Source organism: Bacillus coahuilensis m4-4 (assembly GCF_000171615.1).
In the GTDB taxonomy this organism is placed as follows: Bacteria; Bacillota; Bacilli; order Bacillales; family Bacillaceae_K; genus Bacillus_T; species Bacillus_T coahuilensis.
Map to the genome: position 1 here is coordinate 173,015 of NZ_ABFU01000028.3, position 83,249 is coordinate 256,263.

Here is an 83,249-nt window from a genome sequence, read left to right on the forward strand (position 1 = left end):
TGATTGATTGGGAATGCATAGAAATATTCCTTCTCGTTTACCATTAAACTAGGACTTAGTATATTTTCGTTAAAGTGATGAAGTACTTGAACAAATGAGGTAGGAACACTGTCACGATTGGCAAGTCCCGCCCAAAAAATAATCTCCTTCGCTAATAGCGGTGACACACCACTATACGCATTAACAATTTGTTTGTCTAATTTACCGCTAGTAAAGTCTAACGTACGTAATACATCATCTTTTGTTGCAACAAGTGGATTGTTCTTTTCCTGAGCTGGTGGGTACTTATATGTTTGTCCTGGTACTATACTACGATAGCTATTTAAGGCAAAAGAAACATGTTTAATACTATCTAAGATCATTCCCCGTTCTTTATCTACTAATATGATATTGCTATGACGCCCCATAATTTCAATGATTAACTGCTTATAAGAAATGTCTCCAATTTCATTTCGACCTTTCACTTCCATAATAATCATACGTTCTAGGTCTTTTTGATAAATATTTTCAATAATGTATCCCTCAAGATGTTTTCTAAGGAGCATACAAAACATTGGGGGTGTAGTTGGGTTATCGTAACTTTGTTCCGTAAGTTGAACGCGTGCATAGCTAGGGTGTGAGGAAAGAAGTAGCTTTTGATTTTTTCCGTTTGCTCGAATGTTGAGTAGTATTTCTAATTTAAAAGGTTGGTGAACTTTATTAATTCTACCGCCGATAAGTGGTTGCAATTCATTCACCATGCTTTTTGTAAATAATCCATCAAATGACATTGTTATTCTTCCTTTATCTATAAGTTTCAGTTTAATTACCATTGTACTCTAGTCTCGCTTAATATCAAATGAAAAGTCAGAAGCTATCATTTTTTTGGACAAGGCTGAATAGGATGAAGATAGATGAATACTTACGGTTAGTAGGAGGGTATGAGATGAACTTTCATTCCATGGAAGAAAGAGAGATTGAAGCGGGATTAGATACAGACCTTCAAGGGGGTCTCTCAAGTGGACTCATTGAACAGCGACAAAAGAAGGTAGGATACAACGAATTAGAAGAAGAAGAAAAGCAGTCAGCCATCCTCCTGTTTTTCAGCCAATTTAAGGACTTTATGGTTCTGATTTTACTTGCAGCCACCTTAATTTCTGGCCTTTTAGGGGAATACATTGATGCGATTGCGATTATCGCCATTGTACTTGTAAACGGCATATTAGGATTTTATCAAGAGCGTAAAGCAGAAAGGTCGCTACAAGCTTTAAAACAGCTATCTGCACCCCAGGTCATGGCACTAAGAAATGGAAAATGGACAAGAATCCCTTCTAGAGAAGTAGTTCCAGGAGATGTATTAAAGTTCGAAGCCGGTGACCGAATTGGTGCTGATGTTAGACTCATCCATACCTCTAATCTTGAAATCGAAGAATCTGCTTTAACAGGGGAAAGTATGCCGGTTCAAAAGAACACAACTCCTATTAAAGAAGGCAATATTAATCTAGGCGATATGCATAATATGGCGTTTATGGGGACGCTTGTAACAAGAGGGAATGGTGTTGGAGTTGTTACTCAGATCGGGATGAAGACAGCGATGGGACAAATCGCCAACTTACTTCAAACGGCTGAAACGATGGAGACACCTCTACAAAGAAGACTCGATCAACTTGGAAAAATCCTCATTGTTGGGGCCTTATTATTAACGCTACTCGTCGTTTTACTAGGTGTGCTTCAAGGTCAGGACTTGTATACTATGTTTTTAGCTGGAGTTTCATTAGCGGTAGCAGCTATTCCAGAAGGGCTTCCAGCCATTGTGACGGTTGCACTATCACTAGGCGTTCAGCGAATGATTAAACAAAAAGCGATTGTCAGAAAGCTTCCGGCAGTTGAAACACTTGGGTGTGCATCTGTTATTTGCTCTGATAAAACCGGTACGTTAACTCAAAATAAAATGACTGTGACAACTATTTGGACAAGTGGTAAATCCTACACAGTCTCTGGGAATGGGTATGAGCCTGAAGGGAATTTTTATGAGGGGAAGAGAAATTTGCTCCTTCTGATCATATAAATATTCAACGTTTACTACAATATGGGATGATTTGTAATCATGCAAGTATCCATTATCAGGACGATCATTATGTACTAGAGGGGGACCCTACTGAAGGAGCCATGATGGTTGCAGCCATGAAAGCAGGTTTCAGAAAACCAAATGTACTGAAAGAATACAAAATTCTAAAAGAGTTTCCTTTTGATTCATCAAGAAAAATGATGAGCATGATTGTTGAGCATAGGGGGAAACGATTGCTGGTTACAAAAGGTGCCCCGGATGTGTTGATACAAAAGTCTGATAGTATTTTATGGGATGGTAAAAAGAAATTTTTATCTAAAAGTGATGAAGTAGAAGTCAACCTAATGATTGAACGATTAGGGAGTCAAGCGCTTCGTACGATTGCTGTAGCGTATAGAGAAATTCATGAAAGTGCTAAAGGATATACAGAGGACGAAGTAGAAAAAGACTTCACCTTTATAGGTTTACAAGGAATGATGGACCCACCAAGGCAAGAGGTAGAAGGTGCGATTAAAGAATGTAAGGAAGCTGGTATTAAAACAGTCATGATTACAGGTGATCATATGATTACAGCTAAAGCGATTGCCCGGAACTTAGGTATCCTTCATGACGGGGATCGTGTAATGGACGGAAAGTCACTTTCTTTATTAGACAAAAATGAGCTTGATGAAATGATTGAAGACATTACGGTTTTTGCAAGGGTTACACCCGAGCATAAGCTGACTATTGTAAAATCGTTACAACGTAAGGGTCATATCGTGGCGATGACAGGCGATGGAGTCAATGATGCACCAGCCATTAAATCGGCAGATATAGGTATTGCAATGGGGATAACAGGAACGGATGTCGCGAAAGAAGCATCGTCCCTTGTGTTGATGGACGATCATTTTGCGACGATTAAAACAGCGATTATGGAAGGGCGAAACATTTATGAAAACATTCGCAAATTCATACGATATTTACTTGCTTCCAATGTAGGAGAAATACTTGTGATGCTGTTTGCTATGCTTTTAGCCCTTCCTTTACCTCTCGTCCCAATTCAAATTCTTTGGGTCAATTTAGTTACAGATGGATTACCTGCTATGGCGCTTGGGCTAGACCAGCCGGAAGGAAATGTAATGAAGCAAAAACCTAGACACCCAAGAGAAGGGGTCTTTGCCAGGGGTTAGGCTGGAAGGTTATATCAAGAGGATTTTTAATTGGAGTGGTAACTCTAGCTGCATTTATGTTGGCTTATTCAAAATATCCAGATCAGCTTATATATGCTCAGACCGTTGCATTCGCAACACTAGTTACGGCACAGCTCATTCATGTTTTTGATTGTAGAAGCGAAGTTTCGGTGCTTTCTAGAAACCCATTTGAGAATAAGTATTTGGTATGGGCTGTCGTTTCTTCCTTTGTTTTAATGTTTGTTGTCATCTACACGCCATTCTTACAACCTATATTCCATACGGTTCCAATTAAGCTGATGGATTGGTTGATGATTATTGGTTTAAGTTCTTTGCCGACATTTTTATTAGCCGGTTCGTTTTTTGCAGGTAAAAAGAAAGAAACTATGGTATAATTCGTAAGGTAATAGAGGATTCTCTATTACCTTTTTATTTTTACTGTAAAATATGATAAAGTATAGTATTGTATATTGGATAGGATGTGATAGCCATGCTTCTTAGTATGACAGGATTTGGTAGGAGTCATAAAGTTTTTGGAGAGTTTTCCATCACAGTAGAAGTAAAGTCCGTGAACCATCGTTTTCACGAGTGTTACGTTCGCATGCCTAGACAGTTAGTGAAGCTTGAAGATAAATTGAAACGTTTAGTTCAATCATACATAAAACGTGGGAAGGTCGATTTGTTTGTAACAATTGAAGGCTCCCCACTTGTTAAACAAAAGGTTGAAGTCAATCTAGAGTTAGCTAAAGAATACAGAAATGCTTATCAGAAGTTGAGCAGCGAATTGGGGTTACAACATACGATTGATTTGTCTCACTTTCTTATAAAAGAAGATATTATTATGATAAGCGAAATGGAAGAAAATACAGAAATAATAGAAGAGGCGATCGTAGGAACAACAACTGAAGCATTAAAAGCTCTACTTGTGATGAGAGAAAATGAAGGATTCGGACTTCGAACAGAATTTGAGCGATATTTAACGGATATTGAACAGATTCTTCCATCAATTGCTGCGGTCGTCCCAGAAGTACTCCAAACCTATACAGACCGATTAAAGCGAAAATTTTAGAGCACACAAATGGAACGCTTGATGAACTTAGAGTGATGACTGAGATTGGAATTATTGCGGATAAGTCTGATATTTCTGAAGAAGTTTCTCGTTTATCTAGTCACATAGAACAGTTTAGAAGCTCACTAAATGAAAATGGGCCTGTTGGAAGAAAGTTAGACTTTCTTTTACAAGAGATGAACCGTGAAGTCAATACAATCGGTTCAAAATCTACAGATACTAGAATTTCATCGAATGTGGTAGAATTAAAGACTATACTAGAGAAAATGCGTGAACAAGCTCAAAATGTACAATGATGGTCGTTTAAGCTTAGTTTTATAAGGTCAAACTAGATTTGTTGAATGGGGGAGCCGCTATGTCCATAAAGCTTTTAAATATAGGATTTGGTAACATTGTTTCGGCAAGCCGAATTGTATCCATAGTTAGTCCTGAGTCTGCGCCAATTAAAAGGTTAATTCAAGATGCTCGTGACCGAGGACAATTAATAGATGCTACATATGGTAGAAGAACGAGGGCTGTAATCATAACAGATAGTGATCATGTAATTTTATCTGCTGTTCAACCTGAAACGGTAGCCCATCGTTTAACTGATAAAGAAGAGATAGAAGAAGGGCAGGGTAAATAATGCACCACGAAAAAGGATTACTCATTGTACTTTCTGGTCCATCTGGAGTAGGAAAAGGTACGGTGAGAAAAGAGATTTTTTCTCAAGATGATACAAAATTTGAATACTCTATTTCAATGACAACACGTAAGCCCCGCGAAGGTGAAGTGCATGGAATGGATTATTTCTTTCATTCTCGAGAAGAATTTGAGCAGCTTATTGAAGAAGGGAAGCTTCTTGAATATGCAGAATATGTTGGGAATTATTACGGCACACCCGTTGATTATGTGAGACAAACGATGGATGAGGGGAAAGACGTTTTCTTGGAAATAGAAGTAGAGGGAGCGAGGCAGGTTCGCGAAAAATTTCCTGAGGCTCTTTTTATTTTCCTAGCTCCGCCTAGTTTGTCTGAATTAGAAAATAGAATAATTGGCAGGGGTACAGAGACAAAAGAACTTATTGAGAATCGAATGAAAGAAGCTCGTAAAGAATTAATTATGATGGACTTATATGATTATGTAGTGGAAAACGATCATGTAGAATCAGCCGTTCAAAAAATTAAATCCATCGTAGTTGCTGAACACTGTAAGCGTGAAAGAATTCAAGGTCGTTACAAAAAAATGCTGGAGGCTGAGTAAATGTTATATCCATCTATTGACGCTTTATTAAATAAAATTGATAGTAAGTACTCTTTGGTAAGTGTGGCTGCGAAAAGAGCAAGAAGTATGCAAGAAACTAATGATAAAGGAACGCTAGATCGTTTCGTATCACATAAGTACGTTGGAAAAGCGTTAGAAGAGATAAACGCTGACACCTTAACTATTGGAAACAAAGAAGATGTAGAAGAACAAAAATAACAACCTAGTCTACTAGGTTGTTATTTCTTTTTTGGTATAATTTGATGTAAGAATCAATTTATTGTGAAGAATGAACGGGGGAACGTATGATGAATAAAAATATACTTCTTTGTGTAACGGGAGGTATTGCTGTATATAAAGCCGTTAGTCTGACGAGTAAACTCACGCAAAGCGGAGCAAATGTAAAAGTGATTATGACAAAATCAGCTCAAAAGTTCGTTACACCTCTAACATTTCAAGCTATTTCTAGAAATCCAGTATATACGGATACATTTGATGAAAAAGAACCTGAAAGTATCGCTCATATTGATGTAGCAGATTGGGCGGATTTAATTATTGTGGCTCCTGCTACGGCTAATACAATAGGAAAACTTGCAAATGGCATTGCGGATGATATGATCTCCACCACTCTACTTGCAGCAACTGCTCCTGTGTGGGTTGCACCTGCCATGAATGTACATATGTATGACCATCCAGCTGTTAAGCGTAATATCCAAACATTAGCGAGCTTTAGGTATGAATTCATTGAACCGAGTGAAGGGTATTTAGCATGTGGTTATGTTGGGAAAGGAAGATTAGAAGAACCCGAAAAAATAGTGGAGCTTGTTCAACACTTTTTCTTAGAAGAAAAGCCATTAAAAGGAAAACGCATTTTGATTACAGCAGGGCCAACTAGAGAATCCGTAGATCCAGTAAGATTTTTTACGAATCGTTCAACAGGAAAAATGGGTTATAGCTTAGCGAAAGAAGCAGTGAAGCTTGGTGCAACTGTTACATTAGTATCGGGACCGGTTCATCTAGAACCGCCTACTGGTCTTACTATGATTAATGTCACAACAGCAGAAGAAATGTACGAAGTCACGCTTAATAGCTTTGAAGAACAGGATGTTGTCATTAAAACAGCCGCTGTAGCAGATTATCGACCAGTTGACATCTCAAATAATAAGATGAAAAAATCTGAAGGAGAATTAACAATTAATTTAGAGCGAACGAAAGATATTTTAGCTACCTTGGGTCATAAGAAGACCCATCAGTTTCTAGTAGGCTTTGCCGCGGAAACAGACAACGTAGAACAATATGCACGGGAAAAACTTAGACGCAAAAACGCAGACATGATTGTTGCGAATAACGTACTTGTAGAAGGGGCTGGTTTCGGTACAGATACGAATGAAGTTGTTATGTATATGAAATCAGGTGAAAGTAAGCCACTGCCACTACAATCAAAAGATTCTGTTGCTAAAAATATTCTGCTAGAAATAAGTGAGAGATTAAAGGATGGATATGATGAATGAATATGCATCGGTCATTGTTGATGTAAAAGCTCGTCAGACTGATCGACCCTTTGATTATAAAATCCCAGATCAATGGATTGGTAGTATTCAACCAGGAATGAGAGTGATTGTTCCGTTTGGCCCTAGAAATATACAAGGGTTTGTAGAGAGTGTTAAAAACTCTTCCTCTGTTGAACATCCAAAAAACATTCATACTGTATTAGATTTAACTCCTGTTTTAAATGAAGAATTATTATCCTTAGGGAGCTGGCTTACGGAAGAATCTGTTTGCTTTAAAATCCAATCTTACCAAGTGATGCTCCCTGCAGCCTTAAAAGCGTCCTACGAAAAAGAATTCGAATTGCACATAGAAGAAACCAAATTGCCTCTTCCTTTGCAAACCTTTTTCTTAGGAAGAAAAAGAGTAAAGTGGAAGGAAGCTGAAGAGGAACAGCTACTACCCTTGCTACAAAGGGAAGTAAAGTATGGGCATGTTGAGCTCCATTATATGGTTAAACAAAAAATACAAAAGAAAATGGAGAAATACATTTTATTAAATACAGATGACCCAACAGAAATAAAAGATCAGCTACCAACTAAGGCCTATAAGCAACAACAAATAGTAGATGTGTTTATTCAAGAGAATTTGAAGGAATTACCATGGAAAGAGTTAATGGAAAAAGCAAATGTAAGCTCTTCTTCCCTTAAATCTCTAATAGAAAAAGGAATCTTAAAAGAAGAAAAAAGAGAAGTGTATCGTGATCCGTTCGCCCATCGAGACTTTGTCCCCTCAAAACCTTTTCCGCTCACCAATGAGCAAGCTAAAGCGATTCATCCTATTTTACAGTCCATAAAAGACAATAGGCATGAAGCATTTTTACTTTACGGTGTCACAGGCAGTGGGAAAACAGAGGTATATCTCCAAAGTATAAGCCGAGTGCTAGAAGAAGGAAAGGAAGCGATTATGCTTGTCCCTGAAATTTCACTCACGCCACAAATGGTTACTAGGTTTAAAAGTCGTTTTGGTAATAGAGTGGCGGTCCTTCATTCAGGTTTATCCGCTGGTGAGAAGTATGATGAATGGAGAAAAATACAACGTAAAGAAGTTAGTGTCGTTGTCGGGGCTAGGTCAGCAATTTTTGCTCCATTTGAAAATTTAGGAATCATTATAATAGATGAAGAGCATGAGACAAGCTACAAGCAAGAAGAAAATCCCCGCTATCATGCTAGAGATGTTGCAATGAAAAGAGGGGACTTTCATCAGTGTCCAGTTGTTTTAGGTAGTGCAACACCTTCACTTGAAACATTTGCAAGGGCAAAAAAGAATGTATATACACTTCTCACGTTACCTTTACGTATGAACGGGGGGGCACTGCCTTCGGTTTCTATAGTTGATATGAGAGAGGAATTACGTGAAGGAAATCGTTCCATGTTCTCGGTTGAGCTTTTTGAGAAATTACAATTACGAATGGAAAAGAAAGAGCAATCGGTCCTATTCTTAAACAAACGAGGCTACTCTTCCTTTGTAATGTGTAGAGATTGTGGATTTGTACTGCAATGTCCCCACTGTGATATTAGCCTTACATACCATAGACATTCTAATTCCATGAAATGTCATTACTGCAGCTACGAGGAATCAGTACCTACTACATGTCCTGAATGTCATAACGAACACATCCGATATTTTGGGACAGGTACTCAAAAAGTAGAAGAAGAATTAATAAAGTTACTGCCTGGTGTTAAGATAATTCGAATGGACGTAGATACTACGAGTAAAAAAGGCTCACATGAACGGTTGCTAGGTCAATTTGAAAAAGGCGATGCAGATATTCTGCTTGGAACACAAATGATTGCAAAAGGATTAGATTTTCCTAATATTACATTGGTTGGAGTGTTAAGTGCAGATACAATGCTTCATCTTCCTGATTTTAGAGCTTCTGAGAAAACCTTTCAACTATTAACGCAAGTAAGTGGGAGAGCTGGTAGGCACCGGTTGCCCGGTGAAGTAGTCATTCAAACCTATACACCTGAGCATTATTCTGTCGAATTGGCAGGTGAACAGAATTATGATGATTTTTACCAAAAGGAAATGATGATCAGAAAAATGGGCGGGTACCCTCCTTTTTACTATATGGTGTTAGTAACGGTTAGTCATGAAGACTTAATGAAGTAGTTGGTGTAACGGAAAGGGTAACGAAGTTTTTATCAAGTAAGCTCACAGGAAGCAGCGTCATTTTAGGGCCAACGGCATCACCTGTACCAAGAATCAAGAATAGATATCGTTATCAATGTTTGATAAAATACAAACGGGAACCAGAGCTCGTCAATCATTTACACGCTTTATTAGAATATTATAAAGAAGAAATGAATCGAACAGGTTTAATCATATCCATTGATCGTAATCCATATATGATGATGTAATGAAAGGGGTTTGTTTATTGCCAGTATTACCAATCGTATTTCACCCAAATGAAGTATTGGAAAAAGAATGTAAACGAGTAACCATATTCGATAAGAAACTTCGAAAATTATTGGATAACATGTATGACACCATGATAGAGGCGGATGGAGTAGGGTTAGCTGCTCCTCAGATAGGTCAAGATATTTCTGTTGCTATTGTTGATATTGGCGATGATTCAGGGATCATTGAATTAGTTAACCCAGAAATTCTAGAAACTAATGGTATAGAGACAGATATTGAAGGATGTTTAAGTTTCCCAAATCTTTATGGAACCTTAACACGCCCAGCCTATGTTAAGGTTAAAGCTCAAGATAGAAAAGGGAAGGCCTATACTATCGAGGCAGAAGGATTTTTAGCGAGAGCGATTCAACATGAAATTGACCATTTGCACGGTGTGTTATTTACAAGCAAGGTTGAACGATATATAGAAGCAGAAGAGTTAGAAAGGTATGAAGTGGAATGACAAGGATTGTATTTATGGGAACACCTGATTTTTCAGTACCTGTCTTAAATACGTTAATTGAAGATGGATACAATGTAGTAGGTGTTGTAACTCAACCAGATCGGCCTGTGGGGAGAAAACGAGTGTTAACTCCTCCACCTGTTAAAGTTGAAGCGTTAAAGCACGACATCACTGTATTACAGCCTGAGAGAATACGCTTAAAAGAAGAAGTGGAAAAAGTATTGGCTTTGCAACCAGACTTAATTGTAACGGCTGCTTTTGGTCAGATTCTACCGAAAGAGTTGCTAGATGCCCCTCCATTCGGATGTATTAATGTTCATGCTTCTCTTTTACCTGAGCTACGGGGCGGTGCTCCAATACATTATAGTATCATTCAAGGGAAAGACAAAACAGGAATTACCATAATGTACATGGTCGAAGCCTTAGACGCAGGTGATATGATTAGTCAAGTAGAAGTTGTTATTGAAGAAAGAGATCACGTAGGCTCTCTACATGATAAGTTGAGCAAGGCTGGAGCTTCTTTACTTTCTGAGACGATTCCTAAATTGTTAAAGAAAGAAATTACGCCTATACCACAAAATGATGAAGACGCGACCTTCGCTAGAAATATTAAACGTGAGCAAGAAATGATTGATTGGTCAAAAACGGGTGAAGCCATCTATAACCATATACGCGGTCTACACCCTTGGCCAGTTGCGTTTACCACATTAGATGATGCTGCGATCAAAGTATGGTGGGGTGAGAAGGTCCACGGGAAGTCTGGCTCAGTTGGAGAAATTATCTCGATAGACTCAGATGGAATTATCGTAGCAACTGGGGATGATACAGCCATCAAATTAACAGAAATACAACCGGCTGGGAAAAATCGTATGACCGCTGAGGATTTATTAAGAGGGTCAAATCACGGATTCAAAGTTGGGCTAAGATTAGGTGGACAGCATGAGTAAAAATGTACGTGAGGCTGCGCTTGAAGTACTAGAACAAGTAGAAAAAAATCAATCGTACAGTAATTTATTATTAAATCATACGATCGAGAAGTACGAAATAAAGGGTCCAGATGTTGGATTGTTAACTGAACTCACGTATGGATCCATCCAACGTAAAATGACATTGGACTATTATTTAAAGCCTTTTATAAGAAAAAAGGTGGAAAACTGGGTTCGATTACTTCTTCATCTTTCCTTATATCAAATGCTTTATTTAGATCGTGTTCCTGAAAGAGCAGCCATTCATGAAGCGGTTGAAATCGCTAAAAAAAGAGGACACAAAGGGATTGCAGGACTGGTAAATGGAATATTACGTTCCATACAACGAGAAGGAGTGCCTTCTTTAGATGAAATTTCTAATGAAGAAGAGCGAATTTCAATTGAAACAAGTCACCCCCTGTGGTTAGTAAATAGATGGAGTAAACAATTTGGTAGGGAAAAAACCCGTAGCATGTGTGAAACCAATGTACAAGCTCCACTTCAATCAGCGAGAACAAATCTAACAAAAGCAACTCGAGATGAAGTACTAAATATGCTTCAAGACGAGGGATTAGATGTAAGAGCTAGTGAGATGATTCCAGAAGGAATTGTTTCGTTAAAAGGAAACCTAGCCAAATCAAAAGCATACAAAGAAGGCTATATTACCGTACAAGACGAAAGCTCTATGGCAGTAGCGTATGCCATAGACCTTCAAAAAGAAACAAATGATACTCGATGCATGTGCTGCCCCCGGGGGGAAAACAACACATATTGCTGAAAGGTTAAATAATACCGGAGTTGTAGAAGCGCTCGACCTGCATAAGCATAAAGTAGCATTAATTAAGCAAAATGCAGATCGATTACAGTTGACAAACGTAACTACTCATACTTTGGATTCTAGAAAAGCAAATGAGCTATTTAAGGAAGAGTGCTTTGACCGAATTTTAGTAGATGCACCTTGTTCAGGATTAGGCGTTGTAAGAAGGAAGCCAGATATTAAATATGCTAAAAATGAAAAGGATTTAAATTCACTGCAACGTATCCAATTAGAAATATTGAATCGTGTTGCTCCTTTACTTAAAAAAGGCGGAATTTTAGTATATAGTACGTGTACAGTTGACCAAATTGAAAATGACGGAACTGTCCAGCAATTTTTAAAGGAACATCATGATTTTGAACCTGCTCATTTGAACACGCCAGAGGCATTACAAGCATTTAAACAAGAAGATTATAAGCTTCAAATTTTCCCGCAAGATTTTGGTGGAGATGGATTCTTTATTTCTTCTTTTAGAAAGAAGGGTTAACAATGGAAAAAACAGCAAGAAAAAAGTCAGAGGAACAACTAAACAAAAAACCATCCATCTTCTCTTTAGAGCTAGATGAAATCAAAAATTGGATGAGTGAAAATGGAGAAAAACCATTTAGAGCTGCACAAGTTTTTGAATGGTTGTATATAAAAAGAGTTACTTCATTTGAAGATATGACAAACCTTTCAAAGCCTTTAAGAGATAAATTAACGGAATCATTTGAAATGACTACGTTAAAAACCTTAATTCAGCAACAATCATCAGATGGTACAATTAAGTTTTTATTTGAACTTCATGATGGGTACAGTATTGAAACCGTGCTAATGCGTCATGAGTATGGGAATTCAGTTTGCGTAACCACTCAAGTAGGATGTCGAATTGGATGTACGTTCTGTGCATCCACGCTAGGTGGTTTAAAAAGAAATTTAGAAGCAGGAGAAATAGTTGCTCAGGTATTAAAGGTTCAGCAAGCGCTAGATGAAACAGAAGAACGTGTAAGTTCTGTTGTTATTATGGGAATCGGCGAGCCTTTTGATAACTACGAAAGTATGATGAGCTTTTTGCGTACAATTAATAACGAAAAAGGCTTGAATATTGGAGCGAGACATATTACAGTTTCTACAAGTGGGATTATTCCGAAAATTTATAAGTTTGCTGATGAAAAAACGCAAATTAATTTTGCCATTTCACTTCATGCTGCAAATACTGAATTAAGAAGCCGATTAATGCCTATTAACAGAGCGTATAAACTACCGGACTTAATGGATGCTGTAAAATATTATATTGATAAAACAGGCCGAAGAGTAAGCTTTGAATATGGTTTATTTGGGGGAGTAAATGATTCAGTAGAACATGCTGAAGAATTAGCAGATCTCGTAAAAGACGTTAAATGTCACATCAATTTAATTCCAGTTAACTATGTACCAGAACGCGACTATGTTAGAACACCAAAAGAAAAAATCTTTGAATTTGAAAAAGCATTAAAGAAACGTGGAGTAAATGTTACGATTCGTCGCGAACAAGGTCATGATATTGATGCTGCATGTGGTCAACTTCGTGCGAAGGAGAGAAAAGAAGAGACGAGGTGATGGTTTATGAGAACGGTCTACCAAACACATGTAGGACAGGTGCGTTCCCATAATGAAGATCACGTAGGAGTATTCCAAAACCAGAAAGGTGTCCACCTTGCCATCGTTGCCGATGGTATGGGGGGACATCGCGCTGGTGATGTTGCCAGTGAAATGACCGTGGAATTTTTAGCCAAGGAGTGGCAGGAAACGATTCATTTTGAAACCCCTACGGATGCTGAAAAATTGGCTGCTAGAAACAATTAAAGGTGCAAATCACAGAGTATATGAGCATTCTTTACAAAATAGCGAATGCGAAGGTATGGGTACAACCATTGTGGCTGCAATCTGTACAGAACAATTTATTAGCCTTGCTCATGTTGGTGACAGTAGAGCATATTTGCAAAATGATATGGGTTTGAATCAATTAACAAATGATCACTCACTTGTGTCAGAGCTTGTTCGTTCTGGAGAGATCTCAGAAGAAGAAGCGGAACATCACCCACGTAAAAATGTACTTTTACGTGCACTTGGAACAGATGTGTCGGTTGAGATTGACTGTAGAACCATAGTAGTAGAAGAATACGATATTTTATTACTCTGTTCAGATGGATTAAGCAATAAGCTATCCAATGATGATATGAGTGCTATATTAAACAGTGAAGAGTCATTAGAGTCAAAAAGTGAACAATTTATTAGACTTGCTAATGCGGCAGGAGGAGAGGACAATATTTCAGTTGTCTTAGTGAACTATTAAGTTGAAAGAAAGGTAGGTGAAAGGATGTTAATCGGAAAAGAATCAGTGGTCGATATAAGATAATTAGAAATATTGGCGGGGGCGGCATGGCAAATGTATATTTAGCACAGGATATGATCCTTGACCGTGAAGTAGCCGTTAAGATATTACGACTAGATTTCTCTCATGAAGAAGAGTTTATTAAACGATTTCAAAGAGAAGCACAGTCTGCCACTAGCTTAGTTCATCCTAACATTGTGAATATATTTGATGTTGGTGAAGAAGATGGCATTTATTATATCGTCATGGAATATGTAGATGGAATGACGTTAAAGCAATACATACATAATTATTATCCAGTTTCTATTGAAAAATCGATGGACATAATGAATCAATTAACTTCAGCTATTAGTCATGCCCATCATCATCAAATCATACACCGAGATATTAAACCGCATAATATATTAATTGATCAAAATGGCACGGTGAAAATTACTGATTTTGGGATTGCGATGGCTTTATCAAGTACGAGCATAACTCAAACAAATTCTGTCCTGGGTTCCGTACACTATTTATCACCAGAACAAGCTAGAGGTGGAATGGCCACGAATAAATCAGACATATATTCACTCGGTATTGTGATGTTTGAATTATTAGCAGGCAGGCTTCCGTTTTCAGGTGAATCAGCGGTCTCAATCGCACTTAAGCACTTGCAGAGTGAAACTCCGTCCGTTAGAAGATGGAACTCATCTGTCCCGCAAAGTGTAGAAAATATCATCATTAAATCTACTGCAAAAGATCCCTTCCATCGTTACGAAGATGTAGAAGAGATGTCTCTAGATATTCGAACAGCTTTAAGTGATGGAAGGATACATGAAGAAAAATATGTGCTCCCAATTGACCATGATGCAACAAAAGCCATCCCTGTTCTAAAGGATCGTTATCCTTTAGAAAATGTAGATCATACCATTGTTAAAGAGCCAGTACAACCTGCTCAGCAAGGAAAGAAAAAGACGAAAAAAATGGCCATGGATTCTTTTCTCCATTTTTATTTTATTTGGAATTGCTTCTGTTTTAGCTGTCACAGTATTGCCTGATTTATTAGGACCTAAAGAAGTAACTGTCCCTGATTTAGAAGGAGAAAGCTTAAATGAAGCATATCAAAAGTTAGTTGCCTTAAATTTCGAAGTAGGTGAAGAAATTGAGGTTACTGATGAGGAAATTGAAGAGGGCTCCATTGTACGAACCAATCCAAAAAGCGGATCGGTCGTTAAAGAGGGGGAAATCATTGACCTTTATATTAGTTCAGGTAAAGAAAAATATACAATGACAGAACTAATTGGATTAAGTGAACAAAATGCTAAAAGACTATTACTAAATGCAGGTTTCTTGGATGAAAATATAGTCATTGAGTCAGAATATAGTGATGAAATTCCAGGAACTGTATTAAGTCAAAGTATAGAGAGTGATCAAGAAGTGGTGGCAAGCGACGAGACCATTACGCTTGTTGTAAGTAAGGGAGTACAAGAGTATACCCTTCCGGACTTTACTGGAATGAATTTAAATGAATATACTCAAGAAGCACAAACGTTAAATTTGATGATTGAAACAAAAACGGAAAATAGTCCTGATATAGAAAAGGGGCGAGTCATTAGACAGTCACCTGAAGTAGGAAGCACTGTTCAAAAAGGTGACAAAATTACCCTTGTGATATCTGAAGGTCCAGTAATCCTTCAAAACAAAACGTATACAGAGGAAATTGTTATCCCTTACGAATCGGTTGAGCCAGGAATCCCTCAATCAGTAGAAGTAAGACTGGATGATTATTACAATGATTTACAAACAACGGCTAATCAATTTACGATTACACAAGATAAACCTTTTAGTATCAAACTTGTCATAGAGCCAGGTGGTACCGGGGTATACGAAGTGTACATTGACGGTGAAAAAATGGACTCTCTTTCAAAGACAATTCAATATAGTGAGGTAGAATAGGAGGAATGGAATGGCAACAGGAAGGATTATTAAGGCGTTAAGTGGGTTCTATTATGTACAAGATGGAGACAGAGTAATTGAATGCCGGGGGCGTGGGGTATTTCGGAAAAAGAAAATTACTCCTTTAGTAGGCGATTATGTTACGTATGAAAGCGATTTTGAACGAGAAGGAACGGTTGTAGAGATTGAAGAGCGAAAAAATGAACTCATTCGTCCTCCGATCGCCAATGTAGACCAAGCTATTCTTGTATTTTCCAGCATAGAACCTGAATTTAGTCCAAGTCTTTTAAATCGCTTTCTAGTTCTTGTTGAATCAAAGGGAATCCAGCCTCTTATATGTATTACCAAAATGGATTTATTAACCCCTAATGGAGCAGAAAAAATCCATCAATTTAGTGAAGATTATCGATCAGTTGGATATACAGTGGTCTGTACATCTTCTAAGACAAAAGAAGGCGTTGAACAAATACTTCCGTATCTGGATAACAAAGTGTCTGTATTTGCAGGACAATCAGGAGTAGGGAAGTCGTCTTTGTTAAATGCCATTCGCCCAGAATTAGAATTAAAGACAAGTACAATCTCTGCTTCGTTAGGTAGGGGGAAACATACAACAAGACATGTTGAATTAATTCCTGTATCAGTTCATGGACATGTAGCTGATACACCAGGCTTTAGTTCACTCGAGTTCACAGAAATCGAATTAGAAGATTTACCGTTTTGCTTTCCAGAAATGGTCAAGCTTTCTCATAACTGTAAATTTAGAGGCTGTCTGCACATTAATGAACCAAAATGTGCAGTAAAGCATGCGGTCGAACATGCTGAAATCCCAAAATACCGTTATGAAGATTATCTTCAATTTGCAGACGAAATTAAAGATAGAAAGCCGAGGTATTCATAATGAAAATTGCACCATCGATTCTTTCAGCAGATTTTAGTCAGTTAAAAAAAGAAATTCAAGAAGTTGAAAATGGTGGAGCTGATTACATCCATATAGATGTTATGGATGGTCACTTTGTTCCGAATATAACAATCGGTCCTCTTATTGTAAAAGCAGTTCGACCTCACACATCGCTACCTTTGGATGTTCATTTAATGATTGAAAAACCTGAGCTATATATTGATGAATTTGTTTCAGCAGGTGCAGATATCATTACGGTTCATATCGAAGCATGTCCGCATATCCATAGGACAATTCAACAAATTAAAGGTCATGGTATTAAGGCAGGGGTCGTTCTGAATCCCGGCACACCTCTAAGTAGTATTCAACATATTTTAGAGGACATCGATATGGTTCTTATCATGACCGTTAACCCTGGCTTTGGGGGTCAACAGTTTATTGAGGGCATGATTGAAAAGATTAGAGAGTTACGAAACACCATTAACGCAAGAGGATTAGATATAGAGATTGAGGTAGATGGCGGTATTAACGAAGATACCATTCAATCTTGCTTACATGCCGGAGCAGACGTCTTTGTGGCGGGATCTGCAGTCTATAATCATCAAGATAGAAAAGCTGCTATTACACGACTTAAACAAGCAGTAAAATAAGTTGATCGGTCAGGTTCTATTGTATAGAGTTCTGGCCTTTGTTGTAAGTAAGAGGAGGGTAAAATGAATATACATATAGTAGGGGGAGGACCCGAGAGTAGTCACCCGGAGGAAATGTACTTCAATGATTCAGAACGTATATGGGTCGGTGTAGACAGAGGCGTACACTATTTGTTAGATCATAATATTGTTCCCCATTGTGCGTTCGGTGACTTTGATTCTGTGTCTCATAAGGAGTTATCTAGGATTAAATCATTAGTGGAACAAATGCATGTCTTTCCTCCAGAAAAAGATGAAACTGACATGGGAATGGCCTTAAACTGGGCTATCGAACAGAAACCAACCAGCATTTCGATATACGGGGGAACAGGAGGGCGGTTGGATCATTATTTAGCCAATATCCAGCTGTTGATACGAACAGTAGAGACTACGATCCCAGTGTTCTTAATTGATCATAGGAATATTCATCAATGTGTAAAGGCTGGCACACATCAAGTTTCGATGTTGGAGAACAAACCGTATATTTCTTTTTTTTCTTATGACAGAATCGGTAAAAGATTTAACACTTCAAGGGTTTAAGTATCCGTTAGAGAATCATTTTCTTCGGCTTGGATCCTCACTTTGTATCAGTAATGAACTAATCGAAAGTCATGGGTCTTTTTCATTCACTGAAGGCATATTAATGATGATAAGAAGTGCTGATTGATTCAACATGACGAATAGTATCCGATTTCTTAGCGGTGAATAGGATAAACAGGGGGAGCTTCGAATCTTCTTTCAAGACAATGGGGAGGGAATTTGAATGAGGTTTTATACAATTAAATTACCTAAATTTCTTGGTGGACTAGTGAGAGCAATGTTAACTACGTTTAAGAAAGAGTAACAAAGAGGCACCCGTAGCGGGTGTTTTTTTGTGAATTTTAGATTCTGGCAATACTCTGTTCGGCTAAAATAAAAAAGGACGCCACAGGGGCATCCTTTTTTTCATTCATTATACGCGTTCTACTTTACCGGATTTTAAAGCTCTAGCAGAAACCCAAACTTTTTTAGGCTTCCCGTCCACTAGAATACGAACTTTTTGAAGGTTTGCACCCCAAGTACGTTTCGTAGCATTCATCGCGTGGGAGCGAGCGTTACCAGTACGAGCTTTACGACCAGTTACAACACATTGCTTTGGCATTTATTTCCCCTCCTCACCGTGTAGCTGAAGGTTATTTCAATTTGAATAACTTTCTTATCTTAAAAGATACTTTAATAATTTATCATATAGGAAGAAGTTATGCAATAGTTTTCAAGTAATTTTACTTGAAAGGCAGGAACGTTACAGGAAATTTGGAAAATTATTCGATACATTTTTAGTTTGACTTTTAAAAAAACTATACTTATAGTAAAATGACTTTAGCCAAGCATGAATTTTTGTCTAGTATTATCTTCTGGTAGTATAAATAAGGAGATTCAAACTACACTTAAGGGGGAAGAACCATGTCCATAGAATTAACGAATAAGTTAGGACATATCGATATATCTACAGATGTCATCGCGATGGTTGCTGGTGGAGCTGCAGTAGATTGTTACGGCATTGTGGGGATGGCTTCAAAAAATCAAATGAAGGATGGCTTGACGGATATCCTAAGAAAAGAAAATTTCACACGCGGAGTAATTGTTCGCCAAGAACAAGACGAAGTACATATTGATATGTATATTATTGTAAGCTATGGAACTAAAATTTCAGAAGTAGCTCATAATGTACAATCAAAGGTCAAATATACTCTGGATAAAACCGTAGGCTTGGCGGTTGATTCCGTTAATATTTTTGTTCAAGGAGTTCGAGTTACGAACCCGTAGTGAGGAGGAAGATTTGTGTCGATTACTGCATTAGATGGAAAACGTTTCGCAGAAATGGTCATTCAAGGAGCGGGACATCTTTCAGCGAATGCTGATTATGTTGATGCGTTAAACGTATTTCCTGTTCCTGATGGTGATACAGGAACAAACATGAACTTGTCCATGACTTCTGGAGCGAAAGAAGTAAAACAAAATGTACATGAACAAGTAGGTAAAGTAGCTGCATCATTAGCAAGAGGTCTTTTAATGGGGGCTAGAGGGAACTCTGGTGTTATTCTTTCTCAATTATTTAGAGGATTCTCTAAATCAGTAGAGGGGAAATCTACATTAACTAGTGTTGATTTCGCGGAAGCTTTAGAATTGGGCGTTCAGACAGCTTATAAAGCGGTTATGAAGCCAGTTGAAGGTACAATCTTAACCGTTGCTAAGGATGCAGCTAAAAAGGCTGTAGAGGTAGCACCGAACGAAACAGATATTATCCGATTAATGGAGGCTGTTGTAGAAGAAGGGCAGGCTTCATTAAATCGAACGCCAGATTTACTTCCGGTTCTTAAGGAAGTAGGAGTGGTTGATAGCGGTGGACAAGGTTTATTGTTTGTCTACAAAGGTTTTCTTGCTGAATTAAAAGGTGAGAAATTAGAGGCTCAACCTGAAAGACCAAAAATGGGTGACTTAGTTAGTGCGGAGCATCATAAAGTTCAAGGGTTTATGAACACTGCGGATATTGAATTTGGATATTGTACTGAATTTATGGTGCGATTTGAAGATGAAAAATTGGCAAGTAGCCCTTTTACAGAAGCTGAATTCAGAAAAGACTTAAGCCAATATGGGGATTCTTTATTAGTGATTTCTGACGATGATATTGTGAAAGTTCATATTCATTCCGAGCAACCTGGGGACGTATTAACCTACGGACAAAAATATGGAAGCTTAATTAATATGAAAATCGAAAATATGCGTCAGCAGCACTCTAGTCTTTTATTAGATTCAACGGAAAGTCCAACACCTGTTGAAACTAAGCCAAAGGAAAAGCGCGAATTTGGAATCGTTACAGTATCTATGGGCGAGGGAATTGCTGACTTGTTTAGAAGTATCGGCGCTAGCTATGTAATTGAAGGCGGCCAAACGATGAACCCTAGCACAGAAGATATTGTAAAAGCAATTGAAGAAGTACATGCGAATAAAGTTATCTTACTTCCTAACAACAAGAATATTATTATGGCCGCTGAGCAAGCAGCTGAAGTGTCAGAAGCTGACGTAGTAGTTGTTCCTTCAAAGACTGTTCCTCAAGGGATGGCAGCGCTATTAAGCTTTAATCCTTCAGCTACATTGGACCAAAACAAAGATGGAATGACCACAGCTCTTTCTTTCGTGAAAACTGGTCAAATTACGTTTGCGGTGCGCGATACGAATATTGACGGAGTTGAAATTGCTAAAGACGATTTTATGGGAATTGAAGACGGTAAGATCGTTCTAACAGACAAGGACAAATTCGATGCTGCGAAACGATTACTTGAAACTATGTTAGATGAAGATGCTGAGATCTTAACCATTTTGTTTGGTGAAGATGTTCTGGAATCTGAAGTAGAAGCCATTGTAGAATTTGTTGAATCTACTTATGAAGATGTGGAAGTAGAAGTGCATAATGGTAAACAGCCGCTATATTCCTATATCTTCTCAGTTGAATAATTTTTATAAAATAGAAGGGATTTCCCTTCTATTTTTTCAATTTACCAGTACAATGAGAGATAGTGGTGGTAGAATTTTTATTTGTTTAGACAAGGGGTGGAGAAGTCCATGAAATACCGATCAGTATTTGATATCATTGGGCCAGTGATGATTGGTCCTTCCAGTTCACATACAGCTGGTGCCGCTAGAATTGGCAGGGTCGCTAGAGAACTATTTGGTCGTGAACCTAAAGAAGCGATTATTTCTTTTTATGGGTCATTTGCTAAAACGTATAAAGGTCATGGGACAGATGTAGCAGTAATTGGTGGTATACTTGATTTTGATACGTTTGATGAACGGATTAAAACAAGCATTCAACTTGCAGAAGAAAAAGGTTTATCCATTACATTTATAGAGGAAGATGCTATAACAGAGCATCCCAACACGTGTAGAATTCGATTAATTGATGATAGGGATGAGATGGAGCTAGTAGGTATATCAATTGGTGGTGGGAAAATTGAGATCACAGAGTTAAACGGGTTTGAATTAAAGCTAAGTGGCGCTCATCCTGCAATCCTTGTTGTCCATAATGACCGATATGGAGCTGTTGCTGCAGTATCGGCAATATTAGCTGCTCATTGTATAAATATAGGCCACATGGAAGTTTCGAGAAAAGAAATGGGCCAACTCGCATTAATGATAATTGAAACAGATCAAACCATTGATCGAGAAGTGCTGGTAGAGTTAGAAAGCCTAGATAATATCGTGAAAGTCACAAAGATTTCCGATTAATCAAAAAGGGGGGATCGCATGTTTAGAAATGTAGCAGAGCTTGTTGAATTAGCGGTTAGTTCCGGAAAGAAAATCTCTCACATTATGATCGAACAAGAGGTTGAATTTACTGGAAAATCAAGAGAAGAAGTTATAAATCAAATGTCGAACAATTTAGATGTTATGGAACAAGCGGTTGAACGAGGGCTACAGGGTGTTCGAAGTGTTTCTGGTTTAACTGGAGGAGATGCAGTCCTTCTACAAAAATATATCCAAACGGGGAAAAGTCTATCAGGAGATTTATTACTCGATGCTGTAAGTAAAGCCGTTGCTACGAATGAAGTCAATGCGGCAATGGGGACAATTTGCGCAACGCCAACGGCTGGTTCTGCTGGAGTTGTTCCTGGAACACTATTTGCTGTTAAAAATAAATTACATCCTAGTAGAGAACAAATGATAGAATTCCTCTTTACTTCGGGTGCATTTGGGTTTGTTGTGGCGAATAATGCCAGTATCTCTGGTGCGGCTGGTGGCTGTCAAGCAGAGGTTGGTTCTGCTGCCGGCATGGCCGCTGCTGCTATCGTAGAAATGGCGGGAGGAACTCCCGAACAAAGCGCTGAGGCCTTTGCCATTACGCTTAAAAATATGCTAGGTTTAGTGTGTGACCCTGTTGCAGGCCTTGTAGAGGTTCCATGTGTTAAAAGAAATGCAATGGGTGCCGCAAATGCTATGGTGGCAGCAGATATGGCTCTAGCTGGCATTACTAGTAGAATTCCTTGTGATGAAGTAATAGATGCAATGTATAAAATCGGCCAAACAATGCCGGTTGCTTTGAGAGAAACAGCGCAAGGGGGGTTAGCGGCTACTCCAACGGGAAGAGAGTTAGAAGCTAAAATTTTTGGAGTATCCTTGAATAAAAAGTGAGTAATATAATACTTGAGCCTGTTGATACATTAAAAGGCGTGGGTAAAGAGACGGCTATTAGTTTAAATGAAATGGGGATCCATACCATTATGGATCTCCTTGATTATTTACCATATCGTTATGAAGACTACCGGATAAAGGATATTATGGAAGCGACTCATGATGAGCGGATTACAGTACAAGGAGTCATACATAGTGAACCTGCATTAATGTATTATAGGGAAAAAAAGAAGCCGATTAACCGTTCGTTTACTCATTGGTAATATACTAGTGAAAGCTGTATTCTTTAATCAACCGTATGCCAAAAGTAAATTAATCTTAGGTGAATCGGTGATTATTACAGGTAAATGGGATAAAAACAGACAAGAGATTACGGTGAATCATTTTTCAACGAATGATAACCAAGAGAAAAAGGATTATGAACCGATCTATTCCCTGAGGGGTTCTTTGAAAAATCATACCTTTCGTAAATTTGTAGCCCTTGCTTTAAAGGAATATGGAGATAAAGTGGTTGATCCATTACCACCTGAGATCCTGCAAAAATACAGGTTGTTGTCCAAAAAAGAAACCTTCCAAATCTTACATTTTCCTGGCTCTGAAGAGGATATGAAGCAAGGAAGAAGAAGGTATGTGTACGAAGAATTTTTGCTTTTCCAACTAAAAATGCAATCGTTACGTAAATTTCAACGTGATCATTCAACTGGGATATCTATCCTCTATGACGAGGGGAAAGTGAATGAATTTATTACGTCCCTACCTTTCCCTTTGACAGTAGCGCAAAAACGAGTCGTTCACGAAATCTTAACAGATTGCCAATCACCAGCTAGGATGAATCGTCTACTTCAAGGTGATGTGGGCTCTGGGAAGACGGTCGTTGCTGCAATCTCCTTATATGCATCCATTACCGCTGGATTCCAAGGTGCTCTGATGGTGCCAACAGAAATCTTAGCTGAGCAACATGCAGAGTCGTTAGCGAAAATGTTTGAACATACAGATGTAACAGTTGCGTTGTTAACATCTTCGATTAAAGGGAAAAAGAGAAAGGTGTTATTAGATCAGTTATCTATTGGAAGAATTGATATACTAGTTGGTACTCACGCGTTAATACAAGACGAAGTGAATTTCCATCAATTAGGTCTTGTCATAACAGATGAACAGCACCGATTTGGTGTAGCCCAGCGTAAGGTACTAAGAGAAAAAGGAGAAAATCCGAATGTTCTCTTTATGACAGCTACTCCAATTCCTAGAACTCTTGCCATTACAGTCTTTGGAGAAATGGATGTTAGTACGATTGATGAGCTGCCTGCCGGAAGAAAGCCAATCGAAACGTATTGGGCGAAGGAAGAAATGTTAGATAGAGTCTTACATTTTTTAAAAAAGGAAATAAGTAAGGGAAGACAGGCATATGTTATCACTCCCCTTATTGAAGAGTCCGATAAGTTAGATGTACAAAATGCCATAGATGTTCACTCGCAGTTGTCGCTTTATTTTGGTTCTAATGTGAAAGTGGGGCTTATGCATGGTAGGCTGCATCCCACTGAAAAAGAACAGGTTATGAAAGAGTTTAGTGAGCATAGCGTGGATATTTTGGTCTCCACTACAGTCGTTGAAGTGGGAGTCAATGTGCCGAATGCCACCATGATGATTATTTACGACGCGGAAAGATTCGGACTATCTCAATTGCATCAGTTAAGGGGTAGAGTTGGTAGAGGAGAAGAACAATCCTACTGTATTCTTTTAGCTAATCCAAAAACGGATGTAGGAAAAGAAAGAATGACAATCATGACAGAGACCACTGATGGATTTGTACTCAGTGAGAAAGATTTAGAGCTACGTGGCCCAGGTGACTTTTTTGGTCGTAAGCAGAGTGGGATGCCAGAATTTAAAATGGCAGATATGGTCCATGATTACCGAGTATTAGAAATAGCTAGAGACGATGCAAAAGCATTGATAGACTCACCAATATTTTGGGATCATGAAAGATATGAAGCTTTAAGAGAACGACTCTCGGCATCTGGAGCGATTACTGGAGAAAAACTTGATTGAGCAGGTAGCGAGAGAATTCTTGCAATCTGCTCTTTTTAATTATATACTACTATTAGTACCTAGTACTAAAAACGGATGGTGTTAGATTTTGAGAAAATACAAAAAAAGATCGACAAGATCAATTACAGGAAACAATTAATGAAAATCCATTTATCACAGACGAAGAATTAGCCGAGCGTTTTTCTGTTAGTGTACAGACGATTCGCTTGGACCGAATGGAGTTATCTATACCGGAACTTCGTGAACGTATTAAGCATGTAGCGGAGAAAACGTTTGATGAGGTTAAAAGTTTACCCCTTGAGGAAGTTATTGGTGAAATAATCGACATACAACTAGACGAAAATGCCATTTCCATTTTTGAAGTAAAGCAAGAGCATGTTTTTAAACGGAATGGGATTGCTAGGGGGCATCATCTATTTGCACAAGCTAATTCGTTAGCGGTAGCTGTAATCAATGATGAATTGGCTTTGACAGCAAAATCAACGATTAGGTTTACAAGACCCGTTCGTTTAGGTGAGCGAGTTATCGCAAAAGCCAAAGTGATAAATTCACAAGAAGTAAAAGAAAGAGACCGTTCTTTTGTAGAAGTGAAAAGTTATGTTGGACAAGAGATCGTTTTTATTGGAGAATTTGAAATGTATAGATCAAATTCCGAAGTAAAGGGTGTTAAACATGAGAATAGCTATTGATGCTATGGGTGGGGACCTTGCTCCTGTAGAAATTGTTAAAGGAGTAACACAAGCCCGCGATCAGTATACCGATGTAACATTTATTTTGTTTGGTGATGAGAAGCAGATAAACCCACTTCTTACGAACAAAGAGCGTATTGAAGTAGTACATACAGACGAAGTAATACTAGGTACAGACGAACCAGTAAGAGCCGTTAGACGAAAGAAAAATGCGAGTATGGTTCTGATGGCGCAAGCTGTCAAAGATGGTCAAGCTGACGCGTGCATTTCTGCTGGTAATACAGGAGCACTTATGGCTGCTGGATTATTCATTGTTGGAAGGATTCCTGGTATTGAAAGACCAGCACTCGCTCCGACGCTACCAACCCTCGATGGATCTGGATTCTTAATGTTGGACCTAGGAGCAAATTCAGATGCTAAACCTGAACATTTAGTTCAATATAGTATCATGGGTAGTGTTTACGCTGAAAAAGTGCGAGGGATTACAAAGCCAACCGTCGGATTATTAAATATTGGAACAGAAGATAAAAAAGGAAATGAACTAACTAGACAATCCTTTGAACTTCTAAAGCAAGCACCTATAAATTTTATTGGAAATGTAGAATCACGTGATTTATTAAATGGTGTGGCAGATGTAGTGGTGACAGACGGTTTTACTGGAAATATGGTGTTAAAAACAATTGAAGGAACGGCCATTAGTATGTTTAGTATGCTGAAAGATGCCTTTACCTCTTCTTTTAAATCAAAACTAGCCGCTGGCTTAGTGAGAGAGGAATTAAGAGGGATAAAAAACAAAATGGACTATACAGAATATGGGGGCGCTGGATTATTTGGATTAAATGCTCCAGTAGTAAAAGCGCATGGTTCTTCTAACGCTAATGCTATCTTAAATGCGATTAAACAGGCAAAACTCATGGTAGATAAAGAAGTGTCACAAACGATAAATAGTGCCATTTCCGTTCCTTCTGAATAGAGGCATACTTTGTGAACGATGCCTCAAACTTAGGAGGTAATGATGAGTAAACTAGCTTTTATCTTCCCGGGTCAAGGGTCTCAAACTGTTGGAATGGGAATGGATTATAAAGAGTCTTATGAGGAGTCAATGGTGGTATTTGGTCAATGCGAAGATGTGTTAGGACATGACTTTATTCGTCTAATGCAAGAAGGTCCATTGGAACAACTTACGTTAACAGAAAATGCTCAACCTGCGCTCGTAACAGCCAGTATAGCCATGTATGAAGTCTTAAAAAAAGAAGGAATACAACCGGACTATGTTTCTGGTCACAGTTTAGGTGAATATTCTGCTCTAGTTGCAACGGGATCTCTAAGCTTTAAAGATGCGGTTAAGACAGTTAGAAAACGTGGTGAGCTAATGGAGCAGGCGGTACCTAAAGGGATTGGAGCTATGTCTGCTGTGATGGGATTTGATGCAAGGCTACTTGAGGCCATCATTCAAGAGGCAAAACAGCAAGGTCAGTCCGTAGATATTGCGAATTATAATGGCCCAGGTCAAATCGTGATATCAGGCAGTAAAGAAGGTGTAGAATTTGCCTCTATAAAAGCAAAAGATGCCGGTGCAAAACGAGTCATCCCTCTTAATGTAAGTGGTCCATTTCATTCTGAATTAATGAAACCGGCTTCCATCCAATTTGAACGGTTTTTAAAAGAAATCTCCATGACAGAAATGACTGTTCCTTTGGTAGCAAACGTTACTGCTACTCCTATTGAAGATTCAAGTGCTATTCAAGAATTACTAGTCAAACAGTTATATTCACCAGTCCGATTTGAAGAAAGTATTAACCGGATGATCGAAGATGGAGTGACAACGTTTGTTGAGGTTGGGCCACTTAAGGTGCTACAAGGTCTAATTCGAAAAATAAATCGTAATGTAACGGTGCTTGGTGTTCAAGATGTTGAAGCATTACAATCGACCATAGCAGTATTAAAGGAGAGAGAGTAATGGAACTACATAATAAAGTAGCTGTCGTAACAGGTGCCTCAAGGGGAATAGGTAAGTCCATTGCCATTAAATTAGCTGAGCTTGGAGCAGATGTGGTAGTAAACTATGCAGGTAGTGAAGAAAAGGCTAAAGAGGTTGTATCTACAATAGAAGCTTTAGGCAAAAGAGCGGTAAGCTTTCAGTGCGATGTTTCTAACAGTGAAAGTGTGAAAGAAATGATGGAATTTGTTATTAAAGAGTTTGGTCGGATTGATATTCTTGTTAATAATGCTGGTATTACTCGTGATGGGTTATTGATGCGTATGAAGGACCAGGATTTTGATGATGTGATTGATACCAACTTAAAGGGTGTTTTTCTGACAACAAAAGCAGTCACAAGACAAATGATGAAACAAAAAAGTGGGCGGATTATTAATATCTCCTCCATCGTTGGTGTTATGGGAAATGCTGGACAAAGCAACTATGTTGCTGCTAAGGCTGGAGTGATTGGTTTAACGAAGTCAACAGCTAGAGAATTATCCTCAAGAGGAATTACTGTTAATGCTATTGCACCTGGATTTATTCAAACAGATATGACCGATCAATTATCAGAAGATGTGAAGAATGCCATGCTTAAACAAATTCCTCTTGGCCGATTCGGTGCACCTGAAGATGTTGCGAATATGGTAGGATTTTTAGCAGGAGAACAAGCTGGCTATATGACGGGTCAAACGTTTCATATTGATGGCGGAATGGTTATGTAAGAGATCATAGCTTTTCGTGTGACTTTTGTTTATAATACGTTGAAGGGAGGTGAAGAACGACATGGCAGAAGTATTAGATCGTGTAACAAAAATCATCGTAGACCGTCTTGGTGTAGATGCTTCTCAAGTAACGTTAGAGGCTTCTTTTAAAGAGGATTTAGGTGCTGACTCCCTAGATGTAGTAGAGTTAGTGATGGAGCTTGAAGACGAGTTTGAAATGGAAATATCAGATGATGATGCTGAAAAAATTTCAACAGTAGGCGATGCTGTGAATTACATAAATAGTCTAAACTAATTTACAGTTACGAGTTGCTTAAATTTGGATGAACCATCCAACTAACCTATAGAGACTCCACAACTGGAGTCTCTACTTATCTGAAAAACTTGGAAAAATCCCAAGTTTTTTTCCTTTTTACATAGACAGATATAGAAAAGATATTTCGACAGATTCATAAGAAGTGTATACTAATGAAGTATGAACTAGAATTTTCGTGTTTGGAAAGAATACGAATAGGAACCTTCTTTAAGAATGGAAGGCCGCAAGATTACAGTAGCAAGGTGGAGGACCTATGCGGAAAAATAGAGAACATTATAAGAATAAAAATCAACAAATTGAACAAGTATTTAAGGATTTTCAAGAAAAGATTGGAATCTCATTTTCCAATGTGTCTATTTTAAAACAAGCTTTTACCCATTCATCCTATGTGAATGAGCATCGAAAAAAACCGTTTGAGGATAATGAACGATTAGAATTCTTAGGCGATGCTGTATTAGAACTTACGGTATCACATTTTCTCTACAATAAATATGCAACGATGAGCGAAGGGGAGCTCACTAAATTGAGAGCTGCGATCGTATGTGAGCCTTCATTAGTTAAATTCGCTAATGAATTAGACTTTGGGTCAGTTGTATTGTTAGGGAAAGGGGAAGAATTAACAGGTGGTAGAACACGTCCTGCATTATTAGCAGATGTGTTTGAAGCGTTTATTGGGGCTTTATACTTAGATCAAGGCCTCCAATCTGTTGAGAAATTCCTTGAACAAATTGTTTTTCCAAAAATTAATGACGGTGCTTTTTCTCATGTGATGGATTATAAAAGTCAGCTTCAAGAATTAATACAGCGTGAAGGTAGCGGCCAGCTAGAATATCGCATTTTACTTGAAAAAGGGCCAGCACACAGTAAAGAATTTGTTTCACAAGTATTGCTGAATAGTATGGAAATTGGGGTGGGCAATGGTCGCTCAAAAAAGGAAGCAGAACAACACGCTGCCCAAAAAGCATTAGAACATTTAAAGAGTATGAACGAACAAAGAAAGTAGGGAGTAACGTGTTCCTAAAACGTTTGGATATCATCGGATTTAAATCCTTTGCTGACCGAGTGAATGTTGAATTTGTACCAGGAGTTACTGCGGTGGTTGGGCCCAATGGAAGTGGAAAAAGTAATATTACTGAATCCATCCGTTGGGTATTAGGTGAACAATCTGCTAAATCCCTTCGTGGAAGCAAAATGGAAGATGTTATTTTTGCAGGTAGTGATTCAAGAAAGCCTCTAAACTTTGCAGAAGTAACACTAACTCTTGATAATGAAGATCAAGGGTTACCACTTGACTACAATGAAGTTAGCATCACGAGAAGAGTATTTCGTTCCGGGGAATCAGATTTCTTAATCAATAATCAGTCCTGCCGATTAAAAGACATTGTTGATTTAATTATGGATTCTGGTTTAGGACGTGAAGCATTTTCCATCATCTCTCAAGGTAAAGTAGAAGAAATCCTTAATAGTAAGCCAGAAGACAGAAGAACGATTTTTGAAGAGGCGGCTGGTGTCTTAAAATACAAGAACCGTAAAAAGAAAGCTGAAAATAAATTGTTTGAAACACAAGAAAATTTAAATCGTGTGCAGGACATTCTTCATGAACTTGAAGGTCAAGTTGAGCCTTTAAAAATTCAAGCTAGTATGGCAAAGGATTTCTAGAGAAAAAAGAAGAGTTGAAGAACTTCGAGGTTGCATTAACGGTTTATGAAATTGAAGAATTACATAAAGAGTGGGAGAAAACAAAGGCCGTTGTAAAAGAACAGTCTGAGAATGAATTATCGCTTTCTAATGAACTTCAACAAAAAGAAGCTGCTCTCATCCAAAAGAGAGACCACCTATCCGCGCTTGACGAATCAATTTCTACCTTGCAATCTGTTTTATTGACTACAAGTGAAGAGCTTGAAAAACTGGAAGGTCGTAAGGAAGTTCTAAAAGAACGTAAGAAAAACGCTAGCAAAAATAAGGAACAGCTTGAGCAAAGTAAAGAAGAGCTATCATCTAAGATACATGCTCTTGTGACTCAAAAGAATACAATGGAGCAAACTGTACAATCTTTGGAACAGGAAGTATCCAAATTAAGAAGCTCTTTAAAAGAAAGAAACCAATTATTAGAATCCTTAAATGAGAATATAGAAGAACAAATTGACTCTCTTAAAAATGATTACATTGACTTATTAAATCAACAAGCTACTGCCCGTAATGAAAAGCAATATTTAGAACAACAATCATCTACACAATTTTCTAGAACGTCCAAACTTGATTCAGAGAATGAGAAATTTTTAATCGAGCGAAAAGAATTACAAGAAAAAAAGAAGCAGGCTGAAGAAATAGTAGTAGATATTCAAAATAAAATTGGGCAGCAGGTTTCGGTATACCATGAAGATAAAACAAGGTTGGATCAATTACGTAAACAATTTGAAGAAGAAGAATCAAAGCTGTATCAAGCACTTCAGTATATTCAACAAGCTAAAAAACAAAAAAGAAATGCTTGAAGACATGGAAGAAGGCTTTGCTGGCTTTTTTCAAGGTGTTAAAGAAGTACTTAAAGCTAGAAACACATCCTTGTCTGGAATCGAAGGTGCAATAGCAGAAATCATTCAAGTGGAGAAAAAGTTCCAAAAAGCAATGGAAACGGCGTTAAGTGCAAGTCAACAGCACATTGTTGTCCAAACAGAGCAAGACGGACGAAGAGCGATTGATTTTCTAAAAAAGAACGCTTATGGTCGTGCTACCTTTCTGCCTTTAAGTGTCATCAAGGAAAAAGTATTCCAACAAGTGTTCTCTCAACACTTCAACAGCATGAAAGTTTTGTTGGAGTTGGAAATCAACTAGTATCGTACGACAAAAAATTTGCTGCTGTTATAGCTAACTTACTGGGTAATGTTCTAATCGCAAAGGATTTAAGAGGGGCAAACTCGATAGCGAAAATGATCAATTACAGATATCGAATTGTTACCTTAGATGGAGATGTGGTTAATCCAGGTGGATCTATGACTGGTGGAGCCACCAAGCAGAAATCATCTTCTCTTCTATCTAGAAAAACTGAAATTGATGAGATGAAAGAGAAAATCTCTAAAATGGAAGAAAGTACGGCTCTTTTACAAAAGCAAGTGGTGGACAAAAAAGATAAAATTTTGTTTTTAGATAAAAAGGTTGAAGAATCGAGGGTAATTGGCGAACAATTACGACTTCAAGAGCAAGAAACAAAGGGATTAGTACGAGAATTAGAAGTTCATGAAGCGAACTTGAATGAAAAGTTAAAAATTTATGATATAGAAAAGAAAGACTATTACCAAGAAACAGAGCGTCTTACACATCGTAAACAAGAGCTAGAAGACCTATTAAAACATTTAGAATCAGAGTTACTTCTTATTAACCAGAAAATAGAAGAGCTATCTTTAAGAAAAACCGATCAGATTAGTTCTCGTACTGAGATTATGGAAGAGATTGGTGAGTTAAAAGTTGCGCTTGCTTCTAAAGGTGAACAATTTTCCATCACTCGCAAGCAATTAGAGAATCATCTTGTTGAAATTGCACAAACAGAATCGAAAAAGGATTCAATTGATGAAGAACTTACCTGGCTACTAAATGAAATGAACGGTGACTCTAGTGGAGAAATGGAGATTGAATCACGACGAAACGCTCGGAGAGAAGAGAAAGAGCAAACCTTAAAGCATATTAGTGAGCGAAGAGAAGAAAGGCTACTCCTTCAACAAGATATTGATACACTAGAAATAGATGTCAAAGAAGTAAAAAGACACTATCGAAGCTTAACAGTCGTTCTAAAAGACGAAGAAGTCAAAATGAATCGTCTTGATGTTGAACTTGACAATAGATTAAATCATTTACGTGAAGAATATTTCTTATCGTTTGAAGCGGCCAAAATGGAATTTCCTCTTACACTACCTGTTGACGAAGTGAGAAAAAGAGTGAAATTAACAAAGCTAGCGTTAGATGAGTTAGGTACCGTTAATATTGGGGCTATTGAAGAGTATGACAGAGTTCGTGAACGATATGAATTTTTACTCTCTCAGCAAACGGATTTACAGGATGCTAAAGACACCCTCTATTCCGTAATAGACGAAATGGATGAAGAAATGAAAAAGAGATTTGAATGGACATTCTCATCCATTAGAGAGCATTTTAGCCCTGTTTTTCAAGCTCTGTTTGGAGGAGGAAGGGGCGGATTTGCGTCTAACTGATCCAAATGATTTATTAAATACAGGTGTAGACATTGTGGCACAACCACCAGGGAAGAAGCTTCAGCACTTAGGGTTATTATCCGGGGGAGAACGTGCACTAACCGCTATTGCTTTGTTGTTCTCCATTTTAAAAGTTCGTCCTGTCCCATTTTGTATTTTAGATGAAGTAGAAGCTGCATTAGATGAAGCAAACGTACATCGATTTAGCTCCTACTTAAAAAATTATTCCAATGAAACACAGTTTATCGTTATTACACATCGTAAAGGTACAATGGAAGAAGCAGACGTTTTATATGGTGTCACGATGCAAGAGTCTGGAGTATCTAAATTAGTGTCTGTTCGATTAGAAGAGACGGTCTCCCTTGTGGGGCATTCATAAATAGTAAGGTAGGTGGAAGAGCTTTGAGTTTTTTAAAAAGTTAAAGGATAAATTTACGACATCAACCGATAACGTTACAGAAAAATTTAAAGATGGATTAAGTAAAACACGTGATAACTTTTCAAATGCTGTAAATGATTTAGTGGCAAAGTATCGAAAAGTGGATGAAGAATTCTTCGAAGAACTAGAAGAAATTTTAATTAGTGCGGATGTAGGTTTCAATACCGTTATGGAGCTTGTGGATGAACTGCGCATGGAGGTTAAGCGTCGAAACATTCAAGATACAGCCGATGTACAAAGTGTCATTTCAGAAAAGTTAGTGGAAATTTATCAGGGGGATGAGGGAAATAGTGAACTCTCTATCCAAGAGAACGACTTGACAGTCATCCTATTTGTAGGAGTAAATGGTGTTGGAAAAACGACGACGATAGGAAAAATGGCCCATCATTTTAAAGAGCAAGGGAAGAGTGTGGTCTTAGCGGCTGGTGATACATTTAGAGCAGGAGCTATTGAACAGCTTGAAGCATGGGGTGACCGGGTTGGTGTACCTGTTGTGAAACAAAGTGAGGGTTCTGATCCAGCTGCAGTAATGTATGATGCGGTTCAAGCGGCTAAATCAAGAAAAGCAGATATATTACTATGTGATACGGCAGGTCGTTTACAGAATAAAGTGAATCTGATGAAGGAACTTGAAAAGGTCAAGCGGGTCATTGAAAGAGAAGTACCAGGTGCCCCCCATGAAGTTCTCCTTGTATTAGATGCCACAACAGGACAGAATGCATTAGTACAAGCAAAAGTGTTTAAAGAAGCAACGGATGTATCAGGAATTGTGTTAACAAAGTTAGACGGAACAGCAAAAGGTGGAATTGTTCTCGCTATACGAAATGAGCTGCAAATTCCAGTTAAGTTTGTAGGCTTAGGTGAAAAGATGGATGATCTACAAAGCTTTGACCCTGAGAAATATGTATATGGATTATTCTCAGAACTAGTCGATCAAGCAGAAGAATAACTTCTGCTTGTACTTTTTTTATAGAAATGGTATTCTTCATATGTAAAGTTTTTTTACTTAACAAAGGGAGCGAAGATAATGCTAGAAAAAACGACCAGAATGAATTATTTATTGGACTTTTATCAATCATTGCTAACTCCCAAACAAAAAAGCTATATGTCTTTGTACTATCTAGATGATTTCTCGCTTGGTGAAATTGCAGAAGAATATCATGTTAGCCGCCAAGCTGTGTACGATAACATAAAACGTACAGAAGCGATGCTAGAGGAATACGAAGAAAAGCTTTTACTGTTCGATAAATTTCAACAACGAATGAAATATTTCAAACAATTAAAATCAGAGTTGAAGGAGCATGAAGAACTGTTTAAAACAGTTGATCCAATCCTTGAATCTCTTGAGAATCTTGATTAGGAGGCGGCAAATATGGCATTTGAAGGATTAGCCGACCGACTGCAGAGTTCTATTCAAAAAATTCGCGGTAAGGGTAAGGTTTCTGAAGCGGATGTAAAAGAAATGATGAGAGAAGTTCGCCTTGCTTTATTAGAAGCGGACGTTAACTTTAAAGTTGTTAAACAATTTGTTAAAAAGTTAGCGAACGTGCAGTTGGGCAAGAGGTTATGCAAAGCTTAACACCAGGCCAACAGGTTATCAAAGTTGTAAAAGAAGAACTTACAGATTTGATGGGTGGAGAACAAAGTAAGATTGCTGTATCCAACAAACCTCCAACTGTTGTCATGATGGTAGGGTTGCAAGGGGCTGGTAAGACCACAACTACTGGTAAACTATCGAACCTTCTTCGTAAGAAATACAACCGTAAGCCTTTACTAGTTGCAGCAGATATTTATCGTCCTGCAGCGATTAAGCAATTAGAAACACTTGGCAAGCAGCTTAATTTGCCTGTGTTTTCAATGGGCGATCAAGTTAGCCCTGTTGAAATTGCTAAAAAAGGGATTGAAAAGGCGAAGGAAGATCATCAGGATTACGTTCTAATTGATACCGCAGGTCGCTTGCACGTCGATGAAAATTTGATGGATGAATTAAAGCAAATTAAAGAACTTTCTAAACCAGATGAGATTTTCCTTGTTGTAGATGCTATGACAGGGCAAGATGCCGTAAATGTCGCCAAAAGTTTTGATGATGCACTTGGAATTACTGGTGTTGTTTTAACAAAGCTAGATGGGGATACTCGTGGTGGTGCTGCGTTATCGATACGATCTGTTACAGAAAAACCAATTAAATTTGTTGGTCTAGGTGAGAAAATGGATGCACTTGAACCATTCCACCCAGAACGAATGGCTCAACGAATTCTCGGTATGGGAGATGTGCTATCATTAATTGAAAAGGCACAATCCAATATTGATGAAGAAAAAGCAAAAGAACTTGAAAATAAAATGCGCACAGCAAGTTTTACATTCGACGATTTTCTAGATCAGCTAGGTCAAGTGAAGCAAATGGGTCCACTGGATGAATTAATTAAAATGATGCCAGGGGCAAACAAGATGAAAGGCCTAGATAATCTTAAAATTGATGATAAACAGCTAGCTCACGTTGAAGCGATCATTCAATCGATGACAAAAGCAGAAAAAACTCAGCCAGAGATCATTAACGCTAACCGCAAAAAGAGGATTGCTGCTGGAAGCGGAAGGCCTGTTCAGGAAGTCAATCGTCTTTTGAAACAGTTTGAAGATATGAAAAAGATGATGAAACAAATGACCAATATGCAAAAAGGGAAGGGTAAAAAAGGTTTTAAACTTCCATTTATGTAGGGTTAAGTTGTGAAATTTTGGAAAAATAAGTGTTAAGAAAAACACTTTACAAACTAATAAAAGCTTGATATTATACTATCTTGTGTGAAACTATTCGGAGGTGCTTTAAACATGGCAGTAAAAATTCGTTTAAAACGTATGGGAGCAAAAAAATCTCCTTTCTATCGTATTGTAGTAGCTGATTCTCGTTCTCCTCGTGACGGACGTCAAATTGAAACAGTAGGAACTTACAACCCAGTTGCTGAGCCTGCAATCGTTAATATCAACGAAGAATTAGCATTAAAATGGTTAAAGATGGTGCGAAACCTTCTGATACAGTACGTAACTTATTCTCTAAAGCTGGAATTTTAGAGAAGTTCCATAACGAAAAATACGGTAAGTAATTGACGTTATGAAATCATTGATCCTTGCGATTGTACAACCAATTGTGGACCATCCAGACCATGTACAAGTGGTAGAAGAAGTGGATGAAGACAAAGTTCTTTATCGACTATCAGTCCATGAAGAGGACATGGGTCGAGTGATAGGAAAACAAGGTCGAACTGCGAAAGCTATAAGAGCCTTGGTCAACACAGCAGCAAGTTCAAAACAGAAGAAAATGGTGATAGAAATCACTGGATAAGGGAGGACTTACCTCCCTTTTTCTATATTTAAAGACGATACATAAGCAGTCAACATCGAGAAGCCGCACCCTTGATAAAATTAGTTGAATAAGGAGAGGCTAAAGATGAAAATTAATAAAAAAAGTAACAGTTAAGCAAATTCTAACTCCTTCTAGTAAACAAAAACTCCTCAATCAATACCAAAAATCATATTCTAACGCTCCAAAAAGAAATAGAGCAGCTTCGATTTGAAATACAAAAAAGTAGAACGTAAAACCTCAACAGGCAGAGTTAGAGAAGGATTCGATAGAGAAATTCATTCTCGGAGAGAAAAGATAAATGTGATAGAATTTCAACTGGAGCAGCTTGAAATATTGCCAATAGGCACAGAATTGACAGAAAGAGAAGTAGATAGTATTCAAGAAGTTTCTATAGGAGATATATTGGAAGATGTTACAAATACAACCATTGTAGTCAAAGATGGAATAATTACTGAAATACGTTAGAGGTGAATAGTTATGAAATGGTTTAATGTAGGGAAGATCGTCAACACCCACGGAATTCAAGGAGAGGTTAGAGTCATTTCTCGAACAGATTTTCCTGAAGAACGATATAAAAAAGGCAATACCCTATACATTTTTGGAAATAGTAATGAAGAGTATAAGGAAGTAGAAGTGGTAGCTCATAGAAAACACAAAAATTTTGACCTCTTAAAGTTTAAAGGGTTTGAAAAATTGAAGACGTAGAGCAGTTTAAAGACTCTGTCCTAAAAGTGAAGGAAGATCAATTAGGTAGTTTGCCAGAAGGAGAATACTATTTCCATGAAATAATCGGGTGCACAGTGGTATTAGCAGACCAGCAAGAAATTGGCGTGATTAAGGAAATTTTAACTCCTGGTGCGAATGATGTTTGGGTAGTGAAAGCTAAGGGTGGGAAAGAAATTCTCATCCCTTATATTGAAGACATCGTATTATCTGTGAATGTACAGGAGAAAAAAGTCATCATCCAACCGATGGAAGGATTGTTAGAATGAAGATAGATGTATTATCCCTTTTTCCTGAAATGTTCGAAGGGGTGTTTTCTTCCTCTATATTAAAAAAAGACTAAAGAAAAGAGCGCTGTATCCTATAATGTGGTTAATTTCAGAGAGCATTCCTCTAACAAGCATCAAACGGTAGATGATTATCCGTACGGGGGAGGTGCGGGAATGGTGTTAACGCCACAGCCTGTATTTGACGCTGTCGAGCATGTTACGGCCTCCACAACGAGTAAACCTCGCGTTATCCTGATGTGTCCTCAAGGTGAAACGTTTACTCAAAAAAAAGCTGAGGAATTAGCGGATGAAGAGCACTTAATATTTATTTGTGGACATTATGAAGGATATGATGAACGCATTAGAGAGCATCTAGTGACGGATGAGATATCAATCGGCGATTATGTTTTAACAGGTGGAGAACTTGGTGCTATGGTCGTCATCGATAGTGTAGTAAGACTCCTACCAGGTGTATTAGGTAACGAGGATTCACCTGTCCTTGACTCTTTTTCATCTGGACTATTGGAACACCCTCATTACACTCGACCAAGAGAGTATAAAGGTATGAAAGTCCCTGATGTACTTGTTTCAGGTAATCATAAATTGATTGACGAATGGAGAGATAAAGAATCTCTTCGTCGTACATTTGAAAGAAGACCAGATCTCTTAGAAAGTGCACCTCTCTCAAAAAAACAACTACAATGGTTGCGAGAGTGGGAAGAAGAAGCCAAAGAATAAAAGACCCATAGATGTAAATTTCTCTTAGAGTTATAGAAAATAAACGTTGCTTTTTTAACAAAAATAATGTATTATACTCTTTGTGACAAATGTAGCAAAGCTATTTTGTCCATAAAACGATGTTCCGCTGTATAAAATAAATATGCATGAGCGTCTGTTAGAAGGAGATGAAAGAGATGAACAACTTAATTCAAGAAATTACGAAAGAACAACTTCGTAGCGATCTACCTGCTTTCCGTTCTGGAGACACTGTACGTGTTCACGTTAACATCGTAGAGGGTAACCGTGAGCGTATCCAGGTTTATGAAGGTGTTGTTATTAAACGTCGTGGTGGTGGAATTTCTGAAACGTTTACAGTTCGTAAGGTATCTTACGGTGTTGGCGTTGAGCGTACATTCCCTGTTCACACACCTAAAATTGCGAAGCTAGAAGTTATTCGTCGCGGTAAAGTTCGTCGTGCGAAACTTTATTACCTACGTAACCTACGTGGTAAAGCAGCTCGTATTAAAGAAATTCGATAATAGTAGAAAAAAGGGCTTGATTTCAAGTCCTTTTTTTTATAGAAATTCTTTTTTTAATTCATTGCCTACTTTGTATAGACTAAAAGACACAAATACATAATTAGGATTTGTTATATTAGGCAAAGAAAGTTATATCATGTAAAATAATGTTTAGACAGTTAGAAGGGGTGGAGAGTGTGGAGAAAAAGAATGAATGGTGGGAATGGACGAAGGCCTTACTGATTGCCGCGGGGCTTGCTACAGTCATTAGAGTGTTCTTCTTCTCTCCAATAATTGTAGATGGACGTTCGATGATGCCGACACTTGAGAATGGTGAACGAATGATTATGAATAAGATTTCCTATCAAGTTGGAGAGCCAGACTATTTTGATATCGTTGTATTCCACGCAACTGAAGAGAAGGACTATATTAAACGAGTGATTGGACTTCCAGGAGATCATATAGAGTACAAGGAGGATGTCCTTTATATAAATGGTGAAGCTTATGAAGAGCCGTACCTAGAGCCCTACAAAGAAGAATTGAACGGTTTCCAGTTAACGGAAGATTTTACGTTAGAAGATATTATTGGTCAGTCAACTGTACCTGAAGGACAAGTATTTGTATTAGGAGATAATCGTCAAGTGAGTCAGGACAGTAGAATGATTGGAACGGTTCCTATGGATGAAATTGTTGGGAAGACAAGTCTTGTGTTTTGGCCAATTTCACAAATAAGAAACGCAGATTAAAAAAAGGAGTTGTAGCCATGACCATTCAATGGTTCCCTGGTCATATGGCGAAAGCACGCCGGGAAGTAACTGAAAAACTAAAGTTAGTTGATATAATATTTGAACTTGTTGATGCAAGAATACCTATTTCATCTAGAAATCCGATGATGGACCAAATTGTTCAACAAAAACCTCGTTTAGTTTTATTAAACAAAGAGGATATGGCAGATCCTGAATTAACAAAAGCATGGATTGCCTACTTTCAAGAACGTGGTATAAAGGCCATTTCGCTTAATGCTCAAGAGGGAAATGGTCTTCATGCCATTGTAAAGGCGGCTAAAGAAATCTTAAAGCCTAAATGGGATCGGATGAAGGCTAAGGGAATGAATCCAAGAGCTATTAGAGCCATGATTATTGGAATTCCGAATGTGGGTAAGTCAACGTTGATTAATCGCTTAGCTAAAAAGAACATTGCTAAAACTGGGAATACACCAGGAGTAACGAAAGCGCAGCAGTGGATTAAAGTAGGAAAAGAACTAGAACTTTTAGACACTCCAGGAATCCTTTGGCCTAAATTTGAAGACCAAGAAGTTGGGTATAAATTGGCTGTTACAGGTGCAATTAAGGATACGATTATTAACTTACAAGATATCTCTGTTTATGCTTTGCGTTACTTAGAAAAGAACTACCCTAAGGTATTAAAGGAACGGTACGGCTTAGATGAAATTCCTAGTGATTTAGTTCAACTTTTTGACCATATTGGAATGAAAAGAGGTTCAATAAGACCTGGTGGAGAAGTTGATTATGATAAAACTGCGGAGTTAATCATTCGAGACGTTCGTAGTGTTAAATTAGGTAGACTAACCTTTGACGATCCTAAGGATACAAATCAGTAAAGGCTAAGCCTCTCTTATATGAGAGGGAAGCCTTTATTTTTTTGCCTGTAAGCTTTAAAATTTTGCGGTTTTTCCGATAAAATCAGTAACATCGAAAGGAAATAGAAAGATGAACATTAAAGAAATCCAGCAAAAACTCCTAGATATTAATGACCCATCAGCTCCAATCTTTGAACAATTAAAGCATGATGAAAGAAAAGGTGTTCAGTCACTATTAAGTAAATGGTACAGACAATATGAACAAAAACAAAAAGACCATCTTTCCTTTATACAAAAATCTCAATATGAAAAAAAATTATGGGAGGGAGGAATAAAGAGGATAGCTGGTGTCGATGAAGTTGGGCGTGGTCCGCTTGCAGGTCCAGTAGTAGCAGCAGCAGTCATCTTACCTCAATCCTTTTATTATCCAGGACTCGACGATTCAAAGAAGCTTACTGAATCGAAAAAAGAAGAAATGTTTGACTATATTAATGCTACAGCCATTAGTGTGAGTGTTAGTATTATCAATCATGATGTGATTGATACAGTGAATATATATGAAGCTACAAAATTAGCCATGCAGCAAGCCATAAATGGATTGGACCTTACGCCTGAATATCTGCTTATAGATGCAATGAAGCTCTCAATGGGAATAGAGGAAGAAAGTATTATTAAAGGAGATAGCAAAAGTATATCGATTGCTGCTGCCTCCATTATTGCAAAAGTTACACGTGATAGATTAATGAAAGAGTATGCAACAACCTATCCTCATTACGCTTTTGAGAGAAATATGGGCTACGGAACAACAGAACATTTAGAAGGATTAAAATCAGTAGGGCCAAGTCCAATTCATCGAAGGTCCTTTGCCCCGATAAAAGAGCTTATTCAATAAGGAGGGAAATGTATGGAGTTTTTTAACATGCCGTTCATACAAAGACAAAATGGGGCATTACCGGTCAAAGCTCCCTTAACCCTTACAGAAGGTCAATTCATATTTGGGAAATTAGTGAAGTTTCTTCCGAATCAATTAGCTCTAATTCAACTTACTGGACAAAGTATTCTCGCCTCAGTAGATGTACCTTTAGAAGCGGGCAAGGGGTATTGGTTTCAAGTAGAATCTTTAAATCAAGGGACACAATTTAAATTAGTTGAACCGCCTAACGTTAGAAACCAAAAGACAGCACCGTCGAGTCAGTTGCTACAGCAATTATCCCTTCAGGGTTCGAAGGAAAACCGAGCGATTATTGAAGAGCTAATGAAACACGCATCCCCTTTAACGAAAACCACTATAGAGCAAGTTTCACAGTGGACAAAAGGGTATGAAACATCACATATAAAATCAGCACTACATGACATCTTAGTAAGAGGTCTTCCTCTAACAGAAGGGGTAGTTCATTCTTTTTTAAAAACAAAGCCAAATGAAGAAAGCTTTTCTTCACTTCTTTCTCAATTAAAGGTTGGATTAGAAAAAATTCAACTTCCGCTTAACGATACGGTGAGGCAGGCTTTGCAGCAAATTCTTGAGCCAAAATTGGTTGAAAAACAGCAGCTAAGTTTTTTTTTCGTTAATGGATAGGCTTCAAGGAAATAGTTCAAATGAATATAAGCAGCATGTTGGTCGATTATTGAGTGAAGTGCTACCAACAGTTGTGAGTGGAAAAGTGAACGAAGCTAAGCAAGGATTCACACAATCTGAAGAGGGAAATCCAATAACTAAAGGTACTTCAAATTATACAATTGTTCATTCTGAATTAATACAAGATCAAATGAACTCGAAAATGAGTAAAAATTCCATACCTAACCTGCAAGTAAATAGTCATGTACTTGCAGTCCCTGTGAATGGTGTAAATGTTCCAATGACTAAAGAGAGACTTGAGTCTTTAGCTCTATTATTTGAACAATCATTAGCATCTATTAATAAACTGCCTGAGCCTTTAAAAAAGAGTTGCTAGCTGTTCAAAGTGAAATAGAAGGAATGATGCTTAAACAGCACACTCAAAATATGTATGTTGAGATGAAAACCATTCTCTCACGATTAGGCCTAGGAGAAGAGGCGGAGCTTATGAAAGACGAGTATAAGCCTACTTTAAAAGCTGCTATTCTATCTCTATTACAAGAAGAGATTCCTGCTAGTTTACGAGATGTTAGTGAAAAAATAATGGCTAAATTAAATGTTCAAACTTTAGTAAGTCAACCGCCTGGAGATTTTCATCACTTGCAATTCTCTGTTCCTTTAAATTTTCTAGGTTTGAATACTGATTTACAATTAGAATGGACGGGAAAGAAAAAGGAAGATGGGACATTAAATCCAGATTTTTGTCGGGTATTATTTTACTTGGATTTAGAGATGTTAAAGGAAATGATGATTGATATGCAAGTACAAAATAGAATCATATCAATTAAAATATTTAATGATTCTAAAGAATTAAAAGCAATTGGGACCAACTACGTTACATCATTAAAGAGTAAAGTAGAAGAAAAGGGATATACATTATCATCACTACAATTTCATCCTATGACTGAGCAAGTGATCACAAAACGACTCCAACCATCCATTCTTTCAGAGAAAGGGGTAGACATCACGATATAAATGGAAAAATTCAATAGAAAGTCAGCTATTGCATTACGTTACGATGACATGTCAATGGATGCACCAAAACTCATTGCAAAAGGAAAAGGCTTAGTAGCAGAGCAAATTATTGAAAAAGCAAAAGAAAATGGAATACAAGTGCAAGAAGATCCGAATTTGGTGGAAATGCTAAGTCAATTAAACATGAATGAAACAATACCGGCGGAGCTTTATGAAGTCGTAGCTGAAGTGTTTGCTTATGTTTATAAAGTAGATCAAAAAGTAAAACATTCAAAGAAACGATAAAAATATTGATTAATATCATAGACTAGTGATCATTGGCTAGTCTCTTTTTCTTTTTATATTTCTTTTTCCTACTAAAATGATTTTTATGTAAAAATGAAAGCGGATACAGATGAAACGTAGGTTAGAATGTAAGAAAATTTAAATTAATATAATATTTTAGATAGAAAGCTAGACAAGGAGGTGTACATATTTTACAATGAAAGCGCAGTCTATATTTTGAAAGAACTGGATAGGAGGATGGGAAAATGAATATCCATGAGTATCAGGGGAAAGAACTCCTAAGAAAACATGGAGTTGCCGTGCCAAATGGTACAGTAGCTTATACGGTAGAAGAAGCAGTAGAAGCAGCAAAAGGGTTAGATTCAAATGTTTATGTGGTGAAAGCACAAATCCACGCTGGTGGAAGAGGAAAAGCTGGAGGCGTTAAAGTCGCTAAGAGCTTAGATGAAGTTCGTACATATTCTGAAGAGATACTAGGGAAAACGCTAGTAACTCATCAAACAGGTCCTGAAGGAAAAGAAGTAAAGCGCTTACTTATCGAAGAAGGCTGCGATATTAAGAAAGAATACTATGTAGGTCTTGTTCTAGACCGTGCTACTTCACAGGTTGTGTTAATGGCTTCCGAAGAAGGTGGAACAGAAATTGAAGAAGTAGCAGAAGAGACTCCAGAAAAAATACTTTAAAGAATACATTGATCCTGTAGTAGGATTAACAGGTTTCCAAGCAAGAAGAATTGCATTTAACATTAATATCCCAAAAGAGCTTGTCAATAAAGCGGTTAAATTTATGATGGGATTATATACAGTATTTGTTGAAAAAGACTGCTCTATCGCTGAGATTAACCCATTAGTTGTTACAGGTGATGGAAACGTTATGGCCCTAGATGCCAAGTTAAATTTTGATAGCAATGCACTTTATCGTCACAAGGATATTCTAGAATATCGTGATTTAGACGAAGAGGATGCAAAAGAAATTGAAGCAAGTAAATATGATTTAAGCTATATCTCACTTTTTGGAAACATCGGATGTATGGTAAATGGTGCTGGACTTGCAATGGCAACGATGGATATTATTAAACATTACGGCGGTGACCCTGCAAACTTCTTGGATGTTGGGGGCGGTGCTACAGCTGAAAAAGTAACGGAAGCATTTAAAATTATTCTTTCAGACGAAAATGTAAAAGGCATTTTTGTTAACATTTTCGGTGGAATAATGAAGTGCGATATCATCGCTAGTGGTGTTGTAGAAGCAGCTAAGCAAGTTGAATTAACAGTACCATTAGTTGTTCGTTTAGAAGGGACAAATGTTGACCTTGGTAAAAAGATTTTAAGTGAATCAGGTTTAAATATTATTGCAGCTGAATCAATGGCTGACGGCGCAGAAAAAATTGTAGCACAAGTAGGCTAAGAAAGGCGGGGGATGAAATGAGCGTATTTATTAACAAAGATACAAAAGTTATCGTTCAAGGTATTACAGGTTCCACAGCACTTTTTCATACAAAACAGATGCTTGAGTACGGGACTCAAATTGTTGCTGGTGTAACTCCAGGAAAAGCAGGACAAGAAGTAGAAGGTGTACCTGTATTTAATACAGTTTCAGACGCTGTAACAGAGACTGGAGCAACCGTTTCAGTTGTCTACGTTCCAGCTCCTTTCGCTGCTGATGCAATTTTAGAAGCAGTGGACGCTGAATTAGATTTAGTAATCTGTATTACAGAACATATCCCTGTACTTGATATGGTGAAAGTTAAACGCTATATGGCTGGAAAGAAAACGCGCCTTGTAGGACCAAACTGTCCAGGTATTATTACACCAGATGAGTGTAAAATTGGTATTATGCCAGGTTATATTCATACAAAAGGGCATGTTGGGGTAGTCTCTCGTTCCGGAACTTTGACATATGAAGCAGTTCATCAATTATCTCAAGCTGGAGTTGGTCAATCCACTGCTGTAGGAATTGGTGGAGATCCTGTTAATGGAACAAACTTTATCGATGTTCTTCAAGCATTTAACGAAGATCCTGAGACGTATGCAGTAATTATGATTGGTGAAATTGGCGGAACGGCTGAAGAAGAAGCGGCTGAATGGGTTAAAGCGAATATGACTAAACCTGTTGTCGGATTTATCGGTGGACGTACAGCACCTCCAGGTAAGCGCATGGGACATGCTGGGGCTATTATTTCAGGTGGTAAAGGTACGGCTGATGAAAAGATTCGCATAATGAATGAATGCGGAATTAAAGTAGCTGAAACACCATCGGTAATGGGTGAGACGCTTATTTCTGTTTTAAAAGAGAAAGATTTATACGACCAGTGTAAAACGCATTAAGTGTGTGAAAGCAGCTCTTATCTTGAGCTGCTTTCCTTTTAACGTTATTACACACAACCACTAATAATTGGAAAGGAGAGAAAAATGGAAGAGAGTAAAAGAAATTTAATACTTCTTCATCACAGTAACGAATTAAGCTGGAAAGGTATCGGCCTTTTACTTAAGTCAGATCCTTACTTATCTCAATTAAAAACTTATTCCCCTGAAGATCTTCAGTCTATATTACAAACTACTCCTCAGCACATCCGTTCTATTTATGATCACATCCATCATTTTCCCCTAGAATCGTTTCTTGAAAAATATAAAGCTTATTCTATTCAAATATCCACACTATACGATTCAAGCTATCCTTCTTTATTAAGGTCTTGTCACAAGGCTCCTTGGGTATTATATGGAAAGGGAAACATGAATCTATTGCATACAGCTAAAAGTTTAGCCATCGTAGGATCAAGAAAGGGTAATGATTATGGGTATGAAGTGGTTAATAGTTGGGTACCACATTTGATAAAACAAGATTTTGTCATTGTGAGTGGATTAGCAAGTGGCATTGATTCGTTTGTTCATGAAAGAACCTTGAATTATGAGGGGTCAACTATTGCAGTGTTGGGTAATGGTATATTACAATGCTATCCTCTAAAGAACTCTGAAATACAGAAGAGAATTGGAGAGAAAGGTCTTCTCTTAAGTGAATATCCTCCATTTCGTAAGCCTGAAAGGTGGCAATTTCCTGAAAGAAACCGCATAATAAGTGGAATTACAAGAGGCACACTTGTCGTGCAGGCATCTAAGAGAAGTGGTTCATTTATAACCGCTGAAAGAGCGCTTGAAGAAGGAAGAGAAGTTTTTGCTGTTCCAGGGAATATATTTTCGCCGCTTAGTGCCGGAACAAATTCTCTAATCCAACTAGGAGCAAAACTTGTTCTTAGTACCGAAGATATAATAGAAGAAATACGTTTAAAAAAAGAAATTATCTACTTTTTTAGAAAAAGGTTGCAATTATTAGAAAACTGTTATACATTTTGCAACAGAAGTAAATCGTTTACATTTAAATAATATAGAGCAGTATAGGTTAGTATAGATTGACAAAGGTATTACACATAGATAAGATTGAAACTTGAATTCTTCGTTAATCATTAACCTCTAAGGAGGATATAAATGTCAGATTATTTAGTAATTGTGGAATCCCCAGCTAAGGCAAAAACCATAGAAAAATACTTGGGGAAAAAATATAAAGTAAAAGCATCAATGGGACATGTTCGAGATTTACCCAAGAGTCAAATGGGTGTAGATGTTGAGCATAACTTTGAACCAAAGTATATTACCATACGTGGTAAGGGTCCTGTTCTGAAAGAAATAAAGACAGCTGCTAAAAAAGACCAAAAAAATCTTTCTCGCGGCCGATCCAGATCGCGAAGGAGAAGCAATTGCTTGGCATTTAGCTCACTCGTTGGATATAGATATCCATTCAGATTGTCGAGTAGTGTTCAATGAGATCACAAAAGACGCGATTAAAGAATCATTTAAGCACCCGCGTGCTATTAATATGAATTTAGTAGACGCTCAACAAGCAAGACGTGTGCTTGACAGATTAGTAGGCTATAATATTAGTCCGTTATTATGGAAGAAAGTGAAAAAAGGGTTGAGTGCAGGGAGAGTTCAGTCTGTTGCATTAAGATTAATCATCGATCGTGAAAATGAAATCAACGCATTCAAACCAGAGGAATATTGGACATTAGGCGCAGAGTTTAAAAAGGGTAGTGAAGCATTTCATGCCAATTTTTACGGTTTAAATGGAAAGAAAACAGAAATACATTCTGAACAAGAAGTAAAGGAACTACTACAGAAATTAAAAGAAGGATCAGGATATAAAGTAACGAGGGTAGTAAAGAAAGAACGAAAGCGAAATCCATCGCCGTCATTTACGACATCGTCTCTTCAGCAGGAAGCAGCTAGAAAGTTAAACTACAGAGCGAAGAAGACCATGATGCTTGCTCAACAGTTGTATGAGGGGATTGATTTAGGTAAGAAAGAAGGTACAGTCGGTCTTATAACTTATATGAGAACAGACTCTACTAGAATATCTCAAACGGCACAGAATGAATCCAACGAATATATTGTGAGTGAGTACGGAAGTGATTATGCTAAGAAAAGTAGTGGAACAGAGAAGAAACAAGGAAATGCACAGGATGCACATGAAGCCATTCGCCCTACTAGTGTGTTAAGAACGCCTCAATCAATGAAAGAGTATCTATCAAGGGACCAGTTACGCTTGTATAAGCTTATTTGGGAACGGTTTGTTGCGAGTCAAATGTCATCAGCCATTATGGATACGTTAAGCGTTGATATTGTAAACGGAGATGTAATGTTTAGAGCAACGGGATCTAAAGTTAAGTTTCCTGGGTTTATGAAAGTATACGTAGAAGGCAAAGATGATGAAAAAGAAGAAAAAGACAATTGGCTTCCAGAGTTAGTTGAAGGGGATCTAATTGAAGAACATCAATTAGATCCAAAGCAACACTTTACTCAACCACCGCCAAGATTTACGGAGGCAAGGTTAGTAAAAACTCTTGAAGAGCTAGGGATTGGAAGACCATCCACGTATGCTCCTACATTGGACACGATCCAAAAGAGAGGCTATGTATCGCTTGATAATAAGCGTTTTGTTCCAACTGAACTTGGTACAATTGTTCATGAAATCATGAACGAATTCTTCCCTGATATTATTAATGCAGAGTTTACTGCAAGCATGGAACATTCTCTAGATGAAGTGGAAGAAGGAAATAAACAATGGATTTCCATTATAGATGATTTCTATAAGGATTTTGAATCTCATCTGACTAAGGCAGAAGAGGAAATGGAAAAAATAGAAATCAAGCCAGAGTATGCCGGAGAAGATTGTGAAGAATGTGGTCATCCTATGGTATTTAAGATGGGAAGATACGGGAAATTTATGGCGTGCAGTAACTTCCCAGACTGTCGAAATACAAAGGCGATCGTTAAGGAAATTGGTGTGAAATGTCCAACTTGTCATGAAGGAAATATTATCGAACGTAAAAGTAAAAAGAAAAGAATCTTTTACGGGTGTGATCGCTTTCCTGAATGTGAGTTCCTTTCGTGGGATAAGCCAATTGAGAGAAAGTGTCCAAAATGTGAACAACTTTTAGTAGAAAAGAAGCTTAAAAAAGGTGTTCAAGTACAATGTACTAGCTGTGATTATAAAGAAGAAGTACAATCGTAAAGAGTAAGCGTAAGCTTACTCTTTACCTTTGAAAAAAATTGCTGTATCATTAGTTTCTTCTGGCTCATTTCACTCGTAACAATGAATGAATAGCGGTTTTGACCCAAAAAGATAGGTCAGAAATGATCCTATCCTAATCTTTGTTCATTATGTAACATATGAATCTTAATAGTAAGAAAATAATTTGACAATATAGTCTTTACATCTAGGAGGTTTAATAAATATGACGGTTGTAAATGTAATTGGAGCAGGTCTCGCAGGCTCTGAAGCGGCATGGCAATTAGCTTCAAGGGGTGTTTCAGTGAACTTATACGAAATGCGTCCTAAAAAGCAAACTCCCGCTCATCATACGGATAAATTTGCAGAACTAGTTTGCTCCAATAGCTTACGTGCTAATACACTAACCAATGCAGTTGGCGTATTAAAGGAAGAAATGAGAAAGTTGAATTCTGTTATTATTTCTTCTGCTGATGATTGTGCTGTTCCTGCCGGGGGGGCTCTAGCAGTTGACAGACATGAGTTTGCTGCCAAAGTAACAGAAAGGGTAAAACATCACCCAAACGTAACTGTGTACGAAGAAGAAGTAAAGGATATTCCAGAAGGGATTACTATTATTGCTACTGGTCCTTTAACAAGTGAAGCGTTGTCAGAAAAATTACGTACAGTAACAGGTGAAGAGTACCTATATTTTTATGATGCAGCTGCTCCTATTATTGAAAAAGATAGCATAGATATGGATAAAGTCTATTTAAAGTCTCGTTATGATAAAGGGGAGGCTGCTTACTTAAACTGCCCTATGACGGAAGAAGAGTTTAATAGGTTTTACGAAGCATTAATTGCTGCTGAAACAGTACCACTTAAAGAATTTGAAAAAGAAATTTTCTTTGAAGGCTGCATGCCAATTGAGGTTATGGCGTCACGAGGAAAGAAAACCATGTTATTTGGTCCTTTAAAACCTGTTGGTTTAGAAGACCCTAAGACAGGAAAAAGACCTTATGCAGTAGTTCAACTAAGACAAGATGATGCAGCAGGTACACTATATAACCTTGTTGGATTTCAAACACATCTTAAATGGGGACCACAGAAGGAAGTCCTTCAGTTAATACCAGGTCTTGAAAATGCCGAAATTATCCGTTATGGAGTTATGCATAGAAATACGTTTATCAACTCTCCGAAAATACTGAAAAGTACTTATCAGCACAAAGATCGTCCTACCTTATTGTTTGCAGGTCAGATGACAGGAGTAGAAGGGTACGTAGAATCTGCTGCAAGTGGGCTTGTAGCTGGTATTAACGCAGCGAAGTTAGCATTGGGTGAAGAACCTGTTGTTTTTCCAGAGCAAACCGCAATTGGAAGTATGGCCAACTATATCACAACGACAAACGCTAAGAACTTCCAACCAATGAACGCAAACTTTGGATTATTTCCTGCTCTTGATAAGAAAATTAAAAACAAACAAGAGCGTAATGAACAGCACGCAACAAGAGCGTTGGAAACTATTCAGAACTTTATGAAAAGTTTGTAAATAATATTGCAACAATGAATATGGTGTGATAAGATTTAGGGGCTAAAAGAGGGGTATTTTATGAATGAAGAAATCCAATCCTTTCTACAATATTTGCAAATAGAAAAGAATTACTCTCCTTTAACCATTCAGCACTACCAATTAGATTTACATGATTTTGTTTCGTTTTATGCAAAAAGAAGGCATTAATAATATGGTTGATATTGAATATCTTGATGCTAGGCTATACTTGACAGATCTATATGATAAAAAGTATGCCAGATCTACGGTTTCTAGAAAAGTATCTTCGTTAAAGAGTTTTTATAAATTTTTAACAAAGGAAGATAAATTGGATGAAAACCCCTTCTCCTTAGTCTTTCACCCAAAACAAGAGAAGCGGCTGCCTAATTTTTTCTATGAAGAAGAAATTGAGCGTTTGTTTGATGCGTGTAAAGGTGATACTCATAAGGATATTCGTAACTTAGCCTTACTAGAGCTACTTTACGCTACGGGAATACGGGTTAGTGAATGTTCAAATTTATCCTTAAAAGATATTGATTTTTCATTTCATACAGTATTAGTAACAGGAAAAGGGAGAAAGGAACGTTATGTTCCTTTTGGTACATACGCAAGCGAAGCGATTAAACGATATTTAGATCATACTAGGCATGTTCTTGTGAAGGGTGAACATCAACAATTATTTGTAAATTTAAAGGGTGGTCCATTGACCGACAGAGGGATACGACACATATTAAATGATGTAATATCTAGAGCCTCTCTTACACATAAAATTCACCCTCATATGTTGCGTCATACGTTTGCGACACATCTTTTAAGTAATGGTGCGGACTTACGTTCTGTACAGGAACTATTAGGGCATTCTCACTTATCTTCAACACAAACATATACGCATGTGACGAAGGAGCACTTACGAAAAACGTATTTGTCACACCATCCAAGAGCCTAAATTAGGAGGGGAACTATGGAGCAATTTCATGCTACAACAATTTTTGCTGTACAGCATAATGGAAAAAGCGCTATGAGTGGAGATGGTCAAGTTACCTTTGGTAATGCTGTGGTGATGAAGCATACGGCTAGGAAAGTAAGAAAACTATTTCATGATCAAGTACTAGCAGGTTTTGCTGGTTCTGTCGCGGATGCGTTTACGTTATTTGAAAAATTCGAAGCTCGTTTAGAAGAGTACAATGGAAATTTACAACGAGCAGCTGTTGAGCTTGCAAAAGAATGGCGAACGGATCAAGTCCTTCGTAAGCTAGAAGCCATGTTAATTGTCATGAATAAGGAACACATCTATTTAGTATCTGGAACTGGTGAAGTGATTGAGCCTGATGATGGGATACTTGCTATTGGATCAGGTGGAAACTACGCTTTATCTGCTGGTCGAGCTTTAAAGAAGTATTCAGGCGAACATATGACAGCCAAGGAAATTGCCAAGGCTTCTTTAGAAGTAGCCGCTGATATATGTGTATATACCAATCATCAAATAATTCTAGAAGAGTTATAAGGAGTGAGTAGAGTGAATAATAAAGATTTTCGTTTAACTCCTCGTCAAATTGTCGAAAGACTAGATCAGTATATTGTAGGTCAGCAGGATGCAAAACGTTCAGTTGCCGTAGCACTTCGGAATCGATACAGAAGAAGTTTACTTGAAGATTCGTTAAAGGAAGAAATTCACCCTAAAAATATTTTAATGATTGGTCCAACAGGCGTTGGGAAGACAGAAATTGCTCGTCGAATTGCAAAGCTTGTCGGAGCACCGTTTATAAAAGTTGAGGCAACTAAATTCACAGAAGTTGGTTATGTAGGACGAGATGTTGAGTCTATGGTTCGTGACCTCGTTGAAACTTCAGTAAGAATGGTGAAGGAAGAAAAAATCCAAAGTGTAAGAGGACGGGCAGAAGATAACGCAAATAAACGCTTAATTGAGCTACTGGTTCCTTCTAAAAAATCACAGGCATCTTATAAGAATCCTTTTGAAATGATTTTTGGAAATTCTGATTCTGAACCTAAGGAAGAGCCTAAGGAAGATTTTAACTTAGCAGAAAACAGATCCATTGTTGCAGAAAAACTAAAAAATGGTGAGTTGGAAAATGAGTACATCTCCGTTGAAGTGGAAGAACAGCAGCCATCTATGTTTGATATGCTACAGGGTTCGGGAATGGAGCAAATGGGCACAAATTTTCAGGATGCGTTAAGTAACTTTATGCCGAAGAAGAAAAAGAAACGCAGGTTAACGGTTAAAGAGGCAAGAAAAGTTTTAACCAATGAAGAAGCATCTAAGTTAATTGATATGGATGAAGTGACTCAAGAAGCAGTATTTAAAGCTGAGCAAGCAGGTATCATTTTCATTGATGAAATTGATAAGGTTGCGAGTAAATCAAGTAGTTCAAATGCTGATGTATCAAGAGAAGGTGTTCAACGTGATATTTTGCCAATTGTAGAAGGTTCTACGATTGTAACAAAGTACGGCTCTGTTAAAACAGATCATATACTGTTTATTGCTGCTGGTGCATTTCATATCTCTAAACCTTCAGACTTAATTCCTGAACTTCAAGGAAGATTTCCGATAAGAGTAGAATTACAAAAGTTAACAATAGATGATTTTGTGCGGATTCTTGTTGAGCCAGATCAAGCAATAAGTAAGCAATATCAGGCTTTATTATCCACGGAAGGTATACAAATTGAATTTTCTGACGATGCTATTCATAGATTAGCTGAAATTGCATATGAAGTGAATCAGGAAACTGACAACATTGGAGCAAGAAGGCTACACACCATAATGGAAAAGCTTCTAGAGGATCTATCTTTTGAGGCGCCAGATATTACGATGGAAAAAATAGAAATTACGCCAGCTTACGTAAATGAAAAGCTAGGAAAAATAGCAAAAGACAAAGACTTAAGTCAATTTATACTATAAATTTAGCAGTGGTCGAACTAGGAGGAATTAATTATGAATTTATTAGCTAAAACAAAGAAAAATTAACAGCATGCTTCAAAATGCAGCAGGAAAGCCAGTGAACTTTAAAGAAATGTCTGAAACACTCTCTGGAGTAATCGAAGCAAATGTATTTGTTGTTAGTCGTCGTGGAAAACTATTAGGATTTGCAGTAAACCAATTGATCGAAAATGATCGTATGAAGCAAATGTTAGAGGATCGTCAATTCCCGGAGGCTTACACAAATAGTCTATTCAATATTGTTGAAACATCGTCTAACCTTGATATTGAAAGTAAGTATACTGCGTTTCCAGAGGAAAACAAAGAATTATTTAAAAATGGACTTACAACCATCGTTCCAATTATCGGTGGAGGAGAACGTTTAGGTACATTGATCTTAGCTCGATTAGACAGAAGCTTTGAGGATGATGATTTAATTCTAGGTGAGTACGGAGCAACTGTAGTTGGGATGGAAATTCTTCGTGAGAAGGCCGATGAAATTGAAGTAGAAGCAAGAAGTAAAGCTGTCGTACAAATGGCTATTTCTTCTCTATCTTATAGCGAATTAGAAGCGATTGAGCATATCTTTGAAGAATTGGATGGCAATGAAGGTTTATTAGTTGCTAGTAAGATTGCAGACCGTGTTGGTATTACAAGAAGTGTCATTGTAAATGCATTACGTAAACTTGAAAGTGCGGGTGTGATTGAATCTCGTTCTTTAGGTATGAAAGGTACTTATATTAAAGTATTGAATAACAAATTCCTTATTGAGCTAGATAAATTAAAGGCAAACTAATTGTAGAATTGAAAGCTACCAGGAGATTTCTCCTGGTAGCTTTTTTAGGTTGACAGGATATAACCAAATTTTGACCATTCTGCTAGACTATTTCCAATAAACTACAGTAGTAACATTCGATAGATTTGTTACAATTGTAGATGGAACTTGTTGCGGTGGTAATATAAATTTCAAGTAAATTTTTTTAGAATAGAGAGATTTTAATCAGATTTTCTTGTAAAATAGAAGAAACGGTGTCGAAACATGTCAAATTATGTATGAGAATAAAGTCTTATTTCCAAATAATAAGTCTAATTGCTCACAAAAATTCACACTACAAACATAGACAGGATATTACATTAACATTACAATAGTTAGTAATGAAAGAAATGTCATATATTGAATGATTTCGTCAAAAAGGAATGAGAGGTGACGAATGGTGAAGTTGTTTTCTGCAACAACACAATCGTTAGAAGCAGGCTTAAATTATTCAACGGATAAACAAAAAGCAATATCTCAAAATATTGCCAATGTGGATACTCCTAATTACAAAGCAAAAGATGTGAAATTCGAATCATACTTCAAAAAATCAGTGGCTGATATCCAAGCAAATGTAACGAGCGATAAACATATGTCCTTCAAGCCAACAAGTGCGACGGGTACTAGTGCTGCTCCTTATAGTTCAAGTGATTTTATTTATCATCACAATGGAAATGGTGTTGATGTTGATAAAGAGATGGCTGATCTAGCAACGAATCAAATCTACTACAATTCACTAATCCAGCAGTTAAACCACAAATACTCCATGATAACGACAGTAGTGAAAGGAGCAAAATAATTATGTCGATCTTTCAATCTATTAATATATCTACTTCAGCTCTTACTGCTCAAAGGTTGCGAATGGATGTAATCTCTTCAAATGTAGCGAACGCAGATACAACTAGAGGTGAGTATGTTAACGGAGAATGGCAGCCTTACACAAGAAAATCAGTTGTGCTTCAAGAAAACCAAGGGAATTTTTCATCTTTACTAAATCAAGCTAAAAACACAGGCTCTGTTAATGGAGTAGTTGTAAAAGAAATTAAAGAAGATACGGAAACACCATTTAATTTAGTCTTTGATCCTACGCATCCAGACGCAGATGCTGAAGGGTATGTAAAAATGCCAAATGTTGATCCTCTAAGAGAAATGACGGATTTAATATCCGCTACAAGATCTTATGAAGCCAACGTTACGGTAATGAATGCAAACAAAGCGTTGTTAATGAAGTCTCTAGAAATTGGTAAATAGGAGAGGTAGTCTATGTCACTCAATAATATCAATTCGGTCACACAAAATCTTTTTAGTCCGTCTTTACAAAAAATTACTTTAAAAATGGAAGCGTCGAATAACACAAGCTTTGCTTCAATGCTTCAAGATTCCATAAACAATGTTAGTAAACTTGAAAACAGTCTGATGTTCTTACTAATAAGCTAATAAATGGAGAGAAAGTAGAACTCCATGAAGTGATGGTAGCCTCACAAAAAGCAACCATAGCTCTTCAAACGACTGTTGAAGTTCGAAATAAAGTGGTCGAGGCCTATCAAGAAATTATGAGAATGCAAATGTAGGGATTAGACATTAAACTGCCTAGAATCTACAGTAAACCGGGGGATTGTAATGAACGAGACTATACAGAAATACAAAAGCTCATTAACGGGCTTCTGGAATACAAGATCGAAAAGCCAAAAGTGGACAATGGGAATTGTCGTACTTTTAACCATACTATTAATTGTGGCAGTTACGTTCTTCTCAACGAGAACGGCACTGGTCCCCTTATATTCTAATCTATCTCCAGCTGAAACAGGTTCTATAAAGGAGAGCTTAGATAGTAAAGGGATTACCTCAGAAATAAGTGAGGGAGGAACGACCATACTCGTTCCAACAGAAATGGTTGACACGCTAAAAGTTCAACTTGCATCTGAAGGATTACCGAAAACAGGGAGTATTGACTATTCTTTCTTTAGTCAAAATGCTGGCTTTGGCATGACAGATAATGAGTTTAATGTTTTAAAATTAGACGCGATGCAAACAGAGCTGGCTCTATTAATTAAGAGTATAGAAGGAGTGCAAGATGCTAGTGTCATGATCTCCCTTCCTGAACAAGGGATTTTTGTTAACGATCAAACCCAACAAGCATCTGCATCGATTGTGTTACAAACACAACCAGGTTATCAATTTGAGCAATCTCAAATTTCGGGATTATATAATCTTGTGTCAAAGAGTGTCCCGAACCTTCCTACTGATAATATCGTCATTATGAATCAATTTTTTGAGTACTTTGAACTAGAAAATGTAAATAATTCCTCATTTGCTGGGAATATTTCTTCGCAAATGGATGTGAAGAAGCAAATTGAACGAGACATCCAGCAACAGGTACAAAGTATGCTTGGCACTTTGATCGGATTTAATAAAGTGGTTGTATCAGTTTCCACTGATATTGACTTTACCCAAGAAGCTAGAGAAGAAAACCTAGTTGTACCAGTTGATGAAGAAAATTTAGAAGGTATTACGATGAGCGCCCAAAGAATCACCGAAACTTTTACTGGTGAAGGTGCGAATGCTGCTGGAGGAGTTCCTGCAGGAGAAGATCCTGCTGATTCATTAGGTACAACGTATGTAGGTTCCACAGATGGTGATGGAGATTATGAACGTATTGAAGAAACAATGAACTATGAAGTAAGTAGAGTCATGAAAGAAATTGTAGAAAGTCCATATAAAGTGAGAGACATAGGAATCCAAGTAATGGTAGAGCCACCAACACCTGATGACCCTACTTCTCTTCCACTAGAAACTCAAGATGATATCACACAAATTCTTTCAACTATTATTAGAACGTCTATTGATAAAGAAAGTAATCCCGATTTGACACCAGAAGCGATAGAACAAAAAGTAGTAGTTTCTGTTGCAGAATTTAATGGAAAGCAAGAATTTACATCCACAAATATACCAGCTATACCATGGTGGGTGTATGTTATTGGTGGAATTTTATTGGCTGTTATTATTCTGTTAATCTTCATGATTGTTCGTTCTCGAAAGAATAACATTGAGGAAGAACTTGAATATGAAGAGCCTGTTAGAATTAGTATTCCGGATGTAAATGAAGAAAAGGAATCTGAAACGACAGTTCGTAAGAAACAGTTGGAAAAAATGGCAAGAGATAAACCAGAAGAATTCGCAAAATTATTAAGAACATGGATGACGGAAGAATAGGAGGAGAAAAATGGCTACTAAAAAACAAGGTCTTTCAGGTAAACAGAAAGCAGCCGTTCTTCTTATCTCACTAGGTCCTGATGTTGCCGCATCTGTATATAAACACCTAACTGAAGAAGAAATGGAAAAATTAACACTAGAAATATCAAGCGTCAAAAAAGTAGAGCATGGTGAGAAAGAAGATATTATGGAAGAATTCCATAATATTGCTCTTGCTCAGAATTATATCTCACAAGGCGGTATTGGGTATGCCAAGCAGGTACTAGAAAAGGCAATTGGTAGTGAAGAAGCATCCAATATCATTAATCGACTCACTAGCTCTTTGCAGGTTAAACCATTTGACTTTGCCCGAAAAGCAGAGCCAGGGCAAATTCTAAATTTTATTCAAAATGAACACCCGCAAACGATTGCTCTTATCCTTTCATACCTTGATTCTCAACAAGCGGGACAAATATTATCGGAGTTACCTCAAGAAGTTCAAGCTGATATTGCAAGACGCATAGCCGTTATGGATAGTACTTCGCCTGAAGTTATTAACGAGGTAGAGTCTATACTTGAGCGGAACCTATCCGCTACTGTCACACAAGATTACACTCAAACAGGTGGAATAGAAACAGTAGTTGAAGTATTAAATGGTGTAGACCGTGCTACTGAAAAAACTATACTGGATGCTCTCGAAATTCAAGACCCAGAGCTTGCTGAAGAAATTAAAAAGAGAATGTTTGTATTTGAAGATATTGTTACCCTTGATAATCGATCCATTCAACGTGTTATTAGAGACTGTGAAAACGAAGATTTACTTCTATCACTTAAAGTTTCTAGTGATGAAGTGAAAGAAGTTGTATTTACTAACTTGTCACAGCGTATGGCAGAAACCTTTAAAGAAGAGATGGAACTTATGGGGCCTGTACGTTTACGTGATGTAGAAGAAGCTCAATCTCGTATCGTTGCGATAATACGAAGACTTGAAGATGCTGGTGAAATTATCATTGCTCGTGGTGGAGGAGATGACATCATTGTCTAGAGTAATAAAATCCATTCAAGCCCAAAATGAATCTACGGATAAAAAAACGATTCAATTGAAGATGATTCACACAGAGAATTCACTAAATACGCTACAAAAACAATCTCAAGATATTGAAGAGCTTACTCGACATGCTATAAATGAGGCGAATGATATAAAACATCAAGCACAGCATGAATTAGAACAAGCTCGTGAAGAAATTGACCAGATGAGACAAGCTTTAGAAATAGAGAGAAACAATTTATTTGAATCAACTAAATTAGAAGCTTATCAAATCGGATTCAATGAAGGGCGAGATGAAGCACAACGACAATATAGTCAATATATACAAGAAGCAATTGACGTGGTGAATGAAACAAAAAAGAAAATTTCATCAACATGTTCAAAAAGGTGAAGAAGTTATTCTAGAACTGGGAATTGAAGCTGCACGAAAAATTATCGGGCATCAATTAGAGCAGGATTCTACAGAATTTATTTCTATAGTTAAAACCGGATTGAAAGAGGCAAGAGAAATGGATGAAATTCAAATTCATGTTCATCCTACTCAGTACTCTTTAGTTAGTAGCTTTGATGAAGATTTAAAGAGGTCATTCCCACCACATGTTCATATTTACTTTTATCCTAATGACGAATTGGGTGCTGATGAGTGTTACTTAGAATCAAAACAGGGACGCATAATGGTGAGTGTAGATTCTCAACTTGAAGAATTACGTCGTCAACTATTTGAGCTACTCGAGAGGGATTCGCATTGAATACAAAAGAACTGATCACAAAGATACCTGAATTAAATTCATATAAACGTTTTGGTAGAGTAAAAAGAGTGGTTGGGTTAATGATAGAGTCTCAAGGTCCTGAAAGTGCCATAGGTGATGTGTGCAAAATTCATATTCGTAAAGGGAAATCAGGTTCCCAAATTATTAAAGCAGAAGTAGTAGGCTTCCAACATGATATGGTGTTATTGATGCCATATTCTACTATCAGTGATATTGCACCTGGGTCTTTAGTAGAGGGGACAGGAGAAGCTCTAAAAGTAAAGATTGGAAAAGGATTAATTGGATCCGTATTAGATTCTCTTGGAAATCCACTTGATGGATCAGATTTACCCAAAGGTCTATCATCCACATCTGTTGAAAACATGCCTCCTAATCCTTTAACAAGACCTACTATAAGCGAACCATTAGAGGTTGGAGTAAGAGCTATTGACACAATGTTAACTATAGGTAAAGGGCAACGCGTAGGTATTTTTGCAGGAAGTGGTGTTGGAAAAAGTACTCTTCTGGGAATGATTGCGAGAAATACAAAAGCTGATATCAACATTATCGCTTTAATAGGCGAGCGAGGTCGTGAGGTGCGAGAATTTATAGAACGTGATCTAGGACCGGAGGGTTTATCTCGTTCAATTGTTATTGCTGCAACGTCTGATCAACCCGCTTTAATGCGTATTAAAGGTGCATTTACAGCAACGGCAATTGCAGAATATTTTCGAGACCAAGGAATGAATGTCATGTTAATGATGGACTCGGTTACACGTGTAGCAATGGCTCAACGGGAAGTAGGATTAGCCGTAGGAGAGCCTCCAGCTACAAAGGGGTATACACCTTCCGTCTTTGCCATATTACCAAAGTTATTAGAACGAACGGGTACAAACCATTTAGGTACGATTACAGCATTTTATACCGTATTGGTTGATGGTGATGATATGAATGAGCCTATTGCTGATACGACGAGAGGTATATTGGATGGACATATTGTTCTAGATCGTGAAATTGCGAATAGAGGGCAGTACCCTGCTATCAATATTTTAAAGAGTGTCAGCCGTCTAATGAATCATCTTGCTGAAAATGGTCACAAAGAATCTGCAAATAAGATAAGAAATTTGTTAAGCACGTATGAAAAATCAGAAGACTTGATTAATATAGGTGCCTATAAAAAAGGGACTTCACCTGAGATTGATGAGGCAATCTTGTATTTTCCTTCTATCTTATCTTTCTTAAAGCAGGGTACACATGAGCCGATTAGTCAGAAACAAAGCATAGAACAAATTATCAACTTAGCAAACAAAGGTGGATTCTAATGAAATCCTTTGATTTTCGTTTCGAAAAAGTTCTCACGATAAAAGAAAGAGAAAAAGAAGAAGTTTTTCCACTTACCAAGAATCAATCAAACAATTCCAAGAAGTGGCCGAAAAATTATATGAACTTTTAAAAAAGAAAGAAGATCTTATAGATTATCAAGAGAAGCAGTTACAGATTGGAATAGCTGTGCAGTCGATTAGACAACACTCAAGTTTCTTAACTAACTTAGAGAAATCTATCTCGTATTATCAAGAACGAGTTATCCAAGCAAGAAATAGGATGACTTGGTTTGAACAAAAAATTAGCTGAAAAGAATATTGAAGTGAAGCAATATGAAAAGATGAAAGAAAAAGCCTTTCACCAATATGTTAAAGTTCAAAATTATGAAGAAACGAAACAATTGGATGAACTTGCCATGATGCAATTTGGTAAAGGGGCTTGGAGGTGAAGATATGGCCAAGAAACAAAAAGAAGAGCAGGAAAAGTCATATGGTGTTCTTCAGTGGATTCTTCTAATGGTCATCATACCTACTCTGTTTACAGTAGTTGTTGCTTTTGGAATAGCTACACTGCTAGATATTAATGTGTTTGAAGAAACAAAAAAGCTTGGCGAAAAGATTCCGGTTATAGGAAATGTAATAGGCGGCTCTGGTCCCTCAGAGGAAGAATTGAAGCTTTCACTCTCTTCATTACAAGGTGAGATGAAAAATAAGGAAGCTGAAGTAACGAAATTACAAACTCAAATAGATAGGCAGTTAGCTGAAATTGATCAACTCCTGTTAGATAAAAAACAGCTTAGTATTCAAATTGAAGAGTTAAGTCAGCTTCAAGAAGAAAACAAAAGAGCATTTGATGAAATCGTTAGTACGTACGAAACGATGTCTGCTAAAAGTGCTGCAGGTATATTAGTAGAAATGAATGAAGATGAAGCATTAACAATACTTTCAAAAGTAAAACCCTCTGTATTGAGTAAGATCTTAGAAAAAATGCCGGCAGAAAATGCAGCTGTTTTTACAGAAAAATTAGCTGTGAATACTGCTCCTTAAATCTGAAAGGAGGTGATCATTTGAATCTTGGCGCCATTCACAGCTTAGTACGATCACAAGGCGGAAGTCAGGGAACGATGACTGAAAGCCAAACCGCTCATTCATTTTTATCGTTGCTAAGTCCATTGACGTTTCATCAAAGCAACCCTTCATCAACATCTGAAGAGGCAATAACAAGTGCTCCGAAACAAGAATCTCTCTTGTTGGAGAAAATGGAGGAAGCTTTGACTTCTGGTAAGCTAACAGATAAAACGGTTGAGGAGTTAGTCAACAGTGAAAACTTTTTAGTAGATTTGAGTAACCTTTTGGATGTTCCATTCAAACAAATTGAACGTTCTTTTAATGGCTTGGTAGAGAAGTTGAAACAATCCTTACCAAAGGACGTAGCGAAAGATTTACAAGAACAGACGACCTATACTTCTAGTGACATCCTTCCTTTCATTGAAACGTTAATGATCAGTGATGAATCATGGACTTCAATGACAAAGGCAGATGTAGAAATTGCTTTTGTTTTCTCAAAATTGTGGGCAAGTCTAGAATGGAGTAATAAAGATTCTTCACCTTATGTTTCAAGTAAAGGACAAATACCTGTTGAAAAAGTGATGAAGTTTCTTGCATTTTTTGAAAATGGGTCAACAAAAGATTCTTTAATAAAATCCAATGGACCATTAAAAGATAGTATTCCTTCTTTTCAAGTTTCTTCTACGAATTTACAGGCGATCCATCCTCGTAAATTTATAAATGAAGGAATGGATGGACAGAAACAACTCATTCCAGGGCTAGATACTAGTAAAGTGGATGTGAATAAAGTTGGAGGAATATCCTTTACAGTTGGGAATGCAAATCAACCACAGCCGTCTACTTATCATTTATTTACTCAAGCTACAGAAAGCCCTGCTGGGAAAGAACAGCTTGCCAATGAATTAGTATCCATTTTAAAACGTTCAACTATGATTCAATCTCAAAATGGACAAAAGCTGCTAATTAAGTTATATCCAGAGGAGCTCGGTAGTTTACGTGTGGAATTATTCCAAAAAGATGGTGTGTTGACTGCAAGAATCCTTGCTAGTACAGGTGCTGCAAAAGAATTATTAGATTCACAGCTACAAAACTTGAAGCATTCTCTACAACAACAAAATGTTCAGATTGAGAAATTAGAGGTCGTTCAAGCTTTATCTGAACAATCAAAGTTAAACAAAGAAGATCAACACCAACAATCTAAACAGCAGCAGACAGAACAAACAAAAAAAAGAAACAAATAAATGAATCAGAGGAATCTAATGGCAGCTTTGAAGAGTTTCTAGCTCTAGAAGTGTAAGGGGGAGACAAATGAGTATTTCAATAGATTCTAATTTATTACTGAGTACTTACCAAAATGAACAAAGACAAGTGGATAATAAATTAGGTCAGGATGCATTTATGAAAATATTAATGGCAGAGCTTCAGAATCAAGACCCAATGAATCCAATGCAAGATAAAGATTTTATTGCGCAACTTGCCACATTTTCTCAGTTGGAAGAGCTAACAGGTATGTCGGATTCCCTTGATTCCATGAATGCTATCCAACAACAAAACCAATTATTATCTTTTCAACCTTTGTTGGTAAAGAAGTGAAGTGGCACAAAATTGAGGAATCAGAATCTGGTGATATGGAAATTTTAGAAGGTGCTGGGAAAATCACTGGGATAAAGTTCACAGGGGAGACAGTAGAATTTACACTAGAGGACGGTACCATTCTACTACCCGAGAATATTAGTGAATTAAAGAGTCCACAAGTAGGTAACTCATTAGTAGAAGCAAGTAATTTAATAGGTAAAAGCGTAACATGGCTTGGCGAAAATGAAGAACAGCTTTCATCTATAGTGAGTTCAGTTAGCCAGAAAGATGGAGAAATCTATATTCATACAAAGGATTCTCAAAAAATTAAAGCAAGTGATTTAGTGACAATAGAATAATAGAGAGGTGTGGTAGTTTGGATAAAGATTATTCAAAAATCATCCAATCGCCCCCTATTACGTCAAAAAAACCTATACCTGCTAATGCTAGTGTGAAAACATACAAGGTACCTTTTTCACATCAACTAGAACAAGCCATACAATCGTCTAACGAGCTAATATTAAGTAAACATGCTAAAGAGCGAATCGCAAATAGAGGGATTACAATAACCGATGATCAGTGGAAAAACATTCAAAGTAAAGTGAATGAAGCCCGGTCTATGGGAGTAAAGGAATCATTAGTACTATTAGAAGAAGCAGCTCTTATTGTAAGTACGAAAAATAAAACGGTTATTACAGCATTAAACCGCCAAGAAGCATCATCTCAAATTTTCACTAATATAGACGGAACAATTGTCATTTAAATTATATGTTGGCTGGACCTTTAAAAGGAAGCCTATTGCTGCGGATTGATTGAAGCAGCTTAAATGAAAGGGGAAAAAACATGTTACGTTCAATGTATTCTGGGATTAGTGGTATGAAAAATGCTCAAACAAAGCTTGATGTTATTGGAAACAATATCGCCAATGTAAATACTTATGGATTTAAAAAAGGTCGTGTAACCTTTCAAGATTTAATGAACCAGACGATGTCAGGTGCAACCACTCCAACTGAAAATCGTGGAGGACAAAATGCCAAGCAAATTGGTCTTGGTGGAACAATTGCCTCTATAGATATTATTTCTACTCAAGGAAGTCTTCAAACGACTGGAAGATCATTAGATGTTGCCATTTCGGGTGATGGTTACTTTGTTGTGAGAAATGGTCAAAATGAAATGTACACTCGCGCAGGGAACTTTTATCTAGATTCAAACGGTAGTCTTGTAGATGGAAATGGAAATTTAATTCAAGGGTATCAGGCTGATGCTAACGGTGTGATAGATTACGGAGGAATGACAGATATCGTTATTGATTCAGACTCCACCATGGCTCCAAGATCCACATCTGAGGTGACGTTTAATGGGAATTTAAAAGCGAGTGCTCCCATTTATGATGCAACCAACGCTACTACTCAAGCAGCTACAGCCGATGGAAGAGTAACCGTTGATTATTCCGTAAAAGATTCTCTTGGTTCAGATATTCCTTTAAAAGTAACCTTTACCAAAACAGCTAGTAATTCATGGGATACAACCATCTCCTATACAGATACTTTAGGAGCTACTCAGACTATTACAGGACCTGCACTGAGTTTCTCTTCTGATGGAAAACTAGATCCTGCCACGGTGACAACCTTAGCAAACATTAATTTACCAGTGAACAACATTAATCCTGGAGCGGTTTCACCACAAGCAATTGATATTGATTTTGCTCAAATTACTCAATTTGATAGCTCCACTTCTGCCAATATTAATACCATTAATGGGAACTCTGAAGGATATTTAGAAAGCTTTACCATTTCTTCCTCCGGAGAAATTAATGGGATATACTCAAACGGAGAGGTTCAAGCGATAAGCCAACTAGTAATGGCTACCTTCTCAAATGCAGGTGGACTATTAAGTCAAGGTGGTAACACGTTTACTGCTTCGAATAACTCTGGACTACCAAATTACGGGATTGCAAATGAGGGACGCGGAGCCATTCAATCAGGTTCATTAGAGATGTCAAACGTAGATTTATCTGAAGAGTTTACGGAAATGATTACGGCGCAGCGTTCTTTCCAAGCGAATACTCGAATCATCACAACTTCTGATGAAATTCTTCAAGAATTAGTTAATCTAAAACGATAACAAGGAGAATGGGCTAAGTCTTTAGCCCTTACTTACTATGATTGAAGTAACAAGATTAAACGGTACAAGTTTTCATTTAAACGCTGCGTATATCGAAACAATTGAAGCTTTACCTGATACGACAATCTTACTAACTAATGGAAGGAAATATGTAGTAAGAGAGTCGGAAGAAGATATTTTGAATAAAGTTGAAAGCTTTTACTTAAAGACTCCTTTTTTTAACACAGTGAAAGTGAGGGATGAAGGTGAATAACAAGCTAGTCCGAATGATGCTCATAATCCTAGTGCTAATCACTTTACTTGGTGCTGTTACGTTCGTCGTGCTATGGAAATTGTCTGATAATGGTGAAGCCGCAGAATCAGAACCTTCAATAGATGAAATTCTTGAATACTCAGTGGATATTCCAGAGTTAACAACCAACCTACTGAGCAACAATGATTTTATCCGTATATCATTTAAAATTCAAACAGATAGTAAAAAGGCTAAAGAAGAATTGGAAAAACGAAATTTTCAAGTGAACGACATCATAATTGAAGAAATGTCTGAATTAACATCAGATGAAATTCGTGGTAAAGACGGTAAAAGAAATATAGAGGATACTATAAAGACGAAATTAAACAGCTTGATGCAAGAGGGGAAAATTGAGAAAGTCTATATCACCTCCTGGGTAATACAATAGCTGAACTTTAAATGGTATCGGAGGTGATTCTATGTCTAGTGAGGTTTTATCGCAAAATGAAATTGATGCCTTGCTTTCCGCTTTAACAACAGGCGAAATGAGCGCAGATGATTTCAAAAAAGAAGAAGAAACAAAACGAGTAAAGTCATATGACTTTAAACGTGCTCTACGATTTTCTAAGGATCAAATAAGAAACCTGACTCGTTTACATGAAAATTTTTCAAGATTATTAACAACCTATTTTTCTGCTCAACTTAGGACGTATGTTCAAATATCAGTTGCGTCTGCCGATCAAATCCCATATGAAGAATTTATCCGATCTATACCAAAAATGACTATATTAAATGTTTTGAAGTACCACCACTTGACGGAAGAATACTCTTTGAGGTGAATCCTAACATTGCCTATGCTATGATGGACCGGGTTATGGGAGGGCGTGGGACAAGCTTAAATAAAATTGAGAGTTTGACAGAGATTGAAAAGCGAATCATGTCAAATCTATTTGACCGTGCTTTTGAACATTTGAGAGATGCTTGGGCAACAATAGCTGAGATTGAACCTATCTTGTCTGACTTTGAGGTGAATCCGCAGTTTTTACAAATGGTTTCACCAAACGAGACCGTTGTTGTCATCTCTTTAGAAACGATGATTGGAGAAACTAGCGGAATGATTAACATTTGTATTCCTCATGTAGTTTTAGAACCGATCATCCCTAAATTATCCGTTCATTATTGGATGCAAACAGAAAGAAAGCAAGTATTCCCGAAGAACTTGAGGCGTTAGAGAAAAACATTCAACGTGCGGAAATTCCAGTTTCAGTTGAACTTGGTGAGGGTTCAATCACGATTGAAGATTTTCTAACACTTTCTAAGGGAGATGTCATTGAGTTGACTAGTAAAATTGATAATCCTTTGACCATCAAAGTAGGAGATATACCGAAGTTTACTGGTCAACCAGGTAAAGCAGGAAAAAAACTAGCAGTTCAAATTTTGGATTCTTTGAAGGGGGGACCTGAACATGATGAGTGGTGAGATGTTATCACAAGATGAAATCGATGCCCTGCTAAGAGGAACGGCAGATAGTAGTTCAGAACCAAAACAAAAAGTAGTATTAGAAGATTATTTAAGTCCTTTTGAACAAGATGCACTTGGAGAGATAGGGAATATTTCATTTGGTAGCTCAGCTACGGCTTTATCTACTCTCTTAAATCAGAAAGTAGATATTACGACACCAACCGTTTCAATTATTGAAAAAGACAAACTCCAGGATGAATTTCCTCAACCTTATGTAGCCATACAAGTTTCTTATACTGAAGGGTTTTTAGGGACAAATCTTTTAGTGATCAAACAGGATGATGCAAGTATCATTGCAGATTTAATGTTAGGTGGAGATGGTTTAAATACAGGAACAGATCTAGGGGAGATTCAACTTAGTGCCGTGCAAGAAGCCATGAATCAAATGATGGGTTCTGCAGCTACAAGTATGTCAACCATTTTCTCTAAAAAAGTAGATATTTCACCACCTATCATTGATTTAATGTATCTGCCAGAAGGAGAAGGGGTAGAAAACATTCCAGACATTGATCTACTTGTAAAGATTTCATTTAAAATGAAGATCGGTACATTGATAGATTCTAATATGATGCAACTCGTTCCCTTATCTTTTGCAAAAAGTTTAGTAGAAGATTTAACAAACAATAACAATACAAATGCGACAAAATCCGATAAAATAGAAGAAGAACCACCAAAACCGTCGATGGCTACAAGTACACCAGTTCAAGAAACGCAAAGTCAACAACCTTTTACAACCTATCAACAGCCACAAGCTCCACAACATTTCGGGGGACAGCATTTGTCTCAACCTGTAAATGTTCAACCAGCAGAATTTGCGTCATTTGGACAACCAGCTCTACAAGAGAGTGAAGCAAGAAATTTAAATATGCTCTTAGATATTCCTCTTTCAGTAACAGTCGAGCTTGGTAGAACGAAACGTTCTGTAAAGGAAATACTAGAGCTATCACAAGGGTCGATTATTGAGCTAGACAAATTGGCTGGTGAACCAGTTGATATCTTGGTTAATAATAGGTTAATTGCTAAAGGTGAAGTGGTAGTGATTGATGAAAACTTTGGAGTTCGATTAACAGATATCGTCAGTCAAACTGAACGAATAAAAAACTTAAACTAGTATCTTTTTGGGGGTAATACAAATGGCAAACAGAATTTTAATCGTTGATGACGCAGCATTCATGAGAATGATGATTAAGGACATCCTATCTAAAAATGGATATGAGGTTGTTGCAGAGGCTGCTGATGGTGCGCAAGCTGTAGAAAAATATAAAGAGCTAAAGCCAGATTTAGTAACGATGGATATTACAATGCCAGAGATGGATGGTATTACTGCATTAAAAAGAAAATTAAAAAAAGAAATTTCCTGATGCAAAAATCATTATGTGTTCTGCAATGGGACAACAAGCAATGGTTATCGATGCCATTCAAGCAGGAGCAAAAGATTTCATTGTGAAGCCATTCCAAGCAGACCGAGTACTCGAGGCTATTTCAAAAACACTAGCATAATTTATCAGCAAGAAGGTGTCAATCATTGAAGAATACAGTGAGAGTTGCCCTATTATTTATTATATTTGTTGTATACAGTGGGGTGGGGGGGAATCCCCACCCCATGCTAGTATGTTCGCAGCAAATAGTACAGTATCTGAATTTTACAATAATAATAACGGCACTGAAGAAACAACAGAATCGGAATTACCGGTTGAAGAACAAGAAGTGGATTCAGGAGTTAACGCATTTGACTACATAAGAATGATAGCGGCTTTAGGGTTTGTTGTCTTTTTACTGTATGTATTGTTGAAGTTTGTTAACCTTAAAACAAAGCCAAACGACTTAACTAAAACCATTATTACGCTCGGTGGAACTCCGCTTGGTGGAAACCGGTCCGTACAGCTAATTAAAGTGGGGGAAAGAATTTTAGTTGTTGGAGTAGGCGAAGATATTACTTTGTTAAAGGAAATAGAAAACAAAGAGGAATACGATAAACTGATTGAAGGTTTTGAACAATCTTACAATCAAAAAATAGAAGCTTCCTCATTCGTAAATACTATTAAACAGCGAATTAATCCTTCTGCATCTAAAGAAGAATTGAATTTTTCAGATGAATTTAAACAAAAATTAGCAGAGATGAAAAAGGATCGTTCAAAATTGTTTGATGAATTAAATAAACAGGAGCAGAATAAGGATGATTGATTTACTAGAGCAAATAAATACAAATTCACCTGACACCGTTTCTTCATCGGTCACTCTGCTTTTATTATTGACGGTTTTATCACTTGCGCCGAGTATTTTAATCTTAATGACCTCTTTTACTAGAATCGTCATTGTTTTATCGTTCGTGAGAACGTCCCTTGCCACACAACAAATGCCACCAAATCAAGTTTTGGTTGGGTTATCTTTGTTTCTTACATTTTTTATTATGGCTCCAACCTTTCAAGACGTAAATGAAACGGCGTTAACTCCATTGTTTAATGAAGAAATTACCATTGAAGAAGCCTATGATTTGGCTAGTTTACCGTTTAAAGAATTTATGAGTCAGCATACTAGACAAAAAGACTTGGAGTTATTTTTTAAGCTATCTAGATGAACAACCTCCTGCTAGTGTGGAGGATATACCTTTAACAGCCCTTGTACCGGCATTTGCAATAAGTGAACTAAAAACTGCATTTCAAATTGGATTTATGATTTTTATACCGTTTTTAGTCATAGATATGGTTGTGGCGAGTGTGCTAATGAGTATGGGAATGATGATGCTCCCACCAGTTATGATTTCTCTTCCTTTTAAAATCTTATTGTTCATACTTGTGGATGGCTGGTATCTTATCGTGAAGTCGTTATTACAGACATTTTAAGTTGGTGAAAGAAAATGAATGCAGAAACAGTAATAAAATTAGCAGAACAAGGCGTCTATACTACCCTAATTATTTCAGCACCGTTATTATTATTAGCATTAATAGTTGGACTTATTGTGAGTATTTTCCAAGCAACGACTCAAATCCAAGAGCAAACTCTAGCTTTTGTTCCTAAAATCGTTGCCGTTATGGTAGGTTTAATCTTTTTTGGTCCTTGGATGCTAACAACACTAGTAACATACACACTCAACATATTTCAAAATTTATCAAGGTACATAGGCTAAGATGGAAGAATTAATTCCTGCTTTTTCTGTTTATTTATTGATCTTAATGAGAGTCGCGTCATTCTTTGTCACAATGCCTTTGTTTTCCTATCGAACAATACCTGCGCAACATCGTCTTGGGCTTTCTGCAATCTTGGCTTTTCTTATGTACTATTCAGTGGAAGCTGATCCGTTAGTTATTGATGGGCTATATTTTTTGCTCATTCTTAAAGAAGCAATGGTTGGATTATTAATTGGTTTTGCCGCGTACATGATCATTTCTGCCATTCAAATCGCTGGTGGATTTATCGATTTTCAAATGGGTTTTGCCATTGCAAACGTTGTAGATCCTCAAACAGGGATGCAAAGTCCCATTACAGGTCAATATTTATATACATTTGCCCTTCTGCTTTTACTTTCAGTAAATGGACACCATATCATGTTAGATGGAATCTTTCATAGTTATCAATTCATACCGATCGATTCGATGCTGCCGTTTGAAAATGAATCGATTGTTTTATTTATCACTACAGCGTTTAGTAGGGTGTTTGTGATTGCTTTTCAAATTTCAGCTCCAGTTGTGGCAACTTTATTTTTAGTTGATATTGCCCTGGGAATTGTAGCTAGAACAGTTCCGCAATTAAATATATTTGTTGTAGGGTTCCCTATTAAAATAGCGGTCAGCTTTATCATTTTGATTTTAGTAATGGGGTCAATGATGATTGTCATTCAGCAAACATTTGAGTACATGTTCATCACGATGAGAGATTTAATGAAGTTATTCGGAGGAGTGTCATAGTAGTGTATTTACGATTAGATTTGCAATTTTTTTCCGGTGAAAAGACGGAGAAAGCAACTCCGAAGAAACGTGAAGAAACAAGGAAAAAAGGTCAAACAGCAAAAAGTCAAGATGTGAACACGAGCTTTGTATTATTTGCAGTCTTTTTATTTCTATTATTTTCAGGTTCCTTTTCTGGAAAGAAAATTCTTCAATTATTTCAAACTTCATTTGAGGATTACATGCTAATTCCTGTAACGGAAAACACGCTGATGACAATAGGTGCAGAAGTTTTCTTGCAAATGTTATACATAGCAGGTCCCATAATGCTTGTAGCAATGGTTGGTGCCTTTCTTTCTAATTATATGCAGGTGGGTTTTTTGTTTTCAACAGAAGCTATCCAGCCAAAATTAAATAAGTTAGATCCTATCCAAGGATTTAAACGAATTTTCTCGCTTCGCGCTATTGTGGAGCTAGTTAAATCTATACTTAAAATCTCATTCATTGGTAGCATTTACTTTTTTTGTTATTGTGGCTTCGTCTTGAAGAAGTATTGGCCCTAGCATTTAAAGATGTGTCTGATGCAGTCGTCACGATTTTAACATTAAGTGTACAAATGGGGATTGCCGCTTCTTTATCATTAATGTTTCTTTCTTTGTTTGATTATCTGTATCAACGGTATGATTTTGAAAAAAACAATTCGGATGTCTAAGCAAGATATTAAGGATGAGTACAAAAAAATTGAGGGAGATCCCTTAATCAAGTCTAAAATAAAACAACGCCAAAGAGAAATGGCTCAACAACGAATGATGCAGGAAGTTCCGAACGCTGATGTTGTGATAACGAATCCAACACACTTTGCTATTGCTTTAAAATATGATAGTGAAAAGTCGGATGCACCTATTGTTGTAGCTAAAGGTGTTGATTATCTTGCGCAAAAAATTAAGTATATTGCCAAAGAAAATGATGTGGTTATGGTTGAGAATCGCCCGTTAGCTAGGGCCTTATATGACCAAGCTGATATTGGACAATACATACCGGAAGAGTTTTCAAACCATAGCGGAAATATTAGCGTATGTATATCGTGTTAAAAACAAATTGTAAGTTTTGTACTTCATAAGGAGAGATTGTTATGGCCGCTAGAGATATATCCGTCTTAATCAGTGTAATTTTAATTGTAGCGATGCTTATTATACCGTTTCCACCAGTATTATTAAGTATTTTTATTATCATTAATATCTCTCTTGCACTGCTTGTATTACTAACATCTATGAACATGAAGGAGCCTTTAGAATTTTCAATTTTCCCTTCCTTACTTCTATTATTAACACTTTTCCGATTAGGTCTCAATGTTTCTACAACAAGATCTATATTATCTGTTGGAGATGCAGGAGACGTTGTAGAAACGTTTGGAACTTTTGTTACGGGAGGCAATATTTTAGTAGGACTTGTTGTTTTCTTAATACTGATTATTATCCAATTTGTCGTGATTACAAAGGGATCTGAACGGGTTTCAGAGGTTGCTGCAAGGTTTACCCTTGATGCAATGCCAGGAAAGCAAATGAGTATTGATGCTGATTTGAATGCTGGAATGATTTCAGAAAAGGATGCAAGAGAGAGACGAGAAAAGGTAGGACGTGAAGCTGATTTTTACGGAGCTATGGACGGTGCTAGTAAGTTCGTTAAAGGAGATGCCATAGCTGGAATTATTATTGTATTAATTAACCTTATATTCGGAATGATTATTGGAACTGTGCAAGAAGGTCTTGCTTTAGGGGAGGCAGCAATCAAATATTCGCAACTTACAGTCGGTGACGGAATTGTTTCGCAAATTCCTGCGTTACTTATTTCAACGGCGACGGGAATTGTGGTGACACGGGCTGCATCAGATGGGAATTTAGGTCAAGATATAATGGAGCAACTTCTTGCTTATCCTACTATGTTGTATGTTGCAGGAGGAACGATTCTCCTGTTAGGCTTAGTTACACCTATCAATGATTTATTAACCATTCCTATCGCAGCTGCATTAATTATTGGTGGGTATGCGTTAAGTAGGGCACCGAAAGATTTGCCGTTTGAAACGGATGATGAAATAGAAGAAGGCCAAGCTGAAGAACTGAAAAAACCTGAAAATGTTGTAAATCTTTTAAGTTTAGACCCGATTGAATTTGAGTTTGGTTATGGATTAATTCCCCTTGCAGATACAAATCAAGGTGGGGACTTACTAGACAGAGTTGTTATGATAAGACGCCAACTTGCTATTGAATTAGGGGTCGTTATTCCTGTTGTAAGAATAAGAGACAATATTCAGTTGAATCCTAATCAATATCGATTAAAAATAAAAGGAAATACAGTGGCAACAGGTGATCTGTTACTTGACCATTATTTAGCTATGAGTCCTGGTGGAGATGATTCTTTAATTGAAGGAATTGATACGGTTGAGCCATCATTTGGACTTCCTGCGAAATGGATATCTGAGGAAAATAAAGAGCAGGCCGAAATATATGGTTATACCGTTGTTGATCCACCGTCGGTAGTGTCTACTCATATTACTGAATTAATAAGAGCTAATGCCTATCAACTGTTAGGAAGACAAGAAACAAAGCAATTAGTGGATCATTTAAAGGAAACTTATCCAATTTTAGTAGAAGAGGTTACACCTACTCCTTTATCCGTTGGTGAGGTACAAAAGGTATTAGCCAAATTATTAAAAGAAGGCGTTTCTATCAGGAATTTACCAGTTATTTTTGAAACATTAGCCGATTTTGGGAAAATGTCTTCTGATACAGATTTGTTAACAGAGTACGTTAGACAAGCGCTTGCTAAACAAATCACAACTCAGCATATGGATGAATCAGAAACCTTAAAGGTATTCACGCTTTCCGGTAAAGTAGAAAAAATGATGGCAGATGGTATTCAACAAACGGAACATGGAAATTTCCTATCGTTAGATCCTAATGTATCACAATCTATACTTGAGGCTATCGCAAAGCAAGTGGAGCAATTAAGCTTAATGGAGCAATCACCAATTTTACTATGTTCTCCTGCTATCAGAATGTACGTGAGACAATTAACAGAACGCTATTTTCAGCAGATGCCTGTTCTCTCGTATAACGAATTAGAGGCAAATGTTGAAATTCAAAGCCTAGGGGTGGTGAATGTAGAATGAACGTGAAAAAAATAATAGCGCCAACAATGCCTGAAGCAATGAAAAGAATTAGAAATGAACTGGGCAATGACGCGGTCATCATTAATTCCAAAGTGGTCTATACAGGTGGATTTCTGGGGATGTTTAAAAAAAAGAATATTGAGGTACTTGCAGCTGTCGATACTGTTTCTAGTAAAAAACGTACTCCTTCTGTATCAGTAAAAGAAATACGTCAGAATGCCACATACGAGTCAGCTACCAAGGAGTCAGATTTATCCTCCCAATTGAATGAATTAAAGAAACTAGTGGAGAACATGTCTACTAAATCTGATATGACCAATTTTGAACATTACCCTGATGAAGTAAAAACGGTTTTGCTTCAATTACAAGCACAAGAGTTTGAAAAAGAATATATAAATCGCGCTGCAATCTACCTAACCTCAAAATGGAAGGAAAGTAGCTCAGCATCTATCGAACAAGTTAAAAAATAGGTTAAAAGACTGGATCGTTAATGAATTACAAGATCTACCTTTTGGTAAAGTGTCATATGATTGCCAGTATATTCAAGTAATTGGTCCTACGGGTGTAGGTAAGACCACAACAATTGCAAAGATGGCAGCGGAAGCTGTACTAAATGACCGAAAAAAAATAGCATTCATCACAACGGATACGTACAGAATTGCTGCGATTGAACAGTTAAAAACCTATGCTAACCTACTTAACGTTCCTGTCGAAGTTGCGTATAAAATGTCAGATTTACAACTCGCTATGGAAAAATTCTCAAGCTTTGATCTTGTTTTTGTAGATACTGCTGGTAGAAACTATCTGGATCCTCAATATATCAAAGAAACACAAGAGTTGTTATCGGCTAAACAATCTTCAGAAACTTTATTAGTTTTGTCACTTACAGCAAAAGAACAAGACTTACAAAAAATTATTGAAAATTTCTCTCCATTTAACATAGATAAATTTATATTTACAAAATTAGATGAAACTTTATCTTATGGAACAATTTTTAATTTAATGAAAAAATTTAAATAAAGGACTCGCTTATGTTACGAATGGTCAAAACGTTCCCGAGGATATCACAGAAGCATCGATTGAAAAACTAACAACCATTTTAACGGAGAGTGTTAAGTGATGAGAGATCAGGCCGCGGGTTTGAGAGAGATGTTTGAAAACAAAAGGGAAAACAATGGCGGTTATTTCTGGTAAAGGTGGAGTTGGAAAGTCAAATATTACGTTAAATTTTGCTTTATCGTTAATTCAAGAAGGAAAAAAAGTCTTGGTTATCGATTTAGATATAGGTATGGGCAATTTACATATTCTGCTTGGAGAAAATTCTAAGAAAACAATAGTTGATTTTTTAGAAGGAGATGCCGATATAAATAATATCATCAATCATAATAAGATGGGGTTATCCTTTATTTTTGGTGGTTCAGGTTTACATTCCATCTTAGAATGGAGCGAAGCAACCTTCGCTCGCTTTCAGCATGGGATAAAAGAACTGCTCAAAAGGTATGACTATATCTTGTTCGACATGGGAGCAGGTGCGACTAAAGATGTAATTCATTTACTTCTACCTATGGATTACTTACTTGTTGTGACAACGCCTGAGCCCACTTCCATTACTGATGCATATTCATTGTTAAAATTCTTATGCGGAAATGGAAATCCCCAGAAGACATTTCTAATTTGCAATCGAGCACAAAGTGAAAAAGAAGGTTCGTCTACTCTCTCTCGATTTAAATTGGCAGTAGAAAGGTTTTTGCAACATGAAATGACAGCGTTAGGTACAGTAGTGGAGGATTTGGCAGTTAGAAATTCGGTAATTGAACAAGTCCCATTTATGATTCGTTACCCAAATAGCAAGGCTAGTAAATCTGTTGGGCGCATTACTCATCATTTTTTAGCCGATTTCCAAGAACAAACAGGACAAACGAAACCTTCTCAATTCCTAACAAGACTTCAATCACTATTTTTTGAAAGACAGGGGCGATAGCGTGAAAAAAAAGGTCCTCATTGTAGATGATTCTGCATTTATGAGAAAATTAATTCGCGATTTTGTTTCTGAATCTCCCGACTTAATGGTGGTAGGGACGGCAAGAAATGGACAAGAAGCGATTGATAAAGTAAAGCAATTACATCCAGATGTAGTAACAATGGATGTAGAGATGCCGATTATGAATGGATTAGAAGCTTTAAAGGCACTTATGGAAGATCATCCAGTTCCTGTTGTCATGCTATCTAGTACAACTACGGTTGGTGCTGAAAATACGATGGTGGCTATGGAATATGGAGCATTTGATTTTGTTAGTAAGCCTTCAGGGACGATTTCTCTAGATCTTTATAAGGTGAAAGATGAACTTTTAGAAAAGCTTGTATCTGCTTCTACCACATCAGTCGATAAGTTAGTTAAATCCAGAAACCAAATGGTACCAAGAGCCAGAATGGTAAAAGAGACAAAAAAATCAACTAAATTTAATCAACCAAAACAAAAGCTCATCTGCATAGGCACCAGCACAGGAGGACCTAGGGCCCTACAAGAGGTCTTAACAAATCTACCAGAGGCAATTCAAGCGCCAATATTAGTCGTGCAACATATGCCAGCTGGATTTACAAAATCACTTGCAAATAGGTTAAATAGTCTTTCTAAAATCTCTGTCAAAGAAGCTGAGGATGGAGAATTACTTCGTAATGGAGTGGCCTATATTGCACCAGGTGGATATCATATGATGGTCAAACAACTTTCATCTAGCTACTGTATATCACTAACAAATGAGGTAGCACCCCGGAACGGTCACCGACCATCCGTTGATGTCATGTTTGAATCGGTTAGTGAACTGGGTGAATATGAAAAAATGGCTGTGGTCATGACTGGGATGGGGACTGATGGCGCTAAAGGTTTAATTAAGTTAAAGGAATATGGTCGAGTGAAAGCTGTAGCAGAAGCAGAGGAAACTTGTATTGTCTATGGTATGCCAAAAGCTTGTGTTGCAACCAATTTAGTAGATGAACGTGTACCACTTCAACAAATATCAGAAATCATACAGGATTTTGTTTCGTAAAGGGAGAGGATATTCATGGAAATGAATCAATATCTAGAAGTATTTATTGAAGAAAGTAAAGAGCATCTCCAAACATGCAATGATAAATTATTAGAATTAGAAAAGAACCCACAAGATCTTTTAATTGTAAATGAGATATTCCGTTCTGCTCATACTCTTAAAGGGATGTCTGCAACTATGGGGTATGAAGATTTAGCAAATCTTACTCATAATATGGAAAATGTTCTAGATGGTATACGTAATGAGAAAATTGTTGTTTCCACAGAAATTTTAGATGTGTTATTTCAATCGACTGAGGACCTTGAAGCAATGGTTATTTCAATTGCAGAAGGGGGAGATGGTAAACGAAATGTTGAAGAAGTTGTCTCCAAATTATCTGCTATAGAAAAAGGCGAAGTGATTGTAAATTCTATGCCTACTAAGAATAAATCCTCCCTTTCTGAGCATCCAAAAACTTCGTATGATCAATTTGAACAAACGGTTATCCAGCAGTCAGAGGACCAAGGATTTGATTGCTTTGAGATAACGGTTCAACTTCGCGAAGATTGCTTACTAAAAGCAGCCCGTGTATTTATGGTGTTTGAAATACTTGAGAAAAATGGAGAAGTTATCAAATCTACTCCATCTGTAGATCAGTTAGAAGAAGAAAATTTTGATCATCAATTTACTGTAACGTTAATTACGAAACAGAATAAGAACGATCTACAAGGAATGATTAAAAAAGTATCAGAAGTAGATAAAGTGGACATTATCAATGTCACTAGTCAATCCCTATCTATTGAGGATTCAGAACTAGTTGAAAAGCATGTAGTAGAATCTACAACAACTTCGAACGAGAAAGAGTCCTCAGCTACAAAAGAAAAAGTAGAAAATAAATCTGAAACAACAAAAACACCAGTAGCATCTAAGACCATTCGTGTAAACATTGAACGTCTTGATGTGTTGATGAACTTATTTGAAGAATTGGTCATTGATCGTGGAAGATTAGAATCTATCTCAAAAGACTTGAATCATTCCGAATTAAATGAAACTGTTGAAAGAATGACGCGAATTTCTGGAGATCTTCAAACAATTATATTAACCATGAGAATGGTTCCGGTAGAGACAGTATTTAATCGTTTTCCACGTATGGTACGTCAACTGGCAAGAGATTTAAATAAGAAAATTAATCTTGAAATCATTGGAGCAGAAACAGAGCTAGACCGGACAGTAATCGATGAAATTGGAGATCCTCTTGTTCATTTAATTCGTAATGCACTGGATCATGGTGTGGAAACACCAGAAGTTCGTTTAGCAAATGGTAAGAGTGAAGAAGGAACTGTAAAGGCTTCAAGCCTATCATAGTGGCAACCATGTGTTCATCGAATTATCTGATGACGGGGCAGGAATTAATCGTGATAGAGTTCTTCAAAAAGCTATAAGCAAAGGAATCATCTCAAAGGAAGAAGGAGCTTCTCTTTCAGACCAGCAGGTGTTTGAATTGATTATGAGTTCTGGATTCTCAACCGCAGATAACATTTCAGATATATCTGGTCGTGGTGTTGGGATGGATGTTGTAAAAACTACGATTGAGTCTTTAGGTGGTTCTATTTCAATCGATTCAATAGAAGGTGAAGGGTCTACATTCTCCATTCAATTGCCTTTAACCTTATCCATTATTTCCGTGATGCTCGTGGAATTACAAAAGGAAAAGTATGCAATACCATTATCTTCTATCATTGAAACAGCTATTATTAAAAAATCGGATATTTTAAATGCACATAATCAAAAGGTGATAGATTTTAGAGGAAAAGTTGTACCACTTGTTTTCTTAGAAGAAGTATTTGAGGTACCTGGTGAAAAAGTAGACCAAGAGTTCTTGTCCATCATTATTGTGAGAAAGGGCGATAAGATGGCTGGTTTGGTTGTTGATTCGTTTATTGGTCAGCAAGAAGTTGTATTAAAATCGCTAGGTAATTATTTGAATGATATCTTTGCTATCTCTGGAGCAACCATTCTTGGAGATGGACAAGTTGCATTGATCCTAGATTGTAATGCTCTAATCAAGTAAGTATCCTTCGACCTTACTATTCTTGACAAAAATTGAATCACAAATGAGGTGTTGAACATGTCAGTAGCTATTTCGAACGTAAAAGTAATAGTATTTCAACTAGCTGATAAAGAATATGCAGTACCAGTAGAACAGGTACGCTCCATTGAAAAGTTAATGCCATTTACAAGAGTACCAAGAACGGAGAGTTTTGTTAAAGGAGTAGTCAATTTAAGAGGATTAGTGACTCCTATTATTGATTTGAGAGACCGGTTCGAACTTGAGGTTACTCCTTATGATGAAAATACTCGAATCATTATCATTTCACTAACAGATAAAGAAGTAGGCTTAATTGTTGATGCAGCAAATGATGTGATTGACTTACAGTCAGATGAGATTGAGCCGCAACCTGAAGTAGTTGGAACGGTAAAAGCAGAATTCATTAGTGGTGTCGCAAAGATTGATAGACGATTGTTGTTATTACTTCAATTAGACAGAATTCTTACTCCGTTAAATCAAGGTTGATGCCGTATGATAAATAATCTTACAATTACAAACCTACACTTAGATATTCTTAAAGAAATTGGAAATATTGGGGCTGGGAATGCTGCTACAGCCCTTTCTACTTTATTAAGAAAAAAAGTAAGATATGAATATCCCAGATGTAAGAATGGTTTCATTCGATGAGATGATGGAATTGGCAGGCGGAGCTGAAAATATTGCTGTAAGCGTGTTTTTAAGGGTTGAGGGTGAAGCACCAGGAAGCATGTTTTTTGTATTGCCATTAGAAGAAGCTTCAAGATTCATTCAAATTTTAACAAATGACGAGACGTTTGAATTTTCTAATCCACCCTATTCTGAAATAGGATTATCTGCCATGCATGAATTAGGAAATATTTTATCTGGATCGTATCTGTCTGCTTTATCTGATTTTACCAAATTACACATATATCCTTCAGTTCCTTCACTCAGTATTGATATGATTGGTGCACTTCTATCATATGGATTGATTGAAATATCTACTTATAGTGACAGAGTAATCGTAATAGATACAGCATTAGAAGAAGTGGACGGGGAGACGAACACAAGAATTCAAGGTCATTTCTTCCTACTACCTGATCCGAATTCATTTGAAACCATATTCTCCTCTTTAGGAGTTAGCTCTTAATGCTTTTAGCTAAAGAAATCGTCAAAGTAGGAATTGCCGATTTAAATATTGCCAAATATCCTTACTCTATTCGTACATCGGGCCTTGGTTCATGTGTAGGAGTCGTCATTTATGATGAAATAAGTAAAATTGCCGGTTTAGCACATGTTATGCTTCCTGAATCTTCTATTAATAATAGTGCAACCTTAAATGAAGCGAAATTTGCTGATACAGCTTTGAAGAAACTTAAGAATCTTTTAATTCAAAGTGGTTGTAGTAGTTATCGATTGAAAGCCAAAATTGCGGGTGGGGCTCAAATGTTTTCATTTTCACCACAATCAGATGTTATGAGAATTGGACCAAGAAATGTCGAAGCTGTAAAAGAAGAATTATCCAGTTTAAATATACCTATAATTAGTGAAGATGTTGGTGGTAATAAAGGAAGAACAATAGAATTTGATCCTGATACAACTCTTTTGCATATTCGAACAGTTAATCAAGGAATGACCTCGATATGAAAGGCACAATTACTTGGAACCTATGGTCTTTTCTATTTGGATTTTTCGTTTATCTTTTTTTCTATCTTTTCTAACAGGTGAACCACAAACGGTCTTATTATTCTCCATTATTTGGGGGTTAATCTTTTTTATATTTATGTATGTGATTCGTTTTTCCCTCGAATTAATACTACAGCCAGTACAGGTAGAAGAAATTGTTGAACAACCTAATTTGCATCAGACATCTGAGGAACCCATCATGGAGACAATGAAGCCAGATAGCGAAGAAATCGCACATGTTATTCAGCAGTTAATGAACGAAAAAGGGACATAAATTGTCCCTTTTTTAATAGTGGGATGATTTTTTGACTATATGTATAACATAATAGGTTAAATAACCTATTATGTATTCCTTTTCTATATAAGAAATACTTGGTATACTTTACTTGCATGTTTCCAAGCATTTTTTTCACATACTAAGATCAAGCAACCTCTAGAGGAGGAAYACATAGTGCATGTTTCAACGACACAAGATGAACTCGTTTTATGGAAAAGTTGGATTGAAAATAGAAATGAAGAGGCAGGAGATCTGCTAGTTAAAAAATATATGCATCTTGTTAGCTTCCATGTACAGCGTATTTCATCTACTTTACCAAAAAACATATCAAAAGATGATTTAAAAAGCTTAGGTATGATGGGGCTATTAGATGCATTACAAAAGTTTGACATTGAGCGCGACTTAAAATTTGATACTTATGCCTCTTTTAGGATTAGAGGTTCTATCATTGATGGATTACGCAAAGAAGACTGGCTTCCTAGAAACACTCGTGATAAAGCAAAAAAGATTGAAAAGACCATTAGCCGATTAGAACAAACGCTAATGAGGAAAATAGTACCTGAAGATGTAGCCAAAGAGTTAGATATGTCAGCAGATGAAGTGATCCAGATAATGAACGAGCATTTTTTTGCTAATGTTCTTTCAATGGATGAAATGACACGTGAGGAAGAAAAAGATTCACCGAAATTTCAAATGCAGGATGAAAAATCAAGATCCCCAGAAGAGGAACTTGTTAAGTCAGAGCAGATTAGAGACCTAGAACAACACATACGAGGGTTAAACGAAAAAGAACAACTCGTACTTAGTTTATTTTATCAAGAGGAACTAACGTTAACAGAAATTGGAGAAGTTCTACAATTATCCACGTCAAGAATCTCTCAAATACACTCGAAAGCATTATTTAAATTGAGAAAATTTATTTCTACACAAGCAGCAAATGATGGATAGGGGTGTCATGTTCTATGAGCCTTAAACTAATAGAGTTACAAGTAGCCTTACCTAAAAGTGTCGATGCAGGAAAGATAATGGAACAAACTCAGCAAGCGTCTGCTATTATGCAAGGGAACCTTCAAGCCGAAAATAGAAAAAAAACTTACAAAAAAATAGAAAAACGGTTACTACCAAACAACAATCAAACAAACTACACAATAACAAAAAAGAACACAACGCGTTAACAAGCGAAGGAGTAAACGATGGAAAATCAATTCAAGAGGATGGTCAACTACTAGACCATCCTTACAAAGGAATAAAAATTGATTTTCAAGGTTAGGTGAATAGAGTGATTACAGCTATAATATTCGGTTCCATTCTACTGGTACTGTCGTATTTCTTTATTATTTTATTATACTTAAGACAAAACAGATTAATAGAAATGGAACAAAAACAACAAAAGGTATTAAAGGAAATGGAAGACGTTATTTCATCCTATTTAGAAGAAATAAAATCGGAGAATGAACGATTAATTGTAAAGTTAAAAAGTGATCATACAATGTATCAACAACAAGCTCCTTATATGGACACTAATTCTGAAGCTAATCATACTGTAGCATTAGAAAAATCGCACTTCGCACCTGAGGTTGCTCCTGTAAGTTCTGTACCATTATCAAAAGCAAAAAAGCTTACCAGCAAACAGCCGATGAACAAACGAATGTAGAATCAGATCCACTAAAGAAAGATCATATAGAAGACCCATTTATTCGACAAGTATTATTCTTACATGCAAAGGGCCTACCTCCTGAAAGAATTGCTCAAGTATTGAATAAAGGAACGACCGAGATAGAACTATTACTTAAATTCCGACAAAAGCAGAACTAATACTTGCTTTAACTTGTGGATTATGCTATATTATCTCATGGTGTAACTACACACGTATAGGGATTCTGGTGGGTGGTGCTATGTTTAATAGTTCTACTAGAAAATGAACTATACGGAGGATAAATAAAACCATTAACAGGAGGAAACACACATGTCAGTAATTTCTATGAAACAATTACTTGAAGCTGGTGTACATTTCGGACACCAAACTCGCCGTTGGAACCCAAAAATGAAGAAATACATCTTCACTGAGCGTAACGGTATTTACATCATCGATCTTCAAAAAACCGTTAAAAAGGTTGAAGAAGCATACAAAGTGATGAGAGAAATCGCAGCTAACGATGGAAAAATTCTTTTCGTTGGAACAAAAAACAAGCGCAAGAATCTGTTAAAGAAGAAGCAGAACGTTCTGGAATGTACTTCATCAAA

At 37.1% G+C, this 83,249-nt stretch carries 82 protein-coding genes and 23 pseudogenes (1 of these 105 cut by a window edge); 103 read left to right on the plus strand and 2 right to left on the minus strand.

What is annotated here, in order from left to right; all coding sequences use genetic code 11:
- Positions 1–770 (minus strand): annotated as a pseudogene (locus M44_RS21190) (Rqc2 family fibronectin-binding protein) (it extends 929 nt beyond the left edge of the window).
- A gap of 155 nt (positions 771–925) precedes the next feature.
- Between M44_RS21190 and M44_RS29840 the strand changes: the two are divergent.
- The 22 genes and pseudogenes from M44_RS29840 to spoVM all read left to right on the plus strand — a co-directional run bounded on the left by M44_RS29840 (position 926) and on the right by spoVM (position 18,442).
- Positions 926–2,047 carry a cation-translocating P-type ATPase gene (locus M44_RS29840; RefSeq protein ID WP_010172341.1) on the plus strand — a complete coding sequence of 374 codons (1,122 nt, stop codon included), beginning with the start codon at positions 926–928 and terminating at the stop codon, positions 2,045–2,047.
- A 26-nt stretch (positions 2,048–2,073) separates the two neighbouring features.
- Positions 2,074–3,027 (plus strand): annotated as a pseudogene (locus tag M44_RS29845) (cation-translocating P-type ATPase); the annotation flags it as partial.
- 99 nt (positions 3,028–3,126) lie between these two features.
- Positions 3,127–3,611, plus strand: a pseudogene (locus M44_RS29850) (cation transporting ATPase C-terminal domain-containing protein); the annotation flags it as partial.
- 95 nt (positions 3,612–3,706) lie between these two features.
- Positions 3,707–4,285: a YicC/YloC family endoribonuclease gene (locus M44_RS21200; RefSeq protein ID WP_010172348.1), complete on the plus strand. Its 579-nt coding sequence runs from the start codon at positions 3,707–3,709 to the stop codon at positions 4,283–4,285.
- Between the two features lie 35 nt (positions 4,286–4,320).
- A complete protein-coding gene (locus tag M44_RS24985) occupies positions 4,321–4,581 on the plus strand; it encodes a DUF1732 domain-containing protein (RefSeq protein WP_010172350.1) in 261 nt (86 codons plus the stop codon).
- 59 nt (positions 4,582–4,640) lie between these two features.
- Positions 4,641–4,910: an extracellular matrix/biofilm regulator RemA gene (gene remA, locus M44_RS07165; RefSeq protein WP_010172352.1), complete on the plus strand. Its 270-nt coding sequence runs from the start codon at positions 4,641–4,643 to the stop codon at positions 4,908–4,910.
- Positions 4,910–5,527: a guanylate kinase gene (gene gmk / locus M44_RS07170; protein WP_010172355.1), complete on the plus strand. Its 618-nt coding sequence runs from the start codon at positions 4,910–4,912 to the stop codon at positions 5,525–5,527. The genes remA and gmk overlap by 1 nt, the downstream gene beginning before the upstream one ends.
- The gene (rpoZ, locus tag M44_RS07175) at positions 5,528–5,746 is read left to right on the plus strand and encodes a DNA-directed RNA polymerase subunit omega (protein WP_010172357.1); all 219 of its coding nucleotides are present in this window, start codon (positions 5,528–5,530) and stop codon (positions 5,744–5,746) included. It begins immediately after the preceding gene.
- An 86-nt stretch (positions 5,747–5,832) separates the two neighbouring features.
- Entirely contained in the window at positions 5,833–7,038 is a 1,206-nt protein-coding gene (coaBC, locus tag M44_RS07180) for a bifunctional phosphopantothenoylcysteine decarboxylase/phosphopantothenate--cysteine ligase CoaBC (RefSeq protein ID WP_029326775.1), read from the plus strand.
- Positions 7,031–9,438 (plus strand): annotated as a pseudogene (priA, locus tag M44_RS21205) (primosomal protein N'). Before coaBC ends, priA begins: the two are co-directional and overlap by 8 nt.
- Positions 9,439–9,455: 17 nt before the next feature.
- Positions 9,456–9,941 carry a peptide deformylase gene (def, locus tag M44_RS07190; RefSeq protein ID WP_010172361.1) on the plus strand — a complete coding sequence of 162 codons (486 nt, stop codon included), beginning with the start codon at positions 9,456–9,458 and terminating at the stop codon, positions 9,939–9,941.
- Positions 9,938–10,888 (plus strand): methionyl-tRNA formyltransferase, encoded by a 951-nt coding sequence (gene fmt, locus M44_RS07195; protein ID WP_010172363.1) that lies wholly within the window; start codon positions 9,938–9,940, stop codon positions 10,886–10,888. The genes def and fmt overlap by 4 nt, the downstream gene beginning before the upstream one ends.
- Positions 10,881–12,210 (plus strand): annotated as a pseudogene (gene rsmB, locus M44_RS21210) (16S rRNA (cytosine(967)-C(5))-methyltransferase RsmB). Before fmt ends, rsmB begins: the two are co-directional and overlap by 8 nt.
- 2 nt (positions 12,211–12,212) lie before the next feature.
- The gene (gene rlmN / locus M44_RS07205) at positions 12,213–13,301 is read left to right on the plus strand and encodes a dual-specificity RNA methyltransferase RlmN (RefSeq protein ID WP_010172368.1); all 1,089 of its coding nucleotides are present in this window, start codon (positions 12,213–12,215) and stop codon (positions 13,299–13,301) included.
- Between the two features lie 6 nt (positions 13,302–13,307).
- Positions 13,308–14,037, plus strand: a pseudogene (locus M44_RS21215) (Stp1/IreP family PP2C-type Ser/Thr phosphatase).
- 86 nt (positions 14,038–14,123) lie between these two features.
- Complete coding sequence (gene pknB / locus M44_RS30200) at positions 14,124–15,113, plus strand: Stk1 family PASTA domain-containing Ser/Thr kinase (RefSeq protein ID WP_237705222.1); 990 nt, start codon at positions 14,124–14,126, stop codon at positions 15,111–15,113.
- Positions 15,106–16,011 (plus strand): PASTA domain-containing protein, encoded by a 906-nt coding sequence (locus tag M44_RS30205; protein ID WP_237705223.1) that lies wholly within the window; start codon positions 15,106–15,108, stop codon positions 16,009–16,011. The genes pknB and M44_RS30205 overlap by 8 nt, the downstream gene beginning before the upstream one ends.
- Positions 16,012–16,021: 10 nt before the next feature.
- Positions 16,022–16,909 carry a ribosome small subunit-dependent GTPase A gene (rsgA, locus tag M44_RS07220; RefSeq protein WP_010172370.1) on the plus strand — a complete coding sequence of 296 codons (888 nt, stop codon included), beginning with the start codon at positions 16,022–16,024 and terminating at the stop codon, positions 16,907–16,909.
- Positions 16,906–17,559, plus strand: a complete 654-nt coding sequence (gene rpe, locus M44_RS07225; RefSeq protein WP_029326776.1) for a ribulose-phosphate 3-epimerase — start codon at positions 16,906–16,908, stop codon at positions 17,557–17,559. Before rsgA ends, rpe begins: the two co-directional genes overlap by 4 nt.
- A 63-nt stretch (positions 17,560–17,622) precedes the next feature.
- Entirely contained in the window at positions 17,623–18,138 is a 516-nt protein-coding gene (locus tag M44_RS21225; RefSeq protein WP_010172374.1) for a thiamine diphosphokinase, read from the plus strand.
- The gene (locus tag M44_RS29360; protein ID WP_337444049.1) at positions 18,098–18,265 is read left to right on the plus strand and encodes a hypothetical protein; all 168 of its coding nucleotides are present in this window, start codon (positions 18,098–18,100) and stop codon (positions 18,263–18,265) included. Before M44_RS21225 ends, M44_RS29360 begins: the two co-directional genes overlap by 41 nt.
- A gap of 96 nt (positions 18,266–18,361) precedes the next feature.
- Positions 18,362–18,442, plus strand: a complete 81-nt coding sequence (gene spoVM / locus M44_RS21230; protein WP_010172376.1) for a stage V sporulation protein SpoVM — start codon at positions 18,362–18,364, stop codon at positions 18,440–18,442.
- Positions 18,443–18,550: 108 nt separating this feature from the next.
- On the opposite strand, the gene rpmB is transcribed toward spoVM, so the two are convergent.
- Positions 18,551–18,739, minus strand: coding sequence for a 50S ribosomal protein L28 (gene rpmB / locus M44_RS07240; RefSeq protein WP_010172378.1), 189 nt, complete (start codon positions 18,737–18,739; stop codon positions 18,551–18,553).
- Positions 18,740–19,041: 302 nt separating this feature from the next.
- Here rpmB and M44_RS07245 point away from each other — a divergent pair, with 302 nt between their 5' ends.
- From M44_RS07245 to rpsB, 81 genes and pseudogenes are all read left to right on the plus strand, one after another.
- Complete coding sequence (locus M44_RS07245) at positions 19,042–19,404, plus strand: Asp23/Gls24 family envelope stress response protein (protein WP_010172380.1); 363 nt, start codon at positions 19,042–19,044, stop codon at positions 19,402–19,404.
- Between the two features lie 15 nt (positions 19,405–19,419).
- A complete protein-coding gene (locus M44_RS07250) occupies positions 19,420–21,093 on the plus strand; it encodes a DAK2 domain-containing protein (RefSeq protein WP_010172382.1) in 1,674 nt (557 codons plus the stop codon).
- A gap of 108 nt (positions 21,094–21,201) precedes the next feature.
- A complete protein-coding gene (sdaAB, locus tag M44_RS07255; RefSeq protein ID WP_010172384.1) occupies positions 21,202–21,864 on the plus strand; it encodes an L-serine ammonia-lyase, iron-sulfur-dependent subunit beta in 663 nt (220 codons plus the stop codon).
- A gap of 18 nt (positions 21,865–21,882) precedes the next feature.
- Positions 21,883–22,767 (plus strand): L-serine ammonia-lyase, iron-sulfur-dependent, subunit alpha, encoded by an 885-nt coding sequence (gene sdaAA / locus M44_RS07260; protein ID WP_010172386.1) that lies wholly within the window; start codon positions 21,883–21,885, stop codon positions 22,765–22,767.
- Positions 22,764–24,813, plus strand: a pseudogene (recG, locus tag M44_RS21235) (ATP-dependent DNA helicase RecG). The gene sdaAA and the pseudogene recG overlap by 4 nt, the downstream one beginning before the upstream one ends.
- 134 nt (positions 24,814–24,947) lie before the next feature.
- Positions 24,948–25,502, plus strand: coding sequence for a transcription factor FapR (gene fapR / locus M44_RS21240; RefSeq protein WP_050770933.1), 555 nt, complete (start codon positions 24,948–24,950; stop codon positions 25,500–25,502).
- Positions 25,486–26,475: a phosphate acyltransferase PlsX gene (gene plsX, locus M44_RS07275; RefSeq protein ID WP_010172394.1), complete on the plus strand. Its 990-nt coding sequence runs from the start codon at positions 25,486–25,488 to the stop codon at positions 26,473–26,475. Before fapR ends, plsX begins: the two co-directional genes overlap by 17 nt.
- A gap of 42 nt (positions 26,476–26,517) precedes the next feature.
- Positions 26,518–27,462 carry an ACP S-malonyltransferase gene (gene fabD, locus M44_RS07280; RefSeq protein WP_010172396.1) on the plus strand — a complete coding sequence of 315 codons (945 nt, stop codon included), beginning with the start codon at positions 26,518–26,520 and terminating at the stop codon, positions 27,460–27,462.
- Positions 27,462–28,205: a 3-oxoacyl-[acyl-carrier-protein] reductase gene (gene fabG, locus M44_RS07285; protein WP_010172398.1), complete on the plus strand. Its 744-nt coding sequence runs from the start codon at positions 27,462–27,464 to the stop codon at positions 28,203–28,205. The genes fabD and fabG overlap by 1 nt, the downstream gene beginning before the upstream one ends.
- A 61-nt stretch (positions 28,206–28,266) precedes the next feature.
- Complete coding sequence (gene acpP, locus M44_RS07290) at positions 28,267–28,500, plus strand: acyl carrier protein (RefSeq protein WP_010172400.1); 234 nt, start codon at positions 28,267–28,269, stop codon at positions 28,498–28,500.
- Between the two features lie 274 nt (positions 28,501–28,774).
- Positions 28,775–29,524, plus strand: coding sequence for a ribonuclease III (gene rnc, locus M44_RS07295; protein ID WP_010172402.1), 750 nt, complete (start codon positions 28,775–28,777; stop codon positions 29,522–29,524).
- Positions 29,525–29,532: 8 nt separating this feature from the next.
- Positions 29,533–30,180 carry a chromosome segregation SMC family protein gene (locus M44_RS27985; protein WP_237705224.1) on the plus strand — a complete coding sequence of 216 codons (648 nt, stop codon included), beginning with the start codon at positions 29,533–29,535 and terminating at the stop codon, positions 30,178–30,180.
- A gap of 14 nt (positions 30,181–30,194) precedes the next feature.
- The gene (locus M44_RS27990; RefSeq protein ID WP_237705225.1) at positions 30,195–31,013 is read left to right on the plus strand and encodes a coiled-coil domain-containing protein; all 819 of its coding nucleotides are present in this window, start codon (positions 30,195–30,197) and stop codon (positions 31,011–31,013) included.
- Entirely contained in the window at positions 31,006–31,353 is a 348-nt protein-coding gene (locus M44_RS27995; protein ID WP_237705226.1) for a hypothetical protein, read from the plus strand. Before M44_RS27990 ends, M44_RS27995 begins: the two co-directional genes overlap by 8 nt.
- 95 nt (positions 31,354–31,448) lie before the next feature.
- Positions 31,449–32,723 (plus strand): coiled-coil domain-containing protein, encoded by a 1,275-nt coding sequence (locus M44_RS28000; protein ID WP_237705227.1) that lies wholly within the window; start codon positions 31,449–31,451, stop codon positions 32,721–32,723.
- Positions 32,689–33,102, plus strand: coding sequence for a hypothetical protein (locus M44_RS28005; protein WP_237705228.1), 414 nt, complete (start codon positions 32,689–32,691; stop codon positions 33,100–33,102). Before M44_RS28000 ends, M44_RS28005 begins: the two co-directional genes overlap by 35 nt.
- Positions 33,103–33,130: 28 nt before the next feature.
- Positions 33,131–34,111 (plus strand): annotated as a pseudogene (gene ftsY, locus M44_RS21250) (signal recognition particle-docking protein FtsY); the annotation flags it as partial.
- A 75-nt stretch (positions 34,112–34,186) separates the two neighbouring features.
- Positions 34,187–34,522, plus strand: coding sequence for a putative DNA-binding protein (locus M44_RS07310; protein WP_029326777.1), 336 nt, complete (start codon positions 34,187–34,189; stop codon positions 34,520–34,522).
- A gap of 12 nt (positions 34,523–34,534) precedes the next feature.
- Positions 34,535–35,877, plus strand: a pseudogene (gene ffh, locus M44_RS21255) (signal recognition particle protein).
- 111 nt (positions 35,878–35,988) lie between these two features.
- Positions 35,989–36,260, plus strand: a pseudogene (gene rpsP / locus M44_RS21260) (30S ribosomal protein S16).
- Between the two features lie 8 nt (positions 36,261–36,268).
- Complete coding sequence (locus tag M44_RS07325) at positions 36,269–36,499, plus strand: KH domain-containing protein (RefSeq protein ID WP_010172417.1); 231 nt, start codon at positions 36,269–36,271, stop codon at positions 36,497–36,499.
- A gap of 228 nt (positions 36,500–36,727) precedes the next feature.
- Positions 36,728–36,985 carry a YlqD family protein gene (locus tag M44_RS21265; protein ID WP_010172418.1) on the plus strand — a complete coding sequence of 86 codons (258 nt, stop codon included), beginning with the start codon at positions 36,728–36,730 and terminating at the stop codon, positions 36,983–36,985.
- Positions 36,986–36,997: 12 nt separating this feature from the next.
- Positions 36,998–37,512, plus strand: a pseudogene (gene rimM, locus M44_RS21270) (ribosome maturation factor RimM).
- Positions 37,509–38,250, plus strand: a pseudogene (gene trmD, locus M44_RS21275) (tRNA (guanosine(37)-N1)-methyltransferase TrmD). Before rimM ends, trmD begins: the two co-directional pseudogenes overlap by 4 nt.
- 176 nt (positions 38,251–38,426) lie before the next feature.
- On the plus strand, positions 38,427–38,771 hold the full coding sequence (rplS, locus tag M44_RS07345; RefSeq protein WP_010172426.1) for a 50S ribosomal protein L19: 345 nt from the start codon (positions 38,427–38,429) through the stop codon (positions 38,769–38,771).
- 146 nt (positions 38,772–38,917) lie between these two features.
- Positions 38,918–39,496: a signal peptidase I gene (gene lepB, locus M44_RS07350; protein WP_050770934.1), complete on the plus strand. Its 579-nt coding sequence runs from the start codon at positions 38,918–38,920 to the stop codon at positions 39,494–39,496.
- A gap of 17 nt (positions 39,497–39,513) precedes the next feature.
- Entirely contained in the window at positions 39,514–40,371 is an 858-nt protein-coding gene (gene ylqF / locus M44_RS07355) for a ribosome biogenesis GTPase YlqF (RefSeq protein ID WP_010172431.1), read from the plus strand.
- Positions 40,372–40,480: 109 nt separating this feature from the next.
- Positions 40,481–41,242: a ribonuclease HII gene (locus M44_RS07360; protein WP_010172433.1), complete on the plus strand. Its 762-nt coding sequence runs from the start codon at positions 40,481–40,483 to the stop codon at positions 41,240–41,242.
- A gap of 12 nt (positions 41,243–41,254) precedes the next feature.
- A complete protein-coding gene (locus M44_RS07365; RefSeq protein WP_029326779.1) occupies positions 41,255–41,926 on the plus strand; it encodes a hypothetical protein in 672 nt (223 codons plus the stop codon).
- Positions 41,919–42,302, plus strand: coding sequence for a hypothetical protein (locus M44_RS07370; protein WP_010172435.1), 384 nt, complete (start codon positions 41,919–41,921; stop codon positions 42,300–42,302). The genes M44_RS07365 and M44_RS07370 overlap by 8 nt, the downstream gene beginning before the upstream one ends.
- A 23-nt stretch (positions 42,303–42,325) precedes the next feature.
- Positions 42,326–42,940, plus strand: a complete 615-nt coding sequence (locus M44_RS07375) for a hypothetical protein (protein WP_237705229.1) — start codon at positions 42,326–42,328, stop codon at positions 42,938–42,940.
- The gene (locus tag M44_RS07380; protein WP_010172437.1) at positions 42,941–43,225 is read left to right on the plus strand and encodes an EscU/YscU/HrcU family type III secretion system export apparatus switch protein; all 285 of its coding nucleotides are present in this window, start codon (positions 42,941–42,943) and stop codon (positions 43,223–43,225) included. It begins immediately after the preceding gene.
- Between the two features lie 245 nt (positions 43,226–43,470).
- Positions 43,471–44,632: pseudogene (gene sucC / locus M44_RS21280) on the plus strand (ADP-forming succinate--CoA ligase subunit beta).
- Positions 44,633–44,649: 17 nt separating this feature from the next.
- Entirely contained in the window at positions 44,650–45,552 is a 903-nt protein-coding gene (gene sucD / locus M44_RS07390) for a succinate--CoA ligase subunit alpha (RefSeq protein ID WP_010172443.1), read from the plus strand.
- An 84-nt stretch (positions 45,553–45,636) separates the two neighbouring features.
- Positions 45,637–46,605, plus strand: a complete 969-nt coding sequence (dprA, locus tag M44_RS07395) for a DNA-processing protein DprA (RefSeq protein WP_010172445.1) — start codon at positions 45,637–45,639, stop codon at positions 46,603–46,605.
- Positions 46,606–46,707: 102 nt separating this feature from the next.
- Positions 46,708–48,790, plus strand: a pseudogene (topA, locus tag M44_RS21285) (type I DNA topoisomerase).
- A gap of 217 nt (positions 48,791–49,007) precedes the next feature.
- The gene (gene trmFO / locus M44_RS07405) at positions 49,008–50,315 is read left to right on the plus strand and encodes an FADH(2)-oxidizing methylenetetrahydrofolate--tRNA-(uracil(54)-C(5))-methyltransferase TrmFO (protein WP_029326781.1); all 1,308 of its coding nucleotides are present in this window, start codon (positions 49,008–49,010) and stop codon (positions 50,313–50,315) included.
- A 60-nt stretch (positions 50,316–50,375) separates the two neighbouring features.
- A pseudogene (xerC, locus tag M44_RS21290) lies at positions 50,376–51,261 on the plus strand (tyrosine recombinase XerC).
- A 15-nt stretch (positions 51,262–51,276) separates the two neighbouring features.
- The gene (hslV, locus tag M44_RS07415; protein WP_010172454.1) at positions 51,277–51,819 is read left to right on the plus strand and encodes an ATP-dependent protease subunit HslV; all 543 of its coding nucleotides are present in this window, start codon (positions 51,277–51,279) and stop codon (positions 51,817–51,819) included.
- 12 nt (positions 51,820–51,831) lie between these two features.
- Positions 51,832–53,232 (plus strand): HslU--HslV peptidase ATPase subunit, encoded by a 1,401-nt coding sequence (gene hslU / locus M44_RS07420; protein WP_010172457.1) that lies wholly within the window; start codon positions 51,832–51,834, stop codon positions 53,230–53,232.
- Positions 53,233–53,302: 70 nt separating this feature from the next.
- Positions 53,303–54,046 (plus strand): GTP-sensing pleiotropic transcriptional regulator CodY, encoded by a 744-nt coding sequence (codY, locus tag M44_RS07425; RefSeq protein WP_010172459.1) that lies wholly within the window; start codon positions 53,303–53,305, stop codon positions 54,044–54,046.
- A 418-nt stretch (positions 54,047–54,464) separates the two neighbouring features.
- Positions 54,465–54,863 (plus strand): flagellar basal body rod protein FlgB, encoded by a 399-nt coding sequence (gene flgB, locus M44_RS07430; protein WP_029326783.1) that lies wholly within the window; start codon positions 54,465–54,467, stop codon positions 54,861–54,863.
- A gap of 2 nt (positions 54,864–54,865) precedes the next feature.
- Entirely contained in the window at positions 54,866–55,315 is a 450-nt protein-coding gene (flgC, locus tag M44_RS07435; protein WP_010172462.1) for a flagellar basal body rod protein FlgC, read from the plus strand.
- 12 nt (positions 55,316–55,327) lie between these two features.
- Positions 55,328–55,635, plus strand: a pseudogene (fliE, locus tag M44_RS30210) (flagellar hook-basal body complex protein FliE).
- A gap of 49 nt (positions 55,636–55,684) precedes the next feature.
- Positions 55,685–57,277, plus strand: a complete 1,593-nt coding sequence (gene fliF, locus M44_RS07450; RefSeq protein ID WP_029326784.1) for a flagellar basal-body MS-ring/collar protein FliF — start codon at positions 55,685–55,687, stop codon at positions 57,275–57,277.
- A gap of 10 nt (positions 57,278–57,287) precedes the next feature.
- Positions 57,288–58,301 (plus strand): flagellar motor switch protein FliG, encoded by a 1,014-nt coding sequence (gene fliG, locus M44_RS07455; RefSeq protein ID WP_010172470.1) that lies wholly within the window; start codon positions 57,288–57,290, stop codon positions 58,299–58,301.
- The gene (locus M44_RS07460; RefSeq protein WP_010172472.1) at positions 58,294–58,695 is read left to right on the plus strand and encodes a FliH/SctL family protein; all 402 of its coding nucleotides are present in this window, start codon (positions 58,294–58,296) and stop codon (positions 58,693–58,695) included. The genes fliG and M44_RS07460 overlap by 8 nt, the downstream gene beginning before the upstream one ends.
- Positions 58,652–59,053 carry a FliH/SctL family protein gene (locus tag M44_RS07465; protein WP_010172474.1) on the plus strand — a complete coding sequence of 134 codons (402 nt, stop codon included), beginning with the start codon at positions 58,652–58,654 and terminating at the stop codon, positions 59,051–59,053. Before M44_RS07460 ends, M44_RS07465 begins: the two co-directional genes overlap by 44 nt.
- The gene (fliI, locus tag M44_RS07470; RefSeq protein WP_010172476.1) at positions 59,050–60,375 is read left to right on the plus strand and encodes a flagellar protein export ATPase FliI; all 1,326 of its coding nucleotides are present in this window, start codon (positions 59,050–59,052) and stop codon (positions 60,373–60,375) included. The genes M44_RS07465 and fliI overlap by 4 nt, the downstream gene beginning before the upstream one ends.
- 103 nt (positions 60,376–60,478) lie before the next feature.
- Positions 60,479–60,685, plus strand: a complete 207-nt coding sequence (locus M44_RS28770) for a flagellar export protein FliJ (protein WP_010172480.1) — start codon at positions 60,479–60,481, stop codon at positions 60,683–60,685.
- Positions 60,666–60,824, plus strand: a complete 159-nt coding sequence (locus tag M44_RS28775; protein WP_010172482.1) for a flagellar FliJ family protein — start codon at positions 60,666–60,668, stop codon at positions 60,822–60,824. Before M44_RS28770 ends, M44_RS28775 begins: the two co-directional genes overlap by 20 nt.
- A gap of 4 nt (positions 60,825–60,828) precedes the next feature.
- A complete protein-coding gene (locus M44_RS07485) occupies positions 60,829–61,422 on the plus strand; it encodes a MotE family protein (protein WP_010172484.1) in 594 nt (197 codons plus the stop codon).
- 20 nt (positions 61,423–61,442) lie between these two features.
- Positions 61,443–62,684, plus strand: a complete 1,242-nt coding sequence (locus M44_RS24990; RefSeq protein ID WP_010172486.1) for a flagellar hook-length control protein FliK — start codon at positions 61,443–61,445, stop codon at positions 62,682–62,684.
- Positions 62,685–62,751: 67 nt separating this feature from the next.
- Positions 62,752–63,036, plus strand: coding sequence for a flagellar hook assembly protein FlgD (locus M44_RS28010; RefSeq protein ID WP_010172488.1), 285 nt, complete (start codon positions 62,752–62,754; stop codon positions 63,034–63,036).
- Entirely contained in the window at positions 63,033–63,377 is a 345-nt protein-coding gene (locus M44_RS28015) for a hypothetical protein (protein ID WP_010172490.1), read from the plus strand. The genes M44_RS28010 and M44_RS28015 overlap by 4 nt, the downstream gene beginning before the upstream one ends.
- A 17-nt stretch (positions 63,378–63,394) precedes the next feature.
- Positions 63,395–63,781, plus strand: coding sequence for a TIGR02530 family flagellar biosynthesis protein (locus M44_RS07500; protein WP_010172492.1), 387 nt, complete (start codon positions 63,395–63,397; stop codon positions 63,779–63,781).
- An 80-nt stretch (positions 63,782–63,861) separates the two neighbouring features.
- Positions 63,862–65,142: a flagellar basal-body rod protein FlgF gene (flgF, locus tag M44_RS07505; protein WP_010172493.1), complete on the plus strand. Its 1,281-nt coding sequence runs from the start codon at positions 63,862–63,864 to the stop codon at positions 65,140–65,142.
- A gap of 37 nt (positions 65,143–65,179) precedes the next feature.
- Positions 65,180–65,395, plus strand: a complete 216-nt coding sequence (locus M44_RS07510; protein WP_010172494.1) for a flagellar FlbD family protein — start codon at positions 65,180–65,182, stop codon at positions 65,393–65,395.
- A complete protein-coding gene (gene fliL / locus M44_RS07515) occupies positions 65,382–65,822 on the plus strand; it encodes a flagellar basal body-associated protein FliL (RefSeq protein WP_029326785.1) in 441 nt (146 codons plus the stop codon). The genes M44_RS07510 and fliL overlap by 14 nt, the downstream gene beginning before the upstream one ends.
- 31 nt (positions 65,823–65,853) lie before the next feature.
- Positions 65,854–66,853: pseudogene (gene fliM / locus M44_RS21315) on the plus strand (flagellar motor switch protein FliM).
- A complete protein-coding gene (gene fliY, locus M44_RS07525; RefSeq protein WP_010172496.1) occupies positions 66,840–68,006 on the plus strand; it encodes a flagellar motor switch phosphatase FliY in 1,167 nt (388 codons plus the stop codon). The pseudogene fliM and the gene fliY overlap by 14 nt, the downstream one beginning before the upstream one ends.
- Positions 68,007–68,028: 22 nt before the next feature.
- Positions 68,029–68,395: pseudogene (locus M44_RS21320) on the plus strand (response regulator).
- A gap of 15 nt (positions 68,396–68,410) precedes the next feature.
- On the plus strand, positions 68,411–69,079 hold the full coding sequence (locus tag M44_RS21325) for a flagellar biosynthetic protein FliO (protein ID WP_155814920.1): 669 nt from the start codon (positions 68,411–68,413) through the stop codon (positions 69,077–69,079).
- Positions 69,072–69,738: pseudogene (gene fliP, locus M44_RS21330) on the plus strand (flagellar type III secretion system pore protein FliP). The gene M44_RS21325 and the pseudogene fliP overlap by 8 nt, the downstream one beginning before the upstream one ends.
- Positions 69,739–69,752: 14 nt before the next feature.
- The gene (gene fliQ / locus M44_RS07545; RefSeq protein WP_010172498.1) at positions 69,753–70,022 is read left to right on the plus strand and encodes a flagellar biosynthesis protein FliQ; all 270 of its coding nucleotides are present in this window, start codon (positions 69,753–69,755) and stop codon (positions 70,020–70,022) included.
- A 1-nt stretch (position 70,023) separates the two neighbouring features.
- Positions 70,024–70,800, plus strand: coding sequence for a flagellar biosynthetic protein FliR (gene fliR, locus M44_RS07550; RefSeq protein ID WP_010172499.1), 777 nt, complete (start codon positions 70,024–70,026; stop codon positions 70,798–70,800).
- Between the two features lie 2 nt (positions 70,801–70,802).
- Positions 70,803–71,883, plus strand: a pseudogene (gene flhB / locus M44_RS21335) (flagellar biosynthesis protein FlhB).
- Positions 71,884–71,911: 28 nt separating this feature from the next.
- Positions 71,912–73,948: a flagellar biosynthesis protein FlhA gene (gene flhA / locus M44_RS07560; protein ID WP_010172501.1), complete on the plus strand. Its 2,037-nt coding sequence runs from the start codon at positions 71,912–71,914 to the stop codon at positions 73,946–73,948.
- On the plus strand, positions 73,945–74,418 hold the full coding sequence (locus M44_RS28020; RefSeq protein WP_237705230.1) for a flagellar biosynthesis protein FlhF: 474 nt from the start codon (positions 73,945–73,947) through the stop codon (positions 74,416–74,418). Before flhA ends, M44_RS28020 begins: the two co-directional genes overlap by 4 nt.
- Before the next feature lie 121 nt (positions 74,419–74,539).
- Positions 74,540–74,968, plus strand: coding sequence for a flagellar biosynthesis protein FlhF (locus M44_RS28025; RefSeq protein ID WP_237705231.1), 429 nt, complete (start codon positions 74,540–74,542; stop codon positions 74,966–74,968).
- 133 nt (positions 74,969–75,101) lie between these two features.
- Positions 75,102–75,929, plus strand: a complete 828-nt coding sequence (locus M44_RS21345) for a MinD/ParA family protein (protein WP_010172502.1) — start codon at positions 75,102–75,104, stop codon at positions 75,927–75,929.
- A 1-nt stretch (position 75,930) separates the two neighbouring features.
- The gene (locus tag M44_RS07575) at positions 75,931–76,995 is read left to right on the plus strand and encodes a protein-glutamate methylesterase/protein-glutamine glutaminase (RefSeq protein ID WP_010172503.1); all 1,065 of its coding nucleotides are present in this window, start codon (positions 75,931–75,933) and stop codon (positions 76,993–76,995) included.
- Between the two features lie 15 nt (positions 76,996–77,010).
- Positions 77,011–79,045, plus strand: a pseudogene (locus tag M44_RS21350) (chemotaxis protein CheW).
- Positions 79,046–79,102: 57 nt separating this feature from the next.
- Positions 79,103–79,549 (plus strand): chemotaxis protein CheW, encoded by a 447-nt coding sequence (locus M44_RS07585; RefSeq protein WP_010172504.1) that lies wholly within the window; start codon positions 79,103–79,105, stop codon positions 79,547–79,549.
- A gap of 6 nt (positions 79,550–79,555) precedes the next feature.
- Positions 79,556–80,192: pseudogene (locus M44_RS21355) on the plus strand (chemotaxis protein CheC).
- Positions 80,192–80,689 (plus strand): chemotaxis protein CheD, encoded by a 498-nt coding sequence (locus tag M44_RS07595; RefSeq protein ID WP_010172506.1) that lies wholly within the window; start codon positions 80,192–80,194, stop codon positions 80,687–80,689. The pseudogene M44_RS21355 and the gene M44_RS07595 overlap by 1 nt, the downstream one beginning before the upstream one ends.
- A gap of 13 nt (positions 80,690–80,702) precedes the next feature.
- On the plus strand, positions 80,703–81,002 hold the full coding sequence (locus M44_RS07600) for a hypothetical protein (RefSeq protein ID WP_010172507.1): 300 nt from the start codon (positions 80,703–80,705) through the stop codon (positions 81,000–81,002).
- A 177-nt stretch (positions 81,003–81,179) separates the two neighbouring features.
- Positions 81,180–81,953: a FliA/WhiG family RNA polymerase sigma factor gene (locus M44_RS07605; protein WP_010172508.1), complete on the plus strand. Its 774-nt coding sequence runs from the start codon at positions 81,180–81,182 to the stop codon at positions 81,951–81,953.
- A 14-nt stretch (positions 81,954–81,967) separates the two neighbouring features.
- On the plus strand, positions 81,968–82,180 hold the full coding sequence (locus M44_RS21360) for a hypothetical protein (protein ID WP_010172509.1): 213 nt from the start codon (positions 81,968–81,970) through the stop codon (positions 82,178–82,180).
- Positions 82,181–82,284: 104 nt separating this feature from the next.
- Complete coding sequence (locus M44_RS24995) at positions 82,285–82,659, plus strand: hypothetical protein (RefSeq protein WP_010172510.1); 375 nt, start codon at positions 82,285–82,287, stop codon at positions 82,657–82,659.
- Positions 82,660–82,971: 312 nt separating this feature from the next.
- Positions 82,972–83,249, plus strand: a pseudogene (gene rpsB, locus M44_RS07620) (30S ribosomal protein S2); the annotation flags it as partial.

Coding starts and splice junctions, on each gene's coding strand:
- M44_RS21360 (WP_010172509.1), top strand. CDS start 81,968: ATGAGCCTTAAACTAATAGAGTTACAAGTAGCCTTACCTAAAAGTGTC.
- acpP (WP_010172400.1), top strand. CDS start 28,267: ATGGCAGAAGTATTAGATCGTGTAACAAAAATCATCGTAGACCGTCTT.
- M44_RS29360 (WP_337444049.1), top strand. CDS start 18,098: ATGACAGAATCGGTAAAAGATTTAACACTTCAAGGGTTTAAGTATCCG.
- hslV (WP_010172454.1), top strand. CDS start 51,277: ATGGAGCAATTTCATGCTACAACAATTTTTGCTGTACAGCATAATGGA.
- M44_RS07365 (WP_029326779.1), top strand. CDS start 41,255: ATGGAGTTTTTTAACATGCCGTTCATACAAAGACAAAATGGGGCATTA.
- flgC (WP_010172462.1), top strand. CDS start 54,866: ATGTCGATCTTTCAATCTATTAATATATCTACTTCAGCTCTTACTGCT.
- M44_RS29840 (WP_010172341.1), top strand. CDS start 926: ATGAACTTTCATTCCATGGAAGAAAGAGAGATTGAAGCGGGATTAGAT.
- M44_RS28000 (WP_237705227.1), top strand. CDS start 31,449: ATGATCAATTACAGATATCGAATTGTTACCTTAGATGGAGATGTGGTT.
- sdaAB (WP_010172384.1), top strand. CDS start 21,202: ATGAAATACCGATCAGTATTTGATATCATTGGGCCAGTGATGATTGGT.
- M44_RS07485 (WP_010172484.1), top strand. CDS start 60,829: ATGGCCAAGAAACAAAAAGAAGAGCAGGAAAAGTCATATGGTGTTCTT.
- M44_RS21225 (WP_010172374.1), top strand. CDS start 17,623: ATGAATATACATATAGTAGGGGGAGGACCCGAGAGTAGTCACCCGGAG.
- fliY (WP_010172496.1), top strand. CDS start 66,840: ATGATGAGTGGTGAGATGTTATCACAAGATGAAATCGATGCCCTGCTA.
- M44_RS28010 (WP_010172488.1), top strand. CDS start 62,752: ATGAGTATTTCAATAGATTCTAATTTATTACTGAGTACTTACCAAAAT.
- M44_RS07245 (WP_010172380.1), top strand. CDS start 19,042: ATGTCCATAGAATTAACGAATAAGTTAGGACATATCGATATATCTACA.
- rnc (WP_010172402.1), top strand. CDS start 28,775: ATGCGGAAAAATAGAGAACATTATAAGAATAAAAATCAACAAATTGAA.
- codY (WP_010172459.1), top strand. CDS start 53,303: ATGCTTCAAAATGCAGCAGGAAAGCCAGTGAACTTTAAAGAAATGTCT.
- rlmN (WP_010172368.1), top strand. CDS start 12,213: ATGGAAAAAACAGCAAGAAAAAAGTCAGAGGAACAACTAAACAAAAAA.
- sucD (WP_010172443.1), top strand. CDS start 44,650: ATGAGCGTATTTATTAACAAAGATACAAAAGTTATCGTTCAAGGTATT.
- M44_RS27995 (WP_237705226.1), top strand. CDS start 31,006: ATGCTTGAAGACATGGAAGAAGGCTTTGCTGGCTTTTTTCAAGGTGTT.
- fabD (WP_010172396.1), top strand. CDS start 26,518: ATGAGTAAACTAGCTTTTATCTTCCCGGGTCAAGGGTCTCAAACTGTT.
- rpoZ (WP_010172357.1), top strand. CDS start 5,528: ATGTTATATCCATCTATTGACGCTTTATTAAATAAAATTGATAGTAAG.
- gmk (WP_010172355.1), top strand. CDS start 4,910: ATGCACCACGAAAAAGGATTACTCATTGTACTTTCTGGTCCATCTGGA.
- M44_RS07360 (WP_010172433.1), top strand. CDS start 40,481: ATGAACATTAAAGAAATCCAGCAAAAACTCCTAGATATTAATGACCCA.
- rsgA (WP_010172370.1), top strand. CDS start 16,022: ATGGCAACAGGAAGGATTATTAAGGCGTTAAGTGGGTTCTATTATGTA.
- fabG (WP_010172398.1), top strand. CDS start 27,462: ATGGAACTACATAATAAAGTAGCTGTCGTAACAGGTGCCTCAAGGGGA.
- M44_RS28020 (WP_237705230.1), top strand. CDS start 73,945: ATGAACGTGAAAAAAATAATAGCGCCAACAATGCCTGAAGCAATGAAA.
- dprA (WP_010172445.1), top strand. CDS start 45,637: ATGGAAGAGAGTAAAAGAAATTTAATACTTCTTCATCACAGTAACGAA.
- M44_RS07595 (WP_010172506.1), top strand. CDS start 80,192: ATGCTTTTAGCTAAAGAAATCGTCAAAGTAGGAATTGCCGATTTAAAT.
- M44_RS07585 (WP_010172504.1), top strand. CDS start 79,103: ATGTCAGTAGCTATTTCGAACGTAAAAGTAATAGTATTTCAACTAGCT.
- M44_RS07370 (WP_010172435.1), top strand. CDS start 41,919: ATGGATAGGCTTCAAGGAAATAGTTCAAATGAATATAAGCAGCATGTT.
- M44_RS07375 (WP_237705229.1), top strand. CDS start 42,326: ATGATGCTTAAACAGCACACTCAAAATATGTATGTTGAGATGAAAACC.
- M44_RS07510 (WP_010172494.1), top strand. CDS start 65,180: ATGATTGAAGTAACAAGATTAAACGGTACAAGTTTTCATTTAAACGCT.
- fliR (WP_010172499.1), top strand. CDS start 70,024: ATGGAAGAATTAATTCCTGCTTTTTCTGTTTATTTATTGATCTTAATG.
- plsX (WP_010172394.1), top strand. CDS start 25,486: ATGAGAATAGCTATTGATGCTATGGGTGGGGACCTTGCTCCTGTAGAA.
- M44_RS07325 (WP_010172417.1), top strand. CDS start 36,269: ATGAAATCATTGATCCTTGCGATTGTACAACCAATTGTGGACCATCCA.
- fliG (WP_010172470.1), top strand. CDS start 57,288: ATGGCTACTAAAAAACAAGGTCTTTCAGGTAAACAGAAAGCAGCCGTT.
- sdaAA (WP_010172386.1), top strand. CDS start 21,883: ATGTTTAGAAATGTAGCAGAGCTTGTTGAATTAGCGGTTAGTTCCGGA.
- fmt (WP_010172363.1), top strand. CDS start 9,938: ATGACAAGGATTGTATTTATGGGAACACCTGATTTTTCAGTACCTGTC.
- coaBC (WP_029326775.1), top strand. CDS start 5,833: ATGATGAATAAAAATATACTTCTTTGTGTAACGGGAGGTATTGCTGTA.
- pknB (WP_237705222.1), top strand. CDS start 14,124: ATGGCAAATGTATATTTAGCACAGGATATGATCCTTGACCGTGAAGTA.
- flhA (WP_010172501.1), top strand. CDS start 71,912: ATGGCCGCTAGAGATATATCCGTCTTAATCAGTGTAATTTTAATTGTA.
- fliQ (WP_010172498.1), top strand. CDS start 69,753: ATGAATGCAGAAACAGTAATAAAATTAGCAGAACAAGGCGTCTATACT.
- M44_RS21200 (WP_010172348.1), top strand. CDS start 3,707: ATGCTTCTTAGTATGACAGGATTTGGTAGGAGTCATAAAGTTTTTGGA.
- M44_RS07380 (WP_010172437.1), top strand. CDS start 42,941: ATGGAAAAATTCAATAGAAAGTCAGCTATTGCATTACGTTACGATGAC.
- rpmB (WP_010172378.1), bottom strand. CDS start 18,739: ATGCCAAAGCAATGTGTTGTAACTGGTCGTAAAGCTCGTACTGGTAAC.
- M44_RS28025 (WP_237705231.1), top strand. CDS start 74,540: ATGGCAGCGGAAGCTGTACTAAATGACCGAAAAAAAATAGCATTCATC.
- flgF (WP_010172493.1), top strand. CDS start 63,862: ATGTTACGTTCAATGTATTCTGGGATTAGTGGTATGAAAAATGCTCAA.
- spoVM (WP_010172376.1), top strand. CDS start 18,362: ATGAGGTTTTATACAATTAAATTACCTAAATTTCTTGGTGGACTAGTG.
- ylqF (WP_010172431.1), top strand. CDS start 39,514: ATGACCATTCAATGGTTCCCTGGTCATATGGCGAAAGCACGCCGGGAA.
- fliL (WP_029326785.1), top strand. CDS start 65,382: ATGAAGGTGAATAACAAGCTAGTCCGAATGATGCTCATAATCCTAGTG.
- M44_RS24985 (WP_010172350.1), top strand. CDS start 4,321: ATGACTGAGATTGGAATTATTGCGGATAAGTCTGATATTTCTGAAGAA.
- fliF (WP_029326784.1), top strand. CDS start 55,685: ATGAACGAGACTATACAGAAATACAAAAGCTCATTAACGGGCTTCTGG.
- lepB (WP_050770934.1), top strand. CDS start 38,918: ATGTTTAGACAGTTAGAAGGGGTGGAGAGTGTGGAGAAAAAGAATGAA.
- M44_RS07465 (WP_010172474.1), top strand. CDS start 58,652: ATGAAACAAAAAAGAAAATTTCATCAACATGTTCAAAAAGGTGAAGAA.
- remA (WP_010172352.1), top strand. CDS start 4,641: ATGTCCATAAAGCTTTTAAATATAGGATTTGGTAACATTGTTTCGGCA.
- rplS (WP_010172426.1), top strand. CDS start 38,427: ATGAACAACTTAATTCAAGAAATTACGAAAGAACAACTTCGTAGCGAT.